This is a genomic window from Streptomyces sp. ISL-36 (assembly GCF_018614205.1).
GTDB lineage: Bacteria > Actinomycetota > Actinomycetes > Streptomycetales > Streptomycetaceae > Streptomyces.
This window is the reverse complement of sequence record NZ_JAGGOS010000019.1, coordinates 728-114,517: the sequence shown is the minus strand read 5'-3', so window position 1 is coordinate 114,517 and position 113,790 is coordinate 728. Positions and strand designations below refer to the sequence as shown.

98 protein-coding genes and 5 pseudogenes (1 of these 103 running past the window's edge) are annotated in these 113,790 nt (G+C 72.6%); 38 read left to right on the top strand and 65 right to left on the bottom strand.

All coding sequences use genetic code 11. The features are described from left to right. From J7E93_RS05265 to J7E93_RS05250, 4 genes are all read left to right on the top strand, one after another. Window positions 1-210: the 3' end of an aromatic ring-hydroxylating dioxygenase subunit alpha gene (locus tag J7E93_RS05265; RefSeq protein WP_215066055.1), read on the top strand. The gene continues 933 nt to the left of window position 1, outside the view; the window shows 210 of its 1,143 coding nt (coding positions 934-1,143); its start codon lies off the left edge, out of view; the stop codon is at window positions 208-210. Window positions 211-301: 91 nt separating this feature from the next. Further along, window positions 302-1,768 (top strand): aldehyde dehydrogenase family protein, encoded by a 1,467-nt coding sequence (locus J7E93_RS05260; protein ID WP_215066054.1) that lies wholly within the window; start codon window positions 302-304, stop codon window positions 1,766-1,768. 30 nt (window positions 1,769-1,798) lie between these two features. Further along, a complete protein-coding gene (locus J7E93_RS05255) occupies window positions 1,799-3,352 on the top strand; it encodes an APC family permease (RefSeq protein WP_215066053.1) in 1,554 nt (517 codons plus the stop codon). Next, on the top strand, window positions 3,349-4,920 hold the full coding sequence (locus J7E93_RS05250) for a GMC family oxidoreductase (RefSeq protein ID WP_215066052.1): 1,572 nt from the start codon (window positions 3,349-3,351) through the stop codon (window positions 4,918-4,920). Before J7E93_RS05255 ends, J7E93_RS05250 begins: the two co-directional genes overlap by 4 nt. A 75-nt stretch (window positions 4,921-4,995) precedes the next feature. Here J7E93_RS05250 and J7E93_RS05245 read toward each other — a convergent pair whose 3' ends face one another. Further along, entirely contained in the window at window positions 4,996-6,807 is a 1,812-nt protein-coding gene (locus J7E93_RS05245; RefSeq protein ID WP_215066051.1) for a S8 family serine peptidase, read from the bottom strand. Window positions 6,808-7,067: 260 nt separating this feature from the next. Here J7E93_RS05245 and J7E93_RS05240 point away from each other — a divergent pair, with 260 nt between their 5' ends. The 4 genes from J7E93_RS05240 to J7E93_RS05225 all read left to right on the top strand — a co-directional run bounded on the left by J7E93_RS05240 (window position 7,068) and on the right by J7E93_RS05225 (window position 11,133). Then, complete coding sequence (locus J7E93_RS05240) at window positions 7,068-7,733, top strand: response regulator transcription factor (RefSeq protein WP_215066122.1); 666 nt, start codon at window positions 7,068-7,070, stop codon at window positions 7,731-7,733. After that, on the top strand, window positions 7,730-9,028 hold the full coding sequence (locus J7E93_RS05235) for a HAMP domain-containing sensor histidine kinase (protein WP_308367819.1): 1,299 nt from the start codon (window positions 7,730-7,732) through the stop codon (window positions 9,026-9,028). Before J7E93_RS05240 ends, J7E93_RS05235 begins: the two co-directional genes overlap by 4 nt. A gap of 129 nt (window positions 9,029-9,157) precedes the next feature. After that, complete coding sequence (locus tag J7E93_RS05230; protein ID WP_215066050.1) at window positions 9,158-10,792, top strand: alpha/beta hydrolase; 1,635 nt, start codon at window positions 9,158-9,160, stop codon at window positions 10,790-10,792. Between the two features lie 149 nt (window positions 10,793-10,941). Continuing rightward, window positions 10,942-11,133 (top strand): hypothetical protein, encoded by a 192-nt coding sequence (locus J7E93_RS05225; protein ID WP_215066049.1) that lies wholly within the window; start codon window positions 10,942-10,944, stop codon window positions 11,131-11,133. A 43-nt stretch (window positions 11,134-11,176) separates the two neighbouring features. On the opposite strand, the gene J7E93_RS05220 is transcribed toward J7E93_RS05225, so the two are convergent. Further along, the gene (locus J7E93_RS05220) at window positions 11,177-12,376 is read right to left on the bottom strand and encodes an aromatic acid exporter family protein (protein WP_215066120.1); all 1,200 of its coding nucleotides are present in this window, start codon (window positions 12,374-12,376) and stop codon (window positions 11,177-11,179) included. Between the two features lie 242 nt (window positions 12,377-12,618). Here J7E93_RS05220 and J7E93_RS05215 point away from each other — a divergent pair, with 242 nt between their 5' ends. Both J7E93_RS05215 and J7E93_RS05210 read left to right on the top strand, forming a co-directional pair. Continuing rightward, window positions 12,619-13,344, top strand: coding sequence for a VOC family protein (locus J7E93_RS05215; RefSeq protein WP_215066048.1), 726 nt, complete (start codon window positions 12,619-12,621; stop codon window positions 13,342-13,344). A gap of 53 nt (window positions 13,345-13,397) precedes the next feature. Continuing rightward, window positions 13,398-14,312: an oxygenase MpaB family protein gene (locus J7E93_RS05210; protein WP_215066047.1), complete on the top strand. Its 915-nt coding sequence runs from the start codon at window positions 13,398-13,400 to the stop codon at window positions 14,310-14,312. On the opposite strand, the gene J7E93_RS05205 is transcribed toward J7E93_RS05210, so the two are convergent. After that, window positions 14,269-14,910, bottom strand: coding sequence for a hypothetical protein (locus tag J7E93_RS05205; protein WP_251066057.1), 642 nt, complete (start codon window positions 14,908-14,910; stop codon window positions 14,269-14,271). The genes J7E93_RS05210 and J7E93_RS05205 overlap by 44 nt on opposite strands. Window positions 14,911-15,047: 137 nt before the next feature. Between J7E93_RS05205 and J7E93_RS05200 the strand changes: the two genes are divergently transcribed. Then, a complete protein-coding gene (locus J7E93_RS05200) occupies window positions 15,048-16,685 on the top strand; it encodes a GMC oxidoreductase (RefSeq protein ID WP_215066046.1) in 1,638 nt (545 codons plus the stop codon). A 4-nt stretch (window positions 16,686-16,689) separates the two neighbouring features. Here J7E93_RS05200 and J7E93_RS05195 read toward each other — a convergent pair whose 3' ends face one another. Together J7E93_RS05195 and J7E93_RS05190 are read right to left on the bottom strand one after the other, a co-directional pair. After that, entirely contained in the window at window positions 16,690-17,169 is a 480-nt protein-coding gene (locus tag J7E93_RS05195) for a carboxymuconolactone decarboxylase family protein (protein WP_215066045.1), read from the bottom strand. Next, window positions 17,166-18,245 (bottom strand): dihydrodipicolinate reductase, encoded by a 1,080-nt coding sequence (locus J7E93_RS05190; RefSeq protein ID WP_215066044.1) that lies wholly within the window; start codon window positions 18,243-18,245, stop codon window positions 17,166-17,168. Before J7E93_RS05190 ends, J7E93_RS05195 begins: the two co-directional genes overlap by 4 nt. A 201-nt stretch (window positions 18,246-18,446) precedes the next feature. Between J7E93_RS05190 and J7E93_RS05185 the strand changes: the two genes are divergently transcribed. Then, on the top strand, window positions 18,447-19,244 hold the full coding sequence (locus J7E93_RS05185) for a VOC family protein (RefSeq protein ID WP_215066043.1): 798 nt from the start codon (window positions 18,447-18,449) through the stop codon (window positions 19,242-19,244). Window positions 19,245-19,357: 113 nt separating this feature from the next. Here J7E93_RS05185 and J7E93_RS05180 read toward each other — a convergent pair whose 3' ends face one another. The 10 genes from J7E93_RS05180 to J7E93_RS05135 all read right to left on the bottom strand — a co-directional run bounded on the left by J7E93_RS05180 (window position 19,358) and on the right by J7E93_RS05135 (window position 28,769). Beyond that, window positions 19,358-19,552 carry a hypothetical protein gene (locus J7E93_RS05180; RefSeq protein WP_215066042.1) on the bottom strand — a complete coding sequence of 65 codons (195 nt, stop codon included), beginning with the start codon at window positions 19,550-19,552 and terminating at the stop codon, window positions 19,358-19,360. A 115-nt stretch (window positions 19,553-19,667) separates the two neighbouring features. Beyond that, a complete protein-coding gene (locus J7E93_RS05175) occupies window positions 19,668-20,351 on the bottom strand; it encodes an ABC transporter ATP-binding protein (protein WP_215066041.1) in 684 nt (227 codons plus the stop codon). Beyond that, window positions 20,344-21,240 carry an ABC transporter ATP-binding protein gene (locus tag J7E93_RS05170; RefSeq protein WP_215066118.1) on the bottom strand — a complete coding sequence of 299 codons (897 nt, stop codon included), beginning with the start codon at window positions 21,238-21,240 and terminating at the stop codon, window positions 20,344-20,346. The genes J7E93_RS05175 and J7E93_RS05170 overlap by 8 nt, the downstream gene beginning before the upstream one ends. Window positions 21,241-21,332: 92 nt before the next feature. Then, complete coding sequence (locus J7E93_RS05165) at window positions 21,333-22,169, bottom strand: ABC transporter permease (protein ID WP_215066040.1); 837 nt, start codon at window positions 22,167-22,169, stop codon at window positions 21,333-21,335. Continuing rightward, a complete protein-coding gene (locus J7E93_RS05160; RefSeq protein WP_251066056.1) occupies window positions 22,162-23,127 on the bottom strand; it encodes an ABC transporter permease in 966 nt (321 codons plus the stop codon). Before J7E93_RS05160 ends, J7E93_RS05165 begins: the two co-directional genes overlap by 8 nt. Before the next feature lie 23 nt (window positions 23,128-23,150). After that, window positions 23,151-24,758, bottom strand: coding sequence for an ABC transporter substrate-binding protein (locus tag J7E93_RS05155; RefSeq protein WP_215066038.1), 1,608 nt, complete (start codon window positions 24,756-24,758; stop codon window positions 23,151-23,153). A gap of 111 nt (window positions 24,759-24,869) precedes the next feature. Then, window positions 24,870-25,949, bottom strand: coding sequence for an acyl-CoA dehydrogenase family protein (locus tag J7E93_RS05150; protein WP_215066037.1), 1,080 nt, complete (start codon window positions 25,947-25,949; stop codon window positions 24,870-24,872). Further along, on the bottom strand, window positions 25,946-27,127 hold the full coding sequence (locus tag J7E93_RS05145) for an acyl-CoA dehydrogenase family protein (protein WP_215066036.1): 1,182 nt from the start codon (window positions 27,125-27,127) through the stop codon (window positions 25,946-25,948). The genes J7E93_RS05150 and J7E93_RS05145 overlap by 4 nt, the downstream gene beginning before the upstream one ends. Beyond that, the gene (locus J7E93_RS05140) at window positions 27,124-28,092 is read right to left on the bottom strand and encodes an NADPH:quinone oxidoreductase family protein (protein ID WP_215066035.1); all 969 of its coding nucleotides are present in this window, start codon (window positions 28,090-28,092) and stop codon (window positions 27,124-27,126) included. The genes J7E93_RS05145 and J7E93_RS05140 overlap by 4 nt, the downstream gene beginning before the upstream one ends. A gap of 92 nt (window positions 28,093-28,184) precedes the next feature. Then, window positions 28,185-28,769 (bottom strand): helix-turn-helix domain-containing protein, encoded by a 585-nt coding sequence (locus J7E93_RS05135; protein ID WP_215066034.1) that lies wholly within the window; start codon window positions 28,767-28,769, stop codon window positions 28,185-28,187. A gap of 64 nt (window positions 28,770-28,833) precedes the next feature. On the opposite strand from J7E93_RS05135, the gene J7E93_RS05130 reads away from it, so the two are divergent. The 3 genes from J7E93_RS05130 (at window position 28,834) to J7E93_RS05120 (ending at window position 31,651) form a co-directional block, all read left to right on the top strand. After that, the gene (locus J7E93_RS05130) at window positions 28,834-29,811 is read left to right on the top strand and encodes an NAD(P)/FAD-dependent oxidoreductase (RefSeq protein ID WP_215066033.1); all 978 of its coding nucleotides are present in this window, start codon (window positions 28,834-28,836) and stop codon (window positions 29,809-29,811) included. Window positions 29,812-29,852: 41 nt separating this feature from the next. Beyond that, entirely contained in the window at window positions 29,853-30,752 is a 900-nt protein-coding gene (locus J7E93_RS05125; protein ID WP_215066032.1) for an SDR family oxidoreductase, read from the top strand. Window positions 30,753-30,871: 119 nt separating this feature from the next. Further along, window positions 30,872-31,651, top strand: coding sequence for a VOC family protein (locus J7E93_RS05120; protein ID WP_215066031.1), 780 nt, complete (start codon window positions 30,872-30,874; stop codon window positions 31,649-31,651). 177 nt (window positions 31,652-31,828) lie between these two features. Here J7E93_RS05120 and J7E93_RS05115 read toward each other — a convergent pair whose 3' ends face one another. The 6 genes from J7E93_RS05115 to J7E93_RS05090 all read right to left on the bottom strand — a co-directional run bounded on the left by J7E93_RS05115 (window position 31,829) and on the right by J7E93_RS05090 (window position 38,501). Further along, complete coding sequence (locus J7E93_RS05115; RefSeq protein WP_215066030.1) at window positions 31,829-32,662, bottom strand: enoyl-CoA hydratase/isomerase family protein; 834 nt, start codon at window positions 32,660-32,662, stop codon at window positions 31,829-31,831. Window positions 32,663-32,695: 33 nt separating this feature from the next. After that, complete coding sequence (locus J7E93_RS05110) at window positions 32,696-33,445, bottom strand: PIG-L deacetylase family protein (RefSeq protein ID WP_374105358.1); 750 nt, start codon at window positions 33,443-33,445, stop codon at window positions 32,696-32,698. A 26-nt stretch (window positions 33,446-33,471) separates the two neighbouring features. Further along, window positions 33,472-34,371, bottom strand: coding sequence for an SIS domain-containing protein (locus J7E93_RS05105; protein WP_215066028.1), 900 nt, complete (start codon window positions 34,369-34,371; stop codon window positions 33,472-33,474). 79 nt (window positions 34,372-34,450) lie between these two features. Next, the gene (locus tag J7E93_RS05100; protein WP_308367809.1) at window positions 34,451-35,599 is read right to left on the bottom strand and encodes a substrate-binding domain-containing protein; all 1,149 of its coding nucleotides are present in this window, start codon (window positions 35,597-35,599) and stop codon (window positions 34,451-34,453) included. A gap of 66 nt (window positions 35,600-35,665) precedes the next feature. Then, entirely contained in the window at window positions 35,666-36,964 is a 1,299-nt protein-coding gene (locus J7E93_RS05095; RefSeq protein ID WP_215066027.1) for an alpha/beta fold hydrolase, read from the bottom strand. Window positions 36,965-37,040: 76 nt separating this feature from the next. Then, a complete protein-coding gene (locus tag J7E93_RS05090; protein ID WP_215066026.1) occupies window positions 37,041-38,501 on the bottom strand; it encodes a cellulase family glycosylhydrolase in 1,461 nt (486 codons plus the stop codon). Window positions 38,502-38,673: 172 nt separating this feature from the next. Here J7E93_RS05090 and J7E93_RS05085 point away from each other — a divergent pair. Further along, window positions 38,674-39,883: pseudogene (locus J7E93_RS05085) on the top strand (ABC transporter ATP-binding protein). Between the two features lie 148 nt (window positions 39,884-40,031). On the opposite strand, the pseudogene J7E93_RS05080 reads toward J7E93_RS05085, so the two are convergent. The 7 genes and pseudogenes from J7E93_RS05080 to J7E93_RS05050 all read right to left on the bottom strand — a co-directional run. Next, window positions 40,032-40,538: pseudogene (locus J7E93_RS05080) on the bottom strand (glycine betaine ABC transporter substrate-binding protein); the annotation flags it as partial. Window positions 40,539-40,599: 61 nt separating this feature from the next. Next, the gene (locus tag J7E93_RS05075) at window positions 40,600-41,850 is read right to left on the bottom strand and encodes a cytochrome P450 (protein ID WP_215066025.1); all 1,251 of its coding nucleotides are present in this window, start codon (window positions 41,848-41,850) and stop codon (window positions 40,600-40,602) included. Window positions 41,851-42,030: 180 nt separating this feature from the next. Next, window positions 42,031-42,711, bottom strand: a complete 681-nt coding sequence (locus J7E93_RS05070; protein WP_215066024.1) for a UdgX family uracil-DNA binding protein — start codon at window positions 42,709-42,711, stop codon at window positions 42,031-42,033. Window positions 42,712-42,752: 41 nt separating this feature from the next. Beyond that, window positions 42,753-42,983, bottom strand: a complete 231-nt coding sequence (locus J7E93_RS37970; protein WP_215066023.1) for a DUF6381 family protein — start codon at window positions 42,981-42,983, stop codon at window positions 42,753-42,755. A gap of 158 nt (window positions 42,984-43,141) precedes the next feature. Then, window positions 43,142-43,540 carry a VOC family protein gene (locus J7E93_RS05060; RefSeq protein ID WP_215066022.1) on the bottom strand — a complete coding sequence of 133 codons (399 nt, stop codon included), beginning with the start codon at window positions 43,538-43,540 and terminating at the stop codon, window positions 43,142-43,144. A gap of 114 nt (window positions 43,541-43,654) precedes the next feature. After that, window positions 43,655-44,485 carry an ammonia-dependent NAD(+) synthetase gene (gene nadE / locus J7E93_RS05055; RefSeq protein ID WP_308367805.1) on the bottom strand — a complete coding sequence of 277 codons (831 nt, stop codon included), beginning with the start codon at window positions 44,483-44,485 and terminating at the stop codon, window positions 43,655-43,657. Between the two features lie 171 nt (window positions 44,486-44,656). Then, a complete protein-coding gene (locus tag J7E93_RS05050) occupies window positions 44,657-45,019 on the bottom strand; it encodes a hypothetical protein (RefSeq protein WP_215066021.1) in 363 nt (120 codons plus the stop codon). Window positions 45,020-45,318: 299 nt separating this feature from the next. Between J7E93_RS05050 and J7E93_RS05045 the strand changes: the two genes are divergently transcribed. Beyond that, window positions 45,319-48,309 (top strand): carbohydrate binding domain-containing protein, encoded by a 2,991-nt coding sequence (locus J7E93_RS05045; protein ID WP_215066020.1) that lies wholly within the window; start codon window positions 45,319-45,321, stop codon window positions 48,307-48,309. 59 nt (window positions 48,310-48,368) lie between these two features. On the opposite strand, the gene J7E93_RS37965 is transcribed toward J7E93_RS05045, so the two are convergent. The 6 genes and pseudogenes from J7E93_RS37965 to J7E93_RS05015 form a co-directional block, all read right to left on the bottom strand. Further along, window positions 48,369-48,734, bottom strand: coding sequence for an STAS domain-containing protein (locus tag J7E93_RS37965; RefSeq protein WP_215066019.1), 366 nt, complete (start codon window positions 48,732-48,734; stop codon window positions 48,369-48,371). Window positions 48,735-48,894: 160 nt separating this feature from the next. Then, window positions 48,895-49,647 (bottom strand): annotated as a pseudogene (locus J7E93_RS05035) (FAD-binding domain-containing protein). Window positions 49,648-49,773: 126 nt separating this feature from the next. Then, entirely contained in the window at window positions 49,774-50,688 is a 915-nt protein-coding gene (locus J7E93_RS05030; RefSeq protein WP_215066018.1) for an amino acid ABC transporter permease, read from the bottom strand. After that, entirely contained in the window at window positions 50,685-51,350 is a 666-nt protein-coding gene (locus J7E93_RS05025; RefSeq protein ID WP_215066017.1) for an amino acid ABC transporter permease, read from the bottom strand. Before J7E93_RS05025 ends, J7E93_RS05030 begins: the two co-directional genes overlap by 4 nt. Window positions 51,351-51,360: 10 nt before the next feature. Continuing rightward, window positions 51,361-52,203 (bottom strand): glutamate ABC transporter substrate-binding protein, encoded by an 843-nt coding sequence (locus tag J7E93_RS05020; RefSeq protein WP_215066016.1) that lies wholly within the window; start codon window positions 52,201-52,203, stop codon window positions 51,361-51,363. 40 nt (window positions 52,204-52,243) lie between these two features. Then, window positions 52,244-52,999: an amino acid ABC transporter ATP-binding protein gene (locus J7E93_RS05015; RefSeq protein WP_215066015.1), complete on the bottom strand. Its 756-nt coding sequence runs from the start codon at window positions 52,997-52,999 to the stop codon at window positions 52,244-52,246. 170 nt (window positions 53,000-53,169) lie between these two features. Between J7E93_RS05015 and J7E93_RS05010 the strand changes: the two genes are divergently transcribed. Genes J7E93_RS05010 through J7E93_RS04990 form a run of 5 tightly spaced genes read left to right on the top strand, consistent with a single transcriptional unit; the run spans window position 53,170 to window position 59,293 of the window. After that, on the top strand, window positions 53,170-54,732 hold the full coding sequence (locus J7E93_RS05010; protein ID WP_215066014.1) for an ABC transporter substrate-binding protein: 1,563 nt from the start codon (window positions 53,170-53,172) through the stop codon (window positions 54,730-54,732). Then, a complete protein-coding gene (locus tag J7E93_RS05005; protein WP_215066013.1) occupies window positions 54,729-56,453 on the top strand; it encodes an ABC transporter permease subunit in 1,725 nt (574 codons plus the stop codon). Before J7E93_RS05010 ends, J7E93_RS05005 begins: the two co-directional genes overlap by 4 nt. Before the next feature lie 13 nt (window positions 56,454-56,466). Beyond that, window positions 56,467-57,381, top strand: a complete 915-nt coding sequence (locus tag J7E93_RS05000; RefSeq protein ID WP_308367801.1) for an ABC transporter ATP-binding protein — start codon at window positions 56,467-56,469, stop codon at window positions 57,379-57,381. Continuing rightward, the gene (locus J7E93_RS04995; protein WP_215066011.1) at window positions 57,378-58,052 is read left to right on the top strand and encodes a dipeptide/oligopeptide/nickel ABC transporter ATP-binding protein; all 675 of its coding nucleotides are present in this window, start codon (window positions 57,378-57,380) and stop codon (window positions 58,050-58,052) included. The genes J7E93_RS05000 and J7E93_RS04995 overlap by 4 nt, the downstream gene beginning before the upstream one ends. Beyond that, window positions 58,049-59,293, top strand: coding sequence for an MFS transporter (locus J7E93_RS04990; RefSeq protein ID WP_215066010.1), 1,245 nt, complete (start codon window positions 58,049-58,051; stop codon window positions 59,291-59,293). Before J7E93_RS04995 ends, J7E93_RS04990 begins: the two co-directional genes overlap by 4 nt. Window positions 59,294-59,327: 34 nt before the next feature. Here J7E93_RS04990 and pcaD read toward each other — a convergent pair whose 3' ends face one another. The 6 genes from pcaD to J7E93_RS04960 all read right to left on the bottom strand — a co-directional run bounded on the left by pcaD (window position 59,328) and on the right by J7E93_RS04960 (window position 64,853). Then, window positions 59,328-60,476, bottom strand: a complete 1,149-nt coding sequence (gene pcaD / locus J7E93_RS04985) for a 3-oxoadipate enol-lactonase (protein ID WP_215066009.1) — start codon at window positions 60,474-60,476, stop codon at window positions 59,328-59,330. Then, a complete protein-coding gene (gene pcaB / locus J7E93_RS04980; protein ID WP_215066008.1) occupies window positions 60,473-61,843 on the bottom strand; it encodes a 3-carboxy-cis,cis-muconate cycloisomerase in 1,371 nt (456 codons plus the stop codon). Before pcaB ends, pcaD begins: the two co-directional genes overlap by 4 nt. Further along, window positions 61,840-62,439, bottom strand: a complete 600-nt coding sequence (gene pcaG, locus J7E93_RS04975) for a protocatechuate 3,4-dioxygenase subunit alpha (protein WP_215066115.1) — start codon at window positions 62,437-62,439, stop codon at window positions 61,840-61,842. Before pcaG ends, pcaB begins: the two co-directional genes overlap by 4 nt. Before the next feature lie 33 nt (window positions 62,440-62,472). Further along, window positions 62,473-63,243, bottom strand: a complete 771-nt coding sequence (gene pcaH / locus J7E93_RS04970; protein WP_215066007.1) for a protocatechuate 3,4-dioxygenase subunit beta — start codon at window positions 63,241-63,243, stop codon at window positions 62,473-62,475. A gap of 210 nt (window positions 63,244-63,453) precedes the next feature. Beyond that, the gene (locus tag J7E93_RS04965; RefSeq protein WP_215066006.1) at window positions 63,454-64,104 is read right to left on the bottom strand and encodes a CoA transferase subunit B; all 651 of its coding nucleotides are present in this window, start codon (window positions 64,102-64,104) and stop codon (window positions 63,454-63,456) included. Continuing rightward, window positions 64,101-64,853 (bottom strand): CoA transferase subunit A, encoded by a 753-nt coding sequence (locus J7E93_RS04960; RefSeq protein ID WP_215066005.1) that lies wholly within the window; start codon window positions 64,851-64,853, stop codon window positions 64,101-64,103. The genes J7E93_RS04965 and J7E93_RS04960 overlap by 4 nt, the downstream gene beginning before the upstream one ends. A gap of 150 nt (window positions 64,854-65,003) precedes the next feature. On the opposite strand from J7E93_RS04960, the gene J7E93_RS04955 reads away from it, so the two are divergent. Further along, entirely contained in the window at window positions 65,004-65,468 is a 465-nt protein-coding gene (locus tag J7E93_RS04955) for a MarR family winged helix-turn-helix transcriptional regulator (protein WP_215066004.1), read from the top strand. A 108-nt stretch (window positions 65,469-65,576) separates the two neighbouring features. Here the strand turns inward: J7E93_RS04955 and J7E93_RS04950 are convergent, their stop codons facing one another. Then, window positions 65,577-67,262 carry an IclR family transcriptional regulator C-terminal domain-containing protein gene (locus J7E93_RS04950; protein WP_251066055.1) on the bottom strand — a complete coding sequence of 562 codons (1,686 nt, stop codon included), beginning with the start codon at window positions 67,260-67,262 and terminating at the stop codon, window positions 65,577-65,579. Window positions 67,263-67,441: 179 nt separating this feature from the next. Between J7E93_RS04950 and J7E93_RS04945 the strand changes: the two genes are divergently transcribed. Further along, window positions 67,442-68,632 carry a 4-hydroxybenzoate 3-monooxygenase gene (locus J7E93_RS04945; RefSeq protein ID WP_215066003.1) on the top strand — a complete coding sequence of 397 codons (1,191 nt, stop codon included), beginning with the start codon at window positions 67,442-67,444 and terminating at the stop codon, window positions 68,630-68,632. A 259-nt stretch (window positions 68,633-68,891) separates the two neighbouring features. On the opposite strand, the gene J7E93_RS04940 is transcribed toward J7E93_RS04945, so the two are convergent. The 4 genes from J7E93_RS04940 to J7E93_RS04925 form a co-directional block, all read right to left on the bottom strand. Then, window positions 68,892-70,262 carry an MFS transporter gene (locus J7E93_RS04940; RefSeq protein ID WP_215066002.1) on the bottom strand — a complete coding sequence of 457 codons (1,371 nt, stop codon included), beginning with the start codon at window positions 70,260-70,262 and terminating at the stop codon, window positions 68,892-68,894. 897 nt (window positions 70,263-71,159) lie between these two features. Further along, window positions 71,160-71,915, bottom strand: coding sequence for an IclR family transcriptional regulator (locus J7E93_RS04935; RefSeq protein WP_215066001.1), 756 nt, complete (start codon window positions 71,913-71,915; stop codon window positions 71,160-71,162). A 518-nt stretch (window positions 71,916-72,433) separates the two neighbouring features. Further along, entirely contained in the window at window positions 72,434-73,423 is a 990-nt protein-coding gene (gene opcA, locus J7E93_RS04930) for a glucose-6-phosphate dehydrogenase assembly protein OpcA (RefSeq protein ID WP_215066000.1), read from the bottom strand. Between the two features lie 187 nt (window positions 73,424-73,610). Then, complete coding sequence (locus tag J7E93_RS04925) at window positions 73,611-74,969, bottom strand: MFS transporter (RefSeq protein WP_215066113.1); 1,359 nt, start codon at window positions 74,967-74,969, stop codon at window positions 73,611-73,613. A gap of 99 nt (window positions 74,970-75,068) precedes the next feature. Here J7E93_RS04925 and J7E93_RS04920 point away from each other — a divergent pair, with 99 nt between their 5' ends. The 5 genes and pseudogenes from J7E93_RS04920 to J7E93_RS04900 all read left to right on the top strand — a co-directional run bounded on the left by J7E93_RS04920 (window position 75,069) and on the right by J7E93_RS04900 (window position 79,812). Next, complete coding sequence (locus tag J7E93_RS04920) at window positions 75,069-75,815, top strand: helix-turn-helix transcriptional regulator (RefSeq protein WP_215065999.1); 747 nt, start codon at window positions 75,069-75,071, stop codon at window positions 75,813-75,815. 161 nt (window positions 75,816-75,976) lie between these two features. After that, entirely contained in the window at window positions 75,977-76,768 is a 792-nt protein-coding gene (locus J7E93_RS04915; protein WP_215065998.1) for a hypothetical protein, read from the top strand. Between the two features lie 113 nt (window positions 76,769-76,881). Then, window positions 76,882-77,616 carry a DUF4232 domain-containing protein gene (locus tag J7E93_RS04910; RefSeq protein WP_215065997.1) on the top strand — a complete coding sequence of 245 codons (735 nt, stop codon included), beginning with the start codon at window positions 76,882-76,884 and terminating at the stop codon, window positions 77,614-77,616. A gap of 245 nt (window positions 77,617-77,861) precedes the next feature. After that, a pseudogene (locus J7E93_RS04905) lies at window positions 77,862-78,322 on the top strand (DUF6098 family protein). A gap of 161 nt (window positions 78,323-78,483) precedes the next feature. Further along, entirely contained in the window at window positions 78,484-79,812 is a 1,329-nt protein-coding gene (locus J7E93_RS04900; RefSeq protein WP_215065996.1) for a UDP-glucose/GDP-mannose dehydrogenase family protein, read from the top strand. Between the two features lie 31 nt (window positions 79,813-79,843). Here J7E93_RS04900 and J7E93_RS04895 read toward each other — a convergent pair whose 3' ends face one another. Together J7E93_RS04895 and J7E93_RS04890 are read right to left on the bottom strand one after the other, a co-directional pair. Beyond that, window positions 79,844-80,044 carry a DUF5988 family protein gene (locus J7E93_RS04895; RefSeq protein WP_215065995.1) on the bottom strand — a complete coding sequence of 67 codons (201 nt, stop codon included), beginning with the start codon at window positions 80,042-80,044 and terminating at the stop codon, window positions 79,844-79,846. 75 nt (window positions 80,045-80,119) lie between these two features. Next, entirely contained in the window at window positions 80,120-80,404 is a 285-nt protein-coding gene (locus tag J7E93_RS04890; protein WP_215065994.1) for an isoamylase early set domain-containing protein, read from the bottom strand. Between the two features lie 229 nt (window positions 80,405-80,633). On the opposite strand from J7E93_RS04890, the gene J7E93_RS04885 reads away from it, so the two are divergent. Continuing rightward, window positions 80,634-82,541, top strand: a complete 1,908-nt coding sequence (locus J7E93_RS04885) for a cellulase family glycosylhydrolase (RefSeq protein WP_215065993.1) — start codon at window positions 80,634-80,636, stop codon at window positions 82,539-82,541. Window positions 82,542-82,571: 30 nt separating this feature from the next. On the opposite strand, the gene J7E93_RS04880 is transcribed toward J7E93_RS04885, so the two are convergent. The 3 genes from J7E93_RS04880 to J7E93_RS04870 form a co-directional block, all read right to left on the bottom strand. Continuing rightward, window positions 82,572-84,164, bottom strand: coding sequence for an MFS transporter (locus J7E93_RS04880; RefSeq protein ID WP_215065992.1), 1,593 nt, complete (start codon window positions 84,162-84,164; stop codon window positions 82,572-82,574). A gap of 283 nt (window positions 84,165-84,447) precedes the next feature. Continuing rightward, a complete protein-coding gene (locus J7E93_RS04875) occupies window positions 84,448-84,927 on the bottom strand; it encodes a MarR family winged helix-turn-helix transcriptional regulator (protein ID WP_215065991.1) in 480 nt (159 codons plus the stop codon). 41 nt (window positions 84,928-84,968) lie between these two features. After that, the gene (locus tag J7E93_RS04870) at window positions 84,969-87,023 is read right to left on the bottom strand and encodes a prolyl oligopeptidase family protein (RefSeq protein ID WP_215065990.1); all 2,055 of its coding nucleotides are present in this window, start codon (window positions 87,021-87,023) and stop codon (window positions 84,969-84,971) included. A gap of 114 nt (window positions 87,024-87,137) precedes the next feature. Between J7E93_RS04870 and J7E93_RS04865 the strand changes: the two genes are divergently transcribed. Both J7E93_RS04865 and J7E93_RS04860 read left to right on the top strand, forming a co-directional pair. After that, the gene (locus J7E93_RS04865; RefSeq protein ID WP_215065989.1) at window positions 87,138-87,623 is read left to right on the top strand and encodes a TrkA C-terminal domain-containing protein; all 486 of its coding nucleotides are present in this window, start codon (window positions 87,138-87,140) and stop codon (window positions 87,621-87,623) included. A 5-nt stretch (window positions 87,624-87,628) separates the two neighbouring features. Then, window positions 87,629-88,993: a cation:proton antiporter gene (locus tag J7E93_RS04860; protein WP_215065988.1), complete on the top strand. Its 1,365-nt coding sequence runs from the start codon at window positions 87,629-87,631 to the stop codon at window positions 88,991-88,993. 184 nt (window positions 88,994-89,177) lie between these two features. Here the strand turns inward: J7E93_RS04860 and J7E93_RS04855 are convergent, their stop codons facing one another. The 9 genes from J7E93_RS04855 to J7E93_RS04815 all read right to left on the bottom strand — a co-directional run bounded on the left by J7E93_RS04855 (window position 89,178) and on the right by J7E93_RS04815 (window position 101,360). Next, on the bottom strand, window positions 89,178-90,419 hold the full coding sequence (locus J7E93_RS04855; protein WP_215065987.1) for an MFS transporter: 1,242 nt from the start codon (window positions 90,417-90,419) through the stop codon (window positions 89,178-89,180). Then, window positions 90,416-91,771, bottom strand: coding sequence for a glutamine synthetase family protein (locus J7E93_RS04850; protein WP_215065986.1), 1,356 nt, complete (start codon window positions 91,769-91,771; stop codon window positions 90,416-90,418). Before J7E93_RS04850 ends, J7E93_RS04855 begins: the two co-directional genes overlap by 4 nt. A 5-nt stretch (window positions 91,772-91,776) precedes the next feature. Further along, window positions 91,777-93,597 carry an IucA/IucC family siderophore biosynthesis protein gene (locus J7E93_RS04845; protein WP_215065985.1) on the bottom strand — a complete coding sequence of 607 codons (1,821 nt, stop codon included), beginning with the start codon at window positions 93,595-93,597 and terminating at the stop codon, window positions 91,777-91,779. After that, on the bottom strand, window positions 93,594-94,988 hold the full coding sequence (locus J7E93_RS04840; protein WP_215065984.1) for a lysine N(6)-hydroxylase/L-ornithine N(5)-oxygenase family protein: 1,395 nt from the start codon (window positions 94,986-94,988) through the stop codon (window positions 93,594-93,596). The genes J7E93_RS04845 and J7E93_RS04840 overlap by 4 nt, the downstream gene beginning before the upstream one ends. Then, window positions 94,985-96,457 (bottom strand): aminotransferase class V-fold PLP-dependent enzyme, encoded by a 1,473-nt coding sequence (locus J7E93_RS04835; protein ID WP_215066112.1) that lies wholly within the window; start codon window positions 96,455-96,457, stop codon window positions 94,985-94,987. The genes J7E93_RS04840 and J7E93_RS04835 overlap by 4 nt, the downstream gene beginning before the upstream one ends. Before the next feature lie 215 nt (window positions 96,458-96,672). Continuing rightward, a complete protein-coding gene (locus tag J7E93_RS04830) occupies window positions 96,673-98,007 on the bottom strand; it encodes a diaminobutyrate--2-oxoglutarate transaminase family protein (protein ID WP_251066054.1) in 1,335 nt (444 codons plus the stop codon). Window positions 98,008-98,242: 235 nt separating this feature from the next. After that, a complete protein-coding gene (locus J7E93_RS04825) occupies window positions 98,243-99,088 on the bottom strand; it encodes an ABC transporter ATP-binding protein (protein ID WP_215066111.1) in 846 nt (281 codons plus the stop codon). A gap of 92 nt (window positions 99,089-99,180) precedes the next feature. Beyond that, window positions 99,181-100,290, bottom strand: a complete 1,110-nt coding sequence (locus tag J7E93_RS04820) for an iron ABC transporter permease (RefSeq protein ID WP_308367790.1) — start codon at window positions 100,288-100,290, stop codon at window positions 99,181-99,183. 8 nt (window positions 100,291-100,298) lie between these two features. After that, window positions 100,299-101,360, bottom strand: coding sequence for an iron ABC transporter permease (locus tag J7E93_RS04815; protein WP_308367786.1), 1,062 nt, complete (start codon window positions 101,358-101,360; stop codon window positions 100,299-100,301). A gap of 83 nt (window positions 101,361-101,443) precedes the next feature. Here J7E93_RS04815 and J7E93_RS04810 point away from each other — a divergent pair, with 83 nt between their 5' ends. After that, on the top strand, window positions 101,444-102,460 hold the full coding sequence (locus J7E93_RS04810; protein ID WP_215065981.1) for an ABC transporter substrate-binding protein: 1,017 nt from the start codon (window positions 101,444-101,446) through the stop codon (window positions 102,458-102,460). A 78-nt stretch (window positions 102,461-102,538) separates the two neighbouring features. Here the strand turns inward: J7E93_RS04810 and J7E93_RS37960 are convergent, their stop codons facing one another. Continuing rightward, a complete protein-coding gene (locus tag J7E93_RS37960) occupies window positions 102,539-103,354 on the bottom strand; it encodes a (2Fe-2S)-binding protein (RefSeq protein ID WP_308367784.1) in 816 nt (271 codons plus the stop codon). 328 nt (window positions 103,355-103,682) lie between these two features. Here J7E93_RS37960 and J7E93_RS04800 point away from each other — a divergent pair, with 328 nt between their 5' ends. Beyond that, complete coding sequence (locus J7E93_RS04800) at window positions 103,683-104,276, top strand: hemerythrin domain-containing protein (protein WP_215065980.1); 594 nt, start codon at window positions 103,683-103,685, stop codon at window positions 104,274-104,276. 128 nt (window positions 104,277-104,404) lie between these two features. Here the strand turns inward: J7E93_RS04800 and J7E93_RS04795 are convergent, their stop codons facing one another. The 4 genes from J7E93_RS04795 to J7E93_RS04780 all read right to left on the bottom strand — a co-directional run bounded on the left by J7E93_RS04795 (window position 104,405) and on the right by J7E93_RS04780 (window position 107,893). Further along, a complete protein-coding gene (locus J7E93_RS04795) occupies window positions 104,405-105,595 on the bottom strand; it encodes an aromatic acid exporter family protein (RefSeq protein WP_215065979.1) in 1,191 nt (396 codons plus the stop codon). A 350-nt stretch (window positions 105,596-105,945) separates the two neighbouring features. Then, window positions 105,946-106,629 (bottom strand): DUF3618 domain-containing protein, encoded by a 684-nt coding sequence (locus J7E93_RS04790; RefSeq protein ID WP_215065978.1) that lies wholly within the window; start codon window positions 106,627-106,629, stop codon window positions 105,946-105,948. Further along, the gene (locus tag J7E93_RS04785; protein WP_308367782.1) at window positions 106,605-107,111 is read right to left on the bottom strand and encodes a phage holin family protein; all 507 of its coding nucleotides are present in this window, start codon (window positions 107,109-107,111) and stop codon (window positions 106,605-106,607) included. Before J7E93_RS04785 ends, J7E93_RS04790 begins: the two co-directional genes overlap by 25 nt. Window positions 107,112-107,113: 2 nt before the next feature. Continuing rightward, window positions 107,114-107,893 carry a hypothetical protein gene (locus tag J7E93_RS04780; RefSeq protein WP_215065977.1) on the bottom strand — a complete coding sequence of 260 codons (780 nt, stop codon included), beginning with the start codon at window positions 107,891-107,893 and terminating at the stop codon, window positions 107,114-107,116. Window positions 107,894-108,091: 198 nt separating this feature from the next. Between J7E93_RS04780 and J7E93_RS04775 the strand changes: the two genes are divergently transcribed. Further along, a complete protein-coding gene (locus J7E93_RS04775; RefSeq protein WP_215065976.1) occupies window positions 108,092-109,297 on the top strand; it encodes an amidohydrolase in 1,206 nt (401 codons plus the stop codon). A gap of 108 nt (window positions 109,298-109,405) precedes the next feature. Here J7E93_RS04775 and J7E93_RS04770 read toward each other — a convergent pair whose 3' ends face one another. Continuing rightward, window positions 109,406-110,872, bottom strand: a complete 1,467-nt coding sequence (locus J7E93_RS04770) for an aminotransferase class I/II-fold pyridoxal phosphate-dependent enzyme (protein WP_215065975.1) — start codon at window positions 110,870-110,872, stop codon at window positions 109,406-109,408. Window positions 110,873-110,968: 96 nt separating this feature from the next. Between J7E93_RS04770 and J7E93_RS37745 the strand changes: the two genes are divergently transcribed. The 3 genes and pseudogenes from J7E93_RS37745 to J7E93_RS04760 form a co-directional block, all read left to right on the top strand. After that, window positions 110,969-111,100, top strand: a complete 132-nt coding sequence (locus tag J7E93_RS37745) for a hypothetical protein (RefSeq protein WP_285440877.1) — start codon at window positions 110,969-110,971, stop codon at window positions 111,098-111,100. Between the two features lie 172 nt (window positions 111,101-111,272). Beyond that, entirely contained in the window at window positions 111,273-113,057 is a 1,785-nt protein-coding gene (locus J7E93_RS04765; protein ID WP_215065974.1) for an N-acetylglutaminylglutamine amidotransferase, read from the top strand. Continuing rightward, a pseudogene (locus J7E93_RS04760) lies at window positions 113,030-113,790 on the top strand (PD40 domain-containing protein); the annotation flags it as partial. The gene J7E93_RS04765 and the pseudogene J7E93_RS04760, both read left to right, overlap by 28 nt.

Genomic DNA, 113,790 nt, shown 5'->3' with positions numbered 1-113,790 from the left:
GAGTCCGGGGCGGACGTGTCGAAGTCCGTGGAGCTCTTCCACCGGGTCAACGTCCAGGACTTCGAGGCGTGCGAGCGCACCCAGCCCGCGATGGCGTCGCGCGCCTACCGCGCCGGCGGGGTGCTGGTTCCCACGGAGCACCACATCGAGATCTTCCACGAATGGCTCCGGCGGAAGCTGGGCGCCCACTCCTCCGGTCCGGAGTGTTGACCGTCACATTCGGCATGGAACGCGATCGTCCGGTGAGGTACCCAGCCGCAAGGGTGCGCCACTAGGGCGCTGACCAGGAGGAACGAGAAGCATGCCCGAACTCTTCATCGGCGGAACCTGGCGGTCCGCGCTCGACGGGCGGACCCGGGAGATCCGGTGCCCCGCCGACGGCGACCTCGTCGCTGTCGTCGACGAGGCCGGCGTCAAGGACACCGTCGAGGCGATCGCGGCCGCTCGCCGTGCCTTCGACGAGGGCCCTTGGCCCACGACCCCGGCCGCGGACCGCGGTGACCTGCTGCTGCGCGTCGCCGACCTGCTCGCACGCGACAAGGACGCCCTGGCCCGCGCCGAGTCCCTCGACACCGGCAAGCGCCTGGTGGAGAGCGCGTACGACATCGACGACATCGTGAACTGCTTCCGCTACTTCGGGCGGCTCGCGGCGGCGGAGACGGGCCGGGTGATCGACACGGGCACGGCGAACGCCGACAGCCAGGTCGTGTACGAGCCGGTCGGTGTGTGCGGGCTGATCACTCCGTGGAACTATCCGCTGCTCCAGACGGCCTGGAAGGTGGCGCCGGCGCTCGCCGCGGGCAACACCTTCGTCCTGAAGCCCAGCGAGCTCACCCCTCACACGGCGATCCATCTGATGCGTCTCCTCGCCGAGGCCGGGCTGCCGGACGGTGTCGCCAACCTCGTGCTGGGCGCGGGCCCGGAGGCGGGCGCGCCGCTCGCCGACCATCCGGACGTCGATCTACTCTCCTTCACCGGCGGTCTGCAGACCGGCCGCCGGCTGATGGCGGCGGCCGCCGGGACGGTGAAGAAGGTCGCGCTGGAACTCGGCGGCAAGAACCCCAACATCGTCTTCGCCGACGCCGATTTCGAGACGGCCGTGGACATGGCGCTGACCGCGGTGTTCCTGCACTCGGGGCAGGTCTGCTCGGCCGGTGCGCGGCTGCTCGTGGAGGACTCGCTGCACGACCGGTTCGTCGACGAGGTCGTGCGCAGGGCCCGCGAGATCCGGCTCGGCGGGCCCTTCGACGAGCGGGCGCAGACCGGGCCGCTGATCTCGGCCGCCCATCGCGCGAAGGTCGAGGCGTACGTCGCGGCCGGGGTGGCGGAGGGCGCGGTGCTGCGCTGCGGCGGAGCCAGGCCCGAGGGCCCGACGTACGACGCGGGCTTCTACTACCTGCCGACCGTGCTCGACGAGTGCCGTGCCGGCATGTCGGTGGTGCGGGAGGAGTCCTTCGGCCCGGTGCTGACCGTGGAGCGGTTCCGCGACGAGGACGAGGCCGTGCGGCTGGCGAACGACACGATCTACGGCCTGGCCGGCGCGGTGTGGACCTCCGACGAGGGCCGGGCGCGGCGCGTGGCGGCCCGGCTGCGGCTGGGCACGGTGTGGATCAACGACTACCACCCCTATCTGCCGCAGGCGGAGTGGGGCGGGTTCAAGCAGTCCGGTACCGGGCGTGAGCTGGGTCCCGCGGGCCTCGCGGAGTACCGCGAGACGAAGCACATCTGGCGCAACACCGCTCCGGAGCCGCAGGCCTGGTTCGCCTGAAACGTATCTCTACTGTCCAGGAGTTGACCCATGGCAACTGCTCCCCTTTCTCCGCCGGGCGACGACGCAGAGCTCACCGAGTTCGGCTACCGTCCTGAACTCAAACGGACGCTCGGCAACTTCCACACGTTCGCGGCCGGCATCTCGTACATCTCGATCCTCACCGGCACCTTCCAGCTCTTCTACTTCGGCTTCGCCAGTGGCGGCCCCGCCTACTGGTGGTCCTGGCCGATGGTCTTCGCCGGGCAGTTCATGGTCGCGCTCTGCTTCGCCGAGCTGGCCGCCCGCTACCCGGTGGCGGGCTCCATCTACAACTGGGCCAAGAAGGTCGGGAACGGGCACGTCGGCTGGCTCGCCGGCTGGATGATGCTCATCGCCTCGGTCGTCTCGATCGCCGCCGTCGCCCTCGCCTACCAACTGACGCTCCCTCAGATATCCTCCGTCTTCCAGTTCGTGGGGGACGGAACGGGGACGTACGACGTGGCGACCAACGCGGTGGTGCTGGCCGCGGGGCTGATCCTCTTCACCACCGTCGTCAACGCCTTCGGTGTGAAGCTGATGGCGCGGATCAACACGGCCGGTGTCTTCCTCGAACTCATCGCCACGGTCGTGCTGATCGTGCTGCTTGCGGTGAACGTCGTCCGCGGCCCTCAGGTCGTCACCGATACGGCCGGCACCGGCTCGGGCCAGTCCTTCGGCTATCTCGGCGCGTTCCTGATCGCCTCACTCGCCTCGGCCTACGTGATGTACGGCTTCGACACCGCGGCCTCGCTCGGTGAGGAGTCCCTCGATCCCTCGCGCAACGCGCCGCGCGCCATCATCCGGGCCATCGTCGCCTCGTTCGTCCTCGGTGGGCTCATCCTGATCCTCGCCCTCATGAGCGTCTCGAATCTGCGGGGCGAGAAGCTGTCCTCCGACGGGCTGCAGTTCGTCGTCCTGGACGTGCTCGGCCCGACGGCCGGCAAGGCCATGCTGTGGTGCGTGCTGATCGCGGTCACCGTCTGTGCGCTGGCCGTGCACACGGCGGCGGTCCGGCTCGCCTTCGCCATGGCGAGGGACAACAACCTGCCCGCCTCCTCGCGGCTCGCCAAGGTCAGCCCGCGGTTCGGCACCCCGATCCTGCCGACCGTGATCATCGGGGTGCTCGCGCTGGCGATCCTGCTGGTCAACATCCGCCAGCCGCAGATCTTCACGGTGGTCACGAGCATCGGCATCGTCATGATCTACGTGGCGTATCTGCTGGTCACCCTGCCGATGCTGGTGGCGCGGCTGCGCGGCCGGTGGCAGCCGGCCGAGGGCAGGTTCTCGCTCGGCCGCTGGGGCATTCCCGTCAACATCCTCGCCGTGCTGTGGGGCGGCGCCATGACGCTCAATCTCATCTGGCCGCGGGCCGCGGTCTACAACGCCGCCGAGCCGTACCACTGGTACCTGCGCTGGGGCGCGGTCCTGTTCGTCGGCGCGATCGCGCTGGGCGGCTTCACCTACTACTGGTTCGTCCAGCGGCACCGTACGGGCGTCCTCGCCGAGCACGCCGCCGTGACGCCCCCCGAGCCCGTCGCACTGAAGGAGGTCACCCCCTCATGACCGAAGCGTTCGACCACGCGGAACACGCAGAGTTCGACTACGTCGTCGTCGGCGGCGGCACCGCGGGCAACGTCGTCGCGGCGCGGCTCAGCGAGGACCCCTCCGTCACGGTGTGCGTCCTGGAGGCGGGCCCCAGCGACGTCGGGGACGACAACGTCCTGAAGCTGGAACGGTGGATGGGCCTGCTGGACTCCGGCTACGACTGGGACTACCCGGTCGAGCCGCAGGCGAGCGGCAACAGCTTCATGCGGCACGCCCGTGCCAAGGTCCTCGGCGGCTGTTCCTCGCACAACTCGTGCATCGCCTTCTGGGCGCCCGCGGAGGACCTGGACGACTGGGCGGCGGCCGGCTGTACGGGCTGGAGCGCGGCGGACCTGTTCCCGCTGTACCGCAGACTCGAGAACAACGACGCTCCCGGCGACCACCACGGCCGGTCGGGGCCGGTGAAGCTGCGCAGCCTCAAGGGCGGCGACCCGTGCGGCTCCGCCCTCCTGGAGGCGTGCGCGCAGGCGGGCATACCGACGACGCCGTTCAACACCGGTACGACGGTGGTGCGGGGCGCGAACTGGTTCCAGATCAACGCGGACGAGAACAACATCCGGCAGTCCTCTTCGGTGGCGTACCTCCACCCGGTGATGGGCAAGCGGCCGAACCTGGAGATACGTACCGGGGTGCGGGCCAAGCGGCTGGTGTTCGAGGGGACGCGGTGCGTCGGCGCCGAGTACCTGGATCCGGACCTCGTCCACACCCGCACGGTCCGTGCCCGCCGCGAGGTCGTCGTCTCCTGCGGCTCGATCGACACGCCCAAGCTGCTGATGCTGTCGGGCATCGGGCCCGCCGAGCATCTGCGCGAGGTGGGCGTGGAGGTGCTCGTGGACTCCGCGGGGGTCGGCGAGAACCTCCAGGACCATCCCGAGGGCGTCGTCATGTGGGAGGCGAAGCAGCCGATGACCACCACGTCGAGCCAGTGGTGGGAGGCGGGCATCTTCTACGACACCGAGCCCGGTCTGGACCGGCCGGACCTGATGTTCCACTACGGTTCGGTGCCCTTCGACATGAACACCGCCCGGCACGGCTATCCGACGTCCGAGAACGCCTTCTGTCTGACGCCCAACGTCACCCGTGCGCGCTCGCGCGGCACGGTACGGCTGCGCACCCGCGACTACCGCGACAAGCCGAAGGTCGACCCGCGGTACTTCACGCACGAGCACGATGTACGGGTCATGACGTACGGCATCGAACTGGCCCGCCGGATCGTGGCCCAGCCGGCGCTCGCCGGATGGGCGGGGGCCGAGCTCGCCCCCGGGCCCGACGTCCGTACCGCCGACGAACTGCTCGACTACATCCACAAGACGCACAACACGGTCTACCACCCGGCGTGCACGGTGAAGATGGGCGCGGACGACGACCGCTCGGCGCCGCTCGACGCCCGGCTGCGGGTCAAGGGCGTGCAGGGGCTGCGGGTCGCGGACGGGTCGGTCATGCCGGACCTCGTGACCGTCAACCCGTGCATCACGACGATGATGATCGGCGAGAAGTGCGCCGACCTGCTGCGCGCGGACGCCTGACCGGACGCCCGAAGAGCGGCAAGGCGCCCGCCCCGGCATGCTGCCGGGGCGGGCGCCTCCATGAGAAGGCTCGGGCTAGAAGGTCAGGTTCCAGGCGTCGATCCTGCCGGTGTCCTGGCTGGCGTTGTCGTTCACACGGAGCTTCCAGACACCGTTCGCGACCTCGGAGGAGGCGTTGACGGTGAAGGTCTGGACGATGTTGTCCGTGCCGCTGCCGGTCCGGTTGTGCACCGTGTAGACGGTGCCGTCCGGGGCCACCAGATCGACCTTCAGGTCACCGATGTACGTGTGCTTGATGTCCACGCCCACCTTGAGGGTGGCCGGAGCGTTGCCCGTCACCCCGGAGACCGTGATCGGGCTCTCCACGGTGGCGTTGTCGGCGATCGTGACGTCGGTGAGGTTCTCGAAGTACTTTCCGGCCGGCGGGGTGGCGCCGCCGACGGCCTTCAGCGCGTCGGTCTGGCCCTCGCCGAAGAAGCCGTTCTTCGCCGTGGTGCCCGTGCAGCGGCTGTCGGAGGGGCAGGCGGTGTCGTTGGCCTGCGAGGCGAGACGGGCGCGGAGGTCGGCCGGGGTGAGGGCCGGGTTGACGCTCGCCATGAGCGCGGCGACGCCCGCCACGTGCGGGGAGGCCATCGACGTACCGCTCTTGCTGCCGTACTTGCCGCCCGGCAGCGTCGAGTACACACCGGAGGTGCCGTCGCCGCCGGGGGCCGCGATGTCGATGACGCCGTTGCCGAAGTTGGAGTACGAGGCCTTGACGTTGCCGCTGCCCATGGCCGAGACCGTCACGACACCGGGGAGCTCGGTCGGGATGTCGATGCAGGCGTTGGTGATGGTGCGGGTGACCGGCGTGGAGTCGTTCGGGCTCTCGCTGTCGGTCGTCTTGTTCGCCAGGTCGTAGTTGGAGTTGCCTGCCGCGGCGATCTGCAGCGAGCCCTTGTTCTCCGCGTACTCCTGCGCACGCCGGACGCCCTCGATGATGGCGGCCTGGTCCACGTTGTCGGGGCAGTTGAACGCCCAGGGGTCCGTGTAGTAGCTGTTGTTGGTGACCTTGAAGCCGTGGTCACCGGCCCACATGAAGCCGCAGACGGTGTTCTCGGCGAAGAAGAGGCTGCTGGTCGGCTCGGCGATGCGGACCGAGGAGAGCTTCACGCCCGGCGCGACGCCGATGACGCCCTTGCCGTTCTTCGCGGCGGCGATCGTGCCGGCGACGTGGGTGCCGTGGGTGCCGACGTCCCGCCAGGCGCCGGCGCGGGTGTCCGCCTTGCCGTAGGCGCAGGAGACCGAGTCGGCCGCGTTGAAGTTGGGCGCGATGTCCTGGTGCTGGTCGTCCACGCCGGTGTCGAGGACACCGACCTTGACGGAGGCCGAACCGGTGGTCACCGCCCAGGCCTGGTCGGCCTTGATCTGCGTCATGTCCCAGCGGTTGGACTCGGTGAGCGTCGTCGTCGACTGGGCCGGGTTCGCGGGGAGCGCCGGGTTGTAGGCGTCGGCCGGGACGTCGGAGGTCCGGGTCGCGCCGACCTGCTGGACGCCGCTGACGGCGCGCATCGTCGAGGCGAAGGCCGTCGAGGTGGAGTGGGCCACGATCACGCCGATCGCGTCGTAGGACGCGAAGACGGAACCGCCGTTGTTGGCGACGGCGGTGCGCACGGCGGTGGTGTCACCGGGCGTGGTGATCACCAGGTAGGCGCGGGTGCCGGCCGCCCAGGCCGCGGGGGCCGCCGCCGGCGCCGTCGTCCTGGCCGCCGAGGCGCCCGCGGGCTCCGGGGTGGTCGTCGGTGAAGCGTGGGCGAATCCGGCGGGCGCCGCGAGCGCCACGGTCGCGCCGAGGGCGGCTGCCGCCAGAGCGGAATGTCTCAGCCGACTGGATATGAGGGAAAACATCGCGTCCTCCGATGACCCGAAGGCGCTGGTGGCGCCGCCGGGCCGTGTGATGTGTGGGGTGGACGCAAGATCCCAGACGATGTGGTGCGGAAGGAAGTCTTCTGTCCGACAAGCCTGTTGGCGTTACAGAGTGTTGACCTGACGGGGTGGTGATCAGGACGGGTTTGCTCCGTGGTGACCGCTTCGTTCGTCCGATCCGCGAGGACGGGCGTCCGGTGGTCGGGCCACCCGGCCGGGCGGTTATCGTGGGCGCCGTGCGGGTGCTGCTGGTCGAGGACGACGAGGATCTGCGTTTCGGGGTGGCCGCCGCGCTGCGCGCCGCCGGGTTCGCGGTCGACGAGGTCGCGGACCTCCCCCAGGCGGACGAGGCGCTCTTCGTCACGGCCTACGACTGCGTGGTCCTCGACCGGATGCTGCCCTCCGGTGACGCCGCCGCGTACGTCGCCGAAATGCGCAGCGGCGGCGGTGCCGTGCCCGTACTCTTCCTGACGGCCCGTGACACGGTGGCCGACCGGGTCGACGGTTTCGCGAGCGGTGGGGACGACTACCTGGTGAAGCCGTTCGCCGTGGCCGAGCTCGTCGCCCGGGTGCGGAGCCTGTGCCGCAGGGCGGCCGTCGTCCGGCCTCCCGTCCACCGGGTCGCCGACCTCGAGATCGACACCGCGCGGCGGCAGGTCCGCCGCGCCGGTGTCCTGCTGACGCTCACGGGACGGGAGTTCGCCGTCCTCGAGGTCTTGGTGGCCCGCGCCGATCAGGCCGTGTCCCGGGCGGAGCTGATCGAGAGCTGCTGGGACGAGATGGCGGAACCGCGCTCCAACGTGCTGGAGGTGCTGGTCTCCCAGCTCCGCCGCAAACTCGGGGACCCGCCGCTGGTCCTGACCGTACGCGGGGTCGGCTACCGGCTGGCTCCCGGGGAGCGCGGGTGAGAAAACGCCGGGAGCTCACCCCGACCGGCCGGGTGCGCCGGCTGCGCCGGAGGATCACCGCGCTGTTCGCTCTCACCAGTGCCGTGGGGCTGGTCGCGATGGCCGTCTTCGCCGTGCGCAGCGACGACGCGCGGTGGCGCGAGCAGCTCGACCGGTCGATGAACCTCGACACCACCCAGGCGATCAGCCTCCTCACGTACGACGAGGACGACCGGCCCGACACCCGCGATCTCGTCGACGTCATGGACACCGGCTGCCCGCCGCTGACGGTGTTCTCGGTGCCCCGGGACGGGTCCTCGGGTCCCGTCGTCGACTTCGCCCCGGACGAGCCCTGTCTGGCCGGGCGCCCCGCCGACGTCCTGGCGGTGGCCGAGACCGCCGTCCGCCGGGAGGACGTCGTCGCCGTCGACCGGCGCACTGCGGACGGCCGACCGGTCCGGCTCTTCGCCGAGCCCTTCTTCGCTCCGGACGCGGAGGGCGACGAGGGCCGGGACGGAGCCGTGGTCACCGTGTACGAGACGTCGCCGGCACGCGCCGACCACCGTCGCACGACGTGGCTGCTGAGCGTCGGCTGCGCCGTCCTGGTGTGTCTGTCCGCGGCGGTCGGCCATGCGCTGTCCGGAAGGGCGATCCGTCCGGCGTTGGCGGCACTGCGGCAGCAGGAGTCGTTCCTCGCCGACGCGGCGCACGATCTGCGGACTCCGGTCGCCTCGCTGCGGATGCTCGCGGAGACGGCGCTGCGCGGGGAGACGGACGGCACCGACGTGCTGCGCCGGACGATGCGGCTCGCGGACGGCATGGGCGGTCTCGTCGACGGGCTGCTCACCCGGGCGCGGCTGATGACCGGGGTACAGACGCTCGCCCGGGAGCCGCTGCGGCTGGACCAGTTGGTGGAGGCGGTCGTCGCGGACACCCCGTCGGAGGGCCACACGGTGTCGGTCCGGGCCGAGGAGACGGTCGTGGTGGCCGATCCGGACCTGGCGCGCCGGGCCGTGGCGAACCTCCTGGGCAACGCGCTCGCCCACGGCCACGCTCCCGGCGTCGCCGCCGACGTCCGGATCGAGGTGGTCTCCGGGGCGCACGAGGCGACCGTGACGGTCGAGGACGCCGGTCCCGGGCTGCCTCCCGGGGTGGCGGATTCCCTGTTCGAGCGGTTCCGCAGTGGGTCGGGGTCCACCGGGCTCGGGCTCTCCATCGCCTCCTGGGTCGCCCACGCGCACGGCGGGAGCCTCTCCGCCGGCCCGGGCGAGCGCGGCGGCGCCCGCTTCGTGCTGCGCCTGCCCGTCGCGGTCTGACGGCTGCCGCCCTCAGACCCCCTCAGGAAACCCCCCTCAGGAAACCCCCGACGGAGACCCCTCAGGAAAACCTCAGCATCCCCCGGCGATGCTGGGGCGCACCGCACACCCACTGCCAGGAGCATCCCCGTGAAGCGCGCTCTCCGTCGTCGCCATGCCCTCGTCCTGACCCTCGCCGTGCTCGGCTCCCTCTCCGCGTGCACGGCCGCGCCGCATCCGCCGGTGGTTCCGGACGTCCCGGAGGAGTTGCGGTCGTTCTACGGCCAGAAGCTCATGTGGACCGACTGCGGCGAGCTCAGGTGCGCGCGCCTCACCGTGCCCATGGACTACGCGCGTCCGGCGAACGGGCGGACGTTCGTCCTTCCGGTGGTGAAGGCGGCGACGGCCGATCCGGCGCGCCGCATCGGTTCACTGGTCTACAACCCCGGTGGCCCGGGCGAGTCGGGCGTGGCGTTCCTGAAGGAGGACGCGGCCGATTCCTTCGGCGCCGAGGTCCGCGGTCGCTTCGACGTCGTGTCCTTCGACCCTCGGGGTGTGGGCGGCAGCGTGCCCGCACTGACCTGCGGCGACACCGGCGAGGAGGGCACCGCGACGCCCGAGGGGGCGGCTCCGGAGAACCCCTTGCACCCCACGACGCGGGCCGATCGGGCGGCCGTCGTCGCCGGGGCCCGGTCCACCGCGGCGGAGTGCGCCAGGGGCAGCGGCGGCATCCTGCGGCACGTCGGGACCGCGGACGCGGCGCGGGACCTGGACATTTTGCGGGCCGCCCTCGGCGACTCCCGGCTGAGCTATCTCGGCTGGTCGTACGGGACGACCCTGGGCACCTCCTACGCCGAGCAGTTCCCGCACCGGGTCCGCGCGATGGTCCTCGACGGTGCGACGGACCCTTCGCTGGACTGGCGCGGGCGCGTCGAGAGCCAGTCCGCCGGATTCCGCCGGGCGGTCGACGACTACGCCACGCACTGCGCCGACGTCGTGGGCGCCGACGCATGCCCGGGCGCGACCCCGGACGAGATACGGACGTTGATCGACGGCCTCTACGCGCGGGCGTCCCGCGAACCGCTCCCGGCGGACGGAAACGATGCAGGGGTGGACGAGCGGATGCTGTACGACGTGGTGTCGATGGCGATGTACACGCCGGAGGTCCAGTGGGAGGGGCTGTCCCGGGCGCTGGCCGAGGCGGGACGGGGCGACGGTACGAAGATCGCCGCCTTGGCGGAGGCGGAGGACGGGGCGCCCGCCGAGGCGGACGGGAGCGGCGAGGGCGAGACGGCCGACGAGACCGACGAGACCGGGGACACCGAGGAGGGCTCCGGGACCGGCGCCGACGCACGGGACGGGACCGTCGCCGCCGACAACAGCTACGCGGCCTCCCTGGCCGTCGACTGTCTCGACGTACCGCACCCCCGCGACGCCCAGCCGTACTGGGACGCCCTCGCCCCCGCCGAGAAGGCCGCCGGCCTGTACGGCACCGCCGGTGTGGTCGACTCGATGACCTGTATGGCCTGGCCGACCGGCACGCAGAAGCCGCACCGCGTGCGGGCCGAGGGTGTCCCGCCGGTCCTGGTGGTGGGCACCACCGGAGACCCGGCCACCCCGTACGAGGAGGCGAAGAGCCTGGCGTCCCAGTATCCCGGCGGCATGCTCCTGACGTACGAGGGCCTGGGCCACACGGCGTACGGCCGGGCCGGCGCGTGTGTCACCGACGCGGTCGACGACTACCTCGTCGCCCTGAAGCCGGTCCGTCCCGGCGCCACCTGCTGACCGGACAGGGGGTGGACTCCCGTCGGGCAGGGCCGTCGACGCCCCTGCTCCGGCGCGGCCGTCACCCGAACGGCGGCGCTGGGGGCGTGCAAACCCCCCTCCCTCCGGTGCACTGGAGAGGCAACCGTCCGCCGAGCATGGAGACGACCATGTACGAAATGCACGTCGGCCTCGCGGCCCCGGACGGGGTCTTCGTCTGGCACGTCGCCGCCATTGGCACCGCGACCGCCCTCTGTGGTCAGTCCCTCCACGAGGAGCACCTCGAAGAGCGCGAGAGGACCGACCGTCACTGCACACCCTGCATGACCTCGTTCCAGGAGCTGATGAACGACCGGCGTTGAGCAGCGGGCCCGGCCGCACCCCGCCCGGCCGCATCCCAGCCGGTCACACCCCCAGTCGGGCGCGCAGCGCCGAAAGCCTCGGACGCTTCTCGTGGCGTTCACGCGACTGACGGTCGAGCTCCTCCATCAGTCGCCGGCTCCGATGGTCCAGGTCCAACTCGTCGAGGATCCGGTCGATCTCGGCGAGCAGGGCGCCGTGCAACTGCCACTGCCGGGGATCGCTGAGCACGCCCTGCAGCAGCAGGTCCGCCGCGTTGTCCCGGACCGCCCGGGCCGCCTGGAGCTCCCCGGTCAGCCGTTCCTCGGCCGCGTCGGCGTTCGCGGTGACCCGTGTGGTGACCAGAACGGCGAAGCTGACGAGCGTGTCGGCCACATGCGCCAGGAGCTCCTCCAGGGCGAGCGCCGCCTCGCGCGGGAAGAGTTCGTCGTCCTTCCGCTCCTTGGCGAGGTCGGTGAGCGTCCGGGCCAGGACCCGCAGGACGACGGCGCAGATCTCCAGCGTGTCCAGACCGGTGCGCAGCACGATGCGGTGCAGCAGTCCCTCCTTGACCCGCGGGTTGAGCCGGAGGCTGTCCTCGGCCTGGCGCAGGGCCGCGTCCACGTCGGCCACGTCGTTGTCGAGCCGGCGCGCTTCGTGCAGCCGCGCGGCGGCGTGCTCGACGGCGACGGGCGTGGTGAGCTCCTCGCCCATGCGCAGCAGCAGCTGCCGCATGCGCCGGGCCAGGTCCTCGATGGACTCCCCCGCCGTCGAGACCCAGACCGGCGGGACGAGGAGCACGTTGAAGAGCAGGCCGACGACCGCCCCGATGAGCGTCTCGAGGATGCGGTCCCAGGCGGTGTCGGTGACCTGGGTGACACCGAGGACGAGCATCGCGCTGATCGCGACCTCGGGCACGAACTCGTCGACGCGGACGAAGCGGCCCACCACCAGCGAGGCCAGGATGATCAGTCCCAGGCTCCACCAGGTCAGGCCGACCAGGATGCTGAACGCGATCGCGATGAGAACGCCGACGACCACGGAGTTGACCCGGCGGATTCCGGTCGTGAGGGTGGAGTAGAGAGTGACCTGGACGACCAGGAGCGCCGTGAGCGGCGCGGTGAGCGGGGCGACCTCGCTGCTCAGTTGCAGGGCGACGACGTAGGCGATCGTCGCCGCGGCGGTGGAGCGGAGGGTCTGGACGACGGCCGGTTCCCTGCGTCGTGCGAGCAGGCCGGCCAGCGGTCGTCGTAGCGCGCTTCCCATTTCCGCCACGTCGTTACCACGTTCCTTCCCTGTGGGTGTCGCCCTCTCCTGCCCCCTGTCAGGCTTTCGTACCCGATGTCGCTGCCCACGCCGTGGCGGCGCGACCGGGCCGGGTTGCCGGAATGGCGATCTTCCCGGGGGTACGGTGGGATGAGAGCGGTCAAAGCGTCCACGACGGATGGATGACGGTTGTGTCGACCTCAAGCCATGCGATGTTCGGCGCTCCCTGCTGGGTCAGTCTCATGACCCGCGATCTGCGCGCCGCAGAGTCCTTCTACGGTGCCGTCTTCGACTGGGAGTTCCGGCCCACACGGCTGGGCGAGGAGTTCTCCGTCGCCTTCCACGACGGCGCACCGGTCGCCGGGATCGGTGCGCTGGCGCCGCGCCTTGCGGTGGCCGTGGCCTGGACCCCGTACTTCGCCGTCGACGACGCCGACGCCGCCGCGGCGCGCATCCGTGAGCGCAGCGCCACGGTGGCCGTCGGTCCGCTGCGGTTCGGTACGGGCCGCGCGGCGCTCGCCTCCGACCGCGAGGGTGCCGTCTTCGGCATCTGGGAGGGCCGGGTCATCCCCGACTGGAGCGTCGGCAAGGGAGGCGCTCCGGCCTGGCTGGAGCTGCGGACCAGGAACGCCTTCGACGCGGCGATCTTCTATGCCGAGGTGCTGGAGTGGGCCGGTGAGCGGCCGGGCTGCTGCGAGGTCTCCTACGAGGACGACCATGTGGTGCTGAGCCATGCGGGCGCGACCGTCGCCCGGCTCGTCGGCGGCGCCGTGGAGGCGGCCCCCGATCCGCAGGTCCGGCCCCGTTGGCACGTGCACTTCCGGGTGCCCGATGTCGATGTCGCCGTGGAGACGGCCGTCCGTCTCGGCGGGACGACGTCCGCGGCGCCGCACCCGTCGGAGGACGGCCGGTGTGCGACCCTGCGTGATCCGGACGGTGGGCTCTTCACGGTGGCCGACGGCCGGTAGGCGCTGTCCGCGGCGCTCCGGGATCCGGCCGTCGCGGGAGCATACTGGGCCGCATGGGGTGGCCGCCTCCCTCCGTGGACGACCTGAGGGAACGGCTCGGCGCCACGCTCTTCCGCCACGTCGCCGGGCCCTCGGGCGAGCAGACGCGTGCCCGGATCCATGGCACTCCCGGTCCGCGGTGGTTCTCCCCGGACCGCCCGATCCGCACGGTCCACGGCGACGCCTCCATGTTCGCCGGGGGTCTGGCGGCGCTGCTGCTGCAGTCGCTGCATCCGCTGGCCATGGCCGCCGTGGCCGCCCATTCGGGGTTCCGGGGCGATCCGTGGGGGAGGCTGCAGCGGACCAGCACCTTTCTCGCGGTGACGACGTTCGGCACGGCCGACGACGCGCGGCGCGCGGTCGAGCGCGTACGGGCGGTCCATGAGCGGGTGACGGGCACGACGGCCGAAGGGCTGCCGTACCGCGCTTCCGACCCTCATCTGCTGGGCTGGGTGCATGTGGCCGAGGTGGACAGTTTTCTGCGGGCCCATCGGTGCTACGGGGCCGCACCGCTCGACCGGGCGGGCTACGACGGCTATGTGGCGGACGCGGCGCGGATCGCGGACGAGCTCGGTGTGGAGTGCCCGCCCCGTAGCGTGGCCGAGCTCGCGGAGCGCTTGGCGGGGTACCGGGCGGAGCTGAGGGGGACGCCCGACAGCCGGGAGGCCGCCCGGTTCCTGCTGCTGAGTCCCCCGGTCCCGTGGCAGGCGCGCCCACCGTACGCACTGCTCGCCGCGGGCGCGCTGGCGCTGCTGCCGCCCTGGGCCCACGCGCAACTGGGGCTGCCGAACCCGCCCCGGCCGGCGAGGACTGCGGCTCGGGCGGGCGGGCGGCTGGTGACCGGTGCGATCCGCTGGGCGATGGTTCCGCCGCCCCCGGACGGGGTCACTCTCCCGCGTGCGCGGCCCGGCGGATCGTCGCGTCGATGAGGGCCAGCGCCTGTTCGGCGGTACGGCCCGGCGCGCGGTTCCAGGGGCCGATGAGGCCGGTCCAGCCCTGGGCGCGCAGTTCGGTGACGATCCAGGCCGCGGAGCGGTTCATCGTGTCGGCGCTGCCGTGGCCGAGGCGGTGGGCGGTCAGCAGGGCGCCGCAGAGGCAGCGGGCGCCGCGGGCGTCGCGGAGCCGGTACGGCCGGTTCTGCCAGCCCCACTCGACGAGGACGCGGCGGGCGTGGGCGAGGTGGGCGGAGGGGCGCAGGTCGGGCTGACCGATGCGGCGCCAGGCGTGCAGCCGGTCGGGGAGGATCGCGCCGAGCCTGCCGGGGAGCCGGCGCTCGTCGGGCGGGGGTGCGGAGAGTGCGCCGAGGGCGGTGGCCACGAGCTCGTCGACCGGCACCGTGAGCAGGCGGCGCCACTCCTCGGCGGCGGGCGCGGGCGTGTCCCAGCGCCGGACGATCTCCCGCCATGCGGCGGTGTCGTAGAGCTGGGCGGCGGCCCGGTCGACGGTCTCGGGAGTGGCCTCGGGAGCGGTCACGGGGATGGTCGCGCGGCTGGTGTCTCGGACTGTGTCGGGGGCGACGGTCTCCATGGGCGGGTGCTCTCCTCGGTCGGCCGGTCCTCTCGCTGAGTGAATTGTCGGCTCTCTACCGCTATATCTTGAATATCCCGCGCGCAGAACATGGGCGATCCACCCATAAGTTACCTATCGGTATGCCGTGACTTCCCATGCGGGCGGCAGTAGAACTCGTTCCCATTCCCCCCAAGAGTGAGGAGCGCCACGTGGTCTCACGTCGCAGATTCATCACTGGAACAGGTTCTCTTCTCGCCGCCGCGGCATTACCCCTTCGGCCCGCCTCGGCCGCCCCCATCCCGCCGGGGGCCCATGTCCCGGCTCTGATCATCGGCAGCGGCTACGGCGGCTCGGTCACCGCTCTGCGGCTCGCCCAGGCCGGAGTCGACGTCCATCTCGTCGAGATGGGCATGGCCTGGGACAGCCCCGGCACCGACGGCAAGATCTTCGCCAACACGACCAGGCCGGACTACCGGTCGTTCTGGCTGCGGACCAGGACCAAGCAGCCCCTCAGCAACTTCCTCGGCTTCCCGCTCGACAAGGACGTCCCCCGCCACACCGGGATCCTGGACGCCGAGGAGTTCGGCGGGATCACGGTCTACCAGGGCCGCGGCGTCGGAGGCGGTTCGCTGGTCAACGGCGGCATGGCCGTCACACCGCGCCGGGAGAACTTCGGCGCCGTCCTGCCGTCCGTCGACGTGGACGAGATGTACGACGTCTACTACCCGCGCGCCAACGCCGGCCTCGGGGTCACCCACGTCGACCAGGCCTGGTGGGAGAGCGCCCCCTGCTACCAGTACGCACGGGTCGGCCGCAAGCACGCGCAGCGCTCCGGGTTCCCGTTCGTCTTCGTGCCCAATGTGTACGACTGGGAGTACATGAAGCAGGAGGCCGCCGGAGCCGTCCCCAAGTCGGCGCTGGAAGGTGAGGTGATCTACGGCAACAACCACGGCAAGAAGACGCTGCAGAAGACCTATCTCGCCCGGGCCGCGGCCACCGGCAGGGTCACCGTCTCGCCGCTGCACAAGGTGAGGTCGGTCTCCCCGGCAGCGGGTGGCGGCTACACGGTCGCCATCGACCAGCTCGACACCGCGGGGAACACCACCGCCACCAAGACCGTCACCGCGGACAGGGTGTTCTTCGCGGCCGGCAGCGTCGGCACCTCCAAGCTGCTGACCATGCTGAAGGCCACCGGCGCCCTACCGGGCCTGAACAGCGAGATCGGCAAGGGCTGGGGCGACAACGGAAACGTCATGTGCGGCCGCGCCAACCACATGTGGGACGCCACCGGCAAACTGCAGTCGGCCATGCCCACGGCCGGCATCGACAACTGGGCCGCGGGCGGCGCCTTCGCCGAGGTGGCACCGCTGCCCACCGGGATCGAGACCTACGCCTCGTTCTACCTGTCCATCACCAAGAACCCGCACCGCGCCGAGTTCTCCTGGAACGCCGCCGCGGGCCGGGTGGAGCTGAACTGGCAGACCGCCTGGAAGCAGCCCTCCATCGACGCGGCCAGGACCATCTTCGACAAGATCAACGCGAAGGAGGGGACGATCTACCGCACGGACCTGTTCGGTTCCTCCAAGATCTGGGGCGACCACCTCACGTACCACCCGCTCGGCGGTGCGGTGCTGAACCGGGCCACCGACAACTACGGGCGCCTCCACGGCCACCCCGGCCTCTACGTCGTCGACGGCTCGCTGATCCCCGGCAACACCAGCGTCAACCCGTTCGTCACCATCACGGCGCTCGCGGAGCGGAACATCGAGAAGATCATCGCCACCGATCTGTGAGCGGTCACCGCCCGGGCAGGACGCACACGCTGTCGAGCCCGAGCACATGGTTGAGCCGGCCGAACGCCAGCCAGGAACCGATGCTCATGCTGAGCTCCACGATCTCGGCCTGGCTGTAGTGCCCGGTCATCCGCGCCCAGAACTCCTCGTCCAGACCGTGGTGGTCCAGGGCGTACCGCTCGGCGTACTCGGCGGCCAGGCGTGTCCGGTCGTCGAAGGCGTCGGTGGTGCGCCACTCGGTCACCGCGCCGGCGAACGTGTCCTCGACCTTCTCCCCCTCCCGTTCGGTCCGCCAGTCCAGACAGAAGGCGCAGCCGTTGATCTGGGCGATCCGCAGCCGCGCCGCCTCGAACTCGCGCAGACCCAGGGTCGTGTGCTCGTACACCGAGAGCGAGAAGTTGGCGGCGGCCATCCCTATGCCGGGAACCATGTCGCCCCACACGTACCCGATCGGCTCCTGCCCTTCCGGGATGTCGATGATCACGACGGTCTCCTTCCGATTCTGCCGACTGCCGGGCGCAGCGGGACGTCGAGCGCGTCGTAGAGGCCGGGTTCCGCCTCCACGAGCCAGTCGATGGCGTTCACGAGTCTGCCGACGGCGGTGGCGTTGCCGCCCGCGGAGCGGTTCTCGCCCTCGTCCGTCGCCTCGACCGTGACCTCGATCCGCGGGCGGCCCTCGATGATCACCCGGTGCGCCCCGGCGCCGTCGGGCGGGTTCGGCCAGTCCGGGGCACAGGAGGGGTGGATGCGGGTGATGTGCTCGACGACGATGCGGGGCTCGCCCCCGACGAGGCCCCGCACCTCGAAGCGGACGGCGCCCTGGGTGCCGGCCTCGAAGACGCCCATCGTCCGGGTGGTGACGGTGGTGTCGAGCGGGCGGCGCTCCAGCGTCTCGTGGATCTCGTCGAGCTCGACGCCCAGCGCCCTGGCCATGAGCCGTATCTGTCCGCCCCACACCATGGTGGGCACGGACGGGGCGAGCATCGGCGGTTCGTACTCCATCGGATGCCCCATGCCGACCAGGTGACGGACGGAGTCCTCCTGCTCGTACGTGGAGTAGTCGAAGATCTCCTGGCAGCGGACCGCTTCCACGGTGGTGCCGAGCCCGCTGATCAGCAGCGGCAGCACGTCGTTGCCCCAGCCGGGGTCGACGCCGGAGACGAAGAGCGAGCCACCGCCCTCGGCGACGGCGGTGCGCACCGGGTCCCTGAACTCCGGCGGGGCGTTCCGCTGGTCGTAGAGCGGATACAGCGCGGGGGTGACGACCACGGCGCCGGTGCGGACCGCCGCGGTGACGTCCGCGAGCGCCTCGTCCGGGCGGATGTCCCCGGAGGCGGCGTACACCAGCGCGCGGGGGCGGGCGGCCAGGACGCTTGCGGTGTCGCGGGTCGCGGCGACGCCGAGGACGCGGTCGAGGCCGGCGAGCTCGCCTGCGTCACGACCGTCCTTGGCCGGATCGTGGACCAGTACGGCGGCGAGTTCCAGCGCCGGGTGGGCGTCGACCGCCCGAATGGCGGCGCGCCCGACGTTCCCGGTGCCCCAGACAACCGTCGGTATCATGTGCGGAGACTAACCTGACGGGCCGTCAGTTCCTAGAGGCGTGCACGTACCCGCCGCACCACGCGCGGCACCGGACCGACGCGATCCGGGCCACGAGAACGCGGCTACGCTCCGTCACCGAGCGCGGTGCGTCGGCCCTGACTAGCGTGGCACTCGGAAACCCCCATCGAGACCACCATCGATCGGAAGAGAGTCACCGTCATGGCCGCACGACCTGAAGGAACGCCGGTCTGGACCGACGCGATGTTCACCGACGTCGAGGGAGCCAAGAAGTTCTACGGCGAGGTGCTGGGCTGGACCTTCGGCGAGTCCTCCTCGGAATTCGGCAACTACACCCAGGCCTACCGGAACGGGAAGGCGGTCGCGGCCGTCGTCCCGCCGATGCCCGGCCAGGACGACCCGAAGTCGGCCTGGTGTCTGTACTTCTCGTCACCGAACGTGGCCGCTACAGCGGAGAAGATCAAGGACAACGGCGGCACACTGCTCATGGACCCGATGCAGGTCGGTGACTTCGGCTCCATGTGCCTCGCCCAGGACCCGACCGGCGTCCTCTTCGGCGTCTGGCAGCCCGGCGTCCACGAAGGCTTCGACGTCGAGGGCGAGCCGGGCTCCTACGCCTGGGCCGAGGTCTTCACCCGCGAGCCGGCGAAGTCCGACTCCTTCCTCACCTCGGTCTTCGGCTACAACGCGAAGAAGATGGTGGACGACCACGTCGACTACAAGGTCTTCGACCTGGGCGGCGAGAGGCCGGTCCTCGGCCGGATGACGATGACGCCGGAGGACTTCCCCGCGGAGATCCCGCCGTACATCCAGATCTACTTCGCCGTCGACAACTGCGACCGGGCGATCGAGAAGGCGGAGAAGCTGGGCGGGCAGAAGGTCTTCGGTCCGATGGACAGCCCGTTCGGCCGCTTCGCGGCCCTCCTCGACCCGCAGGGCGCGGCCTTCGCCGTCATCGACATGTCGACCACCGAGGGCGAGATGCCCGAGATGGTCTGAGGCGCGAGACGGCGAAGCCCGGGGCCGGTCGCGGCCCCGGGCTTCGCCGCGTCCCGGGAGAGCAGCCCGTCGGCCGGCGAGAGCTCCGGCACGGTGGAGGGGGAACGTCAGCGTCAGGGCTTGAGGCTGCTCACCACGTTCGCGGTGGCGGCGACCCCGTTCTGGATGGTCGGCGCCATGCTCGTGCCGGCGAGGAAGAAGCCGAGCAGAGCACAGACCAGCGCGTGGGAGAGCTTCAGGCCACCGCTGCGGAGGAAGATCACCGCCAGGACGAGCAGAAGCAGTACGACAGAAATGGATACGGCCATCGCCCACACCCTCCTTGCGCCGCGCCGGAAATCGCGGCGTTCGGCGGCCAGTGTGGCGCAGCGTGGGCGCCGTACGGCCGTACGGCATGGCTGCCGAACGGGTGACGTTTCGCCGTCAGGGGTTCGCGGAGTCGCTCCCGGTCTTCCCCGCGATGTCGGCCCAGTCGACGGTGCGGTCGCACCAGCGCTCCAGCAGGACGCGGTCGTGACCGACGGCGAGGAGACTCGCGTCCGCGTCCGCGCGGTAGGACTCCACCGCCGTGACCAGGGCGGCGGTGGTGGAGGCGTCGAGCATGGCCGTCATCTCGTCGCAGACCAGCAGGCGTGGGCGGAGCACCAGGGCCCGTGCCAGGCAGGCCCGTTGGAGCTGGCCGTCGCTGACCTCGTGGGGCCGGCGGGCGAGGAGGTCGTCGGTGAGGCCCACCGCCGGGGCGAGTTCGGCCAGGCGGCCTGGGATCTCGGTGCGGCGGCCGGCGGCCCGCAGCGGCTCGGCGATCAGGTCGCGCAGGCGCAGGCGCGGGTCGGCGGACAGGCGGGGCTGCTGGAAGACCACGCCGACGGTGGTCCGCAGTGTGCGCGGCGCGCGGTGGCGCCAGGCCCGTACCTCTGCTCCGTCGAGGGTGACGCGCCCCGCGTCGGGCCGGTGGAGCAGCGCGGCGACCCGGGCGAGCGTGGACTTGCCGCAGCCGCTGGGCCCGAGGAGGCCGACCGACTCACCGGAGGCGACGGTGAGCGACGCGCCGGTGACGACGGGGGTGCGCCGGTCGTAGCCGGCGGTGACGGCGTGGAGCTCAAGCACGGGGGACCTCCGGGTGATGACAGGCCACTCCCGCCAGCGGCTCCGGAAGGCTGTCGCAGGCCTCGGTGGCCCGTGCGCACCGCGGTGCGAAGGCGCAGCCCTGCGGCAGGTCGGTGAGCTCGGGCGGCATTCCGGGGATGGGGACGAACTCCCGGTCGGGCAGGGCGTTCAGGAGGCCCCGGGCGTAGGGGTGGCGTGGGCCCTGCCCGGCGAAGAAGCGGTGGGCGGCGGTGGTCTCGACGATGCGGCCCGCGTACATCACGACGACCCGGTCGGCGATGCGTTCCGCGGCGACCAGGTCGTGGGTGATCAGCAGCAGGGCCCGGCCTTCGTCGACGTGGCGGCGCAGCTCGTCGGCCGTTCGCTCGACGAGGTCGCGGTCGAGGCCGGTGGTGGGTTCGTCGGCGAGCAGCAGCGGGGCGTCGCCGATCAGGGCGAGCGCGGTCGCGGCGCGCTGGGCGAGGCCGCCGGAGAGCTCGTGCGGGTACCGGTCGAGGTGGTCGGCGGGGAACGCGGCCCGCGCGGCGGCCGCCTCGGCCGCCGCGCGCCGCTCCCGCCTCGGGACGCCGGTCAGCTCGCGGGCGCTCTCCTCCAGTTGGGAGCGCACCGTACGGACGGGGGTGAGGTGGGCGGCGGGGCTCTGCGGTACGAGGCCGACGCGCCGTCCCCGTACCGTACGGGCCAGGGTCCGCTCGTCGGCGGCGAGCAGGTCGATGCCGTCGAGGGTCGCCGTGCCGGTGGTCTCGGCGTTGCCGGGAAGGAGCCCGAGGAGGGCGGAGGCGAGGACGGACTTGCCGCAGCCGCTCTCGCCGACGAGGGCGAGGCACTCCCCCGCCGCCAGGTCGAAGTCGGCGTCGGTGACGGCGGCGACCTGCCGGCCGCCGCGCATCCGGAAGCGGACGGTGAGGCCGCGCACGCTCAGCACGGCGCCGTCGGCGCGCTCGGCGGTGACCGCCTCCAGCGCCCGCAGGACTCGGGTGTTCACAGCATCAGCTCCGATCGGCGGCGCGGATCGAGCCGGTCCCGCCACACTCCGGCGAGCCCCGCGACGGCGAGGGTCGGCACGATGAGGAAGAGGCCGGGGAAGAGCGTCGGCCACCAGTCACCGGCGAGCAGGGAGGAGCGGGCGGACTGCACCAGGTTGCCGAGGCTGGCCTGGTGGCTGGGGAGGCCGAGGCCGAGGAAGGAGAGGGCGGACTCGTGCCACATGGCGTGCGGGACCATCAGCACGGCGGCGAGGCCTGCCTGCGGCAGTACGGCGGGCAGCAGATGGCGTACGGTCACCCGCCACCGTGACGCTCCGCCGGAGATCGCCGCGTCGATGTAGGGGCGCGAGCGCAGCGAGAGCACCTCGGAGCGGACGATCCGCGCGGTCGACAGCCAGTGGGTGAGGGCGACGGAGACGATCACCGGCCAGACGCCGGGCCGGAACATGGCGACGATGAAGATGCCGAGCAGCAGGTGCGGTACGGAGGAGAAGGCGTCGACGATCCGCATCACGACCCGGTCGGTCCAGCCGCCCAGCGAGGCGGCCGCGGCGCCGACGGCGGTACCGATGACGGTGGCGACGAGCGCGGCGACGAGACCGACGAGGAGGGAGATCCGCAGCCCGTGGACACAGCGGAGCAGCAGGTCGCGGCCGACGTCGTCGGTGCCGAAGGGGTGTTCCCAGGAGGGCGGCAGGAGTTTGCGGGAGAGGTCGACGGCCTGTTCGTCGAGCTGGACGAGCGGGGGGACGAGCAGGACGGCGAGGACGACCGCGCCGACGATCAGTGCGGAGGTCCACAGGCGTACGCGCCGGGCCCGACGGTCAGCCATCGAAGCCCACCCGGGGGTCGGCGAGCCCGTACAGCAGGTCGGAGAGGAGGTTGCCGAGGAGGACCGCGGCGGTGGCGAGCACGGTGAGCGCGGCGAGCAGCGGGAAGTCGACGGAGGTGGCGGCCTGGACGGTCGCCGCGGCGATGCCGGGCCAGCTGAAGACGGTCTCCACGAGGAGGGCTCCGGTGATGAGTTCGGGCACGCGCGAGCCGACGAGGGTGAGCATGGGCAGCATTCCTGAGCGCAGGGCGTGGCCGAGCAGGACGGTGCGTTCCCGCAGGCCGCGTGCCCGGGCCCCGCGTACGGGGTCCTCTTCGAGGGCGTCGCCGACGCCCTGTCTGACGTACAGGAAGAACCACGGCAGTTGGGAGATGCCGAGGACGAGGGCGGGCAGCACGAGGTGGCCGGCGACCTGGTCGAAGGTGACGGTGTCGCTGGCGGTGTCGGTGAGTCCGCCGGCCGGGAGTGCGCCGAGTCTCAGTGCGAAGAACCAGATGGCGAGCAGGCCGAGCCAGAAGGCGGGGGCGGCTTCCAGGGTGTACGCGGCGGAGCTGACCGTGCGGTCGAGCAGGCCGCCGCGGCGGCGGCCGGCGAGGACGCCGAGCGCGGTGCCGAGCAGGATGGCGACGAGGAAGGCGGTGGTGGCGAGGAGCGCGGACCACCCGATCCGCTCGGTGATGACGTCGACGACGGGCCGGCGCATGACGCTGGAGTCGCCGAGGTCGCCGTGGAGGGCGGCGGTGAGCCAGTCCCACCAGCGGGTGACGAGGGGCCGGTCGACGCCGAGGTTGGCGCGGAGCTGGTCGAGGTTCTCCTGCGAGGCGGTGAGGCCGGCGGTGCCGGCGTAGGCCTTGACGGGGTCGAAGGGGGAGGCCGCGGCGACGGCGAAGACCGCGAAGGTGACGGCGAGGAGGACGGGGACGGCGGACAGGGCCCGCCGTCCCGTCATCCGGGCCATGGCCCCCCAGGGGAGGCGTCGGCTCACTTCTTCGCGCCCTTGGGGGTCCAGCGCTCGACGTTCCACCAGGGGCCGGCGGCGAGGCCGTGGTCGTGCGGTTCGGTCTGGGTGGACAGGCCGTCCCAGCGGTCGTTCACGACGTACAGGTGGTCGATGTGGGTGAGGAAGGTGTAGCCGGGGTTCTTCACCAGCTCGCGCTGGACGGTGTCGTACGCGGCCCGCCGCTCGGCGGTGTCGTTCGTGCGGCGGCCGTCCTCCAGGGCCTTGTCGACGGTCTTGTTGTCGTACCGGGCCATGTTGTTGAAGCCGTCGCCGCCGAGGCTGGACTTCAGGAGCAGGTACTGGTCGAAGTCGGGGTCGCCGGGCGAGCCGCCGCCGGCGAGGACGGCGTCGGTCTTCATCCGCGGCTCGATGACCTCCCAGGTGCCGCCCTGGGTCGTGACGGCGATGCCGGCCTTCTTGGCGTCGGAGGCGTAGGCGAGGGCATGGTCCTGGCGGAGTTTGTCCCCGGAGAGGTACCAGAGCGGGAACTCGGCCCGTACGCCGTTCTTCACGCGTACGCCGTCGGGGCCGGGCTTCCAGCCGGCCTCGTCGAGGATCTTCTTGGCGCCGTCGAGGTCGTGGCGGCGCTCGGTGCCCTTGGCGAACCACTCGCTGTCGGTCGGGACGGGTCCGTAGGCGGGCTTGCCGCCGCCTTCGAGGATCTTGTCGACCATGGCCTGGCGGTCGACGGCGATGTCGAGGGCGCGGCGGACGGCGGTGTCGCCGGTGACGGGGTGGTGGGTCGGGAGGGTGACGGTCCGGTAGTCGTAGGTGGTGGCCGTGTACGTCGTCCTGGCCGGGTCGTTCTTGAATCCGGCGGCGAGGTTGGGCGGCAGGATCGCGCCGTCGAGGTCGCCGGCGCGCAGCCGGGTGGCGCGGACGTCGTCGTCCTTGATGATCGCCATGGTGAACTTCTTCACCTTCGGCGCTCCGCCCCAGTAGGTGGGGTTGGCCTTGAAGGTGAGCTTCTCGCCGTGGGACCAGTCGGTGAGGACGTACGGTCCGGTGCCGACGGGGTGGGTGGTGAAGGCGCCGGTGTTGACGTCCTGCTTCGCCGCGATGTGCTCGGGGGCGATGGCGAGTACGGTCCGCTCGGCGAAGGGGGCGTAGGGGTACTTCAGGGTGAAGACGACGGTGTCCTCGCCGACGGCCTTGACGTCCTTGAGGGCGTCGAGCTCGGTCCTGGAGGGGTTGTTGGTCTTCGGGTCGAGCACCGCCCGGTAGGTGAAGACGACGTCCTTGGCCGAGAAGGGCTTTCCGTCGCTGAACGTCACGCCCTTGCGGAGCTTGTAGGTGTACGTCAGTCCTTCCGCGCTCACCTGCGGGAGCGCCACGGCGAGGGCGGGCTGGAGCTTCATGGAGCCGTCGAAGGCGAGCAGCCCGTCGAAGATCTTGGAGTTGCCGTCCTTGCCGTAGCCGAGGAGGGGGCTGAGGCTGTCGGGCTCGTAGGCGATGCCGACGACCGCGGAGTCCTCGCGTCCGCCGGAGCCCGCGGCGGACCCGCCCGGATTCGAGCAGGCCGCCGCTGTCAGGGCCAGGGCTCCGGCCAGCGTCGCGGCGGCCGCGCCGCGTATGGATCGGGCGGTCATCGTGTCCACACCCCTCTTGAAGATCAACCGTTGTTGCGAACGACTCGCAATTAAACAGTATGTAAAGGGGTGGGGGCACGTGGGCCCCTTACTCTGGCCGGAAACCCGGGGTCACGCCGGTGCCGGGAGGTCGACCAGTGCGGCGATCGCGTCCTGGTGCCGGCCGGCCGACCCGAGGGCGATCTGATCGGACTTGGCCCGCTTGAGTGCCAGGTGGGCCGGGTGCTCCCACGTCATACCGATGCCGCCGTGCAGCTGGACGCACTCCTCCGCCGCGTGGACGGCGACCTTCGAGCAGTACGCCTGGGCGACGGCCACGGTCAGCGGCGCCTCCGGGCTGCCGGTGGCCAGCGCGTCGGCCGCCGCGCGGGCCGCCGCCCGGGCGTTCACAACCTCCAGCCAGAGCTGCGCCATCCGGTGCTTGAGCGCCTGGAAGGAGCCGACGGGCCGGTTGAACTGGTAGCGCTCGCGGGTGTGGCGGACGGTCTCCTCCAGGCACCACTCGGCGAGCCCGAGCTGCTCGGAGGCGAGAAGTCCCGCACCGCAGAGCAGCCCGCGCCGGATCGCGGCCGTGGCCGTCTCCGCGTCGGCGAGACGGGTGCCGGTGGCACGGGCCGTGGTCACCGCCGCGAGCGGCCGGGTCAGGTCGAGCGGGGTCCGCGGCTCGACGACCGCGTCGGACGCCGGAACCGCGTGGAGGCCGTCCGCGCGCGGTACGAGGAAGACGTCCGCGACGACGGCGTCGGCGACGCCGGTCACGGGGCTCGCGGAGGGGTCCGGGACGGTGCCGGGCGCCGTCGACAGCGGCACGGCGAGGACCGCCACCGTACGGCCGCTCGCGAGTCCGGCGAGCAGCTCGGCCACCGGTCCGCTCTCCGTGTCCAGCGCGAGCAGCGTCTCGGTGGCCACGACCGCGCTGGTCAGGTACGGGGCGGGGGTCACCGCGCGGCCCAGCTCCTCCAGGACCACGGCCGCCTCGCGGTGGCTCGCTCCCTGGCCGCCGAGCTTCTCGGGCACGAGCAGTCCGGCCGCGCCCATGTCGCCGGCGAGGGACTTCCAGAGGCCGGGCACGTACGGGTCGCCGGTCTGGATCCGGCCGAGCAGGGTCTGGGCGTCGGCCCGGTCGAAGAGCAGGGCGCGGACCGCCGCCCGCAGGTCGTCCTCGGTCTCGGAGTAGAGCAGATCCGTCATCGCGCGAGGTCCTTCCAGGCGACGTCCTTGTCGTTGCGGGGCTCGGCGGGCAGGCCGAGGACGCGTTCGGCGACGATGTTGAGCAGCACCTCGGTCGTACCGCCCTCGATGGAGTTGCCCTTCGAGCGCAGATAGCGGTAGCCGGCGTCGCGGCCGGTGAAGTCGACGAGCTCGGGGCGGCGCATGGTCCAGTCCCCGTACAACAGCCCCTCCTCACCGAGGAGTTCGACCTCCAGACCGCTGATGGCCTGGTTGAGCCGGGCGAAGCCCAGCTTCATCGCGCTGCCCTCGGGGCCGGGCTGTCCGGCGACGAGCTGCTGCCGGAGCCGTTCGCCGGTGAGCCGGGCGACCTCGGAGTCGACCCAGAGGTCGAGCAGACGCCGGTGCAGATCGTGGGTGCGCAGTTCGGGGCGCTCGCGCCAGGTCCTGGCGACCGGGCCGATCATGCCGCCCTCACGGGGGATGCGGGCGCCGCCGATCGAGACGCGCTCGTTCATCAGGGTGGTCTGGGCCACCCGCCAGCCGTCACCGACCTCGCCGAGGCGGTGGGCGTCGGGGATGCGGACGTCGGTGAGGAAGACCTCGTTGAACTCCGCCTCGCCGGTGATCTGGCGCAGCGGTCGCACCTCGACGCCCGGGTCGGTCATGTCGCAGATGAAGTAGGTGATGCCTCGGTGCTTGGGCAGGTCGGGGTCGGTGCGGGCGATCAGGATGGCCCAGCGGGCGACGTGCGCGCTGGAGGTCCACACCTTCTGGCCGTTCACCACCCATGTGTCGCCGTCGCGCACGGCGCGGGTGCCGAGCGCGGCCAGGTCGGAGCCGGCGCCGGGCTCGCTGAAGAGCTGGCACCACACCTCCTCGCCGACCCAGAGGGGCTTGAGGAAGCGCTGCTTCACCTCCTCGGAGCCGTACGCGAGGACGGTCGGCGCGGCCATGCCGAGGCCGATCCCGATCCGGCGTGGGTCGTTGTCGGGCGCTCCGGCGGCGGTCAGTTCGGCGTCGACGACGGCTTGGAGGGAGCGCGGTGCGTCGAGTCCGCCGAGGCCGACGGGGTAGTGGACCCAGGCGAGCCCGGCGTCGAAGCGGGCCCGGAGGAAGTCCTCGCGCGCCGTGGTGGCGGGCGGGTGTTCGGCGAGCAACCGCTGCGTACGGGTGAGGAGTTCGGTGGCGTCCGTCATGCGCGGGCCCCTTCCGGGAGGACGACCAGACGGCCGGTGGTGACGCCCTCGGCGACCCGTTGCACGGCGTCGGCCGCGTCGGCGAAGGGCACCCGCTCGGTGACGAGCGGTTTGATCAGCCCCTTGGCCGCGTAGGCGGTGAGGGTCTCGTGGCAGCGCAGGACCGAGGCCGGGTCCTTGAGGTTGTACAGCCCCCAGTGCAGGCCGAGGATGGAGTAGTTCTTGACGAGGGCGTGGTTGAGGGCGGGCGAGGGGATGGAACCGCTCGCGAAGCCGACGACGACGATCCGGCCCTCGAAGGCGACGAGCTTGGCGGACTGCGCGTAGGCCGTGCCGCCGACCGGGTCGTAGATCACATCGGCACCCCGTCCGCCGGTGGCCTCCTTGACCGCGGCGACGACGTCCTCGGCGTGCCGGTCGACGACGACGTCGCAGCCGAGCGCGCGGGCGACCTCGGCCTTCTCCGCTCCGCCGACCACCCCGACGACCGTGGCACCGGCCGCCTTGCCGAGCTGGACGGCGGCGCTGCCGACCCCGCCCGCGGCCGCGTGCACGAGCAGCGTCTCGCCCTCTTTGAGGGCGGCCCTGCGGTGCAGGCCGAACCAGCCGGTCTGGTAGCCGATGTGGAGGGCGGCGGCCTCGGCGTCGTCGAGCGCCTCGGGCGCGGGGAGCACGGCGGCCTCGTCCGCGACCGCGTACTCGGCGAGGCCGCCGTACGGAAGGGCCGGGGTGGCGATGACGCGGCGCCCGTCCTCGGTCTCACCGCAGATCTCCACCCCGGGGGTGAAGGGCAGCGGAGGCCTCACCTGGTACTGGCCCCGGCAGAGCAGCGCGTCGGGGAAGTTGATGTTCGCGGCGCGGACCTTGAGCAGAAGCTGCCCCTCCCCGGGGACGGGCAGGTCCACCTCGTCGCGCTGCATCACCTCGCCCGGCTCGCCGTTTTCGTGCACTCGCCATGCCTGCATCGAGATCCTCCACCAGCCGTCGTCCGTACTGCGCGGTCGGTCGCATACTAAGCGGTCGCTTGCCCTCCGGGGAACCGTACGCCGGGGACTTCTCAGGACTTCTTCGGGCGCGCCCGCACGTGCATCCGTTCCCCCTGCGGCCCGAACAGGCTCAGGAACTCCACGGGCCCGTCAGGGGTCGGCCCGAACCAGTGCGGCACGCGCGTGTCGAACTCCGCCGCCTCCCCCGCCGCCAGCACCACATCGTGCTCACCGAGGACGAGCCGCAGCTTCCCCGCGAGCACGTACAGCCACTCGTACCCCTCGTGGACCCGCGGGTCGGGGTTCTCGTACGGCTTGTCCTGCACGACCTTGTACGCCTGCAGCCCCCCGGGCTGGCGGGTCAGCGGATACATGGTGCGGCCGTGGCGCACGATCGGCTTCGCGCGCACCCGGGGGTCGCCGACCTGGGGCGCGCCCACGAGTTCGTCGAGGGGGACCTGGTGGGCCCGGGCGATGGGGAGCAGCAGTTCCAGGCTGGGTCTGCGCTGCCCGGACTCCAGCCGGGAGAGCGTGGACACGGAGATGCCGGTGGAGGCGGAGAGGTCGCCCAGGGTGGCCCCGCGCTCGCGCCGGATCCGCCGAAGTCGCGGGCCGACGTCGTTCAGCACCTCGTCGATGCGTTCGTCCTCAGTCATGGATCTATTGCAGAAACAGCAAGAATGTTTGTCAAGCCCGCCCTCCCCGAGCGAAGGTCGGGGCATGAGCGCACACGAGAGCACACACGAACAGCAGCGGTACGACGTCGTGGTGGTCGGCGGCGGCGCGGCGGGACTGAGCGCGGCCCTGATCCTCGGCCGGTCGCGGCGCCGGACGCTGGTCGTCGACGCCGGCGAGCCGCGCAACGCCCCGGCCGCCCACATGCAGGGCTTTCTCTCCCGCGACGGTATGAACCCGGCGGAGTTCCTGGAGGCGGGTCGGCGCGAGATCGCCGCCTACGGGGTGGAGTGGCGGGCCGGCCTGGTCACACGGGCGGTCCCCAACGAGGTGGACGGCTTCGAGGACGGCTTCGAGGTGACGATCGACGGCGAGCACACCGTACGGACCCGGCGGCTGATCGTCACCACCGGCCTGGTGGACGGACTCCCGGAGATCGACGGGGTCGCCGAGCGGTGGGGCCGGGAGGTGCTGCACTGCCCGTACTGCCACGGCTGGGAGGTCCGCGACCGGGCGTTCGGGGTGATCGCGCACCCCGTCATGCCCGCGCACCAGGCCCTGATGGTCTCGCAGTGGTCCGACGACGTGACCCTCTTCCTGCATACGGCCCCACCGCTGTCCGAGGAGGACCGCGGCCGGGTGGCCGCGGCCGGTATCACGGTGGTGACGGGCGAGGTGGCCGGCCTGGTCGTCGAGGACGACCGGATGACCGGCGTACGGATGGCGGACGGGCGGCTCGTCGAACGGTCCGTGCTCTTCGTCGGCACCCGGATGACGCCCCGGGACGAGCTGCTGACGGAGCTCGGCGCCGCGACCCACGACACGCCCCTCGGGACGTTCGTGACGGTGGACGCGACGGGCCGGACCAGCGTGCCCGGCGTATGGGCGGCGGGCAACGCGATCGGCCCCGCGGAACAGGCGATCAACGCGGCGAGCGGCGGATACCGGGCGGGCGTGACGGTCAACGCGGAACTGATCCTCGCCGACCTGGACCGGAAGGCCGCCGCATCCACGGCCGGGTGACGGCCCTTCAGTTCTCGGCCCGGACGCGCTATCGATGCGGCATGACGAGCGAAGCGACCGATCCGCCGGGACTGCCCGCCCCTCCCCCGCCCGGTACGAGCGCGCTGCCACCGGGGACGTACGAGGGGCGGGTGGTCCTGGTGACCGGCGGCGGGTCCGGTCTCGGGAAGGCGATCGCGGCCGAGTTCGCCCGGCTCGGGGCCGATCTGCTGATCGCCGGGCGGACGGCCGGACGCCTGGAGGCGGCGCGCGAGGAGCTGGCGCGGGCGGGCGACGGGCGGGTGGCGGTCGCGGCCTGCGACATCCGCGAGCCCGCCGCCGTCGCCAGGACCTTCGACGCCTGCGAGGACGCGTTCGGCTCACGACCCGATGTGCTGGTGAACAATGCGGCGGCGAACTTCCCCGTACCGGCGGAGGAGCTGTCGCCCAACGGGTGGCGGGCGGTCGTCGACATCACGCTCACGGGCACGTGGTTCATGACCCGGGAGTTCGCCCGGCGCCACCTCGCCGCGGGGACGCCGGGCTCCGTCGTGAACATCGGGGCCTCCTACGCGTGGACCGGCGGCCCGGGCTTCGCCCACTCGGCGGCGGCGAAGGCGGGGGTGAAGAACCTGGTCGAGACGCTGGCCGTGGAGTGGGGCCCGTACGGGATCCAGGTCAACGGACTGGTGCCGGGGCTGATGCCGCACCCCGACATGACGGCCGACATCCGGGGCGCCCTCGACCGTGCTCCGGACCAGGACGCGCGGCAGCCGGCGCTGCGCGTGGGTCATCCGCGCGAGCTGGGCTGGGCGGCCACCTTCCTCGCCTCCCCCTACGCCCGTTTCATCTCGGGGCACACCCTGGTGGTCGACGGGGCGAACTGGCAGCGGCGGGCGCTCGTGGGCGATCCGGTGGTGCCGGTGCGCGAGCAGCTGGGGCGACGGGCGTTCGGGGACTGACGCGCGCTGGTCCACGCGGATGAACCCCGACGGGTGGGGCTGCGCGCGCGGGGCGCAGCGGCGAGGATCGGCGATGGTGGCCGGACGATCTCCGGAAGCGGAAAGACAGGACAGACCACATGCTCGGTACCGACTTCACCAAGGGCTCCCCCAGCTGGCTCGACCTCGGCACTCCCGACACGGCGGCCGCCGCCGGGTTCTACACCGGCGTCTTCGGCTGGGACTTCGAGTCGGCCGGCCCGGACGCGGGGGGTTACGGCTTCTTCAAGCAGGACGGCAAGACCGTGGCGGCCCTCGGTCCGCTCACGGAGGAAGGCGCGAGCTCCGCCTGGACGCTGTACTTCCAGTCGCCCGACGTCGATGCCACGGCGAAGGCCGCCGAGCAGAACGGCGGGACCGTGCGCGCCGAGCCCTTCGACGTCATGGACGCCGGCCGGATGGCCCAGCTGACCGACCCGGGCGGCGCCGAGTTCGCCGTGTGGCAGCCGGCCTCGACCAAGGGCCTGGAGAGGACGTCCGAGGACAACACCCTGTGCTGGGCCGAGCTGCACGTCGCCGACCCGCGGGTGGCCCTCGACTTCTACGGGAAGCTGTTCGGCTGGCGCTCGCAGGAGATGGAGGCGCCCGGGATGACGTACCGGGTGCTGTCCACCGCCGAGGGCGACCAGCAGGACGCCTCCTTCGGCGGAATCGCCGAGCTGCAGGACGGCGGGGAGGAGGCGCGCTGGGTCCCGTACTTCGGTGTCGCGGACGCGGACGAGATCGTCGCCCGGACGCAGGGGAACGGCGGATCGGTCCTCATGCCGGCGGCGGACGTCCCGGATGTGGGCAGGATCGCGTGGCTCGCCGACCCGTTCGGAGCCACGTTCGCCGTCCTGAAGCCCGCACCGCAGATGTAGGACCCGGCTCGGGCCGCCTGGTCACCGGCCGCGGCCGCCGACCGGACTCATCGGCCGTGGTCGCCGACCGGACTCATCGGCCGCGGTCGCCGTCCGGAGTCGTCGGCCGAAGGCATCGACCGGAGTTGTCGGCCGGAGGCATCGACCGGAGTTGTCGTCCGGAGGCGGCGACCGCGGTCACCGGCCCTCGAACCTCGGGGGCCGGTGCTCGGCCTTCGCCGCGTAGCCCTCGCGGGCGTCCTCCGAGGTCAGCGTGAGGGCCGCGGCGAGGGCGGTGCGGTCGAGGGCGGCGGCCATGCCGCGGTCGGCGTAGGCGTCGATGTTCCGCTTGATCGCGCGGACGGCGAGGGGCGCGGCCCGTGCGACGGCGGCGGCCGTCTCGCGTGCGGTCGGCTCCAGCTCCTCGGGCGGCGTGACGAGCTGGACCAGGCCGAGCCTCTCGGCGGTGGCCGCGTCGATGCGGCGACCGGTGAGGGCGAGGTACTTGGCCCAGCCCGCGCCCGCCTCGCGCGCGATCCGCAGATCGCCACCCGCGTCCACGGCCACGCCGATCCCCGCCTCCGGCAGGGCGAAGACGGCGTCGGTGGCGGCGATGCGCACATCGGCCATGAGAGCGAGCTCGAAGCCGAACCCGAGGCAGTAGCCCTGGACCGCGGCCACGACCGGCTGGGGCAGTCCGGCGAAGACCGCGAACCGCTCATGCACCCAGCGGATGCCCTCCTCGTAGCGCCCGGCCCGCTCGGCCGCCGATCGTCCGGTGATCGCCCCGCCCGGCGCGGTGACATCGATCCCGGCACAGAACGCCCGCCCCTCGGCGCGCAGCAGCACGACCCGCACCCGCTCGTCGAACCGGATCCGGTCGGCCATGATGCCGAGCTGCCGACTCGCCTCCCAGCTCCAGCCGTTGAGCTTCTCGGGCCGGCAGAGGGTCAGCACGCCGATGCCGTCCTGGACGTGGAGCGAGAGTCGCTCCTCCCCCTCGGGAATCCCGTGGTCGAGCGTGTCGATCACCGCGCACCTCCCCCATCCTGACGATCCGTCAGACTACCGGGGGAACACCTCGAAGGCGACCGTCGGGCGGCCTCCGTAGCGGGCGGCGAAGCGCTGGTTGTTGCCGGCGAGGAAGGTACGGACGTACTCCTCCGGATCCTCGTCCGTCAGGGCCTCGATATAGGCGCGGTGGGCGAGGAGGGAGTGGACGGACCGTTCGAGGCCGGGGGTGGCATCGACGGCGTGGGTCGGGGTGGTCGAGCCGGCGACCGCGACCCAGCGGACGCCGTTCCACGGCTCCACGCCGCGCTCGGTCAGTTCGGGGAAGATCCAGCGGTTGCCCGCGTCGCCCGCCGCGTCCAGCGTGGCGCGGCCGACCGCGACATGGTCGGGGGTGTTCCAGGCCCCGCCGACCGCCGGGCCCCAGGTGTCCCGGTGGTTGAGGGTGAGGACCAGCTCGGGGCGGTGACGGCGGATGGCCGCCGCGATGTCGCGGCGCAGCCCGAGCCCGTACTCGATCACACCGTCCCGGTGGTCCATGAACTCCACCGTCGAGACACCGACGATCTCCGCGCTCGCCCGCTGCTCCCGCTCCCGCAGCGGGCCGCACGTGGCGGGGTCGAGGGAGTCGATACCGGCCTCGCCGCGCGTGGCGAGGACGTAGGCGACCTCCTTGCCCTCGTCCGTCCAGCCGGCGATGGCGGCGGCGCAGCCGTACTCGAGGTCGTCGGGGTGGGCGACCACGGCGAGGGCGCGCTGCCAGTCGCCGGGCATGTCCTCCAGCTGCGGGGCCTGTTCGTTCATGTCAATCATGCGCGCAGGATACGGGCTCAGACGGGGACCGCCCCGGAGAGGATCACCGAGCGGGACACATGGCGCGGCCGGTCCGGGTTGAGGCCGCGGCGGGCGGCCAGGGTGACCGCGAGACGCTGGGCGCGGACCAGGGCCGCGACCGGGTCGATCGCGTCGGCGGCGAACAGCGCACCGGTGGTCTCGACCTCGTCGCGCAGGCCGGCCGGGGCCGGCCCGAGGCACCACACCAGGCTGGCCCGGTCGCTGATGCTGATCGGCCCGTGCCGGTACTCCATCGCGGCGTACGACTCGGTCCAGGCGCGGGCCACTTCGCGGAGCTTCAGGGCAGCCTCGTCGGCGAGCCCGACCGTCCAGCCCGTCCCGAGGAAGGTGAACTGGCCGCGCCTCTCCCAGGCGGCCGGCAGCGGCTCGTACAGGGCGAGTTCGGCATCGACGATCGACGGGGTCAGGTCCACACCGAGGCCCCCGCGGAGCAGTTGGAGCGCCGTGGTGGCGAACCGGGTCTGGACGACGGAGCGTTCGTCGGCGAAGCCGAGGCCGATCACCCGGTCGGCGTGGTGCGCGGCCCGGCTGTCGGGGACCCCGGTCACCACGAGAGTCGGGGTGCGGCCGGAGGCGCGGGCGAGCAGCGTCGCCACCTCCGTCGTCGTACCGGAGCGGGTCAGGGCGACGATCCGGTCGTAGCCCCGGCCGAGCGGGGTGTCGTCGGAGGCCGGGAAGGCGTCGGTCTCGCCCGCGCCGAGCGATTCGCGCAGGGCCGCGTAGGCGCGGGCGATGAAGTACGAGGTGCCGCAGCCGACGACCGCGACCCGCTCACCGCGGCGGGGCAGCAGCTCGGCCTGGGCGGCGGCCGTCTCGGCTGCGCGGCGCCAGCAGTCGGGCTGGCTGGCGATCTCGGCGGTGACGTGGGTGGTCATGTCCGGGTCCTCTCCTCATGGGTGGTCCGGATCGAGTTCTACCGGCCCTCGTCAAGAGCGAACAATGAGCAATCCGTGCTCACCGCTTGGACTTTTGCACGCGGTCCTCCGCACGGCCGCCGCGCGCCGTCGCCCCGCAGGAGGCCCGGACGACCAGTCTCGGCCGCAGCTGCACCTGATGGAGCGGGGAGGCGTCCCCCTCCGCGAGCCTGCGCAGCAGGATCTGCGCGGCGAGCCTGCCCACCTGGTACTTGGGCGGCGAGACGGCCGTCAGCGGGGTCTCGGCGACATCCGCGAACTCGTTGTCGTAGCTGATCAGGGCGAGGTCCTCGGGGACCCGCAGTCCGGCGCGGCGGGCGGCGGCCAGGACGAGGGCGGCCTCGCGGTCGCCGAAGCAGAGACCGGCGGTGACACCGGCCGCCCGCGCGTCGGCGACGGCCCGGTCGGCCCGTTCCGGGTTCCAGCCCTCCCGCTCCTCCCGTACGTTCAGGGGGGCGTGGAGACCGAGGTCGGCGACGGCCCGGGCGAAGCCGGACTCGATGGGCGCGGTGGTGGGCGCGTCGGAGCGGACGAGAAGCGCCAACCGTTGGTGGCCCAGTGCCCGCAGATGGCGTACGGCGTCGTACGCCCCGCCCTCGTGGTCGGTGCAGACGTGCTCGGTGGGGTCGCCGGGGCCGTGCGTCGCGGCCAGCCGGCGTTCGACGAGGACCGCGGGGACGGGCAGGGCCAGGAGTTCCTCGGCGCGCCGGCCGGGATCGACGGCGGTGTGCAGGGTGGGAACCAGCAGCAGTCCGTGGACGCCCGAGGAGAGCAGCCGGCGGACGGCGGCGTCCTCCTCGGCGGGGTCGTAGTGCGAGCAGGCCAGGACGAGCCGCGCACCGGCCGCGGCGAGCTCCTTCTCGATGCCCTGGAGGACCCGGGGGTAGTAGAAGGCGGTGTCGGGGACGAGGACGCCGACGACCCTGCGGTCGCCCGGGTCCTCCTCGCGGCGGTGGGAGGCGAACGTCCCGGCGCCCTGACGGCGTTCGACCAGACCGAGGGCGACGAGGTCCTCGTACGCCCGGCGGACCGTGGTCACCGACAGTCCTGTCTCTGTGGCCAGGGCCCGCTCGGTGGGGAGCTTGCTGCCGGGGGGCCAGGTGCCGTCGAGGATGCCGCGCCGCAGTTCCGCCATGAGGGCCCGGAACTTCAGCTCCCGTCCGGACGCCGGAACCTCGTTGCCTGCCACCCCGGGCCCCCCGCGAACTCGCCTCGATTGCTGACCGATTGCGCGGCGAATCCTATCCCCGGACGATCAGATCTCACCCCGTGCGAGGGCGAGCAGCCGGTCGAGGACGCGCGGGCCGCCCGCCCGTACGCCGTCGTGCTCGAACTCGTCGGTCACCCAGGTCCGCAGGCCCCGGATCGCGCGGGCGGTCTCCAGGGAGTGGGCGGTGTCCACGTACAGGTCGTCGTGGTAGACGGCGGCCGCCACCGGCACCTCGTTGAGGGCCAGCCGCGCCGGGTCGTAGAGCGGGGCCCAGTCGGTCCGCTCGGCCAGCAGGTGGGCGGTCTCGCGCAGCGGGCGCAGGGCCGGGTCGGTCTCGAAGTGCCAGGGGTGCACGGTCTCGCCGGTGAACAGGAGCGGATCGTCACCGGCGAGGGTCTTCGCGGCGTCGAACGCGGGGAACTCGGCGCGGACGCGTTCGGCGGCCCAGGCGGTGGGGCCCTGCCCCTGGGCGTAGATCGCCTCGTGGAGCACGGCGTACAGCGGATGGCCGGCGTACGACAGGACGGCCTGGACGTTCTCCAGGAAGGCGTCCGAGAGTGCGGGGCCGCCGGGCGTCGGGACGAAGGCGTCCTCCAGGAGGAGGTGGAGCTGGTGGGTGCCCTCGCCACTGCCGAGGAGGATGCCGAGGGACTGGAAGGCCTGCGGGGTGAGCACGCCGCCGTGGGGGAGCGTGACCGGCCGCTCCAGGAGGTGGGCGGCGATCCGGCGGGCCCGTTCGACGTCCTGCGGGTAGCGGGCGTAGTGCGCCTCGGCCTTGCGCCGGATACGGGGGTAGGCCGCGCGGTAGACCTCGTCGGCGCCCGCGTGCAGGGACGGCAGGCCGCCGGTGACGAGGACGGTCCTGAGCCCTTCGGGTGCGGTCGAGAGGTAGTGGGTGGCGCAGAAGCCGCCGAAGCTCTGGCCGAGGACGGTCCAGCGGGCGCCGCCGGTGAGGCGCTTCCGGATGAGCTCGCAGTCCTTGACGATCGAGTCGGCCCGGAAGTGGGCGAGGTAGTCGGCCTGCTGGGCGGGTGTGCCGCGCAGCGGGAGGGTCTGGCGGGTGGCGGGGGTGGAGTTGCCGGTACCGCGCTGGTCGAGGAGGAGGACGCGGAACTCCTGGACGGCCCGGCCGAGCCAGGCCTGCCGGCCGATGAAGCGGCGGGCCCCGAAGCCGGGCCCGCCCTCCAGGTACACCAGCCACGGCAGGTCCGCCCCTGCCTTGTCGCTCGCGACGGCCTCACGGCCGTAGACCTCGATCTGCTCGCCCTCGGGGTCGGCGTGGTCGAGCGGGACGGTGAAGCGGCGGTCGGTGAGGACGAGGCCGGGCTGGCGGTAGCTGGTCAATGCTGCTCCTGTTCGATACGCCCCCGCCCGCCCAGTGGATCACAGGGCACGGGGCGGGGGCGCATCGAGGAGGCGTTCAGGAGGTGGGGAAGTTGTCGGCCGTCCTGATCCGGTCGCGGATCCAGACCCCGGCGGGCTTGAGCGAGCCGGTACCGGCCCACGGTCCGTTGCCGGAGCAGGTGCCGCTGGTGAAGACGGCGCCGCTGCGGTCGTCGTCGGAGAAGTTCCAGTTCACCCAGCTGATCTTCTTGGCGGCCATGAGATCGATGAACCGCTGGCTCATGGCGAAGTCGTTGGCGCCCTCACCGGCGTAGTTCTGGGTGCCGAACTCGGTGACGAAGACGGGCAGCTTGTCGGCGGCGCGGGAGAGCGTGTTCAGGTACTCGTCGCGGTGCGAGTACGCGTAGAAGTGGAAGGTGTACATGATGTTGGAGGCGTTCACCGGGCTGGCGACGACCTCTGACTCGTCGGCGCCCTCGGAGACGCCGAGCGAGGACCACGCGCGCGTGCCGACGAGGATCGGGGTCTCGGCGTCCTTGGCGCGGATGACGGGGATGAGCTGTTCGGCGTAGCTCTTGATCCGGGACCAGGCGACACCGCTGGGCTCGTTGGCGATCTCGTAGAGCAGGTTGGTCTTGGAGCCGTGGCGCTGGGCGATCTCGGTGAAGAAGGTCTTGGCGCGGGCCAGGTTGTAGTGCGGGTCGCCGGGGTCGAGCATGTGCCAGTCGACGATCACGTACATGCCGCGGGCGGTGGCCTGTTCGATGAGCGAGTGGGCCAGGTCGGTGAACTTCCGCGGGTCCGTCTCGTACCCCTCCTCCTGGACGTAGGTGGAGACGCGCAGCACGTCGGCGTTCCAGTCCTTGGCGAGCGCGTCGAGGGAGCCGCCGGTCAGACACTGGCTGTACCACTGGGTGCCGTGGCTGGACATGCCGCGCAGCTGGATGGGCTTGCCGTGGGTGTTGCAGAGCTTGGTGCCGCAGACCTTGAGCTGCCCGTTGATCGCGGCCGGCGTGGTGCCGGTGGACGGTGGGGCGGTGGCGGTGTCGACCTTCAGGTGGTCGAGGTTGGGGCCGCCGTTCGCGGTGGTGGCGGTGGCACGGATGGTGTTGGCGCCGGCCTTGAGGTCGGCGGTGACGGTGGTGGTGGCCCAGCTGGTCCACGCTCCGGTGCCGGCGAAGGCCTTGCCGGAGGCGGCCACCGCGCCGTTGACGGCGATGTCCATGGGGCGGTTGGTGGTGGTGCCGTTGGCGTACCGGAGGGTGAGGGTCGCGGTGCCCGCCTGGGCGGCGTCGACGTTCCACTGGACGTAGCTGCCGGCGGTGTTGTCGTAGTTGACGAACCCGGTGCCGGTGAAGCCGGTGTGGTTGGACTCGGCCACGCCCTGGGAGAGGGTGGCGTTCTCCGCCTCGTGGGTCACGGGGGCGGCGACCGCGGCCGGTGGCGCGGCGGCGAGGCCGAGGACCAGGGCGGCCACGGCGGTGCCGGCGGCACCCAGTGAGCGCAGAGAGGGACGTGCCGATCGTGCCGGTGTCATGGGGGTCTCCACGGAACGATGGATTGGAAGGAAAGTTTCCTAACGGATGGATAGCAGCCCGACCGACCGCCTCGCAAGGGTCATGACAAGAGACGGTGTTCAGCGGGCTGTCCGCGCCCCGGACGGGCCCGGTCCCCTGCGGCCCGCCCGGGCGCCTCCTAGCATGTGATCCATGATCCGGTTCGAGCAGGTCGGCAAGGTGTACGCGGACGGCACCACCGCCGTCGACGGCCTCTCCTTCGACGTCGCCGAGGGCGAACTGGTCACCCTGGTCGGCCCGTCCGGCTGTGGCAAGACGACCACGATGATGATGGTCAACCGGCTCATCGAGCCGACCTCCGGCCGGATCCTGGTCGACGGCCGGGACATCGCGAAGGTCGATCCGGTGAAGCTGTGGCGGAGCATCGGATACGTGATCCAGCAGATCGGGCTCTTTCCCCACCGCACGGTCCTCGACAACACGGCGACCGTCCCCTCACTGATCGGCTGGAGGAGGTCGAAGGCCCGGGCCCGCGCCGCCGAACTCCTCGACCTCGTCGGCCTCGACCCCAAGACCTACGGCGCCCGCTACCCCGCCCAGCTCTCCGGCGGACAGCGCTGGGGGTCCCCCCGAAGGCAGGGGGAGCGTCGGCGTGGCCCGCGCCCGGCCGCCGACCCTCCCCCTACCCAAGGGTGGGGGACCCCCAGTCCTGCTGATGGACAAACCCTTCGGCGCCGTCGACCCCGTGGTGCGCGAGCGGCTGCAGAACGAGTTCCTGAACCTGCAGGCCACCGTCCGCAAGACGGTCCTCCTCGTCACCCACGACATCGAGGAGGCGGTGCGGATGGGCGACCGTATCGCCGTGTACGGGCAGGGGCGCATCGAGCAGTTCGACACCCCGGCGACCGCCCTCGGCACGCCCGCCACGCCGTACGTCGCCCAGTTCGTGGGCGCGGACCGGGGCCTGAAGCGGCTCTCGGTGACGGCGATCGAACCCGACGACCTGGAACAGCCGCCGCTCGCACGGCTCGAGGAGCCCGCGGCCGCCGCAGCGGCCCGGCTGCGCGCCGACGGGGCACGCTGGGCGGTGGTGCTCGGCGGCGACGGCGATCTGCACGGCTGGGTGTCCGCCGATGCGCTCTCCCTGGCCGGGGAGGAGGGGACGGTCGGGGATCTGGCCCGCCGCATGGAGGCATGGGTGCCGGTCGGCGCGCCGCTGAAGCAGGCGTTCAGCGAGATGCTCCAGCACGACGCCGGCTGGGTGGCCGTCCTCGACGGCACCCGCTTCCTCGGCGTCCTCACCCCGGCCAAACTGCACGAGGCGCTGCGGCGCTCGGTGGACGCGGACGCTCAGGGCGTGGCACGGGGAGAGGTCGAGTTCGACTCGGTCGCCGACGCGTGAGCGCACGCGCGCGCTGAGGGCAACCGGACGCGGGCCGGGGGCTCGGGGCGGGGGCGTGGGGCGGGAGCGCGGGCCGGGGGGCGTGGGGCGCGCGCCGGGAGCGCGGGGAGAGGGACGCCGGCGTACGGGCGCGGGCCGGGGAGCCGGCCTACGGTGCCGGGAGCAGTCCCTTCTCCCGCAGGAAGTTCTTCGCGACGTCCTGCGGGAGGCGGCGCCAGCTGTCGACCTGTTCATTCAGCTGCGCCAGATCGGCGGTGGTCAGGACCGTGTTGAGGCGGCCGAGGGCCCCGGTGACACCCGCACCGCCCGCCCGGGAGCGGTTGACGACCGGCACGATGTGGTCGGCGTTCTGCAGTCGTTTGTCGTCGGCGAGCAGGACGAGCCCGAAGTCGTCGAGCGTGGCATCGGTGGTGGTCGTCAGGACCATCTGGTCCCGACCGCTCTGCACGGCCTGTTTGGCCTGGGTGGTGCCGACGCCCTTCGGGTCGACGCCGAGGACGTCGATGCCGTACGTCTTCTTCAGACCCGGCGCGCAGTAGGGCCGCTGGACGCATTCGTCGCCCGCCGCAAGCCGTACGGGCGGCTTCGCCGCGCCCAGGTCGCTCAGCGTCTTGAGCCGGTGCTCGGTCGCGTACGCGGCGGTGACCGCGCACGCCGGGCGGGCCGTTCGGGCCGTTACGGCTGTCCCGGCCGCGGGCGAGCCTCCCAGACACGCCCTACGCGGGGTGGGGGACGAAGCGGAATCCGCTGCGGGGGCGGGTGGGGATGCGGTGGAGCGGAATCCTCAGGTCCTGTTCGGGGACGGTGTACTCCAGCCGGGACAGTTCGGTGGACAGGGCGGCGAGGACGGCGACGGTGATGTCCTCCCCTGGGCACCGATGGCCGCTCTTGGCATCGCCGCCGCCCTGCGGGATCAGCTCGTCGCGCACCGGCGCCCGGCGCAGGAACCGCTCGGGGTCGAAGCGGTAGGGGTCGTGCCAGAGTCCGGGGTCGTGGTTCTGGCCGTAGACGTCGAGCAGGAGCAGGGTGCCGGCGGGGATGTCCTCGCCGTCCCGGCGCAGGTCGCCGGCGGCCAGACCGCCGACGAACGGCACGAACGGGTAGAAGCGGCGGACCTCGTGGGCGAAGGGTTCGGCGTACGTCTCGGTGTACGGCTCCGCGTACGAGCCGTCGTCCTCGCGCAGCAGGTGGCGCTGGCCAGGCCACCGGTCCATCGCGTGGGCGGCGAAGGCGACGAACCAGGCGATGGCGACGGTGGGGCGCACGATGTTGAGGAGTTCGACGGCGGCCGTCCGCGCGTCCAGCTCCTCGCCGTCGGCGTCACGGTGGCGTACGACCGCGTCGAACGGGGTGCCGGGGGCGTGGAGGGCTCCGCCGCGTGCCTCCTCGACCAGCCGGGCGAGGGTCTGCTCCTGGCGGGTGCGGGCGCGCCTGGCCCTCAGGTGGCGCGGACCGGCGGTGGCGAAGCCGTCCACCATGGCGACACAGTCCTCGGCCATGCGCTCGGTCTGTTCCTCCGTCAGCGGCACGCCGGCCCATGCGCAGGCCGCTCGGGCCAGGACCCGCGCGGCCTCGTCGAACAGCACCACCTCCCGGCCGTGCGGCGGTGCGAACGTCCGCTGCCACTCGTCCCGGACCCTGTCCACCAGCTCGGCGACCCCCGCCGGGTCGGTGAGCTCGCCCAGGAACAGTGCCTTGCGTACGCGGTGGTCCTCGGCGTCCAGGGTGTGGACGGCGCCGCGGCCGAAGAGGGTGTCCAGGACGGGCCCGGGCAGGGCCCCGTGGCGCCGCACATGGTTCTCGTCGTAGAAGAACCGGACGGCGTCGGGGCCGTGGAGGGCAACCGTCGGGCGCCCCAGGAGCCGGGTCCGCACCGAGCCGCCGTCGCTGCGGCGGCGCAGGTCGGGGAGCCAGGCGTATCCCTTGAGGAGCAGGGCGGCGGTGCTGTCGAGTGTCATCGGGGCCATGCCCGCCCAGGTTCCCGGTCCTCGCCGTGACACTCCTGCGGGCCGGAGATTTCACCCGGCTGCTCCCCTGCTCCCCGGCTCGCGGCTCCCCCAGGGCAGGGGCAGCGGTTGCCGTGCGGCGCCGGACCGCCCGCTGCGGCGGTTCTCGACAGGGAGCCGGACCGTCCGGTGCGGCGGTTCTCACAGGGCGCCGGCCGCCACCCGCAGGTCGGCGACGAGGCCCGCGTAGGCACTCTCACGGTCGTCGGCGCGCAGGACGGCGGACGGGTGGAGGGTCGCCACGACCTGGGGGCCGCCGTCCGCGCCCGGCATGGGGAGCAGCGCCCCGCGGTCGGCGCCGACACGGAACCCACGGCCGAGGACGGCCTTGCCCGCGGTCGCGCCGAGCACCACCACCACACTCGGGTCCACCAGTCGCAGTTCGGCCTCCAGCCACGGGCGGCAGGCCGTCATCTCGCGCAGGCTGGGTGCCTTGTGGATCCGGCGCTTCCCCGGCCCGGACCGGGTGAACTTGAAGTGCTTCACGGCGTTGGTGAGGTACGCGTCCTCCTCGTCGATGCCCGCCTCGCGCAGCGCCTTGGCGAGCAGCCGGCCCGCGGGCCCCACGAAGGGTTCGCCCTGGCGGTCCTCCTGGTCGCCGGGCTGCTCGCCGACGAGCAGGAGGCGGGCGGCGGGGTCGCCGCGGCCGAACACCGTCGCCGTCGCCTCGGCGAAGAGGGGGCAGCCCCGGCAGCCGGCAGCGGCCCGGCGGTAGGCCGCCAGGCCGCCTGTCCGCGGCAGGTACGGTGTGGCGTCATACCCTTCGCCGGGACCTTCCCCGGTGCCTTCGGCGGGCCGGTCCGGTGTGTCCTTTCCGGTCATCGCGGGTCTCCGATCGTCAGCCTTCCCGCCCGGCGCCCGGATCAGCCGGGGTACTCCTCGTGGAGGTCGTCGGGCCGGGGCTCGTGTTCCTCGCGCAGGGCCCGCTCGCTGCGTTCCTTGAGCTGCTCGCCCTGCTCGCGCAGGCGGGCCGCCTCCTCGGGGTCGGTGCTGCGACGCGCCCGTTGCAGGAGGTGTTCCGCCTTGTCGCGCTGGTACTGGGCGTGGGCGTGAGCGCCCTCGCCCTCTCGCCCGCTCTCCTCGTGCCGTGCCACGATGCGCCTCCTCCGCCGTCTTCTGGGGCAGCGGCTTCCCCCGGCGGAGGATGGAAAACCACGGTCGCGCCGCCTCCTGACGCCTGGCGGGACGACGCCGGCGGCATGGGACCCGGGCGGCCGGCGGCGTGGGCCGACGGCCCCGGGCCCCCGTGCGCTCAGCTCTCCTGGATGACGGAGAGGACGTTCCCGGCCGGGTCCGTGAACCAGGCGATCGCCGCCGGACCTTCGTCGCCGCCACCGCCCCGGACGACGCCCTTCTCGTCCCCGCCGAACTCGGGGTACCGCTCCAGGCGCACCCCGCGCTTCTCCAGCTCCTCGACCGCCGCGTCGATGTCGTCCACGGGGAAGTTGAGGATGGTGAACGTCGCCGGAGTGTGGTTGTCCTTGGGGTAGACGAACACCTGGGCGCCTCCGCCGAGCGTGAGGGAGAGCATCCTCATGTCCCCGGAACCGCTCTCCTCGACCCGGAGCCCGAGCGTGTCTCCGTAGAACTGCTTGGCCTTGCCGAGGTCGTCCACCGAGAAACCGCTGAACGCCTTCGCCTGTCCGAACATCGTCGTCTTCCCTTCACGCGTGTGCCGCTCGACTGGTCCCAGGGCACACCACGGCGACCGCCCGTCGTTCCCCTCGCCACGCGGAAACGTCCGGATGGTCGCCGGGCGTCACCCTCAGGGAGCGATCGGCAGCCGCCGCTTGTGGTCGGTGAGCTCGTAGCGGCGGACGATCGCGTCGAAGGCCTCCTCGCTCACCGGCTTGCCCTCCAGGAAGTCGTCGATGTCGTCGTACGTCACACCGAGCGCGTCCTCGTCGGGCTTGCCCGGGTCGAGCGTCTCCAGGTCGGCCGTCGGGGTCTTCCACACCAGCTCCGAGGGGGCTCCCAGGGCCTCGGCGACGGCCCGCACCCGGCGCTTGGTCAGACCCGTGAGCGGCACGACGTCGGCCGCTCCGTCGCCGTACTTGGTGAAGAACCCGGAGACGGCCTCCGCGGCGTGGTCGGTGCCGACGACAAGGCCGTCGTGGGCGCCGGCGACGGCGTACTGGGCGATCATCCGCTGCCGGGCCTTGATGTTGCCCTGGACGAAGTCCTGGTGGTGGGCGTCTCGGAAGCCCACTCCCCCGGCCAGGCAGGCGGCGAGGGCGGCGTCGCTCGCGGGCCTGACATCCACGGTCAGGACCTGGTCGGCGGCGATGAAGCCCAGGGCGAGCTGGGCGTCCTTCTCGTCGGCCTGGACTCCGTAGGGCAGCCGCATGGCGTAGAAGGTGGCCTCGTGTCCGGCGGCCCTGGCCCGCTCCACGGCGAGCTGGCAGAGCCGTCCCGCCGTCGTGGAGTCCACGCCTCCGCTGATGCCGAGGACGAGGCAGCGAAGGCCCGTGGAGGTGAGGCGCTCGGTGAGGAAGGCCACCCGGCGCTCGATCTCGACGAGAGGGTCGAAGGTCTCGGAAACCTCGAGTTCCCGGGCGATCTGCTGCTGCAGGGCGATGGGCGCCGGGTCGGTCACGGAGTGCTCCTCGGGATGGGTCGGTGGTACGGAGGGGGCGCGGGCCTCGGGACGCCGGGGAGGCGTCCGGTGCCGGAGCCGGGGACGACTCTATGCGTCGCCCCGCGGCCGTGCCCCGCGGCCCCGCCCCTCAGTGACCGCGCGCCCGGCGGGTCGCCACGGCCCCGTCCCTCAGTGGTCGCGCGCCCGGCGGGTCGCCGCCCGCTCCCGGAGGAACACGCGCACGAATCCGACCGCGCCCCGGATCAGCAGCACGTTGACGAGGGCCCCGCCCACGACGGGCACCAGCGAGCCGAGGGCGATCCCCGGTTCGGTGGCCTGGTCCGCGGGCGGGTCGGCGGGGCCGAAGAGGGCCGACGTCAGGTAGAGGAGCACGGTCACCACGGCCGACCCCGGGAAGGACAGGAGGTGCAGCACGGCGAGGCGGTCCGGGGAGCCGTCCGTGAGGACGAGCACCAGGCCGGCGACGGCGGTCGCGCCGACGTACAGGGCGGCGGCGGAGAGGGCCCGGTGGCGGGGGCGCATCGAGATCATGCCCACATTATTGAACACGTTCAAGCCCCTGGTGGCATCCGGGCCCAGAAAGGAAGGGCCGACGGGCCGGCACCCGCACCCCTGGACAGGCTCGACCGGGAGCGGATCCGTCCCGGGCTCTTTACGTACCCATCACGCCCGGGTAACTTCCCGACCGCAAGAGCTTGCAGCAAGTTGCCGACGGGGTTTTCAACACCCCGCGGCAGCGCCCCCGTTCCCTGCCCGAGGCGCGTCGGGACGAGCGGGTCCCGTCGACGCCGCGGCCTCCCCGCCGCGGCCCTGCTCCGGAGAAGAGACGCATGCGACGTACTCCCTTCCGGCGGTTCGGACGCGCCCCGGCCGCGGCCGTGGCCGCGGCCTGCCTCCTCGGACTGCTCTCGGCCGTGCCTCCGGCCACGCCGACCGCCCCACCCGTGGCGCCCGTCGCGGCCACGGAGAACACCGCGACCGTCTTCTACTACACGAAGACGAAGAACTGGTCGGCCCCTTACCTGCATTACGCGCCCGACGGCGGCGCCTGGACCACCGTTCCCGGCGTCCGGATGGAGGCGGCCTGCACGGACTGGGTGAAGAAGACCGTCACCCTCGGCTCCGCCGAAGGGCTTCAGGCCACCTTCAACAACGGCAGCGGCACCTGGGACAACAACGGCGGCCGGAACTACGACCTCGGCACGGGAACGATCACGGTCAAGGACGGCGTGGTGGCCCACTCCGACCCCTGCGCCGCGGACCCCGGCGGGCCCGCCGAGCCCGGCCACCAGGCCACCGTCTACTACTCCACCGCCGCGCTCGGCTGGACCACCGCCAACCTCCACTACCAGCCGGCCGGAGGGGCCTGGACCACCGTCCCCGGCGTCGGCATGGAGGCCGCCTGCACCGGCTGGTGGCGACGGACGGTCGACCTGGGGGCGGCGACCACCATGAGCGCCGTCTTCAACAACGGCAACGGCGTCTGGGACAACAACAACAGCACGAACTACGCCCTGCCCGCCGGCACGACCACCGTCAAGGACCGGGTGGTCACCCGGGACGCCAAGGACCCGTGCGCCGTCGAGGCCCCGGACACCCAGGCGCCCACCGTGCCGACCGGGCTGAAGGCGAGCGCCGAGAACGTCTCGGCCGTGCTGACCTGGGAACCCTCCAGCGACGACAAGGGCGTGAAGACCTATCAGGTGACCCGCACCGGGGGCACCAAGGGCACGGTCGTCACCGATGTCGGCTCCACGGTCCTCTCCGACACCCACCTGGAGGAGCGGACCGTCTACACCTACACGGTCAAGGCCCTCGACGCCGCGGGCAACGCCTCCGCCGCCTCCGCGCCCGCCCAGGTGACCACCGGCGACGCGCCACCCGTGCCGGACACCGGCCGCCCGCTGGGCACCGACCCGCGCAAGGACCCGATCTACTTCGTCCTCACCGCACGCTTCGCGGACGGCGACCCGTCGAACAACCGCGGCGGCAGCCAGCACACGAAGTCGGGCAACGCAGCCAACGACGACCCCATGTTCCGGGGCGACTTCAAGGGCCTGGTGAAGAAGCTCGACTACATCAAGGCCCTCGGCTTCTCCGCCGTCTGGATCACCCCCGTGGTCCTCAACCGGTCCGACTACGACTACCACGGGTACCACGGCTACGACTTCTACCGGGTCGACGCCCGTCTGGAGTCCGCCGGAGCGTCCTACCAGGACCTGATCAACGCGGCCCACGCCAAGGGCATGAAGATCTACCAGGACGTCGTCTACAACCACTCCTCCCGCTGGGGCGCCAAGGGACTGTTCACCCCGAAGGTGTACGGCGTCCGGGACAGCCAGTGGAGCTGGTTCTACGACGAGCCCAACTCCTCCTTCGAGTACGACGGTCTGACCGTCGAGCCGAAGTCGGGGAAGTCGTACTACAACGGCGACCTGTGGTCGACGGCCGAGCCGTCCGGCAACACCTGCGTCAACTGGGGCGTCCCGACCCAGTACACCTCACCGGAGGGCTACCGGATCTACAACTGCCAGTGGCCCGGCCCCACGTCGGGGATGTTCCCGAAGTCGCTCTACCACGCCTGCTGGATCGGCAACTGGGAGGGAGAGGACTCCCGTTCCTGTTGGCTGCACGACGACCTCGCAGACTTCAACACCGAGTCCGCGCCCGTGCAGAACTATCTGATCGGCGCCTACAACAAGTACATCGACATGGGGGTCGACGGCTTCCGCGTCGACACCGCCGTCCACATCCCGCGCACCACCTGGAACCGTCCCTTCCTGCCCGCCATCCAGGAGCGCGTCACCCAGAGGTTCGGGGCGGAGGCGGCGAAGAACTTCTTCGTCTTCGGGGAGGTCGCCGCCTTCGTCAACGACAAGTGGAACCGCGGCTCGGTCAACCACTCGGCCCAGTTCTACACCTGGAAGGAACGCAAGGAGTACGCGCTCGACGACGCCAGGGCCGCCCTGGAGATGTACGACTACGAGCAGCAGCAGGGCACAGGGAACCAGCCCACCTCGAACAACGCGTTCCTCCAGGGAAACTCGTACCACGCCACCGACCACAGCAGGTTCTCGGGCATGAACGTCATCGACATGCGCATGCACATGAACTTCGGTGACGCCTCCAACGCCTTCCACAACGGCAAGGACTCCGACGACAGCTACAACGACGCCACGTACAACGTGGTCTACGTCGACAGCCACGACTACGGTCCCAACAAGGGCCATGAACGCTACGCCGGCGGCACGGACGCCTGGGCGGAGAACATGTCGCTGATGTGGACCTTCCGCGGCATCCCCACCCTCTACTACGGCTCCGAGATCGAGTTCCAGAAGGGCAAGAGGATCGACTGCGGGCCCACCTGCCCGCTGGCGACGACGGGACGTGCCTACTTCGGCGACCATCTCGCGGGCGAGGTGAAGGCCTCCGGCTTCTCCACGGTCGAGTCGGCGAGCGGCACGGTCGCCCAGACCCTCGCCCAGCCGCTGGTCCGGCACGTCCAGCGGCTGAACCAGATCCGCCGCGCGATCCCGGCCCTCCAGATGGGCCAGTACTCCACGGAGGGCGTCCAGGGCGACATGGCGTTCAAGCGCCGCTACACCAGCGGTACGACGGACAGCTTCGCCCTCGTCACCGTCTCGGGCGGCGCCACCTTCGGCTCCCTCCCCAACGGCACCTACACCGACGCCGTCACCGGTGATCAGCGGGTCGTCACCGACGGCACGCTGAACATCGCGGCACCCGGCAAGGGCAACCTGCGGGTGTACGTGCTGAACGGCCCCGGCCGGATCGGCGCAGCGGGACCGTATCTGAAGTAGCGGTCCCACGGGACTCGGCGGCCCCGCGGAAACGCACGGGGCCGCCGACTCTCGCGGTGTCAGGGGGCCGCCGCGACCCGCAGCAGTCTGAGGACGACGTCCGAGGGTGCGTCGATGCGGTAGCGGCGGCCCGTCCTCGACCACTGGTCGAGGACCCCGAGCAGTCCGGCATCGCAGAAGGTGACCCGCGCGGCGTCCAGGATCAGTCCGGTGACGCCCTCCGCGGCGGCGGAGGTGAGCATCGCCCGCAGCGGCGCGGCACTGTAGTGGTCGATCTCGCCTCTCAGCCGGACCAGCAGGGTCGTGGCGCCGACGTTCGTACAGGAGTGGACGACTATGTCGCAGGGCGCGCTGTCCGCGCCCTGGTCACAGACGTGGGGCTGAGGGAGTCCGGTCAGTATCGGCGCGGTGCTCGTGGTACTCACGTACCCATCAAGGCGGCTCGCCCCCGCGTACGCGAAAACGGCGCGCCGCCCCGTCACCCCGGCGAGCGCCGGTGATCCACTTCCGGGGGACACCCTCACCCGGACGAGTCGCGGGTCGGTGCCGGGGTACGGGGCTCACCGCACCGGGTGTCGGCGCCGCTCAGACCAGACCGCGCGCCTGCCGGAACCGGGCGAGACCGTCGGCGAGTTCGACGAGCGGCTCTGGTAGTCGTACCGGCCCCGTTCGCGGCCGGGCAGCTTCCACGGTTCGTGGACCAGCGGCCCCTCGACGCCTGCCAGCTCGGGCACCCAGCGCCGTACGTACGCTCCGTCGGGGTCGTACCTCAGACCCTGGCGCACGGGGTTGAGGACCCGGTCGGGCGGCTGTCGGTGCCGGCGCCTGCCGTCCACTGCCAGTTCAGCTGGTGCCTGCAGGTCGGCCTCGGCCTCCCGGCCCACGCGCCGGTGGTCGCCGCGGGGACGGTAGTCCTCGACGGCTGCCCTGGGGCGGGCGGCGAGTACCTGGTGGTGGAAGTCGCGCCGGCAGAGCTGTCGTACGAAGGCCTCGGCGCCCTCCCCTCCCCGGGAGCGTGCCCGGTGCACGACCTACGCCGCGGAGACCGCTCCGAAGCGGAGGTACGGCGAGAGGCGTGAGGTGGTGTCTCCCGCGAGGTCGTCGTTCCGCCGAGCGGAGCACGAGCCGGCCGCCCCGTGCCCGCAGCCCGGCGTCCAGGTCGCCGAGGCAGTCCGCGAGGAAGGCGAGCCGGTTCGGGGCCGCGAACCCCGCCCGGTCCACCGCCGGGTCCCGTACGAAGAGGGGGACGGTCGCGTTGCCCGAGCGGCGCGCGGCGCGCAGGGGCGGATGGTCGTGGAGCCGGAGGTCCGAGGTGAACAGGACGACCGAGACGGTCATGGGGCTTCTCCCGGCGGGGCGGGCTCGGTCGGCGCGGACCCGGACGAGGCGGTCGTGGCGGAGGCGGACGTGGTGGACGAGGCGGGAGGGGGCCCTGGGGTGGACGGTCTCCGTCGGAGCGCCCGGTCATCTGGTCTCGTCGGCGGGTCCGACGTGCTCGCCGGGTGTGGCCAGCTCCTCGACCGCGTCGGCGCCGACCACCGCGCCCGTCGACTTCTTGGCGCGCCGCAGTCGGCGTTCGAGCCATCCGGCGAAGGTGGTGAGGGCGAAGTTGAGGACCACGAAGATCACGGCGACCACGGTGAAGCTCGCGATGGTGTTGGCGCCGTAGTTCGCGCTCATCGGCCGGACCGAGGCGAGAAGTTCGGAGAAGCCGAGCATCGCGCCGCCGAGCGCGGTGTCCTTGACGATGACGACGAGCTGGCTGACCAGCGCCGGAAGCATCGCGGTGACCGACTGGGGCAGCAGGACGTTCGTCATGGTCTGCCCCTTGCGCATGCCGATCGCCTTGGCCGCGTCCGTCTGCCCGCTCGGCAGGGACAGGATGCCGGCGCGGACCACTTCGGCGAGCACGGAGGCGTTGTAGAGCACGAGACCGGTGACGACCGCGTACAGCGGACGGTTCTCAGGGCTGATGTCGGTGAACTCGGAGTACGCGGCGTTGGCGAAGAGCATGAGGATCAGGACGGGGATGGCGCGGAAGAACTCCACGACCGTCCCGGCGGCCGCTCGTGTCCAGCGGTGGTCGGAGAGCCGGGCGATACCGAAGAGCGCGCCGAGGGGCAGGGCGATGACCATGGCGAGCGCCGCGCCGATCAGGGTGTTCTCCAGGCCCGGGAGGATGTACGTCGTCCAGGCGCGGGAGTCGGTGAAGATCGGCGACCACTTGGCCCATTCGAGCTGGTTCTTCTCCTCCAGGCTCGCCATTACCCACCAGATCAGGGCGGCCAGGGCGAGCAGGAAGAGGGCGGTGTAGAGCAGGTTGCGCCGTCGGGCGCGCGGGCCGGGGACGTCGTACAGGACGGTGGGCCGCTCTTTCATCGCTTCACCGCCACCTTCTTGCTCAGCCAGCCGAGGAAGAGGCCGGTCGGGAGCGTGAGGCAGATGAAGCCGAGGGCGAAGATCGCCGAGATGAGGATGAGCTGTGCCTCGTTCTCGATCATCTCGCGCATCAGCAGGGCGGCTTCCGCGACGCCGATCGCGGCGGCGACGGTGGTGTTCTTGGTGAGCGCGATCAGCACGTTGGCGAGCGGGCCGACGACCGAGCGGAACGCCTGGGGCAGCACGATCAGACGCAGCACCTGGGGGAAGCCGAGGCCGATGGCGCGGGCCGCCTCCACCTGGCCGACGGGCACGGTGTTGATGCCGGATCTCAGCGCCTCGCAGACGAAGGCGGAGGTGTAGGCGATCAGTCCGAGCACGGCGAGCCGGAAGTTGATGGTGGTGAAGTCCTTGGCACCCATGCTGACCCCGAGGGTCTGGAAGAGGCCGAGCGAGGTGAAGACGATGATGACGGTGAGGGGGATGTTGCGGACGATGTTCACGTAGACGGTGCCGAAGCCCCGCATCAGGGGGACGGGGCTGACGCGCATGGCGGCCAGCAGCGTCCCCCAGATCAGGGAGCCGATCGCGGAGTAGACGGTGAGCTGCACCGTCACCCAGAAGGCTCCCAGCAGGTCGTACCCTTCGAGGAAGTCGAACACGTCGGCCTGCTCACTTGACGATGTCGCCGATCTTCGGCGGGGGCTCGTTCTTGTAGTTGGCCGGGCCGAAGTTCTTCTTCACGGCCTGCTCCCAGGAGCCGTCCGCCACCATCTTCTCGAGCGCGGTGTTGATCCTGTCCTTGAGTTCGCTGCCCTTCTGGACGCCGATGCCGTAGTTCTCGTTGCTCATCTTGAAGCCGGCGAGCTTGAACTTGCCCTTGAACTCGTCCTGCGCGGCGTAGCCGGCGAGGATCGAGTCGTCGGTGGTCAGGGCGTCGATCACGCCGTTCTCCAGGCCGGTCAGGCACTCCGAATATCCGCCGTACTCCTGGAGTTGGGCCTGCGGTGCCAGTTTCGTCTTGACGTTCTGCGCGGAGGTGGAGCCGGTGACCGAGCAGAGCTTCTTGTTGTTCAGGTCGGCGGGCTTGGTGATGGATTTGTCGTCCGACCGGATCAGGACGTCCTGGTGTGCCAGGAGGTACGGACCGGCGAAGTCGACCTTCTCGGCCCGTTCGTCGTTGATCGAGTACGAGGCCGCGATGAAGTCGACGTCGCCGCGCTGCAGCAGCGTCTCGCGGTCCGCGCTCTTCGCCTCCTTCCACTCGATGTCGCCGGGATCGTGGCCGAGTTCCTTGGCGATGTAGGTGGCCACGTCGACGTCGAAGCCGGTGTACGTGCCGTCGGGGGTCTTGAGTCCGATGCCGGGCTGGTCGAACTTGATGCCGACGGTGATCTTCTGGCTGTCGCCGCCGGATCCGCCACCGTCGTCGTCCCCGCAGCCAGCCGCGGAGAAGGAGAGAGCGAGGGCCGCGGCCGCGGCCACACCGGCCTTGGTGAGCTTGCGCGGGTTCATGTGATCACCCCTGGAGGCTGCTGTGCGTGGCGCCGCGGTTTCAGTGGTGCAGGATCTTGGACAGGAAGTCCTTGGCGCGGTCGCTGCTCGGGTTGCTGAAGAACTGGTCGGGCGTCGTCTCCTCCACGATCCGGCCGTCCGCCATGAAGACCACTCGGTTCGCGGCGGAGCGGGCGAAGCCCATCTCGTGGGTGACGACGACCATGGTCATGCCGTCACGGGCGAGTTGCTGCATGACTTCGAGGACTTCGTTGATCATCTCGGGGTCGAGCGCGGAGGTCGGCTCGTCGAAGAGCATCACCTTCGGATCCATGGCCAGGGCCCGGGCGATCGCCACGCGCTGTTGCTGACCGCCGGAGAGCTGGGCCGGGTACTTGTCGGCCTGCGAGCCGACGCCCACCCGGTCGAGCAGTTGCCGGGCGCGCTGTTCGGCGGTCTTCCTGTCCTTCTTGCGGACCTTGATCTGCCCGAGGGTGACGTTCTCGAGCACGGTCTTGTGCGCGAAGAGGTTGAACGACTGGAACACCATGCCGACGTCGGCGCGCAGGGCGGCGAGCTCGCGGCCCTCCGCGGGCAGCGGCTTGCCGTCGATGAAGATCTCGCCGGAGTCGACGGTCTCCAGCCGGTTGATGGCCCGGCAGAGGGTCGACTTCCCGCCGCCGGACGGGCCGATGACGACCACGACCTCGCCCCTGCCCACGGTCAGGTCGATGGACTGGAGCACATGGAGCGCACCGAAGTGCTTGTGGACGTCGCGCAGTACGACGAGCGCGTCGCCGTCCTCCCGGACGGGCATGGCACCCTCCTGGGTCACCGCCCCCGCTTTTTCGCTGTCTCCCCACGTTCATGCTCCGCCCTCCGTCCGGCCCGCGCACGCCGGAGCGCGGGCCGGCGACCGGCCACGCGACCGCCCGTCCGGCAGCCCGCGCGAAGCACCCGGCCCAATGAATGAAAACGATTATCATAATGCTAGGGTCGTGCCTCGCCCACCCTCCGCACCTCCCGTTGGGGCCTCCCTTGCGCCTGCCCGAAAACCCGCCGATACCGCGCCGCGCCGTGCTCGCGGCCCTCGCCGCCGGAACCGCAGCGACCCTGCTCACCGGCTGCTTCTCCGCCTCCGGGACCTCCGCGGAGGGCACCCGCGACGGGCGGTTGCGCGTCGCGATGATGCAGCCGCCGCGCTCGGGCCTCTCGCCGCTGTCGGACGACGCCTTCAAGCTGTCGCGCTGGTCCACCGCCGAGACGCTGGTCCGGCTCGACCGGGACGGCGACGCCGTCCCTGCGCTCGCCACCGGCTGGAAGCAGACCGACCGGACCTGGACGTTCACCCTCCGCAAGGGCGTCACCTTCCACGACGGCACCGCCCTCACCGCCCGGTCCGTCGTCACGTCGCTGACGGCCGCCACCGCCGCCTCCCCCAAGCCGCGCATCCTCGACGGCGTCGACCTCACCGTCCGGGCCACCGGTCCGCACACGGTCGCCGTCACCACGGGCACGGCGGATCCCCTCGTACCGCAGCGGCTCAGCTCGCCGCAGCTGTCCATCCTGGCCGCCAGGGCGTACCGCGGGAGGATCGTCAGCCCGGTCGGCGCCGGCACCGGCCCCTTCGAGCTCGTCAAGGTGTCCGGCACCGCATCGGCGACGCTGAACCGTTACGACGGGTACTGGGGCGGCAAGGCCAAGGCGACCGGCATCGACGTGACCTTCGTGCCCGACGGCACCGCACGGGCGGCCGCCCTGCGCAGCGGCGAGGCCGACATCGTCGAGGCCGTGCCGGTGTCGCAGGCCGCGCTGCTCGACCCGAAGCTGATCACCGAAGTGCCCATGCCGCGCACCAACACCCTCTATCTCAACACCGCGTCCGGCCCGTTCAAGGACGCGGGACTGCGCGCCGCGGCCCGCGAGGCGATCGACGCCGGGCAGATCGTCAAGGGCGTGTACGAGGGCAGGGCCGACGTCGCCGCGGGCCTGCTCGGCCCCGCGCTGCCCTGGGCGGCGAAGCTGCGGGGGAAGGTCACGCACCCGGCGGCCGGCGACCCGAAGGGCGCGCGGATCACCATCGGCACGTTCACCGACCGGGCCGAGCTTCCCGAAGTGGCCCAGGTGCTGCAGCAGCAGCTGCGGGCGGCCGGCTTCCAGGTCACCCTCGACGTCCGCGAGTACGCCAACATCGAGGCGGACGCCCTGGCCGGGAAGTTCGACGCCTTCATCCTCTCCCGGGCCACCGTCCTCGACTCCGGGGACCCGGCCGCGTACCTGTTCAGCGACTTCGCCGGCAGCGGCTCGTTCAACATCGCCCAGCTCGCCGACCCGGCCGTCGACCGGACGCTGACCACCGCCTCGGGGGCCGCGACGGGCGATGTACGGCGCCGGGACATCATGCGCGCGGAGGCCGCGGTGCTCGCCACCGACGCCGCCGTGCCGCTGCTGCACGAGCGCGTGATCCAGGGCGACGCGGCGAACGTGCGCGGCGCCGCGCACGACCCACGCGAGCGCGAGCTGGTCACGATCGACACCTTCGTCGAGTGAGGGCGACCCTCGCGAGGGCGGCCGGCCTGGTCGCCGTACTGACCGTGGCCGGGCTGCTGCCCTGGCTGTCCGGCAAGGATCCCGCCCTGAGTCTGCTGCGGGCGAGGTCGGCCGAACAGGAACCGACGCGGGAGGCGCTGGCCGCCATCCGCACGGACCTGGGGCTCGACGCGGGCCCGCTGGGCCTGCTGGGGCAGTGGGCCGGCGGTCTGCTCCGCGGCGACCTGGGGGTCTCCTGGGTGTCGGGGACGGACGTCCTGCCCTCGGTGACGGCCGGTCTGCAGGTGTCGCTGACCCTGATGGGCGCGGCCCTGACCGTCGCGCTGCTCGTGGGGGCGGCCCTCGCCGCGCCCGTGCTCGTACGGGGGCGGGGCACCACCGGGGCGGTCGCCGCCGTGCTCGCCGCCTTCCCGGAGTTCCTGCTCTCCCTCGGCCTGTTGATCGTGGCCGGGGTGGGGCTCGGCTGGTTCCCGACCTCCGGCTGGGCCTGGCCCCGGTACGTCGTCCTGCCCGCGCTCGCCCTCGGTGTTCCGGCGGGAGCGCTGCTCGGCCGGCTGGTCGCCGACGCGCTCCCCTCCGTCCTGGAGGAACGCTGGGTGGAGCTGTGGCGCGGTGCCGGTGTCGGGCGGGCCCGGGTCGCCGCGGCCGCCGTCCGTCGCGCACTGCCGCCGCTGGTACCGCAGTTCGGGATGGTGGTGGTCGGTCTGACCGGAGGCGCGGTCGCCGTCGAGACGGTGTTCGCGATACCGGGGCTCGGCCGTACGGCTCTGGGCGCGGCCAAGTCCCAGGACCTGCCGCTGCTCCAGGGAACGGTGCTCGCGCTGCTCGGGCTCGGGCTGCTGGTGGGCGCTCTGTGCGCCGCCGTACGCCGGGGACTGCTCGGCCCCGCCCTGCGCGACGCGGGCCTCACGCTGCCCGCCGCCCGCCCGGTACGGGTTCCCCCGGCCGTCCCGATCGCCCTCGGCGCGGTCCTCGTCGTGGTGATCGGCTGGGGCCTGCTGCGCGAGCCGTTCGCCGTCGACACCGCGCTGCGGCTCTCCGCCCCCTCGGCGGCACACCCGCTCGGCACCGACGCGCTGGGGCGGGACGTGCTGGCCCGGCTCGGACACGGCGCGGCCTCGACGGTCGGCACGGCCACGGCCGTGTGTCTGCTCGGGTACCTGATGGCGCTCGCCCTCGGCTTCCTGCCGAACCTGGCCTCCGGGCTGGCCGACATCGCCAACGCCGTCCCGCCCGTCCTCGCCGGCATCCTGGTCGCCGCCGCGACGGGCCCCGGCACCGGCGCCGCGGCCCTCGCCGTCGCCCTGGTCTCGTGGCCGCCGCTGGCGTCCCACGCCGCCGCCCTGGTCCAGGAGGTGCGCGCCTCCGGATTCCTCGCGGCCCAACGGGCGATGGGCGCGGGTCCGCTGTGGATCCTCGGCCGGCACGTCCTGCCGTCGGTGGCCGCCCCGGTCGCCCGGCACGCCGTCCTGCGGCTGCCCGGCATCGCGCTCGCCCTGGCCTCGCTCGGCTTCCTCGGGCTCGGCGCCCAGCCGCCGTCCCCCGAGTGGGGCCTGCTCCTGGACGAGTCCGCCGACTACGTCGAGCGGGCCCCGGTGGCCGCCCTCGCGCCCGCGGTCGCACTCGCGCTCCTCGCCGCGCTCGCGGTCTCCTTCTCGGCGGCCCCGAAGCGCCGCCGAACCGTACCCCTGCGACGAAGGGCGGCCCCCGTTGCGGTCTGACACTCTCCTCTCGGTGCGCGACCTGCGGGTCGGGTTCGACGGCGTGGACGTGGTCCGCGGTCTCTCCTTCGACGTCCTGGCCGGTGAAGTCCTCGCCCTGGTCGGCGAGTCGGGGGCGGGAAAGTCCCTGACCGCCCGCGCGCTGCTCGGCATGGTCCCGCGCGGGGCGACGGTCTCCGGCCGGGTGCTCCTGAACGGCTCCCCCATCACGCCGGCCGACTGGGGCCGTCGCGTCGCGCTGGTCCCCCAGGACGCGCTCTCCGCCCTCTCCCCCGTCCATCGCGTCGGCGATCAACTCGCGCTCGCGCTCAGGTCGGTGCGGGGCCTGACGGGGAAGGACGCCCGCCGCCGGGCCGAGGCGGCGCTGGAGGAGGTCGGCATCCCGGCGGTCAAGGCCCGCGCGTTCCCCCATGAGTTCTCGGGCGGCATGCGGCAACGAGCCGTGCTGGCCATGGCTCTGGTCAACGGTCCGGACCTGGTCGTCGCCGACGAGCCGACCACCGCGCTGGACCCGGAGACACAGGAGACGGTCCTCGCGCTGCTGCGGGAACGGTGCTCGGCGACGGGCGCCTCCCTGGTCCTGGTGACCCACGCTCTCGACGTCGTACGGGCGCACGCGGACCGCATGGCGGTCGTGTACGCGGGCGCCCTGGCCGAGTACGGACCGGTGGAACGGGTCCTCGCCCGGCCTCTCGCCCCGTACACGGCGGGCCTGCTCGCCTCGCTGCCCAGCGGTGACGCGGTACCGCGGACCCGGCTGTCCGTCCTCGCCGGCCGGCCGCCGGCCCCGGGCGAGCCGGCGGCGGGCTGCGCCTTCGCACCCCGCTGCGTCCACGCCACCGATCGCTGCCACGCCGAACGGCCCGCGCCGCGCCCCCTCGCCGGGCGTACGGTCGCCTGCCACCACGCCGTCCTGGAGACCGTATGAACCCGCTGCTCGATGTCCGCGACCTGGTCGTGCGGTACGGCGCGGCCACCGCCGTCGACGGTGTCTCCTTCCAGGTGCGCGCGGGCGAGACGGTCGGGCTCGTCGGACCGTCCGGCTGCGGGAAGTCGTCCACCGTGGCCGCCGTCCTGCAGCTGCGCCGGCCGCACGGCGGCGAGGTCCGGTTCGACGGTCTGGAGCTCACGGCGCTGAGCGGGCGGAGGCTTCGCGCGGTCCGCCCGCGTCTGCAGCCCGTCTTCCAGGACCCCTACGGTTCGCTCAGCCCGCACAGGCGCGTCCGGGAGCAGATCGCCGAGCCCCTGCGGGTCCAGGGGCGCTGGTCGCGGTCGGCCGGGCCCGACCGGGTCGCCGAACTCCTCGACATGGTCGGTCTGGCCCCCGCCCTCGGGGAGCGGCTCCCCCACGAGCTGTCCGGTGGCCAGTGCCAGCGCGCCGGGATCGCCCGCGCCCTCGCGAGCACGCCCGAGCTCCTCGTCCTGGACGAGCCGGTCTCGGCCCTGGACCCGTCCTTGCGGGCGGGCGTCCTCAACCTCCTCCTCGATCTCCAGGACCGGCTCGGCCTCGGCTACCTCTTCGTCTCCCACGACATGGCCGCGGTCCGGCACCTGAGCGACCGTGTGCTCACCATGCGGAACGGAAAGCTCGTCACATGACCCCGCTGGCCAGGCTGCTGATCGTCAGTCAGTTCGCCTTCAACGTCGGCTTCTTCGCCGTACTCCCCTATCTCGCCGACCACCTGGGCGGCGCCCTCGGTCTCGGCGGCTGGCTGGTCGGGCTCGTCCTGGGTCTGCGCACCTTCAGTCAGCAGGGCATGTTCGTCGTCGGCGGTGCGCTGACCGACCGCTACGGCGCCCGGCCGGTCGTCCTGACCGGATGCGCGCTGCGCGTGACCGGCTTCGTCTGGCTGGCCTTCGCCACCTCCACGGCCGCGGTGATCGGTGCCGTGGTCCTGGTCGGTTTCGCCGCGGCCCTCTTCTCGCCCGCCGTGGAGACCGAGATCGCGCGCGAGGCGGTCCGCGTCGAGGGCGACGGCGGCCCCGCCCGCACACGCGTCCTCGCCCTGTTCTCGGCGGGCGGGCAGGCCGGGGCGCTGCTCGGCCCACTCCTGGGCGCGCTGCTGCTGTACGGGACGGGCGACGGGGCCGCGGGAGGGCACTTCCGGGCCGCGTGTCTGGCCGGGGCGGCCGTCTTCGTCCTCGTCCTCGCTGGGCACGCGCGCCTGATGCCCCGCACGAAGCCCGGCGTGCGGGAGCTGAGCACCCCGTGGGGGCCGTTGGTGCGCGACCGCCGGTTCCTCGGCCTCGCCCTCGCGTACTCCGCCTACCTGCTCGCGTACAACCAGCTCTATCTCGCGCTGTCGGCCGAGCTGGACCGCGCCACCGGTTCGCAGCGGGCGCTCGGCTGGCTCTTCGCCCTGTCGTCGGCCCTGGTCGTGGTCGGCCAGGTCCCGTTGGAGCGGTGGGTGGCGGCGCGGCTTTCCTGGCCGGACACGATCCGCTGCGGCCTGGCCGTGATCGCCGTCTCGTTCGTGGCGGTCGGCGCCCTGCTCCCGGTGGGGGGTCTGTGGCCCGCGCTCGCCTTCACGGTGCTGCTCACCGTCGGCCAGATGCTGGTGGTCCCCGCGGCGCGGGCGTGCGTCCCGGAACTCGCGGGCGCCGACCGCCTGGGGCTGTTCACCGGCGCCCTCTCCTCCGTGTCCGGCCTGGTCGTCCTCGCGGGCGCCGCCCCCGCCGGCGCTCTCCTGGAACGACCCGGCCCCGTCCCCTGGCTGCTCCTTGCCGCGGTGCCGCTCCTGGCCGTGCTGCTCGTGCCACGGGGGATGATCGGTGGCGGCCGGGCTGCTGCCGAAGGCAAGGGCAGCGGCAGGCCGGCGACGGCCGGCAGCGCGAGCTGATCCCCGGGACGCGGCGGGGCCGTCGGTGGCGCGTTCAGCCCGTCGGCGTGTCGTCGTCCTCGGTCAGCGTGCGCTGGGCGACGGCGAAGGCCGCGTTGGCAGCCGGCACACCGCAGTACACCGCCGTCTGGAGCAGCACGGCGCCGATCTCCTCGGGGCTCAGTCCGTTGCGCCGCGCGGCCCGTACGTGCAGCGCCAGCTCGTCGAGGTGGCCGTGGGCCACCAGCGCGGTGAGGGTGACCAGGCTCCGGTCGCGGCGCGAGAGGGTGGTGTCGGTCCAGATCTCGCCCCAGGCGTAGCGTGCGATGAAGTCCTGGAAGGGGGCGGTGAAGGCCGTCTGGCGGGCCTGCGCCCTGTCGACGTGCGCGTCGCCGAGGACGTCGCGGCGCACCCGCATGCCCCGTTTCGCGCCGCCGTCCGCGAAGTGGGCGCGCAGCGCGGCCAGGACGGCCTCGGGCTGCTCGGCCGGCGCGAGATGGGAGGCGCCCGGGATCTCGGTGAGGGCCGACCCGGGCACCGCGTCCGCGATCTCCCGCAGGTGGGCGGGCGGGGTCGCCGGATCCTCACGGCCGGCGACGAGCAGGGTCGGCGCGCTGATCGAGGCGAGCCGGTCGCGCAGGTCGAAGGCGGCGAGCGCGTCGCAGCATGCGGCGTACGCCCCCGGGTCGGCCTTGCGGTGGTCCTCGACCAGGGCGGGCACGGTGAAACCGGGCGTGAACCAGCGGGCGTCGGCGGTCTGGGCGAGTGCCGCCAGGCCCTCCCTCCGTACGGTCGCGGCGCGCTCCTCCCAGCGAGCGGCGCCGCCGAAGTGGGCGGAGGAGCAGAGGACGGCGAGACGCTCCACCCGCTCGGGGTGATGGGCGGCCAGGTGGAGGCCGACGGCTCCGCCGAGGGAGACGCCGGCGTACCCGAATCGGTCGGCGCCGAGCGCGTCGGCGAGGTCGAGGACGAGCCCGGCGAGGTCGCCCACCGTCGCTCCCGGCCCGATGAGGGAGGCCGGGGAGCCGCCGTGGCCGGGCAGGTCCCAGCGGACGACGCGGTGGGTGGCCGACAGTTCGGGCGCGAGCGCGTCCCAGAGGGCGGTGGACGTGCCCAGCGAAGGGCCGAGGATCAGGACGGGCGCGGTGGCCGGCCCTTCGGCGCGGTGGTGCAGGAGTGCCCCGCGTGGCTGGGTGGTGGTCACGGTCGCTCCAGTGCGCGGTCGGTCAGGGCTCCGGCGGAGCCGGTGCAGCGGGTGGGGTCGGTGAGCTCGGCGAGGTCGATTCCCGCCAACTCGTCTTCTTCTCCCAGCAGTTCGGTGAGCGGTCGGTTCTCGTCGCGGGCGCGGTGGGCGAGGGTGGTGAGGAGTTCTCTGGCGCGGGCGCGCCCCAGCAGGGGGGCGAGGGCGGCGGAGAGGCGCTCGGAGACGATCGAGCCGCCGGTGAGGTGGAGGTGTTCGCGCATGGTGTCCGGGTGGATGCGGAGTCCCGCGGCCAGCTCGGCGGCGTCGCGAGCGGCGCCGCCGACGAGGCGGAGCAGGTCGCGCAGGGGCTCCCACTCGGCGTGCCAGGCGCCGGCCGGGCGCTCGTCCTCCGCCGCCATGGAGGCGTAGAGGGAGGCGGCGAGGTGCGGGGCCCGGCGGGCGGCCGCGGCGACGAGGGTGGCACGGACGGGGTTCGCCTTGTGCGGCATCGCCGAGGACCCTCCCCCCGAGCCCTCCGTCACCTCGGCGATCTCGGTGCGGGAGAGGGTGAGGACGTCGGCGGCGGTCTTGCCGAGGGCTCCTGCGGTGAAGGCGAGGGCGCCCGCGAGGTCGGCGATCGGAGTGCGCAGGACGTGCCAGGGCAGCGAGGGTACGGCCAGGCCCGTCTCGTGGGCGTAGGCGGCGACGAGACGCTGAGCCACGCTCGCGCTCGCCTGCCCGTCCCTGTCCCCCTCGCCGTACGCCTCGAAGGCGGCCAGGGTCCCTGCGGCGCCGCCGAGTTGGGCGGGGAGGGAGTCCCGTACGGTGTGCAGCCGGTCACGGGCGTCGAGGATCAGGGAGCGCCAGCCCGCGGCCTTGAGGCCGAAGGTGGTCGGCACGGCGTGCTGGGTGAGGGTGCGGCCGGGCATCGCCGTGTCGCGGTGGGCGGCGGCGAGGGCGGCCAGCGCCCGCTGCGTACGGTCGAGGTCGCCCAGGATCAGGCCCAGCGCGCGGCGCGCGATCAGCATCATCGCGGTGTCCATGATGTCCTGACTGGTCGCGCCGCGATGGACGTACGCTCCCCACTCCCCCGGTACGGCGGCCGTGAGTTCGGCGACGAGCGGGATGACGGGGTTTCCGCCGTCGCGGGCGCGCAGGGCGAGGTCACGCACGTCGAAGGGGTGGCCGGCGGCCTCGGTGACCGCGTCGGCGGCCTCGGCCGGTGCCTGGCCGACGGCCGCCTGGGCGCGGGTGAGCGCCGTCTCCGCGTCGATCATCGCGCGCAGGAACGCGGTGTCACCGGTCGCGGCCTCGGCCGGGGAGCCTGCTCGCCCGGGGGCGAGCAGGCCGCTGTCGGTGACGACGGAGGGGGTGACGACGGGTGTCATACGAACTCCAGGAAGACCGTTTCGTCCTCGCCCTGGAGGCGGATGTCGAAGCGGTGCGTGCGATGCGTGCCGTTCTCGTCGGGCCGTGCGACCAGCGTGGCCCGGCGCCCTGCGGGCAGCGAGTCGAGCAGCGGATCGGCGCCGTCCCGCAGATAGGCGCGGGTGAAGAGGTGGTGCAGCAGTCCGCGTGCCAAGACGCAGACGCTGATGTACGGCAGCCCCGCGTTGCCGGGCGGCAGCGTGTGGAGCGCGTAGTGGCCGTCGGCGTCCGTGGCGACGCGTCCGAAACCGGTGAAGTCGGTTCCGTTGCGGCCGAGATGGCCGCCGGTCACGGGATCCCGGCGCATCGATCCGGGTGCGCCCGTGAGGGAGCCGTCGGGGGCCGCCTGCCAGAAGTCGAGGACCGCGTCGGGGACGGGGGCGCCCGCGCCGTCGTACACGTACCCGTGCAGGGTGATCTGCTCCGGATGGCCCTTCGGCGCTATCTGTCCGCCGTCGGGGAAGGGCAGGGCGTAGCCGTAGAAGGGGCCGACGGTGTGGGACGGGGTGGGGAGGAGCGGCTTCCCCGACTCGCTCGTCCCGTTCGTCTCAGGCATCTCGCTCGTCTCGCTCGTCTCGCTCATCGCGCGTCAGCGTCCTTCCTCGATCCAGGTGGCGGAGGGGCCGTCGAGCACGATGTCCCACTCGTAGCCGAGCGAGAACTCGGGCTGCGACAGCTCGTGCCGGTAGGTGGCGACGAGCCGCTCGCGGGCGGCCCGGTCGGTGACCGAGCGCAGGATCGGGTCGTAGGCGAAGAGCGGGTCGCCGGGGAAGTACATCTGCGTCACGAGCCGCTGGGTGAACGCGGTGCCGAAGAGCGAGAAGTGGATGTGGGCGGGGCGCCAGGCGTTGGTGTGGTTGCGCCACGGGTACGCGCCCGGCTTGATCGTCGTGAAGGTGTAGCGGCCCGCGTCGTCGGTGAGGGTGCGGCCGACGCCGGTGAAGTTGGGGTCGAGGGGGGCCGGGTGCTGGTCGCGCAGATGGGCGTACCGGCCGGAGGCGTTGGCCTGCCACAGCTCGACGAGCTGACCGCGCACCGGGCGGCCGGCGCGGTCGAGGAGGCGTCCGGAGACGGTGATCCGCTCGCCGAGGGGTTCGCCCGGGTGCTGGCGGGTGAGGTCGTTGTCGATCTCGGTGATGTCGGTCGGGCCGAAGACGGGGCCGGAGAGCTCCACCGTCTCCGGGTCGCCGCCGTCGACGGCCACGAGCGGCTGCCGTGGGTGACGGAGCAGGGAGCTGCGGTACGGGGCGTAGTCGCGGGCCGGGTGGCTGCGGGCCGCGGCGCCGGCGGCCAACTCCTTGTCGTAGGTGCTCTGCAGGTCGTCGATCTCGGTGTCGATGTCCGACTGGGTGAGGGCCATGGGTTTCCCTGGGTCGGTGTCTGCGCGGGTCGGTGTGTCGGCTGGACCGGTGTGTCCGCCTGGGTCGGTCGGAGTGTCGGGGTGGACCGGTGTGTCGGCCTGGGGCGGTGTCTCGGCGTGGACCGGTGTGTCGGCCTGGGTCGGTCGGTGTGTCGGCGTGAATCGGGGTGTCTTCGCGGGTCGGTGGGTCGGCCTCCGGGGGGTGCGGCTTCAGCGCGCGGGGAGGTCGAGGGCGCGGCGGACCTTCGCGGCCGTCCTGGCGAGGATCTCGTCGGGGTCGACACCGGGTGCGGTCTCGGTCAGGACGAGGCCGTCCTCGGTGACGTCGAGGACGCCGAGATCGGTGATGATCCGGTCGACGCAGTTCCGGCCGGTCAGCGGGAGGGTGCACTCCTCGACGATCTTCGGGGTGCCGTCCTTGGCGGTGTGGGTCATCACGACGATGACGGTGCGGGCACCGTGGACGAGGTCCATCGCTCCGCCGATCCCGGTGATCAGCTTTCCTGGGACGGCCCAGTTGGCGAGGTCACCGCGGGCGGAGACCTGCATGGCACCGAGCACGGCGACATCGATGTGACCGCCCCGGATCATCCCGAAGGAGAGCGCGGAGTCGAAGTAGGAGGCGCCGGGCAGGACCGTGACGGTCTCCTTGCCGGCGTTGACGAGGTCCGGGTCGACCTCGTGCTCGGCCGGGTACGGGCCGGTGCCCAGGATGCCGTTCTCGGACTCGAGCACCACCTCCACACCGTCCGGGAGGTGGTTGGGGATGAGCGTCGGCAGGCCGATGCCGAGGTTGACGTACTGGCCGTCCTTCAGCTCGTGCGCGGCGCGGGCGGCCATCTGCTCGCGGCTCCAGCTCATCGCGTGGTCCTCTTCTCTATCCGCTTGTCGGCCGCCTGTGCGGGGGTGAGCGCGATGACACGCTGGACGAAGATCCCGGGCAGATGGATCCGGTCGGGGTCGAGCTCGCCGGGCTCGACCAGCTCCTCCACCTCGGCGATCGTGACCTTGCCGGCCATCGCGGCCAGCGGATTGAAGTTCCGCGCCGACTTGTTGAAGACCAGGTTCCCGTGCCGGTCCCCCTGGGCGGCGCGGACGAGTGCGAAGTCGGTGCGGATGCCGCGCTCCAGGACGTACTCGGTGCCCTCGAACTCCCGCACCTCCTTCGCGGGCGAGGCGAGCGCGACGCCGCCCTGCCCGTCGTAGCGCCAGGGCAGTCCGCCCTCCGCCACCTGCGTACCGACGCCGGCCGGCGTGTAGAACGCCGGGATTCCGCAGCCTCCCGCGCGCAGTCGTTCCGCCAGCGTGCCCTGCGGGATCAACTCCACCTCCAGCTCGCCGGCCAGGTACTGCCGGGCGAACTCCTTGTTCGCCCCGATGTACGACCCCGTCACCCGCGCGATCCGCCCCGCCGCCAGCAACACCGCGAGGCCGGAGTCCATGGCACCGCAGTTGTTCGACACGACGCCCAGCTCCGCGACGCCGCGCTCGTACACGGCCTCGATCAGTACGTTCGGTACGCCGCTGAGGCCGAAGCCACCCACGGCGAGCGACGCTCCGTCGTGAACGTCGGCCACCGCCTCGGCCGCCGACGCGACCACCTTGTCCATACGAGAAGCCTCCGAATTAATCAGTGCACTGAGCATCTGCGTCGATGGCGTCATGCTGGCATTCGCGGGCTCCACCGTCAACAGTCCCGGGAGGAGCCGACGCCGGGCGCGTATTGTTCAGTGCACCGACGAACAAGTGGGAGGCACACCATGGCCGCGGTGGATCTGACCACCCATCCCGGGCACCTGGCCCGGCGGCTCCAGCAGGCACACCATCTGCTGTGGAACACGATGGTCTCGGAGGAGATCACCTCCCCGCAGTTCGGTGTGCTCAACGCCCTCACGGCCGAGCCCGGGCTCGATCAGCGGACCGTGGGCGAGCGGGTGGGGCTCGACCGCTCGACCATCGCCGAGGTCGTCAGCCGCCTCCTCCGCCGCGGCCTGCTCGACAAGGTGCGCGACCCGGAGGACGGCCGCCGTTTCCTGCTGCGCCTGACCGAGGAGGGGGAACGGACGCACCGCAGGCTGACGGTGCGCACGGCGCGGATGAACCAGGTCTTCCTGGCGCCGCTCTCCACCGAGGAGCAGGCGCAGTTCATGAGCCTGCTGCTGCGGGTGTCGGACGCGGCGGAACAGCTGCGCACCCCGGCGGATCCCCTCGTCCCCACGGCCTGAGCTGCGCGGGGCCTGAGGCCCGAGGTGCGCGGACCTGGGGCCTGAGCTCCACCGGACCTGGGGCCTGAACCGCGCGGGACGGGTCGTCACACCTCCGACACGTGGGCGTCACACCTCCGGCACGTGGGCGAACCGCCCTGCCGTGCGCAGGTCCTCCTCGATCCGCGCGACCGCGGCGCGCAGCTCGGGCAGCACCTCGTCGACGCACTCCCGCGTGCTGCGGCGGCTGCTGTGCATGGCCACGTTGACCGCCGCCACGACCGCGCCGGCGCGGTCGCGCACCGGTACGGCGATGGACCGCAGCCCCTGTTCCAGCTCCTCGTCGACGAGGGCGTACCCCTGCTCCCTCACCCGCTCCAGGATGTCGGCGAGTTCCTCGCGCCCGGTGACCGTGTGCGGGGTGAGCGCCCGCGGTTCGACGCGCGCGAGCCAGTCGGCGCGCTCCTCGGGCGGAAGGTCGGCGAGCATCACCCGGCCCAGCGAGGTGGCATGGGCGGGGAAGCGCGTGCCGACGGTGATGTGGACGCTCATGATCCGCCGGGTGGCGACACGGGCGGTGTAGCGCACGTCCTCGCCGGCGAGTACCGCGAGGGACGCCGAGTCGTGCACCCGCCGGGACAGCTCGGCGAGATGGGGCGCCGCGATCTGCGGCAGCGGCATCCGGGAGAGGTGGGGGAAGCCGAGCGCGAGCACGCGAGGGGTGAGCCGGAACAGGCGGCCGTCGGCGCTGACGTATCCGAGGTGCTCGAGCGTGATCAGGGCGCGCCGCGCGGTGGCGCGGGCGAGGCCGGTGGCCTCGGCGACGGCGGTCAGGGGAAGGGCCGCCCGGTCCTCGCCGAAGGCGGTCAGGACCGTGAGGCCGCGCGCGAGCGACTCGACGAAGCCGCGGCCGAGTTCCTGCTTCGAGGCGTGCGTCCAGGCGGCGAGGCCCGAGGGCGGCGCCTGTCCGGCTCGCGGCGCGGGCGGTGTACGCCGCAGCAGCTCCTCCCATCCCGCCACGGCCGTGCGGAGCCGGGGCAGCATCGCCTCGCGGAGGGAGGAGGCCGTGTGGCGGCTGGTGTGGCTCACGATGCTGGCCACGCAGACCACGGCGCCCGCCGCGTCCCGTACGGGCAGGGCCAGGGCGATCAGGCCGGGCTCGATGAGCTGGTCGTCCACCGCCCAGCCGCGCTCGGCCGCCCGCGCCGCTCGGGCCGCGAACTCCTCGGCGTCCGGCCCGGGCCCGGGCGGCACGGCGGGAAAGCCGGAGCTGTGCGGGTCGGCGGCGCGGCGGGCGCGCCAGCGCTCCCACTCCGCCTCGGTCCAGTCGGCGGCGAACAGCGCGCCGGGGGCGGTGCGTTCGGCGGGCAGCAGGTCGCCGATACGGAAGCTGAGGGACATCGCGCGCCGGCGGGTGGCCTGGTGGACGAAGCGGATGCCGTCGCCGTCGGCGACGGCGAGGGAGACCGACTCGTCGAGGGCGTCGGCGAGGGCGTCGGCGGGTCCGCCCAGGAGGCCGGGGAGGCGGAGCGCGTCGAGATAGGCGTTGCCCAGTTCCATGAGGCGGGGGGCGAGGAAGACGTCACGGCCGTCGAGTCGTACGTATCCCATGCGCGCGAGCGTGCCGGTGACCCGGTCGACGGTGGAGCGGGCCAGGCCGGTCGTGCGCTCCAGGTCGCTGAGGCTGAGGGTTCCGTCGGCGTCGGTGAGCCGGCGCAGCACGGCGAGCCCACGCATCAGCGGGGCGACGGCTTCCTGCGGAACGTCCGGCGGCGCCTCGGCCCCCGGGGCCGGCGCGGTTCGGGTCGGTGGCATGGGCTCTCCCTGACGGATCTTGGGGACACCGTAATGAATGGCGGGCGTGCGGGCCCAGCGCGTCCCCGCGGAGGGCATTGACAGCCGCCCACCGCGGGCGCAGACTCGGCGCCGCCACTCTGTGAACTTTTCTTCACTATACGAACAACAGTACCCGCGGCTTGATGAGGAGACCTTGCATGCACACGACCGTCGGGATCATCGGCGGCGGCCCCGCCGGCCTGCTGCTCGCCCGCCTGCTCCACAACGCCGGCATCGACTCCGTGGTCCTGGAACGCCGCGACCGCGTCTATGTGGAGCAGCGCCAGCGCGCCGGAATCCTCGAACAGGCCACCGTCGACGCCCTGCGCGACGCCGGGGCCGGGGCCCGGCTCGACACCGAGGGCCTCGCCCACGACGGCATAGAGCTGCGCTTCGACGGACGCTCCCACCGGGTGGACTTCCCCTCGCTCGCCGACGGCCGCCGGGTGTGGGTCTATGCGCAGACCGAGGTGGTCAAGGACCTGATCGCGCTCCAACTCACCGAGGGCGGCCCGCTGCTCTTCGACGCCGAGGTGCGGGCCGTGGAGGCCGTGGACAGCGACCGTCCGGTGATCCGCTACACCCACGAGGGCCGCGAGCAGACGCTGACCTGCGACTACGTGGTCGGCTGCGACGGCTTTCACGGGGTCTCGCGGGCGGCCGTGCCGGAGCGCGAGCGCACGACGTACGAGCGGACCTATCCGTACTCCTGGCTCGGCATCCTCGCCGAGGCGCCGCCCGTGTACGACGAGTTGGTGTACGCGCACTCCGAGCGGGGTTTCGCGCTCGCCAGCATGCGCTCGCCGTCCGTGAGCCGGCTCTACCTCCAGGTCGAGAACGGCACCGACCCGGCCGACTGGCCCGACGAGCGGATCTGGGACGAACTGGACGCCCGTCTCGCGCTCGCCGCAGAGCCGGAGTGGCGGCTGAAGCGCGGGCCTGTCACCCAGAAGTCGGTGCTGCCGATGCGCAGTTCGGTGACGGAGCCGATGCGCTACGGACGGCTCCTCCTCGCCGGGGACGCGGCGCACATCGTCCCCCCGACCGGTGCGAAGGGGCTCAACCTCGCCGCCGCCGACGTGATCGTGCTGGCCCGTGCGCTGGCCCACTGGTCCTCCACCGGTTCGACCGGGCTTCTCGACACCTACTCCGACACCTGCCTGCGGCGTGTCTGGCGGGCGGAGCACTTCTCGTACTCGATGACGACGACGCTGCACACCGATCCCGAGCAGTCGGCGTTCGACACCCGGCTCCAGCTCTCCCAGCTCCACCGGATCGCGGACGCGCCGCACGCCGCCGCCGAACTGGCGGAGAACTACGTCGGCCTGCCCCTCCAGACGCAGGGCTGACCGCCGGGCCCGTCCCGTGAGCGCGGCGAGGCGGGCCTCCGGGCCGCTGCGCGCGCGTGCGGGAGGCACCGGGTGGGGCGCCCCCAGCTGGGCACCGGGCCGCGGGGCCGCGAGCTGGGCGCATGAGGCCGGCCCGTCGAGGGACGTCCCTCGACGGGCCGGCCTTCCCGCGTCCCGGGCGTCCCGGGCGTCCCCGGCGTCCCCGGCGTCTTGCCGCCGGCCGGGACTGGGACCGGACCGGGATCGGGCCGGGAACGTCTCAGTCCTGGGCAAGGCCGACGGGTGCAGGCGCGGGGGCCTTCCGGTCGGCGCCGCGCCCGAGCCTGAGGGCGAGCGGGACGAGCGAGATGGCGGCCGCGCCCACGAGGCCGGCGAGGGCGAAGGTGGTGAAGCCCCAGCTCTGGTTGCCGTTCGAGGCGAGCACACCGACCAGCCACGGGCCGACGACGGCGCCGGTGCGGCCCACGCCGGTGACCAGGCCGAGGCCCGCGGCGCGCTCGCTGTCGCGGTAGACGGTGCCGGTGGCCGCGTAGACCATCACCTGAGCGCTGAAGAGCCACACGCCCGTGACGGCGACGACGACGTAGGTGACACCCAGCGGCAGCTGGGCCTTGAGCAGCAGGGCGCCCGCCGCCGTGAGGACGAACCAGATCGCGGAGACCCGTACGGCGCCGAACCGGTCGGCGGTGCGGCCCGCGATGAGCATGCCGACGATGCCGCCGGCGTTGATGACCATCAGGAAGCTGACCGAGGAGTTGAGCCCGTAGCCGGACGCCCGCATCATCTGCGGGAGCCAGGTGGAAACTCCGTAGACGAGGAGCAGTCCGCAGAAGGACGCCAACCAGAGCAGCGGGGTGGCCCACCGGGACTCGGGGCGCAGCAGCGCGCGTATCGCGTCGATCCGTCCCCGTGCGCCGGCGCGCGGGGCCTCGACGGGGGTCGGGCGCGTGAGGCCGTAGCGGTCGGCGACCGCGTCGGCGCGTTCCCGCTCGCCGCGGGCGAGCAGCACGCCGGGCGACTCCGGCAGCAGCTTGAGGAGCATCGGGACGGCGATCACGGCCGGCAGGACGCCCGCCCAGAACACCCACCGCCAGCCCGCGGCGGGCGCCAGGGTCAGCCCGAGACCGGTCGCCGCCATGCCGCCGGCGTGGTACGAGGTCATCAGTAGTCCCGTCATGAGCGCGGCCCGGCGGGGCGGGGCGAATTCGAGGACCATGGCCAGGCAGAGCGGCATGAGCCCGCCGAGGCCGAGGCCGGCGACGAAGCGGCCCGCACCGAAGAGGGTGACGTCTCCGGCCAGCGCGCAGAGGCCGGAGCCGACGGAGAAGAGCACCACACTGGCGACGAGCATGGGCCGGCGCCCGAGCCAGTCGGTGACGTTCCCCGCCGCCAGCGCGCCGATGAGCATGCCGAAGGTGGTCCAGCTGCCGATGGTGCCGGCACCGGCAGGGGTCAGCCCGAGGCCGGCGTCGTCGAGCATGTGCGGCATCACCGCGCCGTAGATGTTGACGTCCATGCCGTCGAAGAACACGGCCAGCCAGCACAGCGCGAGCACCGGGAAGACCGTGCGGAGGGTGTGGGGGCCGCCGGGCGGGGCGGAGGTGGAAGCGGAGGCGGAGGCGGAGGTCATGTGGGTCCCTTGAAGGCCGTAATGCGAGTCTCGTTCGCGTGGTGAAGTTTGGTTCACTGATGGGTGGCATGAGTGTCGGGGCGAGACGTACGGGTGTCAATGAGTTGGGCGCGGGCGGATTCCGGGCCGGGACCGGAAGGGCCCCGGGGCCGCCTGGTCGGAGCTTCGCCGGAAGGCGGGGCCGCACGCGGGAGGTCGGGTTCACCGCGGCCGCGCCTGCTCTTCGGAGCACCGCAGCCACGACCGGGGGCTGCCCTGGCGGATGCGCCGACCGACACAGCAGTACGGGAGGAGGCCGGCGGCCCCATCGCCCGGGAGGACGGGACCGGGCTCCACTCACCGAGGGCGCCCTGATCGCGCACCCCCCGCGGCACCTTGAGCTGCCGGCCGTCCGTCAGGCCGTGCATGGCGTGCGACGGGACCGACAGCGGCACTCGCGAGGCGGCGCGGCCCCGCGGTCGTCCCCGACCGGGTCACGTGTGCCCCGTGCGGACAGTCGGGCGCGGCCTCCTGGGTGCCACGACCGAGAGGCACCACCTGCGGTGACGCGGAGGTGACGCCACGGACGTCCACGCGGCCTGCGCGGGACGGGCCGGATCACCCCATGGACGGCGGGCTTCGTCGAACGCGCCCCGGTGACGGATCGGCTCAGGCTCCCGCAGAAGCGACCGCCCCACCTCGTCCGGCAGCGCATGGAGAGCGTCGGTGCCTGCGCGAGGCGACCCGGGAGGCGGTCAAGGCGGGCCCCCGGCCGCCGGCCTGACCCGAGCACCGGGCGGCGATCACGAACCGACTGGCCCGCCCGGACGGCGAGGTGGCGAGAGGGGGCCGCATCCGTCATCTGCGGCCGGGCCCGGGTGGTGGGGTCGGGTCCCGGCGCGGAGTCGGCGTCGTGGGTCAGACGGAGCCCAGTTCCGTGCTCAGGCGGCGGGCGCCGTCCGCGGCGAGGGTCGCCCACTCCTCCTCCGGACGCTGCTTCCAGCGCATGTCGGGCACGGAGATGCTCAGCGCGGCCACCACCGTGCCGGTGTGGTCGCGCACGGGCGCCGCGACGCACGACACGTGCGGGTTGGACTCTCCGTACTCGAAGGCGAGTCCCGACGTGCCGATCTCCGCCAACTGGCGGGCGAGCGCATCGGGTTCGGTGATGGTGTTCGGCGTCAGACCCGGCAGTTCGCGCTCCAGCAGCCGCCGCAGTTCGTCCGGCGGCAGATGCGCCAGGAGCGCCTTGCCGACCGCCGTGCAGTGGGCCGGCACACGGCCGCCCGCCCGGGAGACCATCCGGACCGACTGCGTACTGTCCACCTTGCAGACGTAGACCACGTCGGCGCCGTCCAGAATCGCGACGTGGACCGTCTCGTCGCACGCCTCGGAGACCGCGCGGGCCACGCCCAGTCCGACGGCGTGCAGGTCGAGCCGCTCTGCGAAGGCGTTGCCCAGCCGGAAGACGCTCAGCCCCAGGTGGTACGTGGCCGTGGCCTCGTCCCGCTTCAGGTACGCGCGGGCGGCCAGCGTCGTCAGGATCTCGTGCACGGTCGTCCGGGGAAGCCCGGTGCGCCGCGCCACGTCGGGAGCGGACAGCCCCTCGCGTGCGTCGATGAACAACTCCAGGATGTCCAGGCTCCGCACGACGGCGGGCGTGAGACGCGGCACCTGTTTCCCCCTTCAGTCCGTCCGCGGCCTGCCCCCGCGGCGGACGCCACCTTATCCCCGGAAACGGCCTCCGGTGTTCGAGATTTCGCACACAGCCCGGCGAATCGACCGGGCCCCGACCTCCGGGGGCGACCGTCGACCCCCCGGCGTCCTGCGGCCTCCCTCCGCCCCCTGGTCCAGGGGCGCGGACTTCGGCGCCTGCTCCCGCCGGGACCGACGTGGGCCTTCGCCGTCCCTCCGCTCGGCGGGCGCCCACCGGACTTCCGGCCGGCCGGCGATCCCGACCAGGCCGGGGCCGTCCTCGGCGAGGCATGGCAGGGGCCGCCGGCCGGCGCGTGGAGATCGCCCGCCGGGGGCCGGCATCGGGCCGGACCGGCACGGCACCGGCCTGCCTCGCCGCGCCGGATCGGCACCGGCCTGCCTCGCGCGCCGGACCGCCACGAACCCCGGCCGTCGAAACGCCCTGGCGGAAGCGGTACGTCCGCCGCTTCACCGCCTGAGGGCCGCCACCACCGCCGTCAGGCTCCACTCGGCGCAGGAGGCGCCTCCGGCGCCTCGGGCGGGGCCGGCGGCGCGAGCACGGCGGCGGGCGGGGATGTCACCTCCGCCCGCAGCGCGGAGGCGTAGATCTCGTCGGGGTCGAGCCTGCGCAGTTCCTCCGCGATCAGTTCGGCTGTCGTCCGCACCTTCAGCGCGAGGACTCGGCTGGGCTGGCCGGGGATGGTCAGCCTGGCCACCGGCCCCTCGGGCCGGTCGATCATGATCTCGCCGTCGGGGGTGCCCAGGCGTACGGCCGTCACGACCGGCCCTTCCGTGACGACTCGCTCGACCGGGACCCGCAGCCGGTCCGCGAACCAGCGGGCGAGGAGTTCGGCGCTGGGATTGTCGGCCTCGCTCTCCACCGCCGCCGAGACGACCGTCGTACGAGCCTGGTCCAGCGCCGCGGCGAGCATCGAGCGCCAAGGGGTGAGCCGGGTCCAGGCCAGGTCCGTGTCGCCGGGGGCGTACGACGCGGCGCGGGCGTCGAGCGCCGCCAGCGGGTCCTCGACGGCGTAGGCGTCGGTGATACGGCGCTGGGCGAGCGCGCCGAGCGGGTCCTCGGAGGGGACGTCGGGGGCGTCGACCGGCCACCAGACGACGACGGGTGCGTCGGGCAGCAGCAGTGGCAGGACCACGGAGTCGGCGCGTGCGCCGAGTTCGCCGTGCAGCCGCAGGACGACGGTCTCGCCGGAGCCGGCGTCGCCGCCCACGCGGATCTCGGCGTCCAGCCGGGCCTCGTGCCGCCCGCGCGGCGAACGGGCATGGCGCTTGATGACGACAAGGGTGCGGGAGGGGTGCTCGCGCGAGGCCTCGCTGGCGGCTCTCAGCGCGTCGTAGGCGTTCTCCTCGTCGGTGACGATGATGAGGGTGAGCACCACACCGACTGCCGGTGTGCCGACGGCCCGTCGCCCCTCCAGGATCGCCTTGTTGATCTTGCCGGATGTGGTGTCGGTGAGATCGATCTTCATGTCCGGCGCCCGTTCCTTCCGTCGCGTACCTCTGTCCCGGTAAGCGCTCGATGGATCGAGGATCTTCCATACGGCCGGTTTCCACCCGTCGAACGACGCTCCGTGGCCGAAAACCGTCACCCCTCCACTGCGGGGCGGGGCGCCGTGACGCGTACCGGTGGGACTGTCAGCCGAACGGGACGAGGGGTCAACCCACCGCGTCGGGCTCGCGCAGAGTGCGCAGGAGGAACCAGCCCAGCGCCGGCAGTGCGATCAGCGGCGCCAGGGCCGTCTGCAGGGACGCCGCATCGGCCACGGCACCGAGGAGAGGAGCCGCGAGGCCACCGATGCTGACGGTCAGGCCCAGGGTCACGCCGCTCGCGGTGCCCACCCGCCGAGGCAGGTAGTCCTGCCCGAGGGTCACGTGCAGGGAGAAGGGAACGTACAGACCCGCGGAAGCGAGCGCGACGAACAGAAGGAGGAGCGGGCCAGGGACGAGGACGACACCCGCCACGGCGAGGACGGTCAGGGCGTAGGACCGGCGGACGACCGTGACGCGGCTGTACCGGTCGGCCAGCCTGCCGCCGGCCACCGTGCCCACCGCGCCGCCGAGGTAGAGCACGAACAGCGCGGCCGTGCCGGTGGCTTGCCCTTCCCCGACGCGCTCGCGGGCGTAGAGGGAGAGGAAGGCGCTCAGTCCGGTGAAGACGATCGAGCGGCAGACCACGGCGGCGGACAGCTTCGCGAAGGACACCCAGTCGTCCGCGCCGACCGCCCCACGCGCTGCGGCGCCGGACGGGCGCGCGGGCGCATCGGCCGTAGGGACGGAGGCGTCGGCCGTAGGGACGGAGGCGGGGGGCGTACCGGCGGAGGCAGTGCCCGTACGGGCGGGGGCGGAGGCGGGGGCCGTACCGGCGGAGGCAGTGCCCGTACGGGCGGGGGCGGAGGCGGGGGCCGTACCGGCGGAGGCAGTGCCCGTACGGGCGGGGGCGGAGGCCGTCTCCCCAGCAAGCTCCTTCGCGCGGTCGGGCACGGTCGGCGGAGTGGACGTCCTGACCGCCCGCAGCGCGGCCACGCACAGGCCAGCGCCGGTCAGGGCGGGGAGCGCCAGGAGCGGGGAGGCGCGCAGGCCGCCGGTGGCGACGACGGCGGAGACCAGCAACGGCGCGGCGGCGAAGCCGATGTTGCCGCCGAGCGAGAACCAGGCCATGGCCGTGTGCCGGCCGCGCCCCACCTGTCGCGCCAGCCGCGCCGCTTCGGGATGGTAGGCGGCCACGCCGATCCCGGAGACGGCGACCACGGCGAGGGTGAGGGCGTAGGAGTCGCCGACGCCGCTCAGGGCGACACCGGTGCCGCCCAGCAGCGCGCTCACCGGCAGCAGCCAGGGCAGCGGCCGTCTGTCGGTCAGCGCGCCGAACAGCGGCTGCACCACCGACGACAGCAGCGAGGCCGCCAGTACGACGCCGGAGGCCGCGGCGTAGGTGTAGGCACGTTCGGCGACGAAGAACGGCAGCAGCGCGGCCACCGCTCCCTGATAGACGTCCACGCAGGCGTGTCCGAGGGACATCAGCGTGAGGGGTCGGTTGCGCGAGGTGATCCGTTTCTTCGACACCGTTCGATCCTGGCGACCTCCCCTGGTGTCGTGCTTTCGATAAACTGCCGACTTGTGCCGCAGATCCGCCACACCCCGGAGGCTCCCACCCGCGCCCAGGCCTTGGCCGCCGGGGAGCGGATCGACGCGCACCGCCACGACGACCACCAGATCGTCTACGCGGGCTCCGGCGTCCTGGCCGTCACCACCGACGCCGGCACCTGGTTCGCCCCCGGCACGCGCGCCCTCTGGATCCCGGCGGGCACGGTCCACGCCCATCGCGCCCACGGCCATCTCGACCTGCACCTGATCGGTCTGCCCGCCGACGACAACCCGCTCGGTCTGGACGCGCCCACCGTGCTCGCCGTCGGCCCGCTCCTGCGGGAGCTGATCCTCGCCTACACCCGCGCACCCGACGACACCGGCCCCGAACGCCGTCGCCTGCTCGCCGTCCTGCGGGACCAGTTGCGGGCCTCGGCGCAGGAGCCCATGCGGCTGCCCGCGCCGAGCGACCCACGCCTCGCGTCCGTCTGCGCGATCCTCCGTGACGACCCGGCGGACCCCCGTACCCTCGCCGCTCTCGGCGCCGCGACGGGAGCGGGCGAACGCATCCTCAGCCGGCTCTTCCGCTCCGAACTCGCCATGACCTTTCCCCAATGGCGCACGCAGGCCCGCCTCTACCACGCCCTGCTCCTGCTGGCGGACGACGTCCCGGTGACGACGGTGGCCCACCGCTGCGGCTGGTCCTCGACCAGCGCCTTCATCGACGTCTTCCGTCGCGCGTTGGGCCACACCCCGGGCGTTCACCACCGTCGCCCCTGATCCGCGGGGGCGAACGCGGGCGGGAGAGCGCGGCTGAAGAACGGGCGGGAGAGCGGCGTGACGTTCCCGGCCGCGCGTGCGCTGAATGGATCATGAGCCCATGTGTTCCGATCCCCCCGGTCGACGGCCACCGCCACGAGCCCGTGCGGGTGCGTGCCTGAATGTTCCGCCTGTCACCGCGCTCCTGGCTGATCCTCGCCGTACCCGTCATCGTCCTGCTGGTGCTGACGGCGCTCCTGACGTTCCCCTCGTCCCCCTTGTCCGGTGCGGGCGCGGGGGCCGGCCCGGGCGCACGGGGCCGGCCTCCCGCCCTCGCCGGGCCGCTGCGGGACGCCCCGCTCCCCGGCGGCGGCACGGCCCGCCTCTCGAAGTGTCAGGTGGACGAGTGGCCCCGGCCCGTCGCCCTGGGCGACGGCGAACGGGACACGGATCCTCGGCTGACGCTCGGCGGCTGGGGGGCGTTCGACGCGGGGACGAAGACACCGGGCCCGCCCCGCTTCACCGTCCACGCGGCGGTCCACGCCACCGACCGGCCCCTGCTGCTCGACGCTCCGGTCTCACGCGGCCGGGTCACCCTCGACATCCACGGCCCGCACGGCGAGGGGCTCCGGGCCTCGGCCCGCGGGCTCACCGCGACCGTCATGGACGGCGCGCGGCCGGACAAGCCGGTGCAGGTCCCGCCGTCCGGGCGGTTCCGCGTCGCGCCCGGCAAGCCGCTGCTCCTGGACGTCGAGCTCCCGGCCGGCGCGGTCTGTCCGGGGTACACCCTGCTCGACGTGGCCCGTTGTTCGCCCGCGGACACCAATGACGCCGCGGACTGCCCGGTGGTGACCCTCACCGTCTCCGATCCCGCAGTCCGCGCCCATCGCGCCGCGGTGACGGGCCGGAGCCCGGCGGGGATCAGCGAGCGACTGGTCATGGTCTCCCTGGAGCCGTACATCTCCCAGGCGTGAGCCGTACGTCAGCGGTACGTCAGCGGAACGGCAGGGCCGGGACCGAAGCTGTGTGCAGACCGGTCGTCCGTACCTGGCACGACCGCACGATCACACCACACGGGGAGCTCCACATGCGTTCGTCCATCCGCCGCTCTGCCCTTGTCGCGTCGACCGCCGTCGCCGCGCTCAGCCTGACGCTCACCGCCTGCGGCGGCGGTGGCGGCGCGAAGGACCAGGGTGCCGCCACCGCCTCCTCCTCGTCGGCCTCGGTCGCGAAGGGCGGCGACACGGGCGCGGGCACCTCGGGCACGGGCATCTCGGGCTCCAGCACCTCCGGCTCGACCACCGCCGGATCGGGCACCTCCGGTTCGACCGGCTCCGACTCCACCGGCCCCGCCACCCAGGCCGGAACCAAGAAGAACACCGGCGGCAAGTCCCCTGCCTGCACCGTCGGCGACGTCAAGATCTCCGCGGAGAAGCAGGAGGGCGTCCCCACCACGCACATCACGCTCACCGCGACGAACGTCTCGGGCCACGCCTGCACGCTCCTCCAGTACCCGCTGATCGCGTTCGGCGACATCCAGACGGCGAAGGACGTCCCGGCGGTCGCCAAGAGCAAGCCCGCCACCCCGGTCGTGCTGAGCGCCGGCGCGCCGGCCTACGCGGTGGTGCGCATCAACGAAGGCGGCGTCGACGAGGACAACCGGGTGGTCACGTCCTTCAACGTCAACCTCTTCGCCGCCGACGGCCCCGCCGAGGGCAGCAAGGTCGTCTCGGCGCCCAAGGGCGGCATCGCCGTCGACGACGCCGTCGCCAAGACCGGCTACTGGACGCCCGAACTACGCAACGGCGCCGACGAGTTCTGATCCGGCCCTCGTACGCGGCAGGCCCCGATCCCGGTCGGGGCCTGCCGCGTACGGTCGTCGCGACGGCGATCGCGGCCATGACGCAAGGCACCCGCGCCCCGACCCTCGCCCGGACCCGCCCCTCTGCTCGGCCCGCGCCCGTCGCGCGTGACCCCGCCCCCGTCAGCACGCCTACGCGTACGCCTTGCGCACCCGGGTAGCCGCCGACCATGAACACCGCCGACGATCTCCGCACCTGGCACGAGATGCCTGTCATCGGATCGCTGGACGAGCTCACGGGCCTGCTCGCCGCCCGCGGCGGGCTGTACCTGCGGTGGTCGAGGGGGCCGGTCTTCGACCTGACCGAGCACACCAGTCGGGACGGTCTGACGGGCGTCGCCTTCCCGGTCTCTCGGCCAACCCGCTCGAGGTCGAGCCCTGGTGGGAGGACCGGCCGCTCCGCCTCTGGGCGGCGCGCCGCCTCCACGACTACTCGCATCTGCCCCGCGTACGGGGGCCCGGAGTCCGGCCGTGGATTCTGCGCGGCACCGAGGCGGGGCGTGGTCCGGACAACGAACCCCTGCTGCGTGACGTGGCGCCGATGGGCTGGGTGGCCGACGCGGTGATCAAGGAGGCCGAGCAGGTCGTCGCCGGCCAGAACGGCGCCTGGGGCCCGATGGACCGCGAGGGCGCCGGCGAGGGCAGTGGCGCGGCAGAGGGAACGTGACCCGACGCGGGGGCCGCGGGCGCGGGACGGCGGCGCGCCGACACCGACACCGACGCCGACGCGACACGAAAGGACACGGGGGGTCACCACAACGGGCGCTCCGGTCACTCTTTGTGCTTCTGTGGTGGGGCAGGAAGCGGGCGACCTCCCAGGGAGCGACGATGCGGGCAGCGGTGGTGGGTCAGGGGTACGTCGGTGTGACGGGTGCGGTCGCCTTGGCGCAGCAGGGGCACCGGGTCGTGGGGGTGGAGCAGGACCGGGAGCGGCTCGCCTGCCTGCGGGCCGGCGAACCACCCGAGTTCGAGCCGGGCCTGATCCAGCAGATGACCGCCGTCCTGCGCACGGGCCGGCTGGAGTTCGTCGAGGACCTTCCCGACGCGATGGTGGCCGATCCGCTCGACGTGGTGATGATCTGTGTCGGTGCACCGCCCGCCGCCGACGGGACGACGAACCTCTCGGAGGTCCTGGCGGCGGTCGAGGAGGCCGCCGAACTGGTCGGCGACCCGCTGGTGGTGCTGAGGTCGACCGTCCCGCCGGGCACCAGCGACATGCTGCTCGCGGAGTACCCGGAACTGCGGCAGCGCTTCGTCTGCAACCCGGAGTTCCTGAACCGGGGCGACGCCCTCGACGGTTGGCAGGCCCCGGCACGGATCGTCGCCGGGGCCCACCACCCGCCCGCCGTCGACCGGCTGCGTGATCTGTACCGGTCGGTGAGCTGCCCGTGGGTGACCTCCACGCCGTCCACGGCGGAAATGATCAAGTACGCGAGCAACGCCTTCCTCGCCACCAAGATCAGCTTCGCGAACGAGCTGGCCCGCATGTGCACCGGGCCGGAGCTCAACATCGACCACGTCGTCCAGGGCGTCGGGCTCGATCCCCGCATCGGCCCCGCCCTGCTGCAGCCGGGCACCGGACACGGCGACTCCTGTCTGCCCGTGGACACCGCGGCCCTCTCCCACTGGGCGGCGGACCTCGGCGTCCCGACCCCGCTCATCGACGCGACCGTGCGGGCCCACGCCCAGCAGCCCGCCGCCCTCCTCAACCTGCTCAGGGAGAGCGTCGGCGGCCACCTGCTCGGACTGGACGTCGCGGTCCTGGGGGTCTGCCACGAGCCGTGGAACGACGATCTCAGGTTCGCGCCCGGCCGCGCGCTCCTTGCGCTCCTCCAGGAACAGGGGGCCGCCGTCCGCGTCTGGGACCCGGGCCTCACCCCCGACGAGCTGCGGCACCTCGCGCCCTCGGCGACCACGCACGCCGCCCTGCCCAGCGCCGTGGCGGGCGCGCACGCCGCGCTGGTCCTGACGGAATGGCCGCAGGCCGTCGAGGCGGACTGGGCGGATCTCGCCGCCCGGATGAGGGAGCCGCGGGTCGTGGTCGACGCCAAGAACTGTCTTCCGCCGGTTCTGCTGCACCAGGTGCCGGTCGACTACCGCGGCATCGGCAACCGCCGCCCCATGCCGGAGCACGCCGCTACGGACAGCGTCGCCTGACGCCCACCTACGGCGGCCTGCTGTGGAGCGGTCACTCGGCGATCTCGGTCCGTTCCCACCACTCGTAGACCGGGAGCCGGCCCTGTGGGCCGTCCTGGTGGCGCGGCGTGGCCTTGAAGTGCTCGTATCCGCCGCGATGGGGGATCTTCAGGTCTTCGTCCGAAGAGGTGACGGACACGATCCGCTCGGTCAGATCGTCCGGCCCGCCCTCGAGTACTGCCTTGTTCGCCATGTCTTCAGTCTTGCCACCCGCCGCGTCCCGCGCACCTCGGAGGCGGCGCGGTAGCGGCCGGTGGCAGAGCTGCCCTCAGGTGCGCACGAGGCTGTTGGGGCCTTCGAGCGCGTCGGCTGCTTCGTCGTTGAACCAGTAGTCGCCCGCGGCCAGGTAGCGGAAGGCGTGGGTGCTCGCACCGGGCAGGGCCACGGTGACCGCGCGGGTGCCGTCCTTGCGGGGGCGCAGCTCGTGCGTGCCGGGCTTCCAGTCGTTGAAGTCGCCGACCACGCTGACCGGTCCGGGCGGGGTGTCCGCCGGCAGGACGAAGGTGATCTCGGTGTGGTTCTTGCCGCCCTTGCGGCGCTTGCGTTCGAGCATGGAAGGCCTCCTGCCAGGTGGGAAACTGCGGGCACATCCTGATACCGGGGCCGTCCGCGGGCGGGCCGACACGGCGGACAGGACACCCGGGCGGGTGAGCGCACGGGTCGCGTTCGACGGCATCCGGCCGACCCCCACCCGTCCGGCCCATCCGTTCGACGGTCGGCGGCGGCGCGGTGCCCTCGCCCCCGTTATTGACGGTACGTCAGATCAGGGCGACAGTGATGCCATGGCGACGACCCCGGCACACCGCACGCCGTACCGTTCCGGACGAGGGACAGGGGCACGAGCAGGGGCACGAACGTGGACGTGGGGCCTGGCGCTCCTCGCCCTCGTCTCCTCGGCGCTGGGTGCCGGAGTACCGGCTCGGGCGGCCGGTCCTCATCCGTACGACGAGCGGGCGGCGGAACTGACCGTCACGGGGACACGTTTCGTCGACGGCTACGGCCGTGAGGTGGTGCTGCGCGGCTTCAACGTGTCCGGCGAGACCAAGCTGGCCGAGAACGGCGGCCTGCCGTTCGCCGATGTCGAGGACGCGCGGAAGTCGGCGCGGGCGGTGCGTGAGCTGGGGGGCGCCAACTCGGTGCGGTTCCTGCTGTCGTGGGCGGCGGCCGAGCCCGTACAAGGGCAGGTCGACGAGGCCTATCTGGCTCAGGTGACAGCGCAGATGCGGGAGTTCCTGGCCGTCGGGCTGCGCGTGTACCCCGACTTCCACCAGGATCTGTTCTCCCGCCATGTCTTCGACAAGGACAGCTGGTACTCGGGGGACGGCGCACCGCGCTGGGTCGTCCAAGCAGGGGGCTACCCGCGGGAGTTCTGCGGCGTCTGCGCCCACTGGGGCCAGAACATCACCCAGAACCGGACCGTCAAGGACGCCATGCGCGACTTCTGGACCAACCGGAACGGGATCCAGGACGCCTTCCTGGACACCGCGCAGACGACCATGGCGTACCTGGCCGACCATCTGGAGCGGGCCGAGTTCGCCGGGATCGCCGGCTTCGACCCGTACAACGAGCCCTACGCCGGGCAGTACGCGAGCGGGCAGGACGGCAGCAGCTGGGAGAAGGGGCTGCTCTGGCCGTTCTACGAGCGGTTCCGGGCGCGCATGGACGCGGCGGGCTGGCAAAGCAAACCCGCCCTCGTCGAGCCGAACATGTTCTGGAACTCCAACCTGTCCTTCATGAAACAGCCGGGCGGCCTGGGCGGTGTGGGCACTCTGGGCCCCCGCTACGTGTTCAACACCCACTTCTACGACCAGGCGCGGATGTCCGGCTTCTTCGACCTGACCAAGGCGAAGGACGGGGAGTACGCGGGCGACTTCAACGCCGTCCGCGCACGGTCCACCGACCTCGGCACCCCCGCTGTCGTCAGCGAGTTCGGACACCCCTTGACCGGTACCTCGTCCGACAAGGCGCCGTCCGTCCTCAAGGGCCAGTACCAGGCGCTCGACAGCGCACTCGACGGCCGGAGCTGGTGGCAGAATCCGGCCGCCGCCGGGCCCGTCCTGTCCGCGACCCAGTGGCAGTGGGACATCTACAGCGGTCGTCACCACGAGGCGATGAACGACAATCCGCAGAAGATCCGTACCGACGGCGACGCCTGGAACGACGAGGACCTGTCCGCCGTACGGCTCGACGACAGGGGTGTCCCCCAGCTCCGCCAGGACGCGCGGCTCCTCGACCGTCTCTACCCGAGCGCGGTCGCCGGCCGTACGCTCGCCTTCCTCTACGAGGACCGCTCACGTGACGCGGGCAGGACGCTGACATGGAGTCAGGTGCCCTCCAGCTTGCCCGCGTCGGCGCGGCTGATCGGTGCCGACCTTCCGTACGGTCTGCTCGTGTGGCGGGGAAGCGGGGCGAGCGCGCCGACCGAACTGCATCTGCCGGCCGGCTTCGACCCCGCCACGACCACGGTCGTCTCGGACCTCGGCACGGTGACCGGTCCGGGGTCGGCGGGAGCGATCGCGGTCGCTCCCGAGCCCGGCGGCACGAACGCCCGCCGGATCCTCCTCTCCGGCGCCTCCGAGGGGGTGCACTTCGCGCTGGTGAGCGCCGCCCCCGCGACGGCCGAGCAGCGCGCGGCCGTACGAGAGGAGCTCGGGCGGTGGGTGGAGAGGGCCGGTTTCCCCGCCGGATGAGGCCCCGGCCCTCGCACGGGCGCCGGTGGTTCAGTGCGGTGCGGCGGGCGAGGTGCGCCGGAGACCGACGGCCGCGAGTACGGCTCCCAGGAGACAGAGGGTCCCGGTGACGATCACGGCGGTGTGTACGCCGTTCATGAACGCCTGGCCGCTGCCTTCCACCACCGCCGCCCTGAGCCGGGCGGGCATGTCGGTCGACACCGGGGCGATTCCCATCGCCACCGCGTCCTCGGCGGCGTGGAGTTCGGCCGCGAGGCCGGCCGGTACGCCCGCACCGGTCAGCTCACCCGTCAGCGTGGAGCCGACCCTGCCGCTGATGAGCGAGACGAGGACGGACGTACCGAGCGCGCCGCCGATCTGCAGGGCCGTCGCCTGCAGGCCGCCGGCCACGCCGCCGTCCTGGACGGGGGCCTGACCGACGATCGCGTCCGAGGAGGCGGCCAGGACCATGCCGACACCCAGGCCGAGGGCGACGAACGGCGGCCACATCGTGGTGTAGGAGGAGTCGGTGTCCCAGCCGAGCATGGCGAAGGCGGAACCCGCCTGGAGCAGCATGCCCAGCGGCATGGTGAGCCGGGCCCCGAAGCGTGCGGTCAGGGCCGCCCCCAGCGGTGAGGCCACGAGGGAGGCGAGGCTGAGCGGCAGGGTACGCACGCCGGCCTCGACGGGTGTGAAGCCGCGTACGTTCTGCAGGTACAGCATCACGAAGAAGATCACACCGAGCAGGACGAAGAAGTTCAGCGCGGTGACGACCGTCCCGGTGGTCAGGGCGCGGCTGCGGAAGAGCCGCATGGGCAGCAGCGGGTGCGCCTGCCGGGTCTCGTACCAGCCGAAGACGGCGAGGAGCAGCAGACCGCCGACGACGCATCCGAGGGTCCCGGCCGAGGACCATCCCCAGGTCTCGCCCTTGACGACGCCGAAGACCACACACAGCAGGGCCAGCGCCAGCAGGGCCACGCCCGCCACGTCGAAGCGGTGCCGGCCCACGGCCGCCCTGCTCCGGGGGAGTACGGCGGCGCTGACCAGGAGGGCGATCACGCCGATGGGGGCGTTGATGTAGAAGACCGACTCCCAGGAGACGTTCTCGACCAGCAGGCCGCCGACGATGGGTCCGAGCGCCGTCGACACCGCCGACACCATCGCCCAGATGCCCACGGCCATGCCGAACTTCCGGGGCGGGAAGGCCGCGCGCAGCAGTCCCAGGGTGTTCGGCATGAGCAGCCCGCCGAAGAAGCCCTGCGCCGCGCGGAAGCCGACGACGCCCTCGACCGAACCGGACAGGCCGATGGCCACCGAGGCGAGGGTGAAGCCGACGACGCCGGCCATGTAGTACGTACGGCGTCCGAAGCGGTCGCCGAGCTTGCCACCGAGGATGAGGGACGCGGCCAGGGCGAGCAGGTAGGCGTTGGTGACCCATTGCAGGTCGGCGGTGGACGCGTCGAGGGCGCGGCCGATCTCGGGATTGGCGATCGCCACGACGGAGGCGTCGAGCTGCACCATGAAGAGGCCGAAGGCGACCGCGATCAGGGTCAGCCACGGGTTGGACCGCCTGTCCCGGGGCCGTACCGGCCGCGGCGGGGAGGCGTCCTGCGAGGAGAGGGGATCCACGGTGGTGGAAGACATGAAGGTGCCTTGTCTGTCGGGAGGGTGACGGGAAACCGGCGGTGAGGGCGCGGTGCGGTGCGGTGCGGTGCGGCAGGAAGGGAACACGCCCGTGCCGCCCCGGGCGGGCGGGCGGTGCCGCCGACGTCAGGGCAGGGGAAGTCCACGGCCAATCGCCCACGCCCCTCGCCCGCGATCACCACCGCCACCACGCGGCGACAGGCGCGCGCGGGGTCGGCGGAGCGGTGGGGTGCGGAGCGGTGCGGTGCGGAGTGGTGCCGTGGGGTGCGGTGCGGAGGGGGTGTTACTCGGCCGCGGACGCGGCGTGCAGACGGTGCGACAACGCCGTCAGCGCACCGACGGCAGAGCCCAGGGCGTCGCGCTCCCCCTCGGTGAGCGACCTGAGGGCGCGGGCGATGTGCTCCCCCTGGAGCCGCCTCACCTCGGCCAGCTCACGCCGGGCACGGGGGGTCGGATACAGATGCGCGATCCGCTTGTCGGCGGAGTCCTGCCGTCGTTCCAGCAACCCCTGGTCGGTGAGCTGGGAGACGAGGGTGCTGACGTTGTTCGGCCGCATCAGCAGGGCGTCCGCGGCCTCACGTACGGTGGCGCCCTCCTGCTGCGAGACGAAACGCAGCAGGGCGAGCTGCCCCTCCGGGGGCTTGGGCGGCGCGAAGTCCTGCCCGACCCGCCGGTCGAGGGCCCGGTTCAGCGCGGGCAGGCACGCCGCGAGCACGGAGGCCACACGGTCGAGGTCCTGGGCGGACGCGCGGGAATCGGGCATGCGAAGAGATTAGATCTGATGACATAGGTATGTCAAAAGAGCTAAGGGCGCTGGGCCGGGTCCTGCCTTTCCGGTCGTGCCAGGTGCTGCCACAGGAAGGTGTGCACCAAGGCGTTGTTGTGGGCGACCTGTTCGTTGTCGCTGGCGCCCGCGTGGCCGCCGCCGGTGTTCTCGTACAGCAGGACCTGGTGGCCGAGGTCGCGCAGTCGGGCGGCCGTCTTGCGGGCATGGCCGGGATGGACGCGGTCGTCACGGGTGGAGGTCATCAGAAGGACCGGCGGGTAGGACCGGTCCGCGGTGAGCCGGTGGTACGGAGAGAGCGCCCGGAGGTGGGGCCGGTCGGCTTCGAGGTCCGGGTTCCCGTACTCGGCGATCCAGGACGCGCCGGCGAGGAGCTTGTGGAAGCGGAGCATGTCCAGCAGCGGCACCTGGGCGACGATCGCGCCGAACAGCTCCGGGTGGCGGGTGAGCATCGCGCCCATGAGCAGGCCGCCGTTGCTGCCACCCGCGGCCCCCAGCATGGCGGGGGTGGTGATGCCCCGCTCGACGAGATCGGCGGCGACGGCCGCGAAGTCCTCGAAGGCGCGTGGCCGGTCGGCGCCGAGCGCGGACCGGTGCCACTCCGGTCCGTACTCGCCGCCGCCCCGGATGTTCGCGATCACGTAGGTGCCGCCGCGTTCCAGCCAGGCCCTGCCGGTCACCGCACCGTAGAAGGGGGTGAGGGACACCTCGAAGCCGCCGTATCCGTAGAGGAGTGCGGGGCCCGGGCGTCCGGGGGTCGAACGGTCGGGGCCGATCACGAAGTACGGCACCCGCGTGCCGTCCCGGGAGGTCGCGAAGAACTGCTCCACCGTCAGGCCGGTCGGATCGAAGCGGGCGGGAGCCTGCTTGATGATCTCCGTGTCGGCGCCGATCTGCCCGCGGTAGAGGGTGGAGGGCTGCAGGAACCCCGACACGTCGAGGAAGTACTCGTCGGAGAGGTCCGGGGTCGTGTCCACGACGGAGACCGCCGACAGCGCCGGAACGTCCGCGAGCGGCTCACGCGCCCACGTGCCACCGGTGGTCGGGGTGAGGACCTCGATGCGGGTGCTGACGTCGCGCATCGTCTCCAGGATCAGATGGTGGCGGGTCCATGAGTGCCCGGCCAGGGCGGTCCGCTCGTCCGGGGTGAACAGCACCTCGGCGGTGCGGTCGCCCGCCAGGAAGGCGTCGAAGCCGAACGCCAGCAGTGAACCCGCCGGGTGTCCGAGCCAGTCCGACCTCAGGGTGACGATCAGGTACTCGCGGTGGGCGTAGGCGAGGGCGTCGTCGGGGACGTCGATCCGCACGAGCCTGCCGTCGGGGGTCAGGAAGTGCAGCTCGCTGCGGAAGAAGTCGACCGCGCGGCCGACGAAGTCCCGCTCGAAACCGGGTGTGGTGTCGCGCCACCCCCAGGCCGACACGTCTGCCGTCCCGGCCTCGAAGACGAGGGCGGCTTCCTCCAGCGGCGTGCCCCGTCGCCACCTGCGAACCGTGCGCGGATAGCCGGAGTCGGTCAGCGAGCCCGGACCGAAGTCCGTGCCGATGAAGACATGGTCGGCGTCGATCCACCCGATCCGCGTCTTCGCCTCCCCCACCTGGAACCCGTCCTCGACGAACGTCCGGGTCGCGAGGTCGAACTCGCGGACCACGACGGCGTCACCACCGTCGCGCGACAGACGCACCAGCGCCCGGTCGCAGTCCGGGTGGCGCACCCGCGCGCCGGCCCACACCCACTTCTCGCCCTCGGCCGCGGCGAGCGCGTCGACGTCGAGGAGAACCTCCCAGTCGGGGGCTTCCTTGCGGTAGCCCTCCAGCGTCGTACGCCGCCACACGCCGCGTACCTGCCCGGCGTCCCGCCAGAAGTTGTAGAGGAACGCGCCGCGGCGGGCGGTGTAGGGGATGCGGTCCGACGCGTCCAGCACCTCCCGCAGCCGCTCCTTCAGCGAGGCGAACCCGGCGTCGGCTGCCAGCACCGCCTCCGTCTCGGCGTTCCGCTCGGCCACCCACTCGAGCGCCGCCTCGTCCAGCACGTCTTCCAGCCACAGGTACGGGTCGTCATCCATCACACGCCGCATTGTGCAGGCCCGGAACGCATGGTGGGACCACAACCGCTCATCGATAGGGTGAGGGCGAGGCGTGCGGCAGTGCGTCTCACCACCCTTCGGAAGACCACAGACCTGGGGTTCACCGTGACCGCTCCTCGCCTGAGCCGTACTCCGCTGCCGGGGATCGGCGTCCGCTACGACCTGACGACCCGCGAGCACCGCCGTCTTTCGGTGATCGCCCACCGCGACGGTGCCCGGACGCTGAACGCCTACGGCCGGGACGATCCGGACGAGTGCACGCTGTCGGTGAAGCTGACGGGCCGTGAGACGGAGGCGCTGATAGACGCGCTGATGCCCTCGCACCACAGCCCGAATCTGCTGTCCACGACCGACCTGGGGCTGGTCGCCGAGCGGATCGAGCTGGCATCGACGTCGCACTGGAACGGACGTGTGCTCGGCGAGACGCGGATGCGGACCGAGACCGGCGCGTCCATCGTGGCCATCCTTCGCCGCTCCGGTGCGATACCGTCGCCGGCTCCGGACTTCCGCCTGGCCGGCGGGGACACACTGATCGTGATCGGCACCCGCGAGGGCGTCGAGGCCGCTGCCGCGATTCTCGGCCGGGAGTGAGCGGGATGCACTCCTCCGCTGTCTTCCTGATCGAGTTCGGCGCCATCATCCTCGGCCTGGGCCTGTTGGGCCGTATGGCCGGCCGCCTGCGGTTCTCCCCGATACCCCTCTACCTGCTGGCCGGCCTCGCCTTCGGCGAGGGCGGGCTACTGCCGCTGGGCACGAGCGAGGAGTTCGTCGCGATCGGCGCCGAGATCGGCGTCATCCTGCTGCTGCTGATGCTCGGCCTCGAGTACACGGCCAGCGACCTGGTCTCGAACCTGAGGACGCAGTACCGGGCGGGCATCGTCGACGCCGTTCTCAACGCCCTACCGGGCGCCGCCATGGCGCTGCTGCTCGGCTGGGGCCCGGTCGCCGTCGTCGTCCTCGCCGGCGTCACCTGGATCTCGTCCTCGGGTGTCATCGCCAAGGTGCTGGGCGACCTCGGCCGCCTGGGTAATCGTGAGACGCCGGTCGTTCTGAGCATCCTGGTCCTCGAAGACCTCGCGATGGCCGTCTATCTGCCGATCGTCACGGCGTTGCTCGCCGGGGTCGGCCTGGCCGCCGGAAGCCTCACCCTCGCCATCGCCCTCGGGGTCGCCGGGCTCGTCCTCTTCCTGGCCGTCCGGTACGGACGGGTCATCTCGCGCTTCGTCTCCAGCGACGATCCGGAGAAGCTGCTGCTCGTCGTCCTCGGTCTGACCCTGCTGGTCGCGGGCCTCGCCCAGCAGCTGCAGGTCTCCGCCGCCGTCGGCGCCTTCCTCGTCGGCATCGCACTGTCCGGAGAGGTCGCCGAGGGCGCGCACAGCCTGCTGAGCCCGCTGCGGGACCTGTTCGCGGCGGTGTTCTTCGTCTTCTTCGGACTGCACACCGACCCCGCCAGCATTCCCCCGGTGCTCCTGCCCGCCCTGGCTCTCGCCGTGGTCACGGCGGCGACGAAGATCGCCACCGGCTACTGGGCCGCGCGGCGCGCGGGAATCTCCGCCAAGGGCCGCTGGCGCGCGGGCGGCACGCTGGTGGCACGGGGCGAGTTCTCCATCGTGATCGCCGGTCTCGCCGTCACCGCGGGCATCGAGCCAGGGCTCGGCCCCCTCGCCACGGCCTACGTCCTGGTCCTGGTCATCCTCGGCCCTCTCACCGCCCGTTACACCGAGCCGATCGCGACCCGCCTCACCACGCGCCGCCGCACGAAGGCCGTCGAGGCGGCGGCGCCGTCGGGCCCGCTTCCTGACCAGCCGGAGACGGACCAGCTGGAGACGGCCCGGCCAGAGGTGGCACGCCCCGAGACGGACCAGCCGGAGACGGCACGCCCCGAGGCGGCCCGGCCCGAGACGGCCCGGCCCGAGGCGAGGGACGCGGTCAACGACTCCGACACCGTCGGCCGGGCCTGAGCGACGCGTGAGGCGGTCTCACGGATCGGACCCGCGATGTCGGCCGGTTTGTCCGGCAGTCCGGCGATCGTGATCCGTGCCGGAGAGGTGTCGTACGTGACGTCCGAGACGACGGGGCGTTCCATGGTTCCCCCTTGCCCTGCGCAACGGTGGACAGCTCGGCGGGGAGGCGTGAAGAGGCGGTTCACGACGAGGCGGGCCCCTTCCCCGCCCCGGTGACGAGCACGGTCGCAAGGCAGCAGGCGGCCAGGGCGACGGCCACCGGCGCCAACGGCCCCCAGCGGTCGAGCGCCGCCCCGGCGAGGGGGTTGGCAGCCGCCGACGCCGCCGTCGTGGCGGTGGCGATCCAGCCGAACACCTCGCCGCGCCGGCCCGGCCCGGCGCTGTCGGCGACGTGGTCGTAGAGGGCGGCGAGAGCGGGCGGGATCACGGTTCCGCCCAGCGCGAGGGCCAGGACCACCGCCCAGGGGCTCCCGCAGGCCCCGGTCAGGGGCACGGCCAGTGCGGGAAGGAGCAGGGCGACGCCCGCGGCCACCAGCAGGAGTCGGCGTCGGAGGTTCGCCGCGCCGTGGCACCAGAGCGTGGCGGTGAGGCCCCCGGCGGCCGATCCGGCCGCCCAGACGCCGGTGAGGACACCGCCGAGCGCGGGGCTGCCGCGCTGGTGGGACCAGGTGACCAGGACGAAGTCGATGATCGCGAAGCCCGCGATGAGCGCGGTCACGGCGGCGACGCAGCGGACGACCGCCGGGTCACGGAGCAGCGAACGCCCCGTCACCTCTTCGTCGGTCCCGCGGGCCACGGCCGGTGCGTCCACACCCGCCCGCCGTACGGCCGCGGCCAGACCGAACCCGCCGACGAGGGCGAGCGCCCCGCAGACCGCCACCGCGCCGCGGGCCCCCGCACCGGCGATGGCGAGGGACGCGGCGCCGGGTCCGGCGACCAGGACGAGTTCGTTGACCGTGGCCTGGAGGGTGAAGGCCCGTTGCCGCAGCGGACCGTGGGCGAGCTGGGCGACCTTGGCGCGGGACACCTGGGTCGAGGGCGGACAGGCGAGGCCGACGAGGAAGGCGGCGCCTGCGAGCAGCTGCCAGCCGGCCCGTTCCGGTACGGCGGCGAGGGCGGCGACCCCCGCCCCGTACAGCACCGACGTCCATACGAGGAGGCGGGCGGCGGGGCGGCGGTCGACGGTCCGTCCCCTGAGGGGGGCGGTGAGCCCCTGGCCGAGGACGAGGGCGCCGGAGACCAGTCCGGCGGTCGCGTACGAGCCGGTGATGTCGGCCGCGACGATCAGGAGCGCCACCAGGGTGGCGGAGAGGTGGAGACGGCCGACGAGGCTCCAGCCGAGCAGCGACAGCAGGCCGGGGGCCGCGGCGAGCTCCTTGAGGGAACTCGCCGCGGCCCGTGCGCCCGTGGTCGGCGCGCTCATGACCGCAGGGCTCCGCGGCGGCGCTGCCAGTCGGTGACGCCGTCGCACCAGGCGTCGAGTTCGGTCCGGAAGAGGGCCGCGTAGTGGTCGACGAGCTCCTGGCCGAGGAGCCGGGCGGGGAGTTTCGACGTGGTGAACCGTTCCAGCGACTGCCAGGGCGTGGTAGCCAGCCGGCCGGTCCGCTCGCCCGGTTCGGGCGGCGGCAGCTCGTCCTCGACGCCGGAGAGTCCGGCCGCGAGGAGCGCCGCCACGGCGAGGTGGGGCTGCGCGTCGGCACCGGGGAAGCGGCACTCCAGCCGCAGTGACGGCCCGCTTCCGGCCAGGCGTACGGAGGCGGTGCGGTCGTCCACGCCCCACCGGACCTCGGTGGGTGCGAAGTCGCCGTTCCGCAGCCGTACGTACGAGTTGACCGTCGGTGCCCAGAGCGGGGTCAGGTCGGGGGCGGCCCGCAACACCCCGGCGAGGAAGGAGCCGAGCAGGGGGCCCGGCCGTCGGGGATCGCCGTCGGCCGGGCCGAGGTTGCGGCCGTCGGGGGCGTTGAGGGAGAGATGGACGTGGCACGAACTGCCCTGCCCGGGTCCCTCGGCGGCCAGGTAGGACGCGGTGACGCCGTGCCGGGCCGCCGTCTGGCGGACCAGGGTCTGCTGCACCATGGCGTCGTCGCAGGCGGCGAGCGCGTCGCGGTGCCGCAGCACCACCTCGTACTGGCCGGGGTGGCACTCGGCGCGCGCCGACTCCACGCCCAGCGCCGCTTCGTGGAGGGTGGCGCGCACGTCGCGCAGGAGCGGTGCGAGGGCTTCCGTACCACCCAGGGCGTAGTCGATGCCGTGGGAGGTGAGCGGAGAGCCGTCGGCGGTGTAGAAGGTGACCTCGTGCTCCAGTCCCACGGACGGCACGATGCCGAACTCCTCGGCGGCAGCCAGCCGTTCGCGCAGCACGGTCCGGGGTGCGACCGGCACCGGGGCGCCGTCCGGCCAGGCGGCGTCGCAGACCACGTACCAGCTGCCGTCCTCGCCGGGCTGCGGCAGCAGCGTCGCCGCGTCGGGGCGCAGGACGAGGTCGGAGAAGGTGTCGTAGTAGCGCTGGAGTTCGGGGGCGGTGGACGTGCCGCGGTCGACGGTCCAGGCGTAGAGGTAGGTGCAGGCGCCGTAGCCGTCGTCCAGTACGGATCCGAGGGCGAACTCCCCGTCCAGGTCGACGGCCGCGAAACGGGCGTGCGGGTCGGGTGCGAGGAGCGTGAGCCGGCGCGGTCCCCGGGCGGCGAGCTCCGCGCGGAGGCCGGCGCCGGCCTCCGCGCGGGCCGCGAGGGTGCGCGGCCCGGCGGGGCGCTTCCAGAAGGCGTCGGAGGTCACCGGTATCACCAGGCGCCTTCCGGGTCGGGGGCGTGCAGCGGGTTGGGGACGCGGCCGAAGCGGACGTCGAACTCCTCGTCGCGGTCGACGCGTTCGAATCCCTCGCCCGCGAGGTGCTCGCGGTTCAGGCAGACCCGTTCGACGTCGGGGGCGAACAGGTCCAGGTCGGGGTAGCGCTTGGCGTCCTCGGGGAAGCGGTCGGCGTGGGCGCGGATGATGGCGCGGACCTGCTCCCACATCGCGGAGCGGGAGTAGCCGAAGTCGTCGTGGGCGATCTCGGCGAGGAAGCGGATCTGCCCCGAGAAGACCGAGGAGAACAGCGACTGCGCCATCAGCGGGGCGGGCCAGCGCAGCATGTCCTTGCGGGCCTCCTCGCCCAGCGTGTCGTGGATGGGCAGGTCGGTGTCGACGAGGTCGACGCCCTGGGCGAAGTCCTTGATCATCACGCGGAGGGGACGGCCGTCCGGGTCGGTGATCAGAACGAGGTTCTGGCTGTGGGGGCAGAAGGCGACCCCGTACCGGTAGAGCCAGTGGAGGAGCGGCGTGAGGATGAGGTCGTACAGCTTGCCGAACCACTCCTCGGGCGTCATGCCCGAGGTACGGATCAGATGGGCGACGACGCTGTCCCCCCGGTGGTCGCGGTAAGGAAGCGTGGCGAGGGAGATCGCCCGCTCGTCGGCGCCGACACGGGTGCGCAGCGGCTCGCGCCACAGCACGCCGAGCGTCTCGTGGAAGCGGTACGGCAGATCCGGCAGCGCGCCGAAGAGCGGGTGCCGGACGGAGACCGCGGCCACCTCGCCGAGGAGGTCGAAACGGTACTCGTCGCGCAGCAGCTCGTCGTTCTCGTGGATCGACAGCAGCCATTCGGTGACGGCGGGGCCGGCCAGGGTGGCGGCGGAGTTCAGGCCCCGGTAGACGAGGGTGTTCCGCACCGAGCAGGCCGTCTTGACGTCCCGGCGGGTGGGGTGGGTGACGTTCGCGAGCGTGCGGACGGTCTGGTGCGCCACGTAGGTGTCGGCCGAGTCGCCGAGCAGGACGATGCGGCCGGTGGCGATCTCTGCGGCGTAGAGGGTGCCGATTATCTCGTCCCACTGCCAGGGGTGGATGGGCATCCATACGAAGTCGGCGGGGTCCGCGCCGGTCGCGGTGATGCGCTCGGTGAACGCCTCGCGGGTGTTCGCGTCGAGCTCCTCGGCCCGCAGGGTGTTCTCGTCGAGGCCGGGTACGGAGCGGAAGTTGGCGAGTTCACGGTGGACGGCGGCCCAGCGCACGGGGAACGGGGTGCGTGCCTCGGGGGCGAGCCGTTCCCGGTCGGCGGCGGAGAAGCCCACCCGGCCCTTGTTGACGACGATGCGCGGGTGGCCGGTGAGGTGGCCGTCGGCGAGGTCGTAGGGCAGGGCGGCCAGTTCGGCTGCGGTGATCGGCACGGCCAGGCGCAGGGCCTCGTTGGCGACGGTCGAGGTCAGCTCGCTCAGCACGTCGGCGAGCCGCATTCCGGCGAGGCCCAGGACGGCGCGGGCGTCGGTGACCAGGACGCGCGGGTCGTCGGCCGGTGCGGTGGCGCCGTCGGCGGTTTGGCGGGTGGCGGAACCCGGGGTGACGACCCAGCAGCGGAAAGCGCCGTGACGGGCGCGGAAACGATACGTCACACCGTCGGCCAGATCGAGGCGCCAGGCGGGCTCGGTGCCCTCCGAGACGGGCTCGGGGTCGGCGACCGGCTCGAGGAGGAACTCGTAGGACAGCTCGCCGAGCATCTTCTCGGTGATCAGGGTGCCGGCCCGTTGCCAGGCGAGCGCGCGGTCCCGCGGGGATGTCTGCTCGGTCACGAACGTCCTCCGGTGCTGGTGGTGGTGAGTTCGGCATCGTGGTCCGGTGCGGCGAGACCGCCGAGGCCGAAGGTGGTGAAGGCGGTGCGCTCGGGCAGGAGATACGTCTCCTCGCCGGTGAGGGAGTTGAGGATGACGGCGGATCGCCAGGCGGCGAGCCCGAGGTCGGGGGTGCCGACGCCGTGGGTGTGGCGTTCGGCGTTCTGGACGTACACCGACCCGCCGATCTCCGGGGCGAGGCACAGCCGCTGCCGCTCGTCGACCTCGGGCCGGCCGGCCGCGTCGCGGACGATGTACGGCCGCAGGGCGGCGAGCAGGCCGTCGACGGGCCGCTCGCGGTAGCCGGTGGCGAGGACGACGGCATCGGTGACGAGCCGGCCGCGGGCCTGCTGCTCGCCGTGCTCGACGTCCAGTTCGATCCGATCGCCGGTGCGGGCGGCCCGCTGGACGGCCACGCCCGGCGTGAGGGTGACGTCGGGCCAGGTGCCGTCGAGGCCGCGGCGGTACAGCTCGTCGTGGATGTCGCCGAGCGTGTCACCGCTGACGCCCTTGTACAGCTGCCACTGGCTGGGCAGCAGCCGGTCGCGGGTGGCTTCCGGCAGGTTGTGGAAGTAGCGGGTGTAGTCGGGGGTGAACTGCTCCAGGCCGATCTTGCTGTACTCCATCGGCGCGAAGGCCGGGGTGCGCGCGAGCCACGTCAGCCCCTCGCGGCCCTCCGGGCGGGCGCGCAGCAGGTCGAGGAGGACCTCCGCGCCGGACTGCCCGGAGCCGACGACGGTGACATGGCGGGCGGCCAGGAGCCGGTCCCGGTGGGCGAGGTAGTCGGAGGAGTGCAGGACGAGCGTGCCGGGGTCGTCGGCGAGCGCCCGCAGCGGCTCGGGCACGTGCGGGGCGGTTCCGATCCCGAGCGCGAGGTTCCGGGCATACGTACGCCCGACGGCCTGGGCGTCGCCCTCCGCGTCGAGACGGGTGAAGTCGACGGCGAAAGCGCCCTGTCCGGTGTCCCAGCGGACGGTGTCGACCTGGTGGCCGAAGTGGACGGAGGGGAGTTCCCTGCTGGCCCAGCGGCAGTAGTGGTCGTACTCGGCGCGGTGGATGTGGAACTGCTCGGCGAAGTAGAAGGGGAAGAGGCGCCGCCGCGTCTTGACGTAGTTCAGGAACGACCAGCGGCTGGTGGGCTCGACCAGGCTCACCAGGTCGGCCAGGAAGGGGACTTGGAGCGTGGCTCCCTCGATGAGGAGGCCGGGGTGCCAGTGGAAGGCGGGCCGCTGCTCGTAGAAGGCGCTGCGCAGCCCCGGTACACCGTCGGCGAGGGCGGCGAGCGAGAGGTTGAACGGCCCGGTTCCCACCCCCAGGAGGTCGAGGGGCTCTTCGACGGGTGGGGGCGTCATCGGGATCCTCCGGTGGAGCGGTCGGCTGGTGCGGGAACGGTGGTGGCCGCGGCGGTGTCGGTGACGAGCTTGAGCAGTCCGTCGAGGTCGACGGCCTGGGTACGGGGGTGGAGCAGGGTGGCCTTGAGCCACAGCCGCGGGGTGCCGTCGGCGTCCTCGGCCCTGGCGCGGCCGAGGACGGCCCGCCCGGCGGCGAGCAGGTCCCGGCGCACGGCCGCGACCAGGGCGTCCCCCGCGTCGCCGGGCAGGTGGTCGGCGACGGTGGGCCGGAACAGCACGGTGCTGATGCCGACGTCCCCGGGCCGTCGGCGCAACGCCGGGTGGGCGTCGATCGCGTCGGCGAACTCCTCCGCCGTACGGACGCAGTGGTCGACGAGCGCGCCGAGGCCCCGGCGGCCGAGCGCCTGCATGGTCGCCGCGATCTTCAGGGCGTCGGGCCTGCGGGTGGTACGGATCGACCGGCCGAGCAGGTCGGGCAGTCCTGCCTCGGTGTCGTCGTTGGCGTTGAGGTAGTCGGCGCGCAGCGAGAGTGCGTCGAGGGTCGTGGCATCGGCGACGGCGAGGACTCCGGCGGCGACGGGCTGCCAGCCGAGTTTGTGCAGGTCCAGGGTGACGGAGACGGCGTGCTCGAGACCGGCGAGGCGGGGGGCGAGCCGGTCGCTGAACAGCAGCGGCCCGCCGTAGGCGGCGTCCACGTGGAGTTCGGCCCCGTGGCGGGCCGCGATCTCGGCGATCTCGGGGAGCGGGTCGATGAGGCCTTCGTCGGTGGTGCCGGCGGTGGCGACGACCAGGGCGGGTCCGGGGCCGAGTTCGGCCAGGGCCCGGTCGAGCGCGGCGGGCACCATTCGGCCCGCGCGGCACTCGACGGTGACCGGTGTGGGCAGGCCCAGCATCCAGGCCGCCCGGTGCACGCTGTGGTGGGCGTTGGCCCCGAGGAGGATCCGCACCGGGCGGGTGCCGAGCGCCCGCGCGCGTTCCCGGCAGAGGAGCAGGGCGACGAGATTGGACTCCGTACCGCCGCTGGTGATCAGGGCGTCGGGGTTCGGGGCGCCCGGGTGGACGAGTGCGGCGAGGGCTTCGGTGGTGCGCTGCTCGACGACCCCGGCGGCGGGAGCCTGGTCCCAGGAGTCCATGGAGGGGTTGAGCGCGGAGGCGGCGAGGTCGGCGGCGACCGCGACGGCGAGCGGCGGGCAGTGGAGATGGGCCACGCAGGCCGGATCGGACGGGTCGGCCGCGCTGGCGGCGACCGCGCGGACGAGCCCGCCGAGCGCGGCCTCTGCGCCGATCCCGTCCTCGGGAAGCACCGGTCCGATCAGGGCGTCCACGGCGGCGGTGACCGCCTCGGGGCCGCCGACGGGCAGGGGCCCGCTCCGCTCGGCCACGCCCTCGGCGAGCGCGCCGAGGACGGTCCACGTCAGTGACCGCAGGACGTGGGGACCTTCGCTCCCGCCGGCGACGGCGGTCTCGATGCCCCGCGGCCGCCGGGGGTGGGACGGGTCTCCCCCGCCGAGGGCCTGGGCGGCGAGGGAGACGTCGACGGGAGCGGCCAGGGCGTCGGGGGCGGCCTGGGCGTGGGGAGCGGCCTGGGTGTGGGGAGCGGCCTGGGCGTGGTGGGCGGCCTGGGCGCCGGGGGCGGCCAGAGTGTGGGGAGCTGCCTGGGCGTCGGGGGCGGGGTGCTGGTGCGTCACGCGGCACGCTCCACTGTCTCCACGGCCGCGCCCAGCCGTTCCAGGACCGCGTCGGCCTGGTCGTCCGTGAGGACGAGCGGCGGCAGGAGGCGAACGACGGTGTCCTCACGGCCGCCGAGTTCCAGCATCAGGCCGTTGTCCAGGCACGCGGCGCGCAGCGCCCTCGCGAAACGGGGGTCGGCGGGCAGCGAGCCGAGGCGGTCCGGTGGTCCGTCCGGGTCGACGATCTCGATCCCGATCATCAGCCCGCGCCCTCGTACCTCGCCGAAGACGGGGTGCTCCAGGGCGATCTCGTCCAGTCCGTGCCTGATGCGTTCGCCGAGCTTCTCCGCCCGCTCGGTGAGGTGTTGTTCGGCGACGGTCCGCAGCGTGATCCGGCCGGCGACCATGGCGAGGGTGTTGCCGCGGAAGGTGCCGGTGTGGTCCCCCGGCTCCCAGACGTCGAGGTCGGGGCGGTAGGCGATGAGGGCGAGGGGGAGCCCGCCGCCGACCGCCTTGGAGGTGACGAGGATGTCGGGGGTGACGCCGGCCCGCTCGCAGGCCCAGAAGTGGCCCGTACGCCCGATGCCCGTCTGGACCTCGTCGATGATCAGCAGGACGCCGTGCTCGGCGGTGATGCGGCGGATTTCGCGGAGCCAGTGGTCCGGGCCCTCGATGACGCCGCCCTCGCCCTGGACGACTTCCAGGATGACGGCCGCGGGCGTGCCCACACCGCTGCTCGGGTCGGTGAGGAAGCTCTCCAGGAGCCGGGCGGTGAACTCTCCGGCCTGCTCGGCTCCGACGCCGAAGGGGCAGCGGTAACCGTACGGGTAGGGCAGCCGGGTGACCGGGAGGGAGTCGGCCGGTCCGGGGGTCCTCATCCGGGCGGGCCCGGAGACGGCGGAGGCGCCGAGCGTCATGCCGTGGTAGGCGCCGGTGAAGGCGACGATGCCGTGGCGGCCCGTGGCGTGCTGGGCCAGTTTGAGGGCGGCTTCGACGGCGTCGGTGCCGGCGGGGCTGCAGAAGTGGAGCCGGGCGGCGTCGCGCAGCGTGCCGGGCAGGCAGGCGAGCAACTCCTCGCTGAACGCGTCCTTCTGAGGGGTGATCATGTCCAGCGTGTGGAGGGGCGCACCCGAGGCGAGGGCTGCCTGGAGGGCCTCGACGACCTCGGGGGGATTGTGTCCCAGGGCGAGGGTTCCGGCGCCGGAGAGGCAGTCGAGGTAGGTGCGGCCGTCCGCGCCGGTGACGACGGCTCCGGCGGCACCGACGGGTGCGACAGGCAGGGTACGGGCATAGGTGCGGGCGGAGGACTCTCGAAGCGCCTGACGTTCCAGGAGCTGAGCACGCAACATGGCGAAATGCCCTTCGTTCGTGGGGCGTTGGGTCATGCGTGTGAGGGCGTGACGGGCACCGGCCAGGCGTGATTCCCGGTCGATCCATCGGTTAGGTTAGCCTAACCTTGGTCATTCACAAGGTCTGTTTTCGGGCATGACCGAAAGCGGCAGCCCCGAAGGAACTGCCGCTGAGGGAAGAGAAGTTGAACGTCGAAGAGCCAAAAAGCGAAGGGCGAAGGGCGAGGGGCCCGGGTCAGGCGTCCACGGGTTCCACCGCCCGACGGTGGCGGCCGAGCGGTACGACGACGAGGGCGCCGCACTCCTCGTCGTACCGGACCCGTGCCTTCAGCTCGAAGACTTCGCGCAGCAGGTCCTCGGTGAGCACCTCCGAAGGCGCCCCCTGGGCCACGATCCGGCCGTCCTTCATCGCGACGAGCCGGTCGGCGTAGCGCGCGGCGAGCGACAGCTCGTGGAGCACCATCACCACCGTCCGCCCCGTGTCCCGGTGCAGCTCACGCACGAGGTCCAGGACGTCGATCTGGTGGGCCAGGTCGAGATGGTTGGTCGGCTCGTCGAGCAGCAGGACCTCGGTGTTCTGCGCCAACGCCATGGCGATCCAAGCACGTTGCCGCTGACCGCCCGAGAGCTCGTCCAGGGTGCGCTCGGCCAGGTCGTACGTCCCTGTGCTGCGCAGCGCCGCTTCCACGGCCGCCTCGTCGTCGGAGGACCAGCGCCGGTACCAGCTCTGGTGCGGGTGCCGACCCCGGGCCACGAGGTCGGCGACCGTGATGCCCTCGGGGGCCTCCGGGGACTGGGGCAACAGGCCGACCAGGCCGGCGACCTGGCGGGTCGGCATGGTGTGGACGGGCCTGCCATCCAGCAGGACGTGCCCGCTCTTCGGGCGCAGCAGCCGGCCGAAGGAGCGCAGCAGCGTGGATTTGCCGCAGCCGTTCGGCCCGATCACGGCGGTGACCGACCCGTCGGGGATGTCCAGGTCCAGCTCGTGCACGACCGTACGGTCGCCGTAGGCCAGGGACAGCCTCTCGGCCCGCAGCCGCACGGCCGGCCGCGGTGCGGTCGTCGGCCGCGTCGTCGTCATCGTCATGTCGGTCGGCGTGGTCGTCGGTGTGGTCGTCGGTGTGGTCGTCGGCGCGGTCGTCGGCGCGGGCTGGGTCGTCCGGCTCGCCTCTGTCATGATTTCCGGGCCTTTCCGCTCCGTACGAGCAGGTAGAGCAGGTAGGGGGCGCCGAGCGCGGCGGTGAGGATGCCCACGGGAAGCTCGATCCTCCCGAAGGCGGTGCGTCCCAGGACGTCCGCCCAGACGGTGACGGCGGCACCGAGCACGGTCGAGGCGAGCAGCGGCGGGGTGCCGGTTCGCAGCAGCCGGACCGCCAGTTGCGGGCAGGCGAGGGCGACGAAGGCGACCGGCCCCGCGGCGGCGGTCGCGGTCGCGGTGAGCAGGACCGCGATCAGGAGCAGCCCCGCTCGGCTCGTGTTCATCCGTACGCCCAGCCCGCGCGCCGTGTCCTCGTCGAAGTTCAGCGCCCCGAAGGGGAAGGAGAGGACGAGGGCTACGGGCAGCAGGACGGCGAGCGCCCAGCCGACGGCCCGTGCGTTGTCCCAGGTACTGGCGTTGAGGCTGCCGGTGAGCCAGAGGATCGCCCGGCCCGCGTCGACGATCGACGCCTTGACGAGGAGCCAGGAGATCACGCTGGACAGGACGGCCTGCACGCCCACCCCGACCAGCAGCATCCGGTAGCCGGAGAGGCCCCGCCGCACGGCCAGGACATAGACGACGGCGGCGGCCAGGAGCCCCCCGCCGATGGAGGCGGCCGGTACGCCGATCTCCGCGAGCGATCCGCTGACGCTGCCGTACTCCCCGCCGAGGACGATGACGGCCACGGCGCCCGTCCCCGCGCCTGCGGTGACCCCCAGGATGTCGGGGCCGGCGAGCGGGTTGCGGGCGACGCCTTGCACGATGGCGCCCGCGAGGCCGAGGGCGGCACCGACGAACGCTCCGGTGGCGGCCCGCGGTAGGCGGAAGTCGAGGACGACCAGTCGGTCGGCCTCGTCCCCGCCCCCGAGGAGGACCCGGACGACGTCCGGGAGCGGGATGGCGAAGTCGCCGCGCCCGGTGCTGACGACGACGGCCGCGAAGAGCGCGAGGGCGGCGACCGCCGGCACGAGGACGGTACGGGGCCGCCACACGCCCGACGCCGGCCCGACGCGGAACGGCCTGTGTCCCGGCACGACGGACCGCGCGGGGTTCTCCCGGGTGGAGGTGGGCTCCTTGACGTGCACGCTCGGCTTCACAGTCGCACCGGCTTCCTGCGGCGTACGAGGTAGATGAAGAGCGGCGCGCCGAGGAACGCGAGCATGATGCCGACGGGCAGTTCGCCCGGCCGGGCGACCAGGCGGCCCAGGATGTCCGCGCCGACCATGAGGATCGCTCCGAGCAGTGCCGCGTACCCCAGCACCCAGCGGTAGTCGGGACCGGTGAAGGACCTGCCGATGTGGGTGGCCATCAGACCCACGAACCCGATCGGGCCGCAGGCGGCGACGGCCACGCCCGTGAGGAGGGTGATCGCCGCCATGCCCGTGAACCGGGTGAGCCCGATGCGTACGCCGAGCGCCCTGGCGACGTCCTCCCCGAGCGAGAGGGCGTTGAGGCCGGGGGCGTTGACGGCGGCGAGCAGCAGCCCGACGCCGACGAAGGGCAGCATCTGGACCGTGAGCTCCAGGGTCCGGCCGCTCACCGACCCGACGGTCCAGAACCGGTAGACGTCCAGGGCCTGTTGGTCGAAAATCACGACACCCGCCGTGAGGGCGGTGAACAGGGCGTGGACGGCGGCTCCGGCCAGCGCCAGGGTCACCGGGGTCGCGCCGCCCTTGGACAGTGCACTGACCAGGTAGACCAGCACGCTGGCGAGCATCGCGCCCAGGAAGCCGAACCAGACGTACCCGTACAGCGTCGTGACGCCGAGCAGGAAGATGCCGCCCGTCACGAACAGGCCTGCCCCGGCGCTGACTCCGAGGAGGACGGGATCGGCGATCGGGTTGCGCGTGTGCCCCTGCATCAGGGCTCCGGCGACGCCGAGCGCGGCTCCGGCCGTGACGGCGAGCGCGGTACGCGGCAGCCGCAGGTTGCGGACGATGATGTCCCCCTCGGTGCCGGAGGGACTCCATATGCCGTGCCACACCTGCGCGAGAGCCAGTGACTTCGTACCGAACACGATGCTCAGGACGACCACCACGGCGAGCGTCCCGGTCAGGACGAGAACCCCCGTCCAGCGTTTCCGCTCGCGTTCCGCTGCCCTGGAAGGCCGCGGCGCGATCCCCTCCCGGGGTGGCGCAGACAGCGCTTCTGTCACGATCTCCTCCGAACCCGCCCCACTGAAAGTTAGGTGAGCCTATCCTTACAGCTGCACCCCCCGTGAGAGAAGGGAACCGCCTGATGAGAGCCCGTTGGCTCAGCCGCTTCGGCCGTACCGTCGGAGCCGTCGCCGTCACCGCAGGACTGCTCGCCACCGCCGCCTGCGGCACCGACTCCGACACGAAGGACGACGCCGCGAAGGCCGGAAACACCCCCGCCGCCTCGGACTCCGCTTTCCCTCGTACCGTGGAACACGCCATGGGCAAGGCCGAGTTGAAGAAGGCTCCCCAGCGTATCGTCGCCCTCGACATGACCTTCGTCGACGCCACCCTCGCGCTCAAGGGCGAGGTGGTCGGCTACACGACGATCGCGAGCAGCGGAGCGTCCCTCCCCTCCTACTTCGGCGACGACATCAAGACGTACGCCCCGAACGCCAAGCCGGTCGGCACCCTTGAGGAGCCGAGCCTGGAGAAGATCATCCAGCTCAAGCCGGACCTCATCCTCTCCGCGAAGGTGCGCCACGAGAAGCTGTACAAGCAGCTGAACTCCATCGCACCCACCGTCTTCTCCGAGACCACCGGCGGAACATGGAAGGACAACCTGCGCCTGGTCGGCAAGGCGATGGGGCAGGAGAAGGCCGCCGACGAGCGGGTCGCGGCGTTCGAGAAGCGCGCCAAGACCATCGGCGACAGCGTGCGCAAGGCCAAGGGCGCCAACCCCACGGTCTCGGTGGTCCGTTTCGTCGACGGCCCGACCCGCATCTACAAGGAGGACACCTACGTCGGCGTGATCGTCAAGGACCTCGGCTTCGGCAAGCCCGCCGCCGCCACCGGCACCGGCTTCAACACCGAGATCTCGGACGAGGAGATCGCGAAGATGGACGCGGACGACATCTTCATCTCCCTCTACGCCGACGAGGGCGGCCTCTCCCGGCAGACCAAGGAGAAGTTCGAGGCCAACCCGCTGTGGAAGCAGCTCAAGGGTGCCAAGCACGAGGTCGACGACAAGATCTGGATGAGCGCGGTCGGGCTGTACGGAGCCAACTCCGTCCTCGACGACGTCGCCAAGACCTTCGAGGTAGACCCGGCGAAGGCCTGATCACGGGCCAGGGGGAACGGAAGGAAGGGCCGGACACCTGCGGGTGTCCGGCCCTCGCCCTCTCACGTTCTCCTGCCGTCAGCACTTCCTCGGACAGGTCGCGCAGAGCTCCTTGGGACGGATCGTGTAGTAGAGACAGCAGTTGGTCCGCGTCCGGGTGGGCTCGCCGTCCAGGTCGGGCGAGAGCCGGAACCCCGCAGCGCCCGTGAACGGCGGCGTGGAGCCCGGCAGCAGTGCGTCGGCGGCCTCCGCCGCGGCCCGGGCGTCGTCCAGCGCCCGGCCCAGGTGCCAGATACCGCCGGTGAGCTGGTCGGTGGCCATGCCCCACAGGGCGTGCGGCCGACGCCGGATGTAGGGCCGGAAAGCCTCCAGCACGGGGGCGAGATGTGCCGCGACGGCGTTACGCAGCTCGGCCCGCAGCGCCTCGGGGCCGTCGACCGTCCGTACCCCGGGGCGACCCTCCAGCGGATCACCCGGCAGGCAGGAGATCCCCTCGGCCTCCACGACGAGCTCCCGGTCCCGCCACCCGTACACGACCCGCTCCAACGGCACGCGAGGCACCCGTCGTTCGAGGTACCAGGGCCCGCTCATCGCCACGCACGCGGTGAACGCGTAGCGGTGCAACGCCCAGGTCGCGGCGACATCGCGCCGGGGGACGGCACCGTACACCTCCTCGATCCGCCGCTCCTCGGCGATGACGAGCCCTTCGACCCCACCGCGCTCCCCCGCCAGCCGGCGCCCTTCGACGTACCCGCCGACCGCCCCCTGGGCGCGCCCGACGCGGATCCTGAGGAGGGGCGAGAGCTCACCGAGCCGCCGGTACACCCCGACGAGGGGAGCCGAGCAGGACGAGGCGGGGAGGATCGGGGCCGCAGGGGCGGTCGTGAGCGGCACGGGTCAGCTCGCCTTCCACAAGAGCTACATGAGGTAAGGCTTACCTTATAACTCTTCCCGCTGGGATGCGCGTTGGCCACGTCGTGCGGTGTCAGAACTGGGCCGTGGCCACCATCAGCGCCGCGGACCCACGACGGCCTGCGGATCCTCGCCTCCTGGGCGAGCACGGACACCAGCTCCTCACGGTCGGCGGAGCAGTCGCACGACCGGCCGGACACGGCCTATACCTAGGACTACCGCCGGGCCGTCCGTTTGAGGGCTCCTGGGAGGGCTAGACGCCATGTGCGCGGGGGACCCGCTACTCCACCTGTGGGATGGAGGAACCACCATGAGCACCACGGCACCCGGACAGCAGCACAGGCTGGAGCCCGACGAGGACATCCTCGAACAGCTCCTTGAGCAGCACGACAGGATCCGTCAGCTGTTCGCCGAGACCCTCGACTCCGAGGGAGAGGCAAAGCAGCAATGCTTCGACGAGCTTCGGGCCCTGCTCGCCGTTCACGAGACCGGTGAGGAGATGGTCCTTCGGCCTGTGGCGAAGCGCATCGCCGGCAAGGATGAGGCCGCGGCACGCAACGAGGAGGAGTCCCGGGCCAACGAAGCACTCGCCGAGCTCGAAGACCTCGACGTCCACAGCGCCGCGTTCGACGCCCGCCTCCGTGCTTTCCAGCAGGAGGTCGAGGACCACGCCCGGCATGAGGAGCAGGAGGAGTTCCCGGCCATCCGCGCCGAGTGCGAGATCGAGGACCGGCGCGCCATGGGCCGCCGCCTGCAGATGGCCGAACGGATGGCCCCCACCCACCCCCATCCCGGCACGGCGGGCTCGACGGCCGCGCAGTGGACGGTCGGGCCCTTCGCCTCGCTCCTCGACCGCGCGAAGGACGCCTTCCGGCGAACCGACAAGGGCCCGGGCACCGGCTGACGCCCGGTCAGGCGACGCCGGATCGCCCACGCCCGGATCGCCCACGCCCGGATCGCCCACGCCGGATCGTCACCCGCCGCGCCCCCGTCCGCGGGCCGGTCGGCGTCCCCGGACGGTCGGCCTGCTCGTCACCGAGCGATTCCCCCGGTGTGCTTGATCTCTTCGAGGATCCGCGCCGCCTCCACCAGAGCGGTGCCGTGCACAGGCCACTCCCCCGGATGGTCGAGGTGCCCGAACCGTGCCATGGCCGTCACCTCCTCGTGGCGGCGCGCGGCGTCCTCCAGGGAGGCACGGAGCCGGGCAGGGTCGTCCGGCCCCTGGGGCGGGGCGAGGTGGTCGAGCGCTGTGGCGGTGCCGTCCAGCAGCCCGGCGTAGGAGGAGAGGAAGTCCGCCGATACAGGCGCTTCCGTGGACCGGGGTTCCCGGGACGACGATGCAGGGGCCTGGGGCGGGTACGTCAGTGCGCGGGCGATGGACCGGACGTGCGTGCAGATGCGCTCGATCATGCTGATGGCCTCGTGACACCGCTGGAGCGATTCCTGGGCGGTGGTCCACGGGCGGCGGGGATTGAGCTTGGTGTTCTCCTGTTCCCTCTCCAGCGTCGCGCGGGCCTGCGCCGCTTGTGCGGCCAACTCCTCGCAACGGCGCGGCCAGTCCTCCTCGGCGGCCTCGACGGCGTCCCCGTCGGACGTCTCCCTCGCGGCGGTACGTGCCAGGCCCCGGAGCAGATCCCGGGTGCGGGCGGCCAGGTCTCCGACCCGCTGCTGGGCGGTGTCCGTGTGCGGCGAGGGAGCGAACGCGAAGTGCGCCGCGAGGCCGCAGCACACGCCGATGGCAGCGGATGACACGAGGTGCCCGATGTAGTCGATCCGCCCTCCGCCTCCCGCGAAGGCGAAGAGGGCCACCACCGGGACCTGCGCACCCTGCCCGCCGAGGAGTTGCAGCCGGGCCACCAGCAGGGCGATGAAGACCAGCACGCCGAGGGTCCAGGCGTGGACGCCGAGGGTGCTGCCGAATCCCGCTGCCACCGCTGTCCCGATCGCCATGGCGCCCAGATACTGCGCCGAGTCCCGCAGCGACCGGTAGACCGTGGCCTGAAGGGCCAGCAGCGCGGTGAACGGGGCGAAAGCGGTGACGGTCGGTGGCAGCAGCCACGAGGCCAGGCACCAGGCGACGGTCGCCGCGGCCGCCCCCTTGGCCTGGAGCAGCATCCCGTCCCGTGCTTCGCCGGGCCCGCGAATCGCCCCGCCGACGAGCTCGCACGCGTTTCGAAACCGGCGTCGGCACCAGGCGCCGGTCTTCGCCGTCGGCTCGGACAAGCCTTCCAGTCCTTCCTTCCTCGGAGGTCGAGGGTCTCCGCTCGTCTCGGCTCAGGGCCGGGCGCGCGGTGGAGCGGGCGGCGGCGGGCGCCGCTGCCCGTGGCAACGGCGCCCTTGTTCCGCGTACGGGATGCGAGGCGTTGACGCCCTGGCGCTTCCGCGCCTCAGGGGCTCAGGGCCTGAGGGCCTCCGGGCCTCAAGGCCTCCGGGCCTCCGGGCCTCCGGGCCTCAGGGCCTCCGGGCCTCCGGGCCTCAGGGGCTCAGGGCCGTAGGGCCTCAAGGCCTCAAGGCCTCCGCGCCTCCGGGCCTCAAGGCCTCCGGGCCTTCACCGCCTGCGGGCCTTCACCGCCTCAGGTACCCGGCTGCCCGGGCCGGCCCCGGACCTCGGAGGCGGCGTCCTCGCCCACCTCTCGCAGGCCCTGAGCGGTTTCCTGTCCCGCCGTCCGGGTCTGTTCCTTGGTGGCCTGGGCCGCTTCCTGGGCCGCGGCCCTGACCGCTTCGGCCGCTTCCGTGGCCGGCTGACGCAGGTCTTCCTTGATGTCCTGCGCCGCTTGGACCGCCTGCTGCTTCGCGGGCTCCAGCAGCTCATCGGAGTGCTCGCGCAGCTGCTCACCGGCGCGTTCCTCCGCCTCGGTGGTCGGCAGCAGTGCGGCGGCCAGCATGCCGGCACCGAAGGCCATGAGACCGGCGGCGAGCGGACTGCCCTGGGTCTGCCGCTTGACCTGGGTGGGCGCCTGGGAGAGGGCGTCGCCGATCTGGCCGGATGCCTCCCTGGCGGTCGCGGCGACGTTTCCCGCCGTGCGGTCGGCGGCGTCCGCGATGCCGTGCGCGGTGTCCGCCATGCCCCCGGTAGTCTCGCGTGCCGTTCCCATCACTCGCTCCCTCACGCCGCTCAGCCGGCCGCGGGCCGCGCCGACCCTGCGGCGCGCCACCTTGCGGGGGGTGACCTTGTCCGTGAGGAGGTCGACGTTGCGGGCCAGATGGGCACGCCGGTACTCCACGTCGCTCCTCAGCTCGTCGGGTGTCGCGCCCATCGGGCATCCTCCTTCAGTGTCTCCATGGTCTGTTCCGGCTTGAGGTTGACGGCGCGCAGGCGCTTGCGTCCTGTCGTGTACAGCACCGCCCCGACGACTCCCCAGAAGGCCGTGACGATCAGCGCCGCCCAAGCGAGGTCCAGCACGTGGGCGAGTCCGAAGATCGCCGCCAGGCTGCCCAGCAGCAGGACCAGGTGGGCGGCGTACCCGGCTCCGCCGAGCATGCCGACGGCCTTGCCGGCTTTGGTCGACTCCTGTTTGATCTCGGCCTTGGCCAGCTCGATCTCGTCGCGTACCAGCTGCGAGAGGTCCGAGCCGATCTCTTCGATCAGGTCGCCGATCGACGGTTCCTGCCGCCCGGCGGAGGTGCCGGCCGGCGGCGGGGTGCCCGGAGGCGGCCCTGGGGGCATCGGGGGCGGAGTGGCCGGAGGGGGCGGGCGGTCCGCGCCCGCCGCCGTGCGTTCTCTGTACGGAGTGACCACGCTCAGCTCCCTTGCGTCGGCCGCTGCGGGCCCTGGTGGGGCGGCGGGTTGGGCGGCGCCGCCGTGACGGACGGCCCTGGCGGGGTCGTCGGCACCTGGCCGTAGCTCGGCGTCATATGGGGCGGCTGGGACTGCCCGTACGTGTCCAGCGGGTCTTCGTAACGCGCCTGCCGGGCGTCGGTGCCGCCGACGGCCGTCTGGGCGTGTGGCGGGCTCGCCGGACGCGGAGGCACTCGCCCCTGCCCCGATGCGCCCTGCCCTGTCCCGGAGCCGGCCGACCCCGCGGCGCTGACGCCCTTGCCGACGCGCGCGGCGGCGAATCCCGCCAGGGCCGCTCCCGCCAGGAACACACCGGGCCTGCGCCTCGCGAAGTCCTGGAGGTCGCCGACGAGGCCCTCGGGTCCCTTCTGTTCGATACGGTCGGCCACCTGGCGTCCGCCGTCGGCCAGTTGTCGTACGACGCCCGCCGCGCTGGATTCCGGCTTGCCGTTCTCGCTCATCTCCCGGAGTTCGTCCGCCAGTCGACGCACGTTCTGCGCGAGGCTCCGCGTCTGGGAGTGCGCCTGGCCCTGAAGCTGTTCACGCACCTCCCCCACCAGGTCACGGGCCTGGGCCTTCGCTTCGCCTGCGACGTTCGCCGCCTGCTCCTTGGCGGTGCCCGCGACTTCGGCGGCCTTGTCGCCCACCAGTCCGGCACCCTCGCTCGCCTTGTCCTGAGCCGTTCTCGCCACCGCCTCCGACCTGCTCGGTTCCGGACGGCTCCTGTCCTGGAAGTCGCTCAAGGCTCCTCCTGGTCCATCGCAACGATCGGATGTCTGGCTTCTCATGCACCCCCCGCGTACCCCCTTTTTGCTCACATACGTGTAGGTCCTGGCTGTTGCTGGACGTCTTTTGGATGCGCGGCCGCTTCGGGTATCGAGCGCCCGAGCCGTGGAATACGTGGGGTGGCGCAGCGAACTGCCCAGCCACAGGAGGCCCACGTGTCACAGAGTCCGGAATCCTTGTACGCCCGCATCAGGCAGGAGGTGGCCGCTCGCGCGGACCGGCTCTGGGACGTGAGCCTCGCGCTGCACCGCGAACCGGAGACGGCCTACGAGGAGCACGGGGCGGCCCGCCTGCTGGCGGGCGAACTCGAACGGGAGGGCTTCCGGGTGGAGCGCGGGGTGGCCGGGCTGCCGACCGCCTTCGTCGCCCGTACGGGCTCGGCGGCCGAGACCCGGGGAGGGCCTTGTGCGGCCCTGCTGATGGAGTACGACGCGCTGCCGCTGCTCGGGCACGCGTGCGGCCACAATCTGATCGCGTCGGCGGGCCTCGGTGCGGCGCTCGCCGTGCGGGCCGCGCTCGGCGAGGTCGAGGGGACGCTGCTGGCCGTCGGAACGCCGGCGGAGGAGCGTGGTGGCGGCAAGGTCGTGGAGGTGGAGGCGGGCCTCTTCGACGGGGTCGACGCGGCGCTGATGTTCCATCCGGGTGTCTACGACTGGGCGTGGGCGCCGCTGACGGCCAGTGCGCAGGTACGGGTGGGGTTCCACGGAAGGGCCGCGCACCCGACCGGCAGCCCCACGGAGGGGATCGACGCGCTGGGGGCGCTGATCCAGCTCTTCAACACGCTCGGCGTCCTGGCCAGGCGGCTCCCCACCGGATCGCACATCCAGGGCATCGTGACGGACGGCGGCCGGGCCACGAACATCGTGCCCGAGTACGCGGAGGGCCTGTTCGGGCTGCGCGGAGGCACCACGTCGGCACTGGAGGAGCTGGTGGAGGAGTTGCGCTCCTGCGCCCAGGGCGTGGCGCTGGCCACCCGTACGAGGGTGGAGGTGACCGACGTGGGCGGCCGGTACGAGCACTTCCGCGACAACGACGTGCTGTCCGGGCTGTTCGCCGACCATCTGGAGCGGGCGGGCATCCGGTTGTCGGAGCCCACACCGGGCGTGTACCTGGGGTCGTCCGACATCGGCAACGTCAGCACGCGGTTGCCCGCGATCCATCCTTTCGTCGCCATCATGGGGTCGGAAGGATCCGACCACACTCCCCCGTTCGCCGAGGCGGCCGCCGGGCCCCGGGCGCGGCAGGTGATGCTGGCCGCGGCGGAGGCGCTGGCGTGCACGGCGGCCGACGTCCTGCTGCGTACGGACGTGACGGAGCGGGCCTGGGCGTGCCTTCGGCGGAAGGCCGCCGAGGGGCTGTGACGGCAACGGCGCGTCCGGGGCCGCTCGGCCCCGGTCCGCAGGTCCGCAGGTCCGGCTGGTCCTCGGTCGTTGGTTAGTCGTCAGTCGTCAGTCGTCAGTCGTCAGTCGTCAGTCCTCGACGGTGACGCGTACGGTCTTGACCTCGGTGTCGGCCGCGTCCGGTACGACCATGCCCGCCTCGACACCGCTGCGCAGGTAGTGCAGGACCTCGGAGTTCAGCTTCTCGCCCGGAACCGCGGCCGAAATGCCGGGCGGGTAGGGCGTGAGCATCTCGGCGGTGACGCGCCCGACGGCCTTCTCCCACGGCACCTGCTCCACGCGCCCGAAGAAGGCGTCGCGGGGCAGCATGACCTGCTCCAGGCGCAGCTCGGCCGGGTCGGGGACCTCCACCCGGGACGCGGGGCGCAGCTCGGCGGCGTGGTCGGCGACGTCACGCAAGGCGGTGATCAGGGCGTGAGCGCTGCGGCTGTCGTCCGCGTGGGTGAGCTGGGCGCTGGTGCGACGGTGGTCGGACAGGTGCAGGTTGATCCGGTGGTGTTCGCGGATCCAGTCGGCGATCCGGTACCCGGTGGTGCCGAGCGCGCTGATGTCGATGATGACCTGAAGGGGGTCGAGGTCGGCCGCGCGGCCGGGTCCGCAGAAGTCGTCGCGCCCGTGGACGTGCATGCCGTCGATCTCGGCGATCTGTGCCCGTACGGTCTTGGCCAGGGCGAGCGCGTCGTCGTAGAGGGCGTGACCGTGCTGGACCATCTGCCGACGCCAGCCGTCGAGGGCCGCGTAGACGAGTACGGAGGGGCTCGTGGTGCCCAGCAGGTCCTCACGGTTCTTGAGCACCTCGGGCTCGATCAGGTCGCCCTGGAGGTGGAAGACCGAGCCCTGTTCGAGACCGGAGCCCATCTTGTGGACGGAGGTGACGCACACGTCGGCGCCGGCGTCCATCGCCCAGGTCGGCAGGTCCGGGTGGAACGGCAGGTGGGCACCCCACGCCTCGTCGACGATGAGGGGTACGCCGTGTTCGTGGCACGCTTCGGCGATGGCGGGCAGGTCGGAACAGGTGCCGTACGGCGTCGGCGTGGTGACCAGCGCGCCCCGCGCGTCGGAGTGCTCCGCGAAGGCGGCGCGGAAGGCGTCGGCGGAGGGCGGGTGCGCGAGATGGCGCTCCGCGTCCCACTGGGGGTCCACCCAGATCGGCACGATCCCGGCGAGTACGAGGCCGGACACCACCGACTTGTGGGCGTCGCGCCCCACGAGCAGCTTCTCGTGCGGCCCGGCCACGGACAGCATGGCCGCCTTGACCGACAGGGAGCTGCCGCAGGTCGAGAAGAAGGTGTGCTCCGCGCCGACGGCGTCGGCCATCAGTTCCTGTGCCTTGGCGATGACGCCCTTGGACGAGGTCCGGTCGTCCAGGCCGCTGGTGGCGAGCACGTCGGACTGGAACACGCCGTCACCGAGGATCGTGCGTACGCGGGGGTCCGCGCCGCGCCCCTGCTTGTGGCCGGGCGGGGTGAAAGCGGTCTGGTTCTCTGCGTGGTACGCGGCCAGCGCGTCGAGCACGGGTGCCTGTGAATGGTCCATGGCACTCCGGCTTCCCTCCGAACCGGGGCAAAAACACCCCATGCATGCCCGTCGGCGCGGCGACGCCCGGCGGCCGTGGCGGTCCCGTCACGAGGCGTGCTCCGCGATCAAGAGGCATGCTCCGCGATCAGCGGGGAATTCGCCGAAGCGGAGCGGGTCGCCGCCCACCGCGGAATCGAACCGCACTGGGCGCCCTCCCCGCTCCCCGAGTTCGAGGAGTTGTCGTGACTGATTCACGAGGGATCGAAGATGACAGCGAGATTCCGGGCGTGCCGGGGGCCGGTACGGCGCGGCGGCGGGATGTGCCGCGGACCGGTGCGGTACGGCGGGGTGTGCCGCGGACCCATGAGGCACGGCTGGGCGTGCAGGGGGCGGGTTCGGTACGGCGGGCAGGCGCGATATGTGCGGCCTGAGCGGTGAGATCCGCTTCGACGACAGGCGGCCCGACGTGGCCGCGGTGGAGCGTATGACCGACCGTCTGGCCGCTCGCGGGCCCGACGGCCGGGGCATCTGGTCGCAGGGCGCCGTGGCACTGGGCCACCGGCGGCTGAAGATCATCGACCTGTCCGAGCGCGGCGCGCAGCCGATGACCGACACCGAGGCCCGGCTGACGGGCGTGTTCAACGGGTGCGTGTACAACTACCAGGAGCTGCGGGCGGAGCTCCAGGCCCTCGGGCACCGGTTCTTCTCCACCTCGGACACCGAGGTGATCTTGAAGGCCTACCGGCAGTGGGGCACCGACTGTGTCGATCGTTTCATCGGCATGTTCGTGTTCGTCATCGTCGAGAACGACACCGGCCGCGTGGTGCTGGCCCGTGACCGGCTCGGCATCAAGCCGCTGTACCTGGCCCACGGGCCGGGCCGGCTCCGGTTCGCCTCCACGCTGCCCGCCCTGCTCGCGGCCGGCGGCATCGACACGTCTCTGGACCCCGTCGCGCTGCACCAGTACCTGAGCTGGCACGCCACGGTGGCGGCGCCGCGGACCGTGCTCAACGGCGTGCGCAAACTGCCGCCCGCCACGGTGCGCGTCGTGGAGCCCGACGGCTCCTACCGCGACCGGTGCTACTGGCAGCCGTCGTACACCCGCCGCGCCGAGCACGCGGGCATGGACGCGGCCGACTGGCGCGACGCGGTGCTGGACGCGCTGCGTACGGCGGTGCGCCGCCGGATGGTCGCCGACGTGCCGGTCGGCGTGCTGCTGTCCGGCGGGCTCGACTCGTCGCTGATCGTGGCGCTCCTGGCCGAGCAGGGCCAGAAGGACCTGGCGACGTTCAGTGTGGGGTTCGAGTCGGAGGGCGGCGAGGAGGGTGACGAGTTCGCGTACTCGGACCTGATCGCCCGCCGCCACGAGACCGAGCACCACCAGTTGATGGTGCCCTCGGACCGGGTGTCGACCGCCCTGGACGGGGCGATCGCAGCCATGAGCGAACCGATGATCAGCCATGACGTGGTCGCGTTCCACCTGCTGTCGGAGCTGGTCGCCAAGGAGGTGAGCGTCGTCCAGAGCGGCCAGGGCGCCGACGAGGTGTTCGCCGGTTACCGCTGGTACCCGGATCTGGCGGCCGTCGAGCGCGAGCGGGAGCCGGAGACGTACGCCGAGGTGTACTTCGACCGGCCGCACTCCGACTTCGCCCGGATCCTCCATCCCGATCTGCTCACCGGCCACGACGAGAGCGGCCGGTTCGTCCGCGAACACATGGCCGCGCCCGGCGCGGAGACCGCGCTCGACGCGGCGCTGCGGCTCGACACCCACGTCATGCTCGTCGACGACCCGGTCAAGCGTGTGGACAACATGACCATGGACTGGGGCCTGGAGGCCCGGGTGCCGTTCCTCGACCACGAGCTGGTCGAGCTGGCCGCTGCCTGCCCACCGGAACTGAAACTGGCCCAGGGCGGCAAGGGCGTGCTCAAGGACGCGGGCCGCATGCTGCTGCCCCGCGAGGTCGTCGACCGTCCCAAGGGCTACTTCCCCGTGCCGGCGATCCGCCACATGGCGGGGCCCGTCCTCGAACGGGTGCGTGAGGCGCTGTCCGCCCCCGAGGCGCGGGCGCGAGGCGTCTTCCGTGACGAGTACATCGCCGAACTCCTCGCCGCCCCCGACCACCACCGGACGAAGCGAGGGGCGAACGCCCTGTGGCACGTAGCGTTGCTGGAGATATGGCTGCAGACACACGGGATCAACTGACCGGGCAAGCCACCGGAGCCTCGTCGGCGGCGCCCGTGCCGGTGCCGCTGGCCGACGCGGCGGGTCTGCGGGACACCCCTCAGCCGCTGATCTCGCACGGCTGCTGGTACCCGTCCGTGGACCCCACGGGTGAGCATGTGGCGTTCATCTGCGACCGGACGGGCGTTCCCCAGCTCTGGACGGGGCCGGTGGACGGCTCGGAGATCCACCTGCTCGACGCGGACCCCGATCCGGTCACCGAGGTGGCGTGGTCCCCCGACGGGCGTTGGATCGCCTACACGGTCGCCCCTGGGGGCGGCGAGCACACACGGGTGCTGTGCGTACGCCCGGACGGCACCGGTCGCAGGATCGTGGCGGGCGCGGACAGCGGCAGCTCGGCGTACCTGGGCCGCTGGAAGCGTGACGGCTCGGCCGTGGCGGTCACGGTGGCCGAGCCGCCGCCGTCGGCGGGCCACGCCCCGTGGGAGGACACGGCCGCCCGGGACCACGAGGCGGCGTTCGCGGACCTGCCCACCGGCTGGGCGGAACGCGACGGCCCGGCCACCCTGCTGGGCGGTACCCGCCGGGGCACCCTCGGCACGGACCCCGGCACCCCGGGCGGATCGGACGGTGAGCCGGGCGCCGGACCGGAAGAGCTGCTCGGCCCGACGGCCGGGCTCGAAGGGCTGGACGGCCCGACGGCCGGACTCGGAGGGCTGGACGGCCGGGCGGCCGGGCTCGAAGGGCTGGACGG

Coding starts and splice junctions, on each gene's coding strand:
- J7E93_RS04925 (WP_215066113.1), bottom strand. CDS start 74,969: ATGTCCCTCGGACACGCCTGCGTGGACGTCTATCAGGGAGCGGTGGCC.
- J7E93_RS04900 (WP_215065996.1), top strand. CDS start 78,484: ATGCGGGCAGCGGTGGTGGGTCAGGGGTACGTCGGTGTGACGGGTGCG.
- J7E93_RS04810 (WP_215065981.1), top strand. CDS start 101,444: ATGAGAGCCCGTTGGCTCAGCCGCTTCGGCCGTACCGTCGGAGCCGTC.
- J7E93_RS05255 (WP_215066053.1), top strand. CDS start 1,799: ATGGCAACTGCTCCCCTTTCTCCGCCGGGCGACGACGCAGAGCTCACC.
- J7E93_RS05180 (WP_215066042.1), bottom strand. CDS start 19,552: ATGGCCGTATCCATTTCTGTCGTACTGCTTCTGCTCGTCCTGGCGGTG.
- J7E93_RS04990 (WP_215066010.1), top strand. CDS start 58,049: ATGACCCCGCTGGCCAGGCTGCTGATCGTCAGTCAGTTCGCCTTCAAC.
- J7E93_RS05215 (WP_215066048.1), top strand. CDS start 12,619: ATGACCCGCGATCTGCGCGCCGCAGAGTCCTTCTACGGTGCCGTCTTC.
- J7E93_RS04950 (WP_251066055.1), bottom strand. CDS start 67,262: ATGCCACCGACCCGAACCGCGCCGGCCCCGGGGGCCGAGGCGCCGCCG.
- J7E93_RS05220 (WP_215066120.1), bottom strand. CDS start 12,376: ATGGGAAGCGCGCTACGACGACCGCTGGCCGGCCTGCTCGCACGACGC.
- J7E93_RS04915 (WP_215065998.1), top strand. CDS start 75,977: ATGTTCCGCCTGTCACCGCGCTCCTGGCTGATCCTCGCCGTACCCGTC.
- J7E93_RS05155 (WP_215066038.1), bottom strand. CDS start 24,758: ATGACCGCCCGATCCATACGCGGCGCGGCCGCCGCGACGCTGGCCGGA.
- J7E93_RS04825 (WP_215066111.1), bottom strand. CDS start 99,088: ATGACGACGACGCGGCCGACGACCGCACCGCGGCCGGCCGTGCGGCTG.
- J7E93_RS05010 (WP_215066014.1), top strand. CDS start 53,170: ATGCTAGGGTCGTGCCTCGCCCACCCTCCGCACCTCCCGTTGGGGCCT.
- J7E93_RS04790 (WP_215065978.1), bottom strand. CDS start 106,629: ATGGGCGCGACACCCGACGAGCTGAGGAGCGACGTGGAGTACCGGCGT.
- J7E93_RS05020 (WP_215066016.1), bottom strand. CDS start 52,203: ATGAACCCGCGCAAGCTCACCAAGGCCGGTGTGGCCGCGGCCGCGGCC.
- pcaB (WP_215066008.1), bottom strand. CDS start 61,843: ATGACACCCGTCGTCACCCCCTCCGTCGTCACCGACAGCGGCCTGCTC.
- pcaH (WP_215066007.1), bottom strand. CDS start 63,243: ATGGCCCTCACCCAGTCGGACATCGACACCGAGATCGACGACCTGCAG.
- J7E93_RS05170 (WP_215066118.1), bottom strand. CDS start 21,240: ATGCGCGGCGGCCGGCAGGTCGCCGCCGTCACCGACGCCGACTTCGAC.
- J7E93_RS05120 (WP_215066031.1), top strand. CDS start 30,872: ATGCTCGGTACCGACTTCACCAAGGGCTCCCCCAGCTGGCTCGACCTC.
- J7E93_RS05165 (WP_215066040.1), bottom strand. CDS start 22,169: ATGGCTGACCGTCGGGCCCGGCGCGTACGCCTGTGGACCTCCGCACTG.
- J7E93_RS05200 (WP_215066046.1), top strand. CDS start 15,048: ATGCGGGCGGCAGTAGAACTCGTTCCCATTCCCCCCAAGAGTGAGGAG.
- pcaG (WP_215066115.1), bottom strand. CDS start 62,439: ATGCCTGAGACGAACGGGACGAGCGAGTCGGGGAAGCCGCTCCTCCCC.
- J7E93_RS05110 (WP_374105358.1), bottom strand. CDS start 33,445: ATGAACGAACAGGCCCCGCAGCTGGAGGACATGCCCGGCGACTGGCAG.
- J7E93_RS05045 (WP_215066020.1), top strand. CDS start 45,319: ATGCGACGTACTCCCTTCCGGCGGTTCGGACGCGCCCCGGCCGCGGCC.
- J7E93_RS05135 (WP_215066034.1), bottom strand. CDS start 28,769: ATGACTGAGGACGAACGCATCGACGAGGTGCTGAACGACGTCGGCCCG.
- J7E93_RS04880 (WP_215065992.1), bottom strand. CDS start 84,164: ATGTCTTCCACCACCGTGGATCCCCTCTCCTCGCAGGACGCCTCCCCG.
- J7E93_RS04895 (WP_215065995.1), bottom strand. CDS start 80,044: ATGGCGAACAAGGCAGTACTCGAGGGCGGGCCGGACGATCTGACCGAG.
- J7E93_RS04910 (WP_215065997.1), top strand. CDS start 76,882: ATGCGTTCGTCCATCCGCCGCTCTGCCCTTGTCGCGTCGACCGCCGTC.
- J7E93_RS05140 (WP_215066035.1), bottom strand. CDS start 28,092: ATGCAGGCATGGCGAGTGCACGAAAACGGCGAGCCGGGCGAGGTGATG.
- J7E93_RS05260 (WP_215066054.1), top strand. CDS start 302: ATGCCCGAACTCTTCATCGGCGGAACCTGGCGGTCCGCGCTCGACGGG.
- J7E93_RS04890 (WP_215065994.1), bottom strand. CDS start 80,404: ATGCTCGAACGCAAGCGCCGCAAGGGCGGCAAGAACCACACCGAGATC.
- J7E93_RS04945 (WP_215066003.1), top strand. CDS start 67,442: ATGCACACGACCGTCGGGATCATCGGCGGCGGCCCCGCCGGCCTGCTG.
- J7E93_RS05125 (WP_215066032.1), top strand. CDS start 29,853: ATGACGAGCGAAGCGACCGATCCGCCGGGACTGCCCGCCCCTCCCCCG.
- J7E93_RS05050 (WP_215066021.1), bottom strand. CDS start 45,019: ATGATCTCGATGCGCCCCCGCCACCGGGCCCTCTCCGCCGCCGCCCTG.
- J7E93_RS05060 (WP_215066022.1), bottom strand. CDS start 43,540: ATGTTCGGACAGGCGAAGGCGTTCAGCGGTTTCTCGGTGGACGACCTC.
- J7E93_RS04860 (WP_215065988.1), top strand. CDS start 87,629: ATGCACTCCTCCGCTGTCTTCCTGATCGAGTTCGGCGCCATCATCCTC.
- J7E93_RS05075 (WP_215066025.1), bottom strand. CDS start 41,850: ATGGCCCCGATGACACTCGACAGCACCGCCGCCCTGCTCCTCAAGGGA.
- J7E93_RS05130 (WP_215066033.1), top strand. CDS start 28,834: ATGAGCGCACACGAGAGCACACACGAACAGCAGCGGTACGACGTCGTG.
- J7E93_RS04765 (WP_215065974.1), top strand. CDS start 111,273: ATGTGCGGCCTGAGCGGTGAGATCCGCTTCGACGACAGGCGGCCCGAC.
- J7E93_RS05245 (WP_215066051.1), bottom strand. CDS start 6,807: ATGTTTTCCCTCATATCCAGTCGGCTGAGACATTCCGCTCTGGCGGCA.
- J7E93_RS04870 (WP_215065990.1), bottom strand. CDS start 87,023: ATGCGGCGTGTGATGGATGACGACCCGTACCTGTGGCTGGAAGACGTG.
- J7E93_RS05225 (WP_215066049.1), top strand. CDS start 10,942: ATGTACGAAATGCACGTCGGCCTCGCGGCCCCGGACGGGGTCTTCGTC.
- J7E93_RS04830 (WP_251066054.1), bottom strand. CDS start 98,007: ATGTTGCGTGCTCAGCTCCTGGAACGTCAGGCGCTTCGAGAGTCCTCC.
- J7E93_RS05030 (WP_215066018.1), bottom strand. CDS start 50,688: ATGAAAGAGCGGCCCACCGTCCTGTACGACGTCCCCGGCCCGCGCGCC.
- J7E93_RS05185 (WP_215066043.1), top strand. CDS start 18,447: ATGGCCGCACGACCTGAAGGAACGCCGGTCTGGACCGACGCGATGTTC.
- opcA (WP_215066000.1), bottom strand. CDS start 73,423: ATGAAGATCGATCTCACCGACACCACATCCGGCAAGATCAACAAGGCG.
- J7E93_RS04800 (WP_215065980.1), top strand. CDS start 103,683: ATGAGCACCACGGCACCCGGACAGCAGCACAGGCTGGAGCCCGACGAG.
- J7E93_RS05150 (WP_215066037.1), bottom strand. CDS start 25,949: ATGACGGATCTGCTCTACTCCGAGACCGAGGACGACCTGCGGGCGGCG.
- J7E93_RS05210 (WP_215066047.1), top strand. CDS start 13,398: ATGGGGTGGCCGCCTCCCTCCGTGGACGACCTGAGGGAACGGCTCGGC.
- J7E93_RS04965 (WP_215066006.1), bottom strand. CDS start 64,104: ATGAGCTGGAGCCGCGAGCAGATGGCCGCCCGCGCCGCGCACGAGCTG.
- J7E93_RS04955 (WP_215066004.1), top strand. CDS start 65,004: ATGGCCGCGGTGGATCTGACCACCCATCCCGGGCACCTGGCCCGGCGG.
- J7E93_RS04995 (WP_215066011.1), top strand. CDS start 57,378: ATGAACCCGCTGCTCGATGTCCGCGACCTGGTCGTGCGGTACGGCGCG.
- J7E93_RS04885 (WP_215065993.1), top strand. CDS start 80,634: ATGGCGACGACCCCGGCACACCGCACGCCGTACCGTTCCGGACGAGGG.
- J7E93_RS05145 (WP_215066036.1), bottom strand. CDS start 27,127: ATGACGGACGCCACCGAACTCCTCACCCGTACGCAGCGGTTGCTCGCC.
- J7E93_RS05205 (WP_251066057.1), bottom strand. CDS start 14,910: ATGGAGACCGTCGCCCCCGACACAGTCCGAGACACCAGCCGCGCGACC.
- J7E93_RS05160 (WP_251066056.1), bottom strand. CDS start 23,127: ATGGCCCGGATGACGGGACGGCGGGCCCTGTCCGCCGTCCCCGTCCTC.
- J7E93_RS04940 (WP_215066002.1), bottom strand. CDS start 70,262: ATGACCTCCGCCTCCGCCTCCGCTTCCACCTCCGCCCCGCCCGGCGGC.
- J7E93_RS04855 (WP_215065987.1), bottom strand. CDS start 90,419: ATGAGCGCGCCGACCACGGGCGCACGGGCCGCGGCGAGTTCCCTCAAG.
- J7E93_RS05090 (WP_215066026.1), bottom strand. CDS start 38,501: ATGACACCGGCACGATCGGCACGTCCCTCTCTGCGCTCACTGGGTGCC.
- J7E93_RS04960 (WP_215066005.1), bottom strand. CDS start 64,853: ATGGACAAGGTGGTCGCGTCGGCGGCCGAGGCGGTGGCCGACGTTCAC.
- J7E93_RS05105 (WP_215066028.1), bottom strand. CDS start 34,371: ATGACCACCCACGTCACCGCCGAGATCGCCAGCCAGCCCGACTGCTGG.
- J7E93_RS04770 (WP_215065975.1), bottom strand. CDS start 110,872: ATGGACCATTCACAGGCACCCGTGCTCGACGCGCTGGCCGCGTACCAC.
- J7E93_RS04875 (WP_215065991.1), bottom strand. CDS start 84,927: ATGCCCGATTCCCGCGCGTCCGCCCAGGACCTCGACCGTGTGGCCTCC.
- J7E93_RS05015 (WP_215066015.1), bottom strand. CDS start 52,999: ATGCCCGTCCGGGAGGACGGCGACGCGCTCGTCGTACTGCGCGACGTC.
- J7E93_RS05250 (WP_215066052.1), top strand. CDS start 3,349: ATGACCGAAGCGTTCGACCACGCGGAACACGCAGAGTTCGACTACGTC.
- J7E93_RS04840 (WP_215065984.1), bottom strand. CDS start 94,988: ATGACGCCCCCACCCGTCGAAGAGCCCCTCGACCTCCTGGGGGTGGGA.
- J7E93_RS05070 (WP_215066024.1), bottom strand. CDS start 42,711: ATGACCGGAAAGGACACACCGGACCGGCCCGCCGAAGGCACCGGGGAA.
- J7E93_RS05190 (WP_215066044.1), bottom strand. CDS start 18,245: ATGATACCGACGGTTGTCTGGGGCACCGGGAACGTCGGGCGCGCCGCC.